Source organism: Fervidobacterium sp., assembly GCF_059913585.1.
In genome coordinates this window covers 1-115,343 of record NZ_DBOLZL010000011.1, presented here as the reverse complement: position 1 = coordinate 115,343, position 115,343 = coordinate 1, and the positions used below count along the sequence as shown (strand labels likewise).

Genomic DNA, 115,343 nt, shown 5'->3' with positions numbered 1-115,343 from the left:
AAAAGTATTTTGTTGATACTTGGAAAAGATGTTTGCCGGAAGAATACGGGCTATATATTTTTGTTTATCCATCTTTGGATATCCCATTGGAAGAAGGTGCTAAGAAACTTGCACAAGAAGTTCAGAAGTTGGCTTCAAGCACAGGTCAAAAACGTTTTAACTTCTATGCCCACAGTATGGGCGGTTTGCTTTTAAGATACGCATTGCAAGATGTTGGCTTTACAGAGTATGTTGCAAAGATAATTTTTGCTGGAACTCCGCATATCGGTTCGCCATTTGCAAATTTTATTGTAATGAATAAAAAAATCTTAAAGCTCAGAAACGATTGGGATTTTCTCAAAATGATTTTAATTAGTGCGAACTTGGCAAATGTATTTATAGAAGCGCCAAATTATGCTTATCTAATTTATGGAAGAGAACATCCTGGTATTCCGGATTTTGTTGACTTTATGAATTTCGCAAGTGTCATAACAAACACCAGTGAACCTATCATTCAGAATATCTTGAGAACAGAACCTTTTTCAAGTGTGGTCATGATTTTTTTGAATGCGGTAAGCAGGATAATATTCCCAGAAGGAGAATTTACAAAAAACGATGGTATGGTTCCGCTAACAAGCGCAACGGCTTTTGGAAAAAGTGAAATATTTGAAGGTTTTGACCATGCGGATTTTATTTTGAGTGATATAATTGTTAAAAAAGCCATAGAATTTTTCTATCCAATCGAGAAATCGGAAAAAAGCTATATTGAAAAATTGAAAAAGAAGGTGAGGTACGTTGCTATCCAGAATTACTAAAAGTGTTAAATTGATTTTTATAGTTCCTATAAGTTTGCTCCTTCTTACTTCTTGTTCAATACCATTCATTCCCGAAGTTCCGCCCGCAAGTTACTCCGTTGAGGCGGCGATAAATGTTATTGCAAACAAATACATATTGTTAGATACAGGATGGATAAACGGATTTGGTGACATGGAACTTGGAGAAGGTAGGTATGCAACCTTTGATGGTGTAGATGGTTTTCTTATGGTCTTTAGGTACGACGACCCTGACCAGGCTAAAGCATCATGGGATAAGATAACAAAAAGGTATGGAAATCCGTTTAAGCTGAAGTATCTGAAAATAAACATGGGGACTTACGGTGTTTTTACAATTCGTTTGGAGAACACAGATTTGTATAGTTGGTATAAAGAAAATTGGCTCTTTGTTATCACGGGTGACAAAATTGAAAAATTTGTGATGGATGTGAACAACATCTACAAGACCATAAGAACCAACAGATAAAGGTGCAATATGAAGTCAATGAATGAAGATAAGTCAAAAAAACTTGATTGGGCAAAAGAAAAGAAGTATATCGACTATTCTGTAATCGGGGTAGACGAAGCAGGACGTGGACCATTGTTTGGACCAGTTGTTGCAGCAGCGGTTTACTTCGATGAGGGGGTTTATATAGAAGGCATTGCTGATAGTAAGGCTTTGAGTGAGAAACAGCGTGAAGAACTTTACAATGAAATCTTTGCGCATGCAAAATTTGGGTTAGGACTTGCGACGCCAGAAGAGATAGATTTGTACAACATTTTCCATGCTACTGAGCTTGCAATGAATCGCGCACTTGAGATATTAAGTCAGTTTGTGGAAATCAAAAATGTATTTGTTGATGGAAAGAATTTGAAATTGAAATTCCCTGCTGTATGCGTTGTTAAGGGTGATTCAAAAATTTACCAAATATCTGCAGCATCTATTTTGGCGAAAGTTACACGTGATAAAATCATGGAGAAGTTCCATGCTCAGTATCCGGAATATAACTTGATAAAGCATAAAGGTTATCCTACACCAGAACATTTAGAGCTTCTGAAAAAATATGGTCCAACACCTTTTCATAGGTTGAGTTTCGAACCAGTGATTAGTTTAGTTTCAAAAAGTCTTCTTGATGATTGGTTTGATAAGGGATTAATTACAGAGCAGAGATACAGGCATCTTCTTAATTTACTGGAGGTGGATCTCTTTGGTAACACAAGAAGGGCTAAGCGGAAAACCAGAGCCAAATGAACACAATCTATTCGAAGCAAAGGTCTTAGATAAAGGTTTTGTACGTCTCGTTGATATGATGGGCGATGATTATGCTGCAGTCAAAGCTGCACGAGTCTCATACGGTCAAGGTCTGAAGACGCCGGAACGTGATAAGGCTCTGATATTTTACTTAATGGAACACGGTCATGAAACTCCATTTGAACATATTGTTTTCACTTTCCATGTAAAGGCTCCACTTTTTGTTGCAAGACAATGGTTTAGGCACAGAATAGGTTCGTTCAACGAGATAAGTCAACGTTACACGGAGATAAAAGAGGAAGAGTTCTATATTCCCGAAAATGTTCGTGTTAATGTTCCTGAGGACAGACAAAAGGCGGTTCCTGTGGAAGATGAAGAACTGTTGGAAAAAGTTAAGGAATTAATGGTAAAATCTTTTGATGAAAGCTATAAGATTTACAAAGAATTATTGAGTCTAGGTGTTGCCCGAGAACTAGCGAGAATAGTTCTTCCATTGTCTACTTACACGCAGTTTTATTGGACAGTCAATGCACGAAGTTTGATGAATTTTCTAAACCTTCGTGCAGATTCACATGCACAGTGGGAAATTCAACAATATGCGATAGCAATTGCAAGAATGTTCAAAGAAAAATGTCCGTGGACATATGAAGCCTTTACAAAATATGCTTACAGAGGTGATTTACTTGAAGCTTAAAGAGGTATTAGAGCTTGTGGAAGGTAGAGTAGTAGCGCCAGAGAATGCGGATTTGGATATAGAGGTTTCTAAGGTTGCGGCTTCTGACTTAATGAGTGATGTTTTAGCTCTTTCTGAGCCAGGCTCTTTACTTGTGACAGGACTTGCAACACCGCAATGTGTGAGAACTGCGGGTGTTGTGGGAATACCAGTGGTTTTAATTGTAAGGAATAGGGATATCATGCCAGAAACAATAAAGGCTGCAGAACTTTCTGGTGTTGTTTTGTGTGTTACAAAAAAGGGAATGTATGAAGTTTGTGGGATACTTTACTCTGCGGGTCTTCAGCCAGTTTATAACCAGGGTTGAAACTTACGGTTTGCTAAGAGGTGATGAAGGTTATGTTTTTGAATTTAGAACCGCTTTATTCATCAATTGTTGAGAACATAAAAGAGCGAATTTCAAAATTACCAAGACCACCAAAGTTGGCAGCAGTTACGTGTCAGCCGGACCCTTCTACACTGAGTTATTTGAGGAGTCAGGAAAAGCAAGCAAAAAGGTTGGGAATAGAGTTCGCAGTTTACGAGGCACCGAAGGCTTCGGATTTAAAATTACTTTTACCCAAACTTTCTGCGGATGATACAGTCAACGGAATTTTTTTGACTCATCCGCTACCATCAAATATTTCAGAACTAGAAGCAGTTTCTTTTATTTCTCCTGAAAAAGACGTTGAAGGAAGGCATCCTATCAACCTTGGTAACATTATGTATGATAACCCTATTTTTGCACCGTGCACCGCAGAAGCAGTTTTAAGAATAATAAAATATGTTACAAACCCGTCTGGTAAGACGATAACGATAGTTGGTAGGAGTGTCACTGTTGGAAAACCTCTCAGTATGTTACTTTTGCAAAAAGGAGTAGATGCTACTGTTACCGTGTGTCACTCAAGAACTAAAAACCTTGCTGAAATAACAAGAAACTCAGAAATTGTAGTTGTTGCTATAGGAAAAGCAAAAGCACTTGGCAAAGAATACTTTAGTCCAGGGACACTGGTTATAGATGTAGGTATAAACGTTGAGAACAATGAAATATTTGGTGATGTGGACCCATCCGTTGCTGAGATTTGTGACCTCACACCAGTTCCTGGAGGAGTAGGTAGGATTACGACACTTGTTTTAATGGAACATACCGTTAAAGCAGCCGAAATGGCAAGAAAATATTGATATATACCTTTAGGAGGTGTTTAGAGTGAGATTAGTATTCGCCGGTGCACCAGACGTAGGTGCAACAACATCGACAGGAACACAACCAAGTGCCTCAGGAGCCATGATGCAGATGTTGATAATGCTCCTGATATTCTTCGCAATGATGTATTTTTTGGTGATTTTACCACAAAGAAGGAGAGAAAAAGAGTTTAGGCAAATGATTGAGAGTTTGAAAAAAGGAGATACAATTATTACAACTGGTGGAGTTGTTGGAAAAATAGTTGATATCAAAAAAGATGTAGTGAAAATAAAGAGCGCAAATTCTACTGAACTTGAAATTCACAAAGCTTATATAGCCAAAGTCATCAAGGAAAAAGAAGAGACAAAAGAAGAAACAGAATCCAAAGACTAAACATTCGGGGGAGGGTTTACTGATGCGCTCAGATCGTGTAAGGCTCATAGTCTCATTAATCCTACTTGTTGCAGCGATTGTTGCTATGCTCTTGCCAGGTGGACGCCAGGCTAAAGGTCTTGCTAAGCTTTTCAGCCGTATCAAACTCGGTTTGGACCTCAGTGGCGGTGTCAGACTTGAGTACAAAGTAGATATTGAAAAAGGAGTGGAAAATCCTGCTGCAGTTGTAGATGATGTCTGGACAGTCCTTAGAAACAGGCTCGACTCAGCAGGATATACAGAAGCGGTTGTTAAAAAGAGTTTCAGAGAGAACAATTCGTTTGTTATTATAGAAATACCAGATGCAACTGATACCACAAAAGCAGAAAAGCTCGTTGGTTCGACTGGTTTGCTTTGGTTTGGACAAGCTATCGACGAAAGAGATTATGACCCTACAGTAAATCCAGATGATGTTAATCTCGCTTTAAGAGAAGGCGCACAATGGTATGCAGATAAGAATGGGAAAAAGTGGTATTTGATAAAGAAGGAAATAAACAACAGAAAGGACTTGGTCCTTGTTGGTCCTAGGGTTGTCGAAGCAGTGCCGACGATAGACCAGAGAGGAGTTGCTAACTACATTGTTTCCTTCACACTTGACAGGCAATTTGTTGAGCTGTTCAAGAACATAACAAAAGAACTTTACGTTCCCGAACAAGTGTTGAACGCAGGCACGACCCAATACCAACTTGCGCTGAAAAAGAGACTTGCGATAGTACTTGATGACAAAGTTCAGTTCGTTGGGTTTGTTGTCAGTCCTATCGAAGATGGAAGAGGACAAATTAGGGGTAACTTCACATTTGACGAGGCAAAAGAGCTTGCTGCGATACTTAGAAGTGGTGCATTGCCAGCAAGACTTGAAAAAACCTCAGCAAGCCTTGTTTCACCAACACTTGGAAAAGACGTGCTTGAACAATCACTTAGGGCAGGTATCATCGGTGGTATATTGGTCATGGCATACATGTTGATTTTCTACGGTGTTATGGGTATCGTGGCAATCATAGGTATTTTCTACGCATTAGCGATAATCTTTGGATTCCTTGCAGGAACTGGAGCAATACTGACACTCCCTGGTATAGCTGGTATCATCTTCACAATCGGTACATTGGTTGATGGTAACATAATCATTTACGAAAGAATCAAAGAAGAAATAAGGGCTGGAAAGACTCCAAAAGCGGCTATTGAAATCGCTTTCTCAAGGTCTTTCTGGACGTTGTTTGACGCGAACCTTACAACTATAATTGCTGCTCTGTTCTTGTATTACTTTGGAACAGGAACCATAAAAGGCTTTGCAATAACAACTATCATAGGTATCTTCGCAGCAATGTTCATGAACCTTGTCTTCAGTAAATTCTTGCTCGATGCAATGTCCGGTGCTATCAGAGTCAGAAAAGCAGGGGGTGCTCAATAATGAAGATTGATTTCGTTGGAAAGAGATATTACTTCATAGCACTTTCTCTTGTACTTATAGTTATTTCACTTATCAGTATATTTACAAGAGGATTTAACGTAGGCTTAGAATTCATCGGTGGTAGTGAATTGATAGTTAAAACATCCAAAGACTACACAATTGCTGATGTGAGAACCAAAATAGCTGAACTTGGCGAAGAGTTTAAAAAAGCAAGAATAATAGAAGTTCATGCTCTTGGTCAGGCAGAACACAGAACATTTTCGATAGTCGTGTCACCAAGGGATGAAAACGGAGCTTTGAGAACCTATACTCCAGATGAAAAAGCAGAGGTTTCAAAAAGGGTTGAAGAAATTTTAGATGCAAAGGTTGTTTCTTTCAACGAAGTTAGTGGCGATGCTGCAGATGAAATTAAAAACTTAACTTGGAAAGCGGTAGTTTTCACGCTATTGGGAATACTTGTATACGTTGCTTTGCGATTCAGATTTGCATTTGGTGTTGGTGCAATTGTTGCACTACTTCATGACGTAATTATCACACTTGGTTTCTTCTCTATTTTCGGTTTTGAAATGAACATAGCTGCAATAGCTGCCCTCTTGACGCTTGTAGGTTACTCCGTTAATGATACTATAGTAGTCTACGACAGGATTAGAGAATTTGGTAGAAAATTCAAAGGGAGAGATATGGCATCCATAGTCAACGAGAGTCTGAACTCCGTTATAGTTAGAACAATAAACACGTCGCTTACGACATTTTTTGTTATACTCATGCTACTTCTCTTCTCCACAGGTAGTATTAAATCTTTTGCATTTGGTATGACGATTGGCACAGTAGTGGGAACTTATTCATCTATATTCATAGCATCGCCTATCGTTATTAGGTGGGTAAAATCAATATAAGAGTGATATTAAAAAAGGCACGGGGGCACCCACGTGCCCCCTTTTTATAATACAAAAAATAGACTTTGGAGGTGGGATTTTGATACTCTTATTTTCCTCCATAATAGCAGGAGTAGTGTTGATTATCTATCTCACACTAACTGTCCTTGATAAAAGTCCAGGCAACGAAAAAACTGAAAAGATTTCGAGAATCATTCAAAGAGGTGCCCGGTCGTTCCTATTTCAGGAGTACAAAGTCTTTTTCCCCATAGTTATTGTGCTTGCGATACTTTTTGGACTTTCTTCTGGTTGGACAAAGGCAGTTGCATTCATAATAGGCGCTACCTTCTCTGTTCTTGCAGGCTTTTTTGGCATGAGTATTGCCACAAAGTCTAATGCGAGAACAGCATGGGGTGCAACCAAAGGCGTTGGTGAAGCACTTGATATTGCATTTTCGGGCGGAGCAGTTATGGGACTTGCCGTTTCTGTTTTGGGGTTGCTTGGTTTGAGTGTAGTTTACCTGATATTCGGGCTTGAGGCAGTCAGTTTCTACTCTCTTGGTGCTTCTTTTGTTGCACTGTTTGCTCGTGTGGGCGGTGGAATTTACACGAAGGCAGCAGACGTAGGGGCAGACATTGTTGGAAAGGTTGAGGCGAATTTGCCAGAAGATGACCCAAGAAACCCTGCAGTTATAGCTGACAACGTTGGTGATAACGTTGGTGACGTTGCTGGTATGGGTGCAGACCTTTATGAATCGTATGTTGGTTCCATTTTCTCAGCAATAGCGATAGGATACGCATTATTTGGAGCTAAAGGTATTTTCAACACAATTTACATTATTTCCTTTGGTCTCATTGCTTCAATCTTAGCAATAATCCTTGTAAAGGTACTTTCAAGATTGAACACCGAACCAGCTTTAGCTTTGAGAATGGGGACCGTAACTTCAAGTATTATCTTCTTAGTTTTCTCGTTTGCATACGCAATCATCGAGAAAAATTTAAACCTCTTTTGGACTGTCTTAACGGGAAATATAGTTGGTGTTTTGATAGGTCTCATTACTGAGTGGTATACCTCAGGAAAGAAAGTAGAGAAACTCGCACACTCCGCTGCAATGGGACCAGCGAACGTGATAATAAGTGGGACGGCACTTGGAATGGAGTCTACCGCTGTTATCACCATATTAATAGCTCTTGGAACATTGGTTTCTTACAAACTTGCAGGTCTTTACGGTATTGCAATGGCTGGTGTTGGTATGCTTTCAACTCTTGCAATGAACCTCTCTGTTGATGCATACGGTCCTATAGCAGACAACGCCGGTGGAGTTGCTCAGATGGCTGGACTTGATAAAAGTGTCAGGGAAATAACTGACAAACTGGATGCGTTAGGAAACACAACTGCTGCTATGGGAAAAGGTTTTGCAATCGGTTCTGCTGCGTTGACTGCGATAGCACTTTTCGCAAATTTTGGTTCTGTGGCACACGTTCAACAAATCCAGCTCCAAGACCCGAACATGTTTATTGGTGCTCTCATTGGTGCAATGTTGACATTCTTCTTTTCAGCACTTACCATGAACGCTGTTGGAGATGCTGCAAATGACATGGTTGAAGAGATAAGAAGACAGATTCGGGAAGTGCCAGGCATACTGTCTGGAGCAGTCGATCCTGATTACGAAAGTTGTATAAAGATAGCTACAAAAGGTGCATTAAAAAGGATGATATTACCTGCAGTCCTTGCTATTTTAGCTCCTATAGTCCTCATGATAGGCTTAGGTGTTCAAGGGGTTGTAGGATTACTCATTGGTTCAACTGTTACTGGCGTTGCTCTGGCTATTTTTATGGCAAACTCAGGTGGTGCGTGGGACAACGCAAAGAAATACGTAGAAGAAGGGCATCTGGGCGGAAAAGGTTCATTTACTCATAAAGCGACAGTTGTTGGTGATACAGTTGGTGACCCATACAAGGATACTGCAGGACCATCGCTGAATATATTAATAAAGTTGATGGCAATAACATCCATAGTATTCTACTCAATTGTGGGGAGGTGGATATAAATGAGAAGGATAGGTGTTCTTTCTGTTGGAAATGATTGTCCAGGTTTGAACCCAGCAATCAGGTCGATAGTTGTTAATGCAATAGAACAAGAAATTGAAGTTATGGGTATAAAAGATGGATTTGAAGGATTGCTCAACGATAAAGTTGACATGCTTGTTAGAAACAATGTATCAGGTATTCTTCACCAAGGTGGTACAATACTTGGAACATCTCTTTTCATCCCTGAAAGTGACGAAGATTTAACTGCCATTAAAAACAAGACGATTCAATATGGTATCACAGGATACATTATCCTTGGTGGAAGAAACGCTGTTAGGAGTGCTCTTAACCTTCAAAGATACGGAGTTCCTTCAATAATTGTGCCTGCTACAATAGACAACGACTTATCGTTCACGGACTTTTCAATTGGTTTCATAACAGCCCTTGAACATGTAACACAGGCACTCGACATAATCCATTCAACAGCTGAATCTCACCATAGGGTCATGATTGTGAAGACAATGGGTGCACCAGGTGGTTGGCTCGCAACTTTTGGTGGTCTTGCTGGAGGTGCCGATTTCGTCATAACAAGCTCGGATGTTTTAAATCCAAAAGAACTTTTGACAACCATACAGTACAGATACGAGAGCGGGAAGAGATTCTCAATAGTCGTAGTAGAAGATGGTGTTAAATTACCCGAAGAGATAATTGACGAATGCAAATGCTCCCACGAAACAGACCCAGCTGAAGTTGTTGGAATATACATAGGTAAAAAACTCAATCTCGAATGGAGATATACAAACCTTGGATATATTCAAAGAGGCGGAACACCCGCAGCAATGGACAGAATTATTGCAACACAACTGAGCGCAAGAGCGGTCGAACTTGTGAAAATGGGAAAATTCTACCATGCGGTTGGTGTAAAAGGTTTTATCGTAACAGAGGTGCCTTACAGTGAAACACTCCTTAACGTGAGACCAGTTGATTATTACATCAAACAACTTGCAAAGCTTTTCTATTAAAAGTATTTCTAACACCCCGGCGGTGGCTCGTTGTACCAAAGCCACCGCTTTTTTCATTTTCACAACTTAAAAAATGCAAAGAAATCTAAAGTCAGAGTAAGATTTTATTTGAAAGAAGAATCTAGCAACTTTTGGATACAGAATTTCTATAATTATCCTGAATTGGAGTTTAATTTCTCAAATGGTATAATGAAATCAGTATCGGTAACGTTACCATAATTCATAATAAACTATACAACACTAGAAAGGAGTGCTAAATGGATGGCGGAAAGATTACCTTTGTGGAAAAAGTGGATGTATGCACTAGGGCAGCTGGGCTGGTCACTTACCAGTTTCGCTATTGGGAACGCTCTTGTATATTTTTACATGCCCCCTAAGGGTGTGAATTTTCCACAGTATATAACCAGGGGAGCTGTTTGGGCTGGATTGACTATTGTGGGGCTTGCGTTGGGGACATCTAGACTATTTGATGCAATAACTGACCCATTGGTTGCAACTATGTCGGACAGAAGTAGATTAAAACTTGGCAGAAGAAGGGGATTTTTGGCAATCAGTGTTCTTCCGTTTGCATTACTTTCTTTCTTGCCTTTCTTCCCACCATCGACGAGTTATACAATTAACACTATTTGGCTTTTTGCTACAGTTATTGCATTCTATTGGTTTATGACCATGTACGTTACCCCGTTCTTTGCTTGGATGAGTGAACTTGGACATGACCCGGACGAACGTCTTGGGCTTAGCACAATGATTTCCATTACATGGGCTCTTGGATACGTTTTGGGAACGCAGATTTACCTTTTCCAGACCATTTTGGAAAAACGAGGCTTTGAACCTGTTAAAGCATTTCAAACAGTTACAGTGCTTTACGGATTAATAGGTTTTATCTTTATGCTACTTCCTGTTATATTTATCGATGAAAAGCGTTATTGTGAACAACACACAGTTAATGAAGGGAGTTTAGAGGCTATAGTCAACGCATTCAAAGAAAAGCACTTTGCAATCTTTGTTATCCAGGATTTGCTTTACTGGATTGGTTTAACAGGCATAAGCCTTGGGCTTGTATATTACATAACGGTCTTGTTGAAACTTCCAAAAGAGCAAGCATCTCAGGTTCAGCTCATAATGTTCCTTTTGTCTTTCTTATTCTACGTTCCTGTGAATTTCCTGGCAAAGAAACTTGGCAAAAAGACAGTCCTTATGGTTGGGTTTATTGTGTTTGCTTTAGACTTCGCATTTGCCGCAGTTTTGGGTAAAATAAATATGTCACCATATGTACAAAGTTACATTGTAGGAGTCCTGGCGGCAATACCGCTCGCGATATTTGGAATCCTGCCAAACGCAATGGTATCTGATATTGCTGAAGCACATGGAAGAAAGACAGGTAATTACAAAGCGGGAGTTTTCTTTGGCGCAAGGACTTTTATGCAAAAAATGGGACAGACAATAGCAGGACTCGTATTTCCATCTATATACATCCTCGGAACTAACCAAGTTAACGAACTCGGCCTTAGAATCAGTGCTATAATCTCGCTAACTTTAATGATTCTTGGCTATATCGTAATGCTTTTCTACAACGAGAAGGAAATCTTAAAAACACTGGGAGTCAAAGTTGCAGCGCAAGAAGAATAGAATGTTGAAATGACAAATTAGGATGCATACTTTCTTTTAGACCAAGCCCCTATATCATTTAATAAGATTCGATATAGGGGCATTTTTATTTTATTTTTTTTGGGAATATTTTCACAATTAGCCTTGACAAGAATTGAAAGCGGTATTAAAATAGAAACAGAAATGTGAAAAATATCACTAATAACGATTAAGACAGAGGTTCTTCACTTTGAAAAACAAGGAGGTACGGAGCATGTTTGAAAAGAAGGTAAACATCTACAACGTATTTGAGTTAAGATGCAAAACAACGTGTTATTTTGGTGTAGGCGCGATAGATAAAATAAGGGATATTTCTGAGTATCTTTCAAAACATGGGATGAAAAAGGCAATTGTTATAACAGACCCTGTTGCATACAAGGTTACAGGAGCATGGGATGTTGTAACAAAGTACTTCAATGAATTTGGCATAGAATACGTCCTATATGATAAAGTCACACCAAACCCAACCGTTGACCAGATTGATGAAGCAACGAAGCTTGGAAAGGAATTTGGTGCACAAGTGGTGTTTGGTATAGGTGGAGGTAGTCCGATAGACACGGCAAAAAGTGTTGCAGTGCTTTTGGAATACGAAGGCAAAACTGGAGCGGAACTTTACGAAGGAAAATTCACCCCGGAAAAGGCTAAGCCGATTATCGCTATTAACACAACGCATGGCACTGGAACGGAAGTGGACAGATTCGCTGTTGCCTCGATACTTGAGAAAGAATACAAACCGGCGATAGCATACGACTGCATATACCCTCTCTTTTCTATCGATGACCCTCAACTAATGGTTACACTCCCATACAAACAAACACTTTACACAACTATCGATGCGCTTAATCATATTACAGAAGCTTCGACAACGCTTGCAAGAAATCCATATTCCATACTCCTAGCAAAAGAAACCGTGAGACTTATTGCAACATACTTGCCACAAGCACTTAGTAATCCGAACGACCTCAATGCAAGATATTGGCTACTTTACGCATCGGCTATCGCAGGTATTTCTTTCGACAACGGACTACTTCACTTCACACACGCACTTGAACACCCACTTAGCGCAGTAAAACCAGACCTTGCGCACGGGCTTGGACTTGCAATGCTACTTCCGGCGGTCGTGAAAGAAATTTACCCATCTGTTGCCGAGATTCTCGCAGAAGTCTTCGAACCGATAGTCCCAGGTCTTGAAGGAAAACCAAAAGAAGCAGAAAAAATAGCAAAGGGAATTGAAGACTGGCTCTTTAACATGGGAGTAACAGAAAAACTTGAAGATGTTGGCTTCAACGGAGGACATGTTGAAAAACTTACAGAGCTTGCTATGACAACACCGTCTCTTGGATTACTATTAAGCGTTGCACCAATTAATGCAGAAAGAGAAGTAATAGCAAGAATATACAGAAATTCATTGAAGAGAATGTGAAGAAGCAAAGAAGCTGAGAAATGACTTAAAATACAACGCTCCGGGATAGAACCGGAGCGTTAAGTTATGAGTTATTGAGTTATCTTACCAAATTATCAATGCACTTGCAGGCTTGTCTTAATGTGTTGGTACACTTCTTCGCATAATTTAAGTGCCTCTATTGGAAGCTCTTTGTGGCTGTACGCTTTCGAGATGAGCAATTCTTTATCTTTGTACATAATACCAACAGAACTAAATCTTATCAACTGTTCTTTCAAATCGTAAGGAAGATTATCAACTACATGCTTAGGTTTTATGATAAATTGCCTTAGAAATGCATCTTCCTTAGGAATAAACACCTTTAAAAAGCCGCGGGGTACGATTGCAAACTGAGAAGTTGGGATAGACAGAGTAATATCTTTAAGCAACATGCAGAAATATTTCTGAGAATAATATCTATTAGAGACGTACATTTCAAAATAAAAGCGTTTCTCTTCGGTGTCTTCGTATGTAAATACATGGTTTATTCTAACCGATAACCATCTTAAAACTGGATTAGTTTTCACTACGCCCTTTAATACAGAGCTTTCAAATTCTTTATCAGACCCAATATATTTATACCCAAGACTTTCTATGTACTCTTTTCGTTTACTTTGTCTGCTCTTAGACAATTGGTATATGACTAATATTTCAATTATAGAGCTGATAATAATTATCGAAACAATGATTGGTATAACCATACCTTATCAACCCCGTTACTCAACGCGAGATTTTCCTGTAATATGTTCTAAGACAATCTTTATAACACCTGCGTTTTTACACTCTTGGTCTTCTCCATTTCCATCGACTGGATCACTTATTTTGTATTTTTCGGCAAATTGAGGCGAATACTTCTTAACAAGTTCGTAAATCGCAACTTTTTTTTCGGGACCTTCTACTAATTCTGCAGTGCCGAATGCGACTACACTTTCATACGCAGTTGTCAATTTTTCTGGCAAGATTTTTGATTTTGTAACTACACTGAAGCTAACTTTTGGATGTTTTGATATATTCTCAAGTTTTTTGCCCTCCAGTGCGCAATGGATATATATCACTCCGTCTTTATATACATAATTAACAGGCACTCCGTATGGGTATTCCCCATCGAATGTTGAAAGCACGCCATATTCACCTCTTTCTATTATTTCAAGAGCTTTTTCGATTGAAAGTTCTCTGTCTTTTCGACGCATCCTCTTAAATCTACTAACACCCATTATTTGACGGATTTTTTCAACGATTAATCTTGGAGGAATGGAACTTACGATAGCTATATTTTTGTTTGTGTACTTATCAAATTCTTCGTAGTTAAGACCGTTGCCAAGTTCGTATTCTTTTTCATATATTTCGAAATCTTCATCTGTTTCTATTTCAACAAGGTATTGGACGGATACGTTGTAGGGCTTTTCAAGTTCCACAAATTCATCTAACACGATTTCGACAGGTTTTTCGCTAATAAAATATCTTACCTTCACAGCGACGGGAATTCTTGTCAAAGCGTTCCATAGAGCTTCGTTAGGTCTTATTTCATATTCTTCTTCAATCCTTTTGAAACCTTCCATCAACTCAGATTTAGAAGCCACAATCCATTTTTCGTTTCCTGTTTCATCAACCATGTATCTGATACGGCAATTTTTGATATTCTTATCTCCGGCAAAATCAAAAAAGGAGCAGTCCAACAAATACCACTGGACTACTCCTAGTTTCCATTTGGAAATTGCTTTAAGTTTCTGGGCTTTTTCTTCACTAATAAGGTACTTTTTTTCGCGTTCAACACATTCGCCCATCTTTAACTGTGCTCCTGTCTAGATTTCTTGGCATTGATTACATGATGGTTGCCGATTCTACAGGATAATCAATTTCCTCGAGCTTTTGCACAACTCTTTCGATGTTGTCCGTTTCGATGATGATTTCTTTCTGAGCAACTCTAACTTCGAAATTGGTTTCACCAATTTCCTCAAGTGCTTTTGAAATCCTCATTTTGCAGTGGTTACAAGAAATATCAGGGACTTTCAATAAATACTGTGCCATCTTTAACCCTCCTTCAGTTTTCGCTTTTGAATTTCTTTCGGATGTTCATAGAATTGAGAATTACTGTTATTGAACTCATTGCCATGGCTCCTTCTGCAATAGCTGGGTGTAAAAGCCCAATCATTGCCAAAGGTATAGCTACCACGTTATACAAAAATGCAAACAAGAGGTTAGTCTTAATTGCGCTGAATGTAGCCTTTGATATCGATATTACATCCGAAACTTTAGATATCCCACCCTTTGTTATTATGATATCCGCACTATCTATAGCTAAATCACTACCACTTCCGATGGCAACACCAATATCTGCAGCTTTTAAAGCGGCGGCGTCGTTAATACCATCACCAACCATAACAACTTTTTTACCCGTTGCTTGGTATTTTCTTACAATGTCCATTTTCTCTTCTGGTTTTACGTTTGCATAGAGTACGTCTATACCAACGATTTTTGCAACATGCGTTGCGGTTTTTTCGTTATCACCAGTTACCATCACGGGTATTATACCATGTGATTTAAGCTCCTCGATAGCTCTTTTTGAATCTTCACGAACAGTATCCTCCAGTGCAAAGAAACCAATGATTATATCGTTTCTACGAACTTCGACAATAGACATTCCCTTGGAAGTATACTCTTCGTAATTTGTCACATCCTTTGGTTTTCCAATGAAATATTCATCAGCTCCAATCTTTGCTTTCAAACCTTTGCCGTGTATTTCTTCAAATTCTTCGACGGTCTCAGATGAATTTGTTGTACCAATTATGTCAACAGTGGCAAAATGCTCTGCAATTGCTTTAGAGAGAGGATGAGTTGATAATTGTATGATTTTTTTAATTTTCTTAGTTTCATCATCCGGTAGATTCTGAACTACTACACGCGGTTTCCCGTGTGTTATCGTTCCAGTTTTGTCAAAAAGGACGTATCCTACATTTCTAACCGTTTGTATTGCTTCTGCATTTTTTATCAAGAGCCCTTTCTTTGCCGCGAGTGACGTCCCAACTATCAAAGCCATCGGTGTTGCGAGTCCCAATGCACACGGACATGCAATTACAACTGTTGTTAAGAAGACAAAAATAGAAAACGAAAGCCTATCAACTTCATGCAATGACCATGGTAACGTCATGCGTATAGAATGCGTTAAGTTGCTTAAAAAATCAAAATTGAAATACCACAAAAATGCACTCAGAAGTGCTAAGCTGATAATTGTTGGAACAAAATAATTCGTTATCCTATCTGCAAGTTGTTGTATTGGAACCTTTGCGCCCTGTGCCTCCTGAACAAGAGAAATCATCTTGGATAAGAACGTATCTTCACCAACTCTTGTAACCTTAATCTTCAGAACACCTGTCAAGTTCAAAGACCCGCCAACTACTTCATCGTTTATCCCTTTTTCAACAGGTAGAGATTCACCAGTTATCATAGATTCGTCAACAGAAGAATAACCTTCAACGATTATTCCGTCAGCTGGTATTCTTTCACCAGGTTTAACAAGAACCAGTTGTCCTTCTTTAACTACCTCGATGGGAACCATTACTTCGCCTTTATCTGTAATTATTCTTGCCTCTTTCGACTGCAGTGATAACAATTCCTTGACCTGTTTTGAAGCTTTGTCCCTTAGAGAAGATTCTATATATCTTCCTACAAGATGAAGAGAAACTATCATTGCACCGATTGTGCCAAATGGGTGTATAGATAAACCAAAGTAAGTGATTACATTCGTTAGCCATGCGGTTACAGCTCCGAAAAATATCAAAGTGTCCATATTCGAATGTTTGTGCAAAAGTGCAATTGTTGCACCGCGAATGGTATCTCTCCCTGCATAGAAAATCACAATCGCCGAGAAAATTAATTCCAACTCTTTGAAAAACGGAATGTGTTTTCCCGACATGTGGAAGAACATGATGAACATAAGTGGTATAGTAATTGCGAGAGAAATATACGTATTCCTTTTAATTCTCTTAAGCCTTTTTTCTTCAATGGCTTCAATAGGTTCGTTTGAAACCCCGTAACCAACACTTTCTACAGCTTTTTGAAGAACTTCATCAGGTATATCTTTTTCTAAAACAACAAAAGCAGTATTTGTTGCTAGGTTCACAGCGGCAAACTTAACTCCATCAACTTTCAACAAAGACTTTTCAACTATCCTTGCACAATTTGCACAAGTCATCCCGGTTATCTTTAAACTTTTCTTCTGCTCCATATCTGTTCACCTACCATTGAATCGCCGGAAAATAACAATGAATTTAACCATACTGCACATCAAATTCTAACATTAACTATAGTATAAGTCAATAAGTTAAGACTAATTTTATAGGTGTTGCAAATAAGAGCTCAACAAGGTTATGAATCACCGAGTAAAAGTGGGAAGTCACATCGAAGTATGCCCTCACTCTTCACGGAATGTTTATAAAAACACCGGAAGGTTTGAAGGTTTTAAAAGCTCAAACATTCAAATTTGAGGCAAGGTAAAAATACAGTCCGTTATTTTTTGCATAATACATTGCAACATCGGCTTTTAGTAATAAATCACCAAAGGATGTTGCATCTTTTGGGTAAATTGCAATGCCGAAATTTGCGGATACATTTAACGTGTTACCCTGATAATCTATCGGTTTTTCAAGTTCCTTGATAACTCTTTCAACAAACTGTATGTATTCTTTACAATCGTAAAGTAAATAGACGAATTCATCCCCTCCAACTCTCGCTATGAAATCACTTTTACGGGCCACAGAAGATAGTCTCTGTGCGACCACGGTAATAACGTAATCTCCAACTTTGTGCCCTAATCTATCGTTAACTGGTTTGAAGTTTTTTAAATCAACATATATCAAGCACACCTGTTTACCTTCTCTGTTCGCTAATGCAAACATTCTTTCCGCTTCCGTTTCAAGAGCTCTTCTATTGGGAAGATTGGTGAGCGGGTCTCTCAAAGAGAGGTATTCAAGATATTCCTTCTGTTTTTGTAGCTCCTTTTCAAGTTTTATCCTTTCAAAAACAACCCCAACTTGATTGGCAAAAACAGTAGCTATTCTTATGGAAAATTCGTTAAAGGCATTTTCATTTTCAAAATTATCAAGGTTGAAGAAAGCTACTGCCTCATTTTCCACAATTATCGGAACAGAGAGCATAGCTTTGATTTCCGAGATTCTTCCGTATTTCACAAGTATTTCTTGACGTTCGTCCATAATCTTTTCTGAATCAAATTTATCAAGACGGGTGATAATCTTTACCTGTCCGTCAATGTTTTGTGCAAGTTCTTCAGGTTTGAATTTGACCTTCGATAACTGAGTAAAATCGTAACCTACACACGCAGCAAATTCGTAGTAATCTCCGTTTTTGATTAAAACAGAACCAGCTTGTGCACCCGGGATAATTTCGACAGCTTTTTCAAGTATGAATTGATAACTCGGAGCAAGAATTCCCTTGAGAAGTCCTTGGGTCATTTCGGCTATAGCTTCGAGGGATTTATTTAATGTTTCTTCTATCTTTAACAATTTTCGTGTTTTGAACTCGTTTACAAATAACATAATTGATACAATTAAAGTCAAAAAGAGCAGTATTAGGGATATTTCTTTAATAGTCAAAAGTCTTTCGTATTTTAAACCATAGACAAAGTCTCTTGATAGTGCTCTATCACCAGAAGAGATTTTAATCCCTTTTATCTGATACTTTTCGAGGATATGGCTTGCATCTAATTTGACAACAGCAAATTTATCAGGTAAATACGAATTACCGAATGAGTCCAAAATCTTAAAGTGTATTAAAAGCTGAGTGCCTTCTGATGTGATTTCAAAATAATCAGTTGGCGGATGACCAGAATAGAATTCTACATAATTCACGTATGGGAATTCTTGTTTTATATCTTTTTTGACGTTATTGATAAAATCGTGGTCGTTGTTCTTCAGTGCATCATAAAGCTCCGTCCATTGGAAATATGCAAATGAAATATTTAACGCCTCATTTTCAAAAGCTGTACGTGCGAACTTTTTTAGGTTTTCGTCTTCAGTATAGATGTAATAGTTAATCCCTATTATGAAAGAAATGATACTTGTCAAAAGAAAAATTAGAAATTTCCAATTACCTGGTCTTAGGAACCCCATTATACCAACCTCTCACGAAGTGGATTGCCATGTAAATATTATACCACCTAAATGAGCAAAAACGACGAGATACCTGTAAAAATCTTAAATTCTTGTGGTAAAATAGTAGAAAACAACTTCTTGAATTAAAGAGGTGGTTCTAATGATATTTACTTTAACTATGAACCCCTGCCTTGATAGGTATATTTACGTTGATGACCTTGTTGTCGATGATACAATTCGAGCAAAGAAAGTTGTTGATTACCCAGCGGGTAAAGGTATCGATGTCTCGCGAGTGATTAAAGAGCTTGGAGGTGTATCGATAGCCATTGCACTTGTTGGAGGAGATAATGGTAGAAGGCTTGAAGAGATGCTTGACAAAGAAGGTGTCATATACTCATCCATACGCGTTCCTCAAGAGACAAGAATGAATATAATCTTAGAAACGAGCAAAGGACAATATCGAATAAGTATGCCTGGTGAAAAAATAGGCGTGAAGAAATTACAAGTTGTTTTGGAAGTGCTTAACGCCTTAGTGCGTCAAGGGGATGTTGTTGTAGTGTCAGGTAGCCTCCCTAAAGGAGTTGCAGCTGAGTTCTATACGGGCATAATATTTACACTAAAACAATGGGGAGCAACTGTTTATTTTGACGCTGATGGGGATAAACTAAAAGCTGGGTTGATAGGTCAACCGGATTACATTAAGCCGAATTTACACGAGTTTCAAAGACTGATAGGCAAACATGTATCTTCCAGAGAAGAAATTATCTCAGAAGCAAGAAAGGTTATAGAAATCCATGAACTGAAGGCTATTCTTTTAACTCTTGGCGGTGAAGGTGCATACTTTATTTCTAATGAAAAGGTTTTATATACCAAAACTATAAAAGTTCCCGTTAAAAGTGCAGTTGGTGCTGGTGATTCTTTCCTTGCTGGGTTTGTGTTGAAGAAAACAGAAGGTGCATCTGACGAAGAAGCGTTGCGATGGGCAAATGCTGCAGGAACCGCAGCGGTTATGACACCTGGAACAAGGCTGTGCAGAAAATCCGATGTGGAAAAATTGCTTGAGAAAGTTGAAGTGGAGAGGGTAGAGTGAGCAAAAGCGTCGCCTTAGTGCGACGCTTTTAATTTTGATTTTATGCTTGGAAACTTTTCCAACAAGAGAAACATAACCAGGATTTTATGAGAAAATATACACCGGAAGTGAATATCTGCTACACACCTCAAAAAAAGGAGGGATACGCATGGCTTGGGTGAAAAGATTGGTAGTTTTTGCGCTCTTGATTAGCGTTCTTTCACTTGCGGCTTTAAAAGTTGAGGGGAACAAGGTTATTTTCACATTCACCTATCCACAAGCGAATACGGTCCATCTTGCTGGGACATTTAACAACTGGTCGACCACAGCCAACCCAATGAGAAGAGAAGGCGACACATGGATTACGGAACTTGAGTTGAAACCGGGGACTTACCAGTACAAATTTGTTATCGATGGTGGTAAGGTTTGGAAAGAAGACCCTGATGCGCCAGGTTACACAGACGATGGCTTTGGTGGAAAGAATGGTGTATTTACACTTGCTCTTAAGGATGGAAAGTTGGTTATAGTGGCTCCTGCTCCCGATATCGCTGGAAAGATTGAAATTAACGAAGAAAGAGAGGAGAATTTCTCTATTGAGGAAAACGTGTATGTTGTCATCCGCTTTTATAAACCAGATGCGAAATATGTCTTCATTGCTGGCTCGTTCAATAACTGGAGTTCATCGGATACAGAGTGCTACAGTGCAGGCGATGGTTGGTGGGAAGCTGTCCTTGAGTTGACACCTGGTGTTTATCAATACAAGTTCGTAGTCGATGGAAAAGATTGGGTAACTGACCCAAATGCACCAGCATATGTAGATGATGGATTTGGCGGAAAGAACGGGGTATTCGAAGTTTGGAAAGAAGATGGTCTGCTGAAAGTAGGGGCACCAAGAGTCCAGTTGGAAGCGGAAGAAAAGAAAGTTGAAATGCCAAAAGAAAACATTGTGAGGTCAGTTGAGTACTCAGTTGATGGTAAACTCACTGATGTAGAAAAAGCTACAGCTTACTTTGAGGCAACAGCAATTTTCAAAGGAGCATATGTAGCAAGAACATCGTCAGCGTTTTACGTTGCAGTAGAGCTTGATAAACCTGCAAAAGATTACCTCAACCAGAATATTCTTGTTGAAGTATATACCGATTCTCCGAGAATGACTTCTGCAAATACAAAGACCTACAACGGAACGGAACTTACCAAAAAAGTTGGCTTCAGATTTTCTATAAATATGAAAACATACCCAGTAAGAAAACGTGGTTCATTCTTTGCAGCCATGGGAGACAATACATGGGTTCTTCAAGCGAATCCATTTAAGACTGCTGTTGATGAAGTGGTAGAATTCGAAATACCCTACGACATAATCGGTGTGAAAAGTGGAGAAACGTTCAACGTTTTCGTTGTAGTATCTGTTGATGGGGAAGACGAAGTAGTTCCAACCGAAGGTGTTGCTATTAGGACACCAAGTATGATTTCAGGTAATGTTATTGCTAAATTCGTTGACAAAGTCGGAGATGATTACGGCTTTGGAACATACACATATCCAAAAGACCCAGCATTTGCACCTTACAAAGGACTTTGGGATATAACCGAGGTTACTGTGCTCGAAAATGAAGATGCATACGTATTTGCAATTAAATTTGCAGAGATGACCAATCCATGGGCATCACCGAAAGGATTTTCACACCAACTTGTGAATATTTACCTTGACACAAAAGATGGTGGGAGGACTGATACTTACAAAGAAGGTGCAAGAGTCCAATTCAAGGAACCTTGGGACTATTTCATCAAGATTGCAGGTTGGCCAGACTATGGTCAAGTCTTTGCGACAGCCGACGGGAAAGAGATAACAGAAGCAATAACATACGAAGCGGATCCTGCAGACAAGGTAATATACATCGTCGTATTCAAGAAATTCCTCGATATCCAGAAAGGCATCAAAGCTTATATACTTTCAATGAGCCAAGATGGTTTTGGAACGGATCATATAAGGGCGGTTACACCAAATGCATCACAATGGACACTTGGTGGTTACCCATCAGATTCAAAAGACTACGCACCTTGGGTGCTTGATATCGTTGCCCCAGAAGGATACACCCAAGAAGAAATACTCAAATCTTACATTCCTGGTCAGGCGTATGCAACGTTGATACCTGTGGTTATCAAATAGTCTTGAAATTAAGCAAAGAAATAATAACCTGCCAGCTTGCGCTGGCAGGTTTCATTTTTGTATTTTTGTATTTTTCTTATTTCATTAGCTGATTTCTGCGTTTTTTGTCTCAATTCCGAATATCAAAACAACAACCGACGCGATAAGTGATAAAAGAGCAAGCCAAGAGAAGATTTCCAAAAGTGATTTATTCAAAGCAAACATATAACCGGCAAACTGTGGGGCCAAAATACCAGCAATCCTTGCAATAACTCCAGCCATACCATTTCCAGTTCCTCTCATTGAAGTTGGGTATAACTCGGGTGTGTAAGCATACACCAGCCCCCAAACACCGAGTGTGAAGAATGAAAGTAACAAGGCAACGATGATTAACTGAACAGTATTTGAAACAAATGCCCAAAGAATGGCAGTTACAGCCATACCAAGGAAATACAGCATGAGTGATTTTTTTCGACCGAGTTTTTCAATAAAGTATGCAGCTGAGAGATAACCAGGCAATTGTGCGACCATCATAAAGAAAGTGAACCACAGCGATTTTGTCGCACTTAATCCTTGCTGAGCAAATATCTTTGGAGCCCAGGAAAATAATGCATAGTAAACAAAGCTAACAACAAACCAGCTTGTCCAAATCATGAGCGTTCGAGTAAGGTAAGGTTTTCTTAAGATATCCAATATTGTGATTTTACTTTCAGGGATTGGTTCAATTTCTTCTCTTAGCTGTATTCTTAATACCCTTTCTAAGCCAACCTTCCCATGCTTTTTAAACGCGAATTTTGGAGATTCAGGTAACTTGAGTAGAATTGGAAGTAATAAAAGTCCCGATGCGAAAACCCAGTAGGTTATTCGCCAGTTGTTTTGAACTGTCAAAACAGCAACAAGCCCTATAAGTATACTTCCAAAAGCCCAGCTTGCTTCCAGTAAAACAAGGTAAGCACCCCTGAGTGCTTTGCCTAAGAATTCGGCAAAGTAAGCATTAACAGATGGCATCAAACCACCGTAACCGATACCTGCAAGAAAACGGAAAAACATAAAGGTGTTTGCTGAGTTTGTAAAGCCAAGTGCTGTTGAAAATAAAATTGTCATCAGAAAATAGATTAAATTTGAAAGCTTTCTTCCAAACAAGTCGGCAACCAAACCAACACTCAAAGCACCAACGAGCATACCAAGAAATGTTGAACTTAGAATGTTCGCAGATTGCTGAACACTAAGTGCCCACTCTTTACTGATAGAAGGTAATGTAAATGATAGGGCAAGCACACCGGCAGCATCAAACATCCACATGATGGAAGTAAGGTATAACAAACGTTTTTTGGACTTCTCATTTACGTGCATTTCAACAACACTGTCAATAGGCAAAACATTTTCTGTAGATATATTTTTGCTCACCCGAATACCTCCTTTCAGCGAAAATTCTTAATATGTCCTGTAAATTTTGTCGACAAAATTCAACATAATTTTACACTACATGTTTTGTTGTGTCAATTGATTAGAATCTCTTTGATTTAACAACTAATTGAAATTTGAAAAATTATTTGGAATTTTTTTTTTTTGCTATAATATAAACCGAGTAAGGAGATGCAACATCAAAAAACGGTTGGTTAAAAAACGGTTGATTAAAAATATTCTAAAAGGGAGGGACAGCTTATGGTTTCGCTCAAATTGAAACACTTGCCAGTGATTCTGATGGTTGTTTTAATTGTCGGCTTTTCTGTAACTTTTCTTGTTTCTGACATTATGAGTAAAAGGATCAACTCAGTATGGCTTGAAAAGTATGTCCACGTGGCTGGTCGTAATATAGAACATTTTATTGAAGGAAAAGAGAAATTATTAGAAGTTTTCATTTCTGATATGATTAACGACGAACAAGCTATTGAACTTTTCAAAGCTCAAGATAGAGAAGGTCTGTATGAATATCTAAAGCCATATTATGAAACTTACAAAAAAGAAGGAATTGAAGTTTTTCAGTTCAACAATTTCAACAATAGTGACCTAACTGTATTTTTGAGAATGCACAAACCAGAAAAATTTGGCGACGATGCTTCTTTTAGAAAGCTGTTGAGAAAAGTTTTGTCGACTAGGCAACTGGTAGTTGTATACGATGTTGGCACAAGCGGTTTGGCATTAAGGGCAGCTGCACCTGTGATAGATAATGGAGAACTTGTTGGTGTATCGGAATTAGGAATTTACTTGAAAGAATCGTTGTTAGAGCATTTCGATGGCGATAACGAGTTCGTTCTCTTAGCTGATGAAAACGGAAAATTGGACCAACCCAAATTTATAAGGCTTAATGAGAATGTAAAAATTGCTGAGGAAGTAGATTTGAAAAAGTTTATTGAAGATGAGGATTATTACATTTTAAAAGGCAATTATTACTACTTCGCTCGCCATTTTAAAGATGTCGATGGTGAGACTGTAGCACTTTTATTATCAAGAATTTCCATAGCAGATGTTGTAAACATTAACCGGTTATCTACGATTATCACCGCAATTGTTTATGTCGTTATTGTAGCGATCTTGGTAATTATTACCATAATATTATTGAAAGGGGTCATAAAGCAGATTTTGATAGCAAGGGAAGGTATTTCAAAGTTTGAAAACGGAGACCTCACCGTGAGGTTTGATGTAAGTGCGTCAAATGAAGTTGGTGAACTTGTCAAATCGGTATCTCAGGCTGTTGAGAAATTGAGAAATGCATTTGTTAGCGTTCAAAATAGTTTTGTTTCGATAAATCAATCTATAAGTAGTTATGCAACGCTTAGTGAGAAACTAAAAGAAATTATCAAGAAAGCAAATCAATCAGTTGAACAGGTTGTTTCTGTTGCAGAGAACGTATCTGCATCTGTAGAAGAAACGAACTCTGGTGTTGAAGAGGTCGCAGCAGCTGCACAAAATGTTGCTTACAGCGCGCAGCAGATTTCCTCGCTCACGAATTCCACGTTCAACGAAATCAGCAATTCGATGAATGTAATAAAGGAACTTGTAGAAAAGATACAGGAAACGATAGCCTCCTCTGAAAAGTCACTTGAAGTTACAAGTTCACTTGTGAATTACTCAGCACAAATTCAAACGATAGTTGATACGATAAACTCCATCGCAGAGCAAACGAATCTATTAGCATTGAATGCCGCAATAGAGGCAGCCAGAGCGGGAGAGGCAGGAAGAGGATTTGCGGTTGTTGCTGATGAGATTAGGAAGCTTGCCGAAGAAAGTAAGAAATCGACAGCGGATATACAAAACATACTAAAGAACATAAAAGATGGAGTGGAGCAAGTAGACCAAACAGTGAAACAAAATGCGGAAGTGTTGAACACATCAAGAGAAAGCGTTAAAAAAGCGCAAGAGGCGTTTGAGAGGATATACAAATTAGCACAGGATATAAACTCCAAAGCAGAATCACTTGCAGCAGCAAGCCAAGAACAGAGTGCATCGAGTGAAGAGATAAGCTCGGCAATGCAAAATGCAACGAACAGTGTAAATGAGATAGTGCAAATGATGGAAGAGTTGGCAGAAGAGATAAGGGAAATCGGAAAGGCCATTCCAGAGATTGAAGAGGCGAACAAGACAGTGCAGATTGAGATAAAGCGATTTGAAGAGATATTGAGGTTTTTCAAAGTTTGATAAACGAGTAATAATACAACACACAAACCCTTGCAGTGAAAACACCTGCAAGGGTTTTTTTAATCCACCCAGCAAGAGTGACAACTTGAGTGATGGGTAACTGAATCATCAGAAGTCAGCAAAGCTCAGTAGCCGAAAAGTAATGGACTGGACGTTAGAGGTATAGCTTGGAGAAAGAAAAGTGGAGTTTGAGGATAACCAAGTGATGCGAATGTCAGCCATGACAGTTCCAGAATCACAAGCCAGTGTGCAGTAGCGCATTAAAAATTAAAAGCTATCATAAATCGGTATGCATAGTGGCATAAAATGATGCTGGGTAAATTATCTAATTACCCAGCTTTTAGTTGATTGTAATTGGGTTTTTCAAGATGTATGTTGTAATGAAAAGGTGCTTAAGTATTCATATTCTAAAAATACACAATTGCGTTTCTCAAACAGAAAAAATAGGCGCCAGCAAATATTTTTGTGGTATAATCAAAAAATAGTAAAAAATATCTTCTGCTTGAAACGTTAAACAATTGGAGGTGATTAAAATGCAGAGAAAAAGTATGAATAAAAAATCCATAGTTGCCATGTTTCGAGTTTTGACTTTCGGATTCGTCATTTTAGTTATTTTGTCTTTTCTGAGTCTTTTCAGAATTACCCAATTGGCAATCGAAACTAAAAGCGAGTATTTACAAATTCAGGAAACATTCAGAGAGATAAACAGTGCTGTGCTTGACCATTCAAAAGCTGTTAATTTATTTGATGAGATGGAATATTATGGATATGATTCAAAAAGGTTAAAAGAATCTTTAGAGTCGCAAGATTCATCTACGATAGCCCAAGAGTTGAGAAGCTTTGCAATATATTTGCAGAACGTTGAAACTGAGAATCTCAATCACAGTTTTCGATATGCTCTTGGAGTAATTTTTATATTATTCACCATTATAATTATGCTATTCGTTGTTTACCGCAAAACAACAAAGACAGCAAATTCTTTAATTGGAAAGCTTTTAAATACGTTTCGGGAGATGGTTGAAAAGATGTATATTAGTAAAATCAATCCATTAGACAATGTTATGATTAAGGAAGAGCTGGAATTTAATGAATTAATTAAAGAGGCTAATCTAAGAAATGACTTAATAGACTATTTTAGGAATCTACCATACGTGGATAGTATAGAGGATTATATAAACCTCGTTGGTGAGCAAGTCTGTTCGTTTTTTGAGGCGGGAAGATTCTCGTTGGCACTTATACACGATGATGAAATAATAGCAGAAGTGGCTTACTTTTCGGATAAAAATCATAAACCGCTTTTAGATAAGGGGTTTAAACAAAAACTATCGGAGACTTCCCTTGGAAAGATGGCAAAAGATGGCACTAAATTCAGAATAATTAATGACCTAAGGCAAAAAGAGAATTCGGTGAGTTCGAGGCTTATAGTTAAAGAAGGTTTTTTGTCAAACCTTACCGTACCTGCCGTTGTCAATGGAAAAGTGATTGGTTTCTTTTTCTTAGCTTCCGAAGAGATTAACCACTTTAGCGAAGAAGATGGTTTGATGTTTTATATAATTTCACTAAACTTATCACCTAAGTTATATCACACGCTATCTATACAAAGTATTATATCAAACTTTGGCAACTCCTTAGTCAATTTGGCAGAGTACAGGGATAACGAGACGGGAAATCACATAAAAAGAGTGGCGTTGTATTCAAAGACTTTGGCTGAAGCGTTGGGTTTAGAACCAAAACTTGTTAGAGAGATATATCAATTTGCACCACTACACGATATAGGGAAGATAGGTGTTCCAGATAGGATACTGCTTAAGCCTGGCAAACTCGATGAAAAAGAGTGGGCGATTATGAAGACGCACGTGATTATTGGAATGAGGATACTCGAGGAATTTGTTGAAAGTAGTTCTGATGTCATTGGAAAAGACGCTCTGCGCACTGCGATAAACATCGTTGCAGACCACCACGAAAAATGGGATGGGAGCGGTTATCCATTTGGCAAAAAGGGAGAAGAGATAAGCATAGAGGGAAGGATTGTGGCTGTGGCTGATGTGTTCGATGCGTTAACAACAGAGCGACCATACAAAAAAGCATTCCCCTTTGATGAATCGGTCAAGATAATAGAGGAACAAGCAGGTAGGCATTTTGATCCTGAAGTCGTTCGCATCTTTATGGAAAAACTCGATGTGATTCGCATGATATATGATGAGTTAAGGGATGTAAGGTCCGAAGAAATCCGCGATATGAGTCAAAAAGATTAGAGAATGAGGCTCTATTGTCGAAAGTAGTGATGTGGAATTGATACTAAGAAAAGAATCAGCGTGTGGTATGTTTGGCTCAGTTAAGGTTGTCCACTTTGCTGGTTGGGGGCGGTTGTATGATTAGAGCAGATTATTTCCAAAACGCTCGACGCTTTTTCCAATTGATGTCTTTCATAGTTTTCTTAATTTTATTGCTAAGTATTTCGATTCCCGCTTTCGGAGCAATGGTGCTTTACACATACCCACAGGACGTTTCACCAAAGTATATCTTTGTGGGAAAAGAACTTTCTGGTCTTTGCCACGATATATTAGTAGAACTCAATAAGGAGTTGCAATCGCAAGGTATCGAAATTAGGTACAAGGCAAAAGATTTAAAGTCTATAGAAGAAATACGGAAAGCTCTTGAGAACAATGAGATTCAAATCTTTATTGGGCATGGACATTCTGCCGAAGTTGAAAAGAAAATCAATTTTGTAAAGCTCCCATTGTATGCTTCAAAACAGATGTTTATCGTAGAAGCTAATACAAAAGACAAGATTTTTGAAAAAGCCGTCGTTAAAATTGGAGCTATAGCTGGCACAATCCCATCTCAAAATATTCCACAGATTTCAAGAAAACAAGAAGTAGTGTTTTACAAAAACTTAGATGAATTGTATAAGGCACTTGAAAAAAAGGAAATCGATGCTGCGTATGCTATAGGGCTAACTCTTGGATACTTAGTGAATCAAGCTAAGGGAAAGTACATTCCATTGAATTTGACGAATGGTAAGTTTTATCATTATATCGTTCTTTCAAAAAATGTGAGTCAGCAGATTGTGTTGAGGATAGAAAATGCTTTGAGAAGTCTTCATTCAAAAGGGGTAATAGAGAGTTTAATAAAGAAATATAATTTACAGCAATACGTTTTACCAGGCAATGTTGTGGAAATACTTCTTGTCGATTGGAAGCCATATGAATGGTACGATACAAAAAAAGGTGACTGGGTAGGAATTGACGTTGACGTTGTCAAAGCCGTTTTTCAAAAGATAGGATGTAAGCCAGTTTTTTTGACATTTCCATGGCAACGGTGCTTGGAATATATGAAGGTTCAAGCTTACGATGCAACGATGAGTGTTTCATTCACACAAGAAAGAGCAGAATTTTTAATCTATACATCTGAGCCTCTCAGTAGTGGTAAAGCTGTGCTTTTCAAATTAAAAAGTTCAAATATTAACATTCAGACTTTGGAGAGTATACCAAAAGATACGAGGTGTGGTTATTGCGATGGTTATGGCTATCCTGAATGGTTTTGGAAAGCCGATTTCAAAAAGATTAGCTTGACCACTGATGAGGTAGGATTCCGACTTCTCAAAGATGGCAAGATAGATATTTTTATATCTAATTTGCTTGTAGGAAAGCATTTAGCGAAAGAACTAAACATTGAAGTGGATTGGTCTCCTGCGTATGGTGGTGTTCAATACTACTATATTGCTTTTTCTAAGAATCATCGTGGGAAGGTTCTTGCTGATATTTTTTCGCAGGAATTAAGACAATTCAAGAAGACAAAAGAATATTTGGAAATTTTGAAAAGATACGCGATAAGCTATGATGAGCTTTGGAAATAGAAAAAACATTTTACCCCTTTACCCCCATTTTATTAAATGTAGATTATGTCTACCTCACTGATGTGATTTGCTACCTCACGTTTCGGAAGTAAATCTACAAAAAAATTCTAACCTTTCTTAATATTTTCTTTTTATCCACCCCATAAAATTCCAGTTAGAATAAAATTTAAAACAAAAAAAGTAGGAGGTCTGGGAATTATGACAGTGAGATTGAAGGACCTACCGTTATTTCTTGTTGTTATATTAATAATCGCATTTGGTGTAATGTATTTTGTAAACCAATATTTCTCCAATCAGATTATAAAGCATTGGTCAGAAAGGTACAATGAGGTTGTTGTTAACGTGCTTAAAGAGAAGGTGGAAAGTAAGTCACCTATTTTTTCTATTTTGACGGATTTTCTGGTTAATGACCCGAACTTAGTAAATACCATCTACACCTACGACAAAGAGTTGCTCCATTATTATCTTGAACATATTTATGACACCTATCGGCAATATGGTCTTGGTATTCTTCAAATCACTACCGCTGATATGAAAGTGCTACTTAGAATGCACGATATAGATAAGTCGGGTGATAGTGTAGCATCGAGAAAACTTGTTAAAAAGTTAATTGAGACGAAAAAGCCCGTTACAGGGTATGAAATTGACCTGTGTGGTTTGGGGTTGAGGAAACTTACTCCGATAGAATCTGGCGAATTTGTCGGCATTTTAGAGGTTGGAGTCATGATTGATCAAAGATTTTTGAAAGAATTGGAAGGGGTAAACGAACTTGTCCTTCTCTATAACGAGAAAGGAAGACTTGATAAGCCAATTTTTATAAGAGCTGACGAAAAGGTAAAATTGTCAGAAGAGATAGATCTCCAGAAATTTATAAAAAATGAGAAATATTATGAGATCAAAAATGCACAGCTTTACATTGCACATCATTTCAAAGATTTGAATAACCAAACTATCGCTATTTTGCTTTCAAAAGTACCAATTAACGCTATAATCGCTCAACAAACGCGATCTAACCTGGTGAATTTTTTCGTCCAGTTATTCGTACTTGGTGTATTACTCGTCTTAGTAGTTCTTTTGTTGAAAACAGTTGAAAAACAGGTGTTTGTAGCAAAAGATTGTATAGCAAGAGTTGCGAATGGAGATTTGACTGTTGAGTTCCCGGTCACAGCGGAAAATGAAATCGGCGTCTTGGTTGGGCATATTTCACAAGCAATAGATAAGCTCAGAGTAACTTTATCCAATAGTCTTGATAAATTCACGAATATAAAGACCTCAATCAACAAAGGCTCAGCAGTAATCGAACGTATCTATGAGTTGATAGAAAGAGTAGAAACTGTTTCTGATAACGTGCTTCTGATGTCAAACACCGTTTCAGCATCGGTCGAGGGAACTAATATGGGAGTTAAAGAGGTCGTGTGCGCTGCGCAGAATGTGGCAGATAGTTCCGAGGAGATTTCAATGCTTGCAAATGTGACTTTTGAAAAGATAGAGTCTTCTACTAATTTAATCGAAGAGCTTGTTCGAGAAATAGAAAAGACAATGGATTCAACTTTGGAATCAATAGAAGTAACTAAGACGGTTATGAGCTATTCCTCGCAGATCGAAAGAATAGTAAGTACAATTAACACTATCGCAGAGCAAACTAATTTGTTAGCTCTGAACGCAGCGATTGAAGCAGCAAGAGCTGGAGAAGCGGGTAGAGGATTTGCCGTCGTGGCTGGTGAGATAAGAAAACTTGCCGAACAAAGTAAGAAGTCAACAATTGAGATACAAAATATACTTAAGAGTATAGAAGAAGGCGTGGAGCAAGTTAATTCAACTGTTGTCAAGAGTGGAGAGGTTCTGAGAGCATTAAGTAAGAGCGTGAAGAACACCCAGGAAGTCTTTGAGAACATTTACCAGCTAACTGAGCAAATAAATTCAAAGGCACATGCACTTGCTGCGGCAAGTCAACAACAAAGCGCCTCTGCCGAGGAGATAAGTACGGCCATGCAATTTGCAACTGATAGTGTCAATGAAATTATCAAAATGATGAACGAACTTGGTGAAGAAATAAGAGAGGTTGTTGAACTTTTGCCATATCTTAGAGATGCCGATAGACAAGTGAAAGAAACTGTTCAAAACTTTTCTGATGAGCTCACGCAGAATTTTAGGTTAGTCAAAGTTGAGGAGTATTAGATAAGATTTCATACGTATAGAAAGTTATATCCCTGTATGCTTGTAAAGTATACAGGGATTTTTATTTAATTGCATTTAATTCCATTTGCCAATTGTATGGTAGAATACTATAAACACGTAAAGTTACAAAGGAGCGGTTGAGGTTGAAAAAAAGTGGTGCGAAAATACAAGCACGTTCAAAGAAAATAGCGTACTTAGGTGTAATCCTTGGCTTTCTCTTCGTGTTCATTTACCTCGGTCATGCAACACCAAGTGAGTGGACATTTCTTATACTTTCCTCTTACTTGGCTTACGCTCCGTATATTTTGTTTGATAGCTTTTTTTCAGGATTCTGGACTGTTGTCGGTTTAAATATACTTGCTTACTTGTTTATACCAAGAATTGCATATGTTACTACATTTACCTTCATCTCTTTTTATGTTCCGGTGAGATATTTAACAAAGAAATTATCAGCACTACCTTCTTGGATTTTTAAATACGTTTATTTCAATATCGCATTTTTCAGCTGGGTTTATGTCCAAGGCAAGGTACTTGGAATCGATATACTTTCACAAACAGCAACAGGTATTGCAAAAGTGATACCAGTGAGCGAAGTTTTGGTATTTTATGGTATAATTGTTTTTGGCAATATTTTTTTTGCAGCATATGAGTATCTTTTTGAAAGAGTTGTTCAAGAGATGAAAAAATGGCTTGAAAAGGTATTTGTGAAATGAATAATTGACAAGTTGGGGGTGTTATACTTGGCGCGTAGTATATATGAGCTGCTCAATGTAGAACCAGATACACCACATATACAGATTGAGACGCTATACAGAGAGTATCTCGAAAAGTATGATCCGAAAAGATACGAAAATAGTCCACTTAAGCCGATTGCTATGGCAAAATACAATGAGCTGATTGAAGCCTATGAAGTATACAAAAGAGGGCAGGGTAATGAAATAATACCAGTTGAATATTCAAAGTTTGGTGGTTATGCAGATTCTATATTAAAAGGATACAGACCTGGATATTATTACAGAAGAAATAACGGTTGTTGTGACGATGTTTGTCAGTGTATTGGCTGTTTGTGGGTTGGCGATACTTGTTGTGAGTGTATGGGTGGAGATTGCATTTCGTGTATGTAAATTCTTGGATTTTTTAAGTGGGTGCTTTTATGTTTGGATACGTCAAACCAGAAAAAAGCGAACTAAAGGTTAGGGAACTGAACGAATTTCGCGCGTTTTATTGTGGAGTTTGCACAAGTTTACATAAATCGCGATACCTTGCAAAGTTGTTTCTGAGCTATGATGCCGTTTTTTTCGCATTGATTTTAACTTCGATTAGAGGCAAGATACTTGGATACAAGAAGCGTTTTTGTGGGGTTGAGTTAAGAAATATTTTGTATTACGAAAGTGATGAGATAAGTCTTGCTGCAAGTAATTTTCTTTTGCTGCTGAAATACAAACTTTTAGACGATGTAAGAGACGAAAGGAATTTTGTTAAAGCTTTGCTTTTGAAGTTTTTTAAAAACATCCCAGGGAGCTCCGCGACTTTAGAATCTCGCCTTCAAGCTCTCATTGTAGAACTTGGTGAGACAGAAAGAAAACGTGAACCCACCATTGATAAGCCTGCTGAGATTTTTGGTAGTATCGTTGCTCTGTTTTTTGAAAATTTGAGTGAGCTGTCTTCCGAACAAAGGACGGTGTTAATACATCTTGCCAGGCATGTTGGAAAATGGATATACGTGCTTGATGCGTTCGATGATTTGAAAAAGGATATTAGTAAAGGGAACTACAATCCATTGGTTATTCAGTTTGGATTTACCCATGGGATGGATATTCAAGAGTTTACTGAGAAGATTAGACCTAAGGTTAGGGAGTACTTATTCAAGATTCTTGATGAAGTGGTCCTTGCTTACAATTTACTTGAGTTGAAGACGTATAAAGGAATTCTTGACAATATAGTCTACCTCGGGCTGTTTGAAGAAACGGAACGTGTTTTAAGCGGAAGAAAAACGTGCAAAAGGATTTATACGGCGTAATTCTTTTAATTCATTACTTTGTGATACTCCTTTGCACTTTTAAAATGTGAGGAGCTATGGTAAAATAAACAGGTCGCTACAAGAATTTTTTTTAGAGGTTAGAGGATTCGTTGAGAAGCCTATTTTTGTTAGTCAGGAGGTTTTAGGATGATAAGATGGAACTTGTATTCTTTTGGAGAGTTTATCCCACATTGGTATAAGTGGGAAGACGGAACGAAGTTTGTTGTAGTTTACGGCACATATGAGATAGGTGATTGGGTCTTCCAAGATTCGAAATTGGAGATAGAACTAATTGAGGTTCCAGATGAGTTAAGAGATATAAGAGAAATATACGAATTCCCTTGGGAAAGATTCAAGATACTGCCGACAGAAAAAACGGTGGTTGTTAGTCAAGGGAACTTAGAGGATATCGCAGAAACAGAATTCGAAAAGTTTGTATTGGGACTTGATAATAAAAGCGAGGGTTAGTAAATTCATTGCGTCCCTTGAGATTCTCCACGACGGTATAAAACAATAAAGCAAGAATAAAGCGGGCATGATTTTGCCCGCTTTTGTTTTATAATTTCTCTTAATATAGCTCAGATTTTTGTCATGATTTCCAAGATGAATTTCGTAGTCTTTCTGAGAGTTTCATCTTTTATTTGTGCCATTTCCTCTTCAGATGGTTGATAACCAATTGTTTTGAAAAGATTAATCGTAAATGTCTCATAATCCGAACAATCGGTATCAAAGAAATCGTCCAAAGGCGATTCCAGTAGAGAGATTAATTTTGTTGAAAATAAGAAGTGAATTTCTTCGATTTCACTGTGGATATCCTCAATGATGCGGTCTATATTCTTATCGCCAGAGAGTATGTGTTGGTATAGCCTCAGTATCGCTGTTGAACACGCAAGTGGAAGTCCTGCACCCATGGTTGTTAGTGTGATTTTAGTAGCGTTCTTTTCCATAATTATCGGTTCAGTGCCTGCTATGTAGATACCAGCCAGGATATAGGGGAAGTAATCGGTGCTTGCCTTATTGACATCTTTTAATACAGGTTGAATGTTCATTAACTTTATGAATTCTTCAATGATTATTTCTCCATTATCATCGGTTGATTGTATAATAGTTTCCAAGGCTTTTTCAAACGGGAACTCTGCTTTTTCGAGTATTTCTTCTGATTTTTTCATTTCATTTTCGAACTCGGCATCGTAATGTTTTTTACCAACAAAGAACTGGATTCTTTCGAAGTTTTCTGGGAAATCCTCTTGCACTTTTTCAAATGTTTCGTAAGCTTCTTCATATAGTCCGAGTCGACGTTGGAGTATGCCAAGCTCGTTGATTACTTCAGGAGTTTCGTATTGTTTAGCTAATTCAAGTAAGAGGTTGTAAGCTTCGAAATGCTTCCCAAGTTTTGTCAGAGTATAGGCAAGGTTATACATAATCTCGGGTTTTTTGGAAATCTCCAGACCTTTTTTGAAGACTTCTTCAGCTTTTTCATATTGTTGGCGTAGGTTATATACGACCCCAAGTCTCAAGTATGCTTCTGGCATAGGTTCAAATCTTATGCCTTCGGCGGACAATTCGCGTGTTTCCAGCTTTTGAATTATCGAACGGTAAATTACCTCTGCGTCACTCAGTTGCCCAAGTTCCATGTATATGTCCCCGATTTTTAGAAGAGGAAGTAAGAAGTTCGGGTCACTTTGGTAAGCTTTTGTGTAGGCCTCCATTGCTTCATCATAATCTTTTTTGGCGAACAACACGTTGCCAAGTTCGTAATAAGCGAGTGAGAAGTTTGGATTAAGAGCCAACGATTGTTTAAGTTCTATTTCTGCGAGCTCATAATTTCCTAATTTTGCTTGCAAGATAGCGTTGTAGAAGTAGTATCGGTAATCTTCTTGGAGTTCTTTAGCTGTCTTTAGAATTTGCTCTGCTTCTTCGAATTTTCTTTCGTTGATTAGTACTTTGAACTTTTCATATAAAAAGTAAAGCAAATACGATTTCCAGTATTCGCTCTTTTCTACCTTGTATTGTTCTTGAAGTCCTCTCAGTATCACATCGATTGGTATATTATTTTGGTCTGTTACAAGCAGAAGGTCTTCAGCAAGTATGGGTAACTTAACCGGCAAGTTCAACTTTTTTGCAACTTCCGGTTTGATAGGAAGATATACTATTGCCTTTATTTTCTCCACCTCGCTTTTTGATTTAGATTATCCAAGAGGTCCTAATTTTCTGCCTCCGATTATGTGGAAGTGAATATGGTGCACTTCTTGTCCAGCGTCTTTGCCGTTGTTTTGAACGATTCTGTAGCTTTCCAAACCACTTGTTTTGGTTACGGTCTTTATAACTTCGAAGAGTTTCCACATCTTTTGACTATCCTCAACAGAAAGTTCGCTTACCGTTGGCACATGCTTTTTGTAAATCGCCAGTAGATGGACAGGTGCAACAGGTCTAATGTCTTTGATGACTATGAAATCTTCATCTTCATATACTTTTTCTGAAGGGATTTCTCCGTTTATAATCTTGCAGAACACACAATCTGCCATATCCAACCCCCCTCGAAACTACTAAAAAAGTTATTGTTCTTGAATTTTCGTAATCTTCTTTATTTTGCTTTCTAATAGATAGTATTTTGCATTTCCGATGTTCAGTTGCTCAATAGCGGTTTTAAATAAATAGGCAATGGAATAATTTTCAAGTTTTGCGTTTGATAAAGATGAGTTTTTAAGTTTCAAGACACTACCTTTGGATGCTTGTAAATTTGTAATTTTAGAAGAAACAAACGCAACCGTTGAAAGGTCGGAGACCGAAAATTTTTCAAAACGAGAATCGTAAGAAAGAACATTTGATACTAATCCCACTTTTACGTTATTAACAGCTGTGTTGTTTATCACAACATTCCCACAATTTTGGATTTCAAGTTCTTCAATAGATGAATCTATGATGTATACCGCATAAACGCCACTGATTGATACTCTATTAAGCGAAGATTTTCTAATTACTACAAAGTTAGTTAAATTGGCATCAATATTTCGAAGATTTGAACCATCTACAAAAATCAGCGCGCCTCTGTCCGAGGTAATATCAATTTCGGGACCAATGGCGCTAACATAAGCTGAACCGTTATCGGAAACTGTGAGTTTTCCACTTCCCAAAAAGTTAACAGGTCCTGTTGTGATAAGAGCACCTTTTATGTTCAATTCAGCATTAAGAGCGTGAATTATCGTAACTCCACTCTCTAGAATAATAGCGCTTTTCTCAGGGAGTATGGTTTTGCTGATTATCCTGTAAGGTGATTTTGAAGAAAGTAAGAACTTCCTACCAGAAATATTTGTAATCGGGTTTTGTGAATCGAGTATGTCAAGCTTCTCAAGTGTTGGCGGAACAAAAGCAACATCCGCTACATTACCAAAATCATCACTAGAAACTGCCAGATAGAATCTGTCAGAAAGTTTGATTTCGTTTGATTTATCGATAGCTTTTAGGGCTCTTACCGTTGGGTCGTAAAACGTGACCGTACTGTCAAAGACATAAGTATAAACTTCCGTAATTCCATTCAGTCGAATTTGGTCGGGAGAGGTTTTTACTTCGACAGTGTATTTTTGACCATTAAAAGTTACGGTTCTCTTCCCGTCAGCTAAGAGCATCCCATCAAGAAATGTAAAAGGAAAGTTTTTTTCATCAACTTTGAGTTCTTTTCCCAGTTCAACCTTTGCAATCCCCAATTTTTGGGGAACCAAAACCCCGGCAGTCGCGATGACTACCGGGATGGTTAAGATGATTAAAACTAACAAAGCCGGAACTACTAATGTTACTGAACGTGTTTCTTTGAAAACATGTTTCACAATTTTTCCCATCGTCTCATCTCTTCTTACTTTTTATTTCCTTTCCCCTCTAAGCACAGCTGAACAGCGTGGACATGTTTCTGGGTGTACTAGGTCTTTACCGGTATCTGGATGATATTTCCAACAGCGCTGGCATTTTTGTCCTTCTGCTCTTTGGACTAAAACGTTTGCGAACTGACCGTTTAATCCAGATATGTTTTCAGACAAAGTCACTTTTGAAACGATGAAGAATTCTTCAAGCAGTGACTCATATTTTCTGAGCAAGTTTTTCAATTCTTCGTTCTTTGCTTCAATTATTACATGGGCATCGAGTGAATGACCGATAATATCAGATGCCCTGGCGTTTTCCAGTGCTTTCAACACATCGTCTCTTATGAGTAGCAGATGGTTGAATTCCTCAAGAAGCCCTTCATCGATGAATTCCTTTCTAACTTCTGGCCAGTATTCAAGGTGCACGCTTTCGTATTTCTTCAAATGGCTTTCTTGGTAAGCCTCTTCTGCCGTGAACGGGATAATTGGTGCAAGAATCTTTATCAGTGCTTCAAGTATGTAGTGTAAAACGGTTTGGGCAGACCTTCTGTAAATGGAATCTTTTGCTTCGACATAGAGTCTGTCTTTGAGTATATCTAAATAAACAGCGCTTAGTTCTGTGGTGCAGTATTTAACAGTTGCGTTGTAGACCTTGGAGTATTCGAATTCTTCGTAGTACTGTGTTACCTGTTCGATGAATTTTTGGAGTCTGCCAAGTGCCCATCTGTCTAATGGGAGCAGTTTTTCGTATAGCAGCAAGTCTGCTTCTGTGAAATCGTAAAGGTTGCTGAGCAAATATCTCAAAGTGTTTCTAAGTTTTCTGTAGACCTCGACTTGCTGTTCTATTATGTTCTTACCAACCCTGATGTTATCGAAAAAGTCCGTGCTTGCAACCCACAATCTCAATATGTCAGCACCATATTTATTGACTATTTCCATCGGGTCAATTACGTTTCCGAGAGATTTACTCATCTTCCTTCCTTGTTCGTCTTTGATGAAACCGTGAGTGACGACGGCTTTGAAAGGTGCAGTTCCCGCTTTCGCAGTGGACAAGAATATGGAGCTTTGGAACCAACCTCTGTGTTGGTCATCACCTTCTAAGTAAAGGTCAACTGGGAACTTCTCACCTTTGGAGCGTATCACCGCTTCCCATGAACATCCAGAATCTATCCAAACATCTAGTGTATCATGTGTCTTTTCAAAATTCTTACTTCCGCAAGCTGGACATTTGAAATCTGGTGGGACCAGTTCGTTAACGTCGAGCTCGAACCAAGCATCTGTGCCTTTTTCTTTGACTATATTTGCAAAGTGTTCGATTACCTTTGGGTCGAGTGTAACTTCGCCACAGTCTTTACATTTTACCGCGGGGATTGGTACTCCCCAAACCCTTTGACGTGAAATCGTCCAGTCTGGTCTTTCCTGAACCATTGCGGTGATACGATTTTCTCCCCAGGCAGGATACCATTTGACTTTCCTTATCTCTTCGAGCACTTTACCTCGTAAGTTATTTTTATCAACGGAGATAAACCACTGTGGTGTAGCACGGAACATAACCGGTCCTTTACAACGCCAGCAGTGTGGATAGCTATGGCTAATCTTTCCTACCTTAATCAAAGAACCATAGTTTCTTAAGTCTTCAACTATAACTTTGTTGGCATCCCATATCTTTAATCCTTCGTATTTTCCTGCCTCTTTTGTGAACCTGCCTTCGTCATCCACGGGCGAGAGAACTGGAAGATTGTATTTTAAACCTGTTTGATAGTCTTCTTCACCGTGTCCCGGAGCCGTATGAACACAACCGGTACCGTCTTCAAGTGTTACGTAATCGGCGAGAACAACAACGGAAGTTCTGTCGTAAAGTGGGTGTTTTGTAAGTTTGCCTTCGAGTTCTTTACCCACGAATTTTTCAACAACTTCAAAATCAATACCAACATCTGCGGCGAATTTTTGAAGTAGTCCTTCCGCAACAATCCAGTATTCTTCGCCGACCTTTATTTTGACATATGTGTAATCTGGATGGAGTGCGATAGCAACGTTCGCTGGGATAGTCCAAGGAGTTGTGGTCCAGATAACAATATACGTGTCTGGTTTATCGACCATTTGGAATTTTACATAAATGGATGGTGATTCATGGTCATGGTATTCGATTTCTGCTTCCGCAAGGGCTGTTCTGCACGTTGGACACCAGTAAACTGGTTTGTTGCCACGATAGACGTTGCCGTTTTCCACCAACGTTTTGAATACATCAAGTATGTGGTATTCGTAATCTGGGTCGAGTGTTATGTATGGATGTTCCCAGTCACCTTTTACACCAAGGCGTTTGAATTCTTCTCTCTGAATGTCTACGTATTTCAGAGCAAACTCTTTACAAAGCTTTCTTATTTCAACGGGTGATTTTTTCTTAGCTTCTTCTCCCAGTGATGTTGTAACTCTGTGTTCAATTGGTAATCCGTGTGTATCCCAGCCGGGAACATAGGGCACTCTGTAACCGCGCATGGTTTTGTACCTTGTTACGAAATCTTTCAGTATCTTGTTCATAGCCGTGCCAAGATGGATATCTCCATTTGCGTATGGAGGTCCATCGTGGAGAAGGTATGTTGGTGCATTTGCTCTTGTTTCCAAAGTCTTTTTGTAAATCTCCTTCTCTTCCCAGAACTTCAACATCTCCGGTTCTTTGTTGACAAGGTTTGCCTTCATTTGAAAGTTTGTTTGTGGTAAGTTCAGTGTTGGTTTGTAGTCCAATTTGAGCACCTCCTAATGCAGTTTTATCTTATCAGCTATTTTATAATAGAAAAAAAGGGGTGATGCCCACCCCTTTTTTGAAAGGTGTGGGCATCATTCACATGTTAATCAAACGGCTGATTACTTCTTTTAACTCAGTTAAATCAGCAGACTTTACAATGTAAGCATCAGCTGCCCATGAAGCCATATCGCTCTTGTAATGAGAGTAAGCAGTCAATAGAACCAACTTTGTTTCGCGCCTGATTTCTCTTAATTTACCTGCAAGTTCCAATCCGTTCATACTTCCAGGCATCTCGATATCGATAGTAACCAGATCGTATTGCTTTTCGGCAAATTTTTTTAGCGCTTCATCAGCATTTTCAGCTTCATCTACTTCATAGCCGGCGTCCATTAGTTCTTCGGCTATTAGTAATCTCATGTTGGGTTCATCTTCAACTACGAGAATTCTTTTGGGCATACTCTTACCCCCTTTCTCGGGGATATTATACCATATGAACTGTTATTATTTCAACTCATCGATAACAAATTTATGTTAGTTAGCTTTGTACATTACCATGGCTGATGTAGCTTTAATGTTTATCTTACCGCTGACTTGGTAAAGAACCTTTGTTCCTGCGTTGTTTTTGTCAACAACGACATTCCATGTTCCTTCTGGAAGTGTGAACTGTTGGTCTTTTGTGTCGCCATTGTAGATTACGAGTATTTCCTTCCATGGGTCGTTTTCATCTTTAAGCACGAATGCTACCATCTTTCTCGGCGTTGGTAAGAATGTCAGTTTCTTTCTTATATCCTCCGCAGTCCTTTGCCTAAACGCAATGTGTGCTTTTCTCAATTCGATAAGGCCTTTATAGTAATTGAAGACATCTATAAACTCGGCTTTTCTAGCATAGTCAAGCCCGTTTATGGAGATTGGTGAATTGTAAGAGTTCTCGTCGAATTTCTTCGTTCTTGCGAAATCCTGACCTGCATGTAGGAATGGTATACCTTGTGATGTCAACAATACTGCACCAGCGAGTTTCTGAGCATCTTTGAGCATTTCTTCAGTCCATTTTACATTTGTGTCTGCCTGTGCTGCCAAGTAGTTTTTGTCCCAAAGTGTGTGGTTATCATGGCATGCAACGTAGTTTATGGTCTCTTGTGGGTCTTTCGCAAAGCTTCGAATTACCTCATCGTATTCAATGCTACCTGCGACTCCACGTTTTACACCTGTTTCCTTAGCAAGTGCACCCATCAAGAAACCTTTTACTGTTGGGTTGAAAACAGAACCACGGAGTGCATCTCTGAATTCATCGTTGAACGCAGCAATACCTGTGCCACCGACTTCGGCTTTCCCAAATCTAATAGGTGCTCCCCAACCACCCCAAGGTTCACCATAGAGAACGACAGAAGGTTCTATCTTTGTGAGCTCTGATTTTATTGCAAGCATTGTTACCTTATCCATCAATCCCATTTGGTCAAACCTGAAACCATCGATTTTGTATTCTGTGACCCACCATTTGAGTGTATCGATTATGTATTTTCTCATCATCGGCCTTTCGCTTGCAATAACGTTACCACAACCACTTTCGTTCAAATATGCACCTGTTTTGTCAATTCTGTAGAAGTAATATGGAACTGCTTGGTCAAATGGAGACATTACACCAACACCCCAAGTGTGTGGGAAGACCATATCGAGGATGACCCTTACACCATTTTCATGAAGTGTTTTAACCATCTGTTTGACTTCGATGATTCTTGTGTATGGGTTGATTGGGTCTGTTGAGTAGCGGCCTTCTGGAACCGTAAAGAGGTATGGGTCGTATCCCCAGTTGTAGCTTCTTTCAAAATCTTTATCAGCTTCGTCGCCTGTCCAGAAGTCGAACATTGGAAGAATATGAACGTGCGTAACTCCAAGCTCAACGAGGTGGTCAAGACCGGTTGTTACACCATTGGGACCTCTTGTGCCTTTTTCTGTAAGTCCCAAGTAAAGTGCTTTGTTTTTGACACCGGAATTATCAAGTCCGGTCATGTCTGCAATGTGGATTTCGTATATTATCGCATCTTCTGGGGCAAGTAATGGTGGTCTTGCAACTTTTTCCCAACCCTCTGGATTTGTTTTGTTGAAGTCGATGATAGCGCTCTTTGCAGAATTCTTAGTTACTGCTTTTGAGAAGTAATCAACAGATTCTCTATATTCTCCATAGCTGAAGTACCTGATTTTGTAGAACCATCCATCCCAGTTCCCTTCAAGAATTGCTTCCCAAGCTCCGTTACCTATGTATTTCATTGGAACAACTTGCGTTGGTTCTTTATCATCCCAATTTTTGTAAAGTAATACATCAACGGTCTTTGAAACAGGGGACCAAACTCTTATCGTTGTCTTTTCAGGGGTGTATTCGAATCCAAGTGGACCATCGTAATAAATCTTGTCCAGAATTTCCATCATGACCACTCTTGCCGGTTTGTATCCCTCTATTTCTACTTGGACATCTTTGTTAACATCCTCAAGTTTGATAGGCTCAGCAAGAACCACTTTGACGTGGTTTGTTCTGGAAATATCTGTCGGATTTGCCTTCTCAACACGAGCAATTCTGAGAGGTTTACCATCGATTGTTACTTTCGCTCCGACCTTTGTAGTGTCCACTTGACCGGTTAGGTATGCTTCAATTGTGTATTGGTCCCTTGCCTGAGCAAAGAGCACACGAGGACTCGTATCTGGTTTTGTCGTGTAAATCTGTTCGATTCCTTGCAAGAGCCACACCTCCGCCTTACCATCTTTGATTGTTATGAATCTATCCATGGCTACGTCCTTTTCTCTCCATTCTCCAAGTCTAACTATTATTCCTACTTTCGTCAATGTCTCTGGGAATTTAACTTTTGCAACAACCCCAAAGTCGTCTTTTTCCGTAAATTGATAGGCTGCCCCTTCCTTTGAAATAGGTTCAACCCACCAAATCCAGAGGTTCCATCCGTCGTAGTTGCCATCCCACCTGTGATAATGGATAATCAGTTCTGTTTCCGCAAAGCTTATCGACAATGCGAATACGATGAGTAATAATACAGAAAGCTTTTTGAAAAAGCCCTTGTTTGAATCTCTAAACATACCCTGACACCTCCTTAAGTTGGTGTTTCTGCACAACTATTTTGCACCCAAAGTATTATACATTATCCAAGATTTTTTTCCACAAAGTTTTGGAAATGTTTCCAGTAAAAAGGAGTGCGAGCAACACCTTGAACAACGGAACTTAACAATTCTTAATATAGCAAAAATTTTACTTAATAGACTTCTGAGAAAATAAAACTGAACTTTAAAACAGGAGGTGGAAGGTATGAGGAAGTTCATTTTAACGTTAGCGCTTGTTTCACTTTTTGCAGTATTTGGTTTTTCGGCTTCGTTGGTTATAAAAGGTTCGAACACGATGCTTGACATTGCGCAGTTGTGGGTTGAAGAGTTCAACAAACAGAACCCTGACATCAAAGTTACACTTGAGGGTGCGGGTAGTTCAACCGGGATTGCAGCACTTTTCAATGGAACAACGGACATTGCAAACTCTAGTAGATGGTTTAAAGAATCAGAAGTTCAAAAGATGATTGAGATGAAGAAGTGGTTTGCTCCTGTTCTTGTTGCTTGGGATGGTATCGCAGTAGTCGTTCACAAAGATTTGCCTGTCAAGAACCTCACAGTCAAGCAAATAAAGGATATCTACACAGGTAAAATCACAAGGTGGAACCAAATTGATCCAAACCTTCCAGCAAGAGATATCGTTGCTTTCTCCAGAAACACAGCTTCCGGAACGTTCGAAGTCTTCAAAGAAAAAGTGCTCGGTGATGAAAAGATGTCCCCGAGGGTAAGAATGCTCGAATCATCAATGGCAGAGCTTGAAACTGTTGCCAAAACTCCATATTCTATAGCTTACTTTGGTGTTGGCTACGTTGACCAGAGTGTTAAAGTTATCTCCGTAAACGGAGTTATGCCGACAAAACAAAATATACTTTCTGCAAAGTACCCACTTTCCCGACCACTCTTCATTTTCATCGATATAACCAAAGGTTGGCCCGAAGAAGGACCAGTTGCGGAATTTTTAAGATTCGTAATGTCAAAGAAAGGACAGGAACTTGTTGAAAAAGCAGGATTTGTCGCTGCTCTTGGACAGTAAAGAGAGTCACAAAAAGTAAAGAGAAGGTCCTGCTGAACAAGAAAGGGGATGCGATGTGCATAGAGAAATAAAAGATAAGGCAAGAAAAGCATTGATGGTAGTATCTTCAGTTACAGCAATCGCTGCTCTCTTTGGAATATACTATTACCTCGTTAAAGAGTCACTTCCAGCTATCCGCTCCGTTGGGGCGGAGCTCTTTTTGTCTGACCAATGGTATCCCGTTTGGGAACCAGGAGAATATGGCATGAGAGCACTAATTATAAATTCGTTGATTGTGACTGTGTTGGGGACGTTATTTGTTGTTCCTGTTGCATATTTCATAGCCATCTATTTACATGGTTTTGCATCGAAGAGGGAAAAATCAATAGTAAGAAGATTGATCGAGTATCTTTCAGGTATACCATCTGTAATTATTGCTTTCGTCTTTCTTACATACCTCAGTCCTATTTTTCCGGCAATAGGTATATATTCTCCTCAGAATTTGTTACTTGCTTTAATAGGTTTGTTCTTTTTAACAATACCAATAAGCACGGTTTTAATATTGGAATCCTTAGACAGCGTTCCAAGAGAATTAGAGGAAGCGAGTGCGGCACTCGGAGCACTTCCGTTGAAGACTTACATGAAAGTCACAACTAGAGCTGCGCTGCCAGGCGTTATGAACGCTATAGTTTTAACAGCGAACAGGATAGTTGGTGAGACGATTGTTGTGTTGCTCCTTGGTGGTGGCGCTGCGATGGTGCCTACTAAATTGACTGACCCGTTTAAGACATTGACAGCTGCGATTGCAAGTGAAATGCCGGAAGCTGCTAAATTTTCGATACATTACAGTGCACTATTTTTTGCAGGTTTGGTGCTTGTAATCTTCTCGACAATATTTGAACTCACATCGGTTATGTTGTTAAGGAGGAGCCGAAGATGAGGAAAATAGCTAAATCACGTGTGGCTGAAAACAGAAAGACGAGAATCGCTTTACGAATTCTTACGTATATAATTTCTTCACTTATCGTTGCTCTTTTTCTACTTGCGTTTATGCCAGGTTTGAAATATTGGTCATGGGAGTTTTTCACTCAATTTCCAAAAGAGCGCATGACCGGTGGAGGTATATTTCCAGCCATTCTTGGTTCTGTTTTGCTGACTGTAACATCACTTGCGATAGCGATTCCACTTGGTGTATTGTTGGGAATTGTGCTTTCGGAATATAATTTGACCTATATAAAGTTCGCAGTTACTATTTTGAGCGGTATACCTTCCGTTGTCTATGGGCTTTTCGGATTGGGGTTGTTTTGTATCACAATGAATATGAGGACTTCCATTTTGGCCGGTGCTTTAACACTCTCATTGATGGTCTTGCCGGTTATATCATCATCGGTTTACGAAGTGATGCAAGCAATACCAAGAGAACTTCGGGAAGCAGCGTATGCTCTGGGGGCTCGAAAGAGCGAAGTAATATTTGAAATGTTAGTCCCTTCAGTTAAGAATACCATCCTTACTGTTTCATTTGTCAGTGCGGGTCGTGTGATTGGTGAAACAGCGCCACTCATTCTTACGGCTGCCGTTTTCTATGCAACTCAGCTACCACAAAACCTGTTTTCACCGGTTATGACTATGCCAACCCACATATATTTCTTAACTGCTGCATATGGAAGTGGTGCTCGATGGATGGCTGAAGGAACAGCTTCTGTTCTTATACTATTTGTAATTTTAGTCTACACAATAGCATTTATGTTCAGGAGGGAAAAGAAATGACGGATACAGTGATTGAGATTAAGAATTTTAACGCTTACTACGGTGAAAAAATAGCTGTTAAGGATGCTAATTTGAAAATACAGAAAAACAAAATTACGGCAATAATGGGTCCATCTGGTTGCGGTAAATCAACGCTGCTTAGAAGCATCAACAGAATAAATGACTTGATACCTGAATTCAAGGTGCAAGGCGAGATACTATTTCATGATAAAAACATATACGACCCGGATGTTGATGTGTACACCCTCAGAAGAAGGATAGGGATGGTTTTCCAAAAACCAACACCCTTTCCGATGTCTATCTTTGAAAACATTGCCTATGGGTTGAAGTTGATAGGTGTAACTGACAAAAAGGAACTCAAAGAAAGAGTACGTAGTGCACTTGAGATGGCTGCTTTGTGGGATGAGGTTAAAGATGACCTTGAGAAAAGTGCTTTAAAACTGTCTGGTGGGCAGCAACAAAGACTTTGTATAGCAAGAACGATAGCAATAGAACCAGAAGTAATATTGTTCGACGAACCCACAAGTGCACTTGACCCAGTTGCTACACAGAAGATAGAGGCTCTTATCGAAGAGCTTGCAGAGAAATTTACTATAGTCATTGTTACACATAACATAGGTCAGGCGTCGAGAATTTCAGATTACGTTGTTTTCATGTATCGAGGTGAGATAATCGAACAGAACGTAACTTCAAAGCTGTTAACCAATCCAGAAAATGAAATCACTCAGCAGTTCCTTAGTGGTAAAATAGGATAAGGGAAAATAAATGAAGGGAGGAACACATATGACAGACGAAAAGCACCATTTCGAAAAGGAATTCTCGATGCTTAGAGCGGAACTTTCAAAGATGGTTTCTTTAGTCACAGATTCGATAGAAATGGCGTCATTGACATTTGAGAATTTGGACCGTTCAGTTGCAAGAAAGATTTTAGAACTCGATGATGAGATTGACAACCTCAACAGAGAAATTGAAAACCTTGTGATAGATATCATTGCAAGGTTTACGCCTCTTGGAAAGGATTTGAGGTATACAATAGCTGCAATGAAACTTGCTAACAACCTTGAAAGAATAGGGGACCATGCGTGTAACTTCGCCGAAAAGACGTTATGGATTTCGGACAACATGCCTGAATTTAAGCCTTCAGCCTTGGTAAAGCAAATGTTTGGAGAAGTTATCAATATGCTTCAAAAAACGGTTTTGGCGTTCTCCAGAAGGGACGTTGAACTTGCCATAGAAACTTGGAAGATGGACGACATTATTGATGAATTAGACAGGAAAGTGACCAACGATGTTGAAGGTTTCGAACCTCACACGTTGGTTCTGAACGTGCTTTTCGCTCGTGACTTAGAACGTGTTGCTGACCATTTGACTAACATATGTGAAGAGATAGTATTTATAGAAACAGGAAAGGAGTTAAAAGAACTGCTATGAGGGTGCTTGTCGTTGAGGACGAACGCTTGCTGGCGGAAAGTATTAGCAAGATGCTCAAAAACGAAGGGTTTGAGGTTGAAATTGCATACAGCATATCTGATATGTACAAAAAAATTGAGATGTTCGAACCAGAACTAATTGTGCTCGATTTAATGCTACCTGACGGCAATGCGTTGAACGAAATTCAAGAGCTCAAGACTGAACTCCCAGAAGTTGGAATTATCATTATTTCAGCAAAGAACACCGATTTGGATAAGATAATAGGTATTGAACTTGGTGCCGATGACTACGTAGGTAAACCCTTCAACACAAGAGAACTTGTCGCCCGTGTGAAGGCGTTCTTCAGAAGAACAAAAGGGTTAAAAGAGGTTATTCGCTACGGAAAGCTAGAGATATATCCAGAAGATTACACAGTTTTCTATGACGGTAAGAAAATAGAACTGACATCAAAGGAATTTGAAATTTTAAGACTTCTTGCTCAACGTCCAGACAGGGTATTTTCCAGAGAGCAGATTTTGGAAGAGTTGTGGAAGGACGATTTCGAAGTCTACGATAGAGTGATTGATGTTCATATAAACAGTCTGAGAAAGAAACTCGGGAAGAATTGGATAGTAACCGTTCGTGGAGTTGGATACAAATTCTCAAAGAAAGGGGACACATCCTTTGAATCAGATGAATCCAACAGAGAATAGGTTATCAAATACCGAGTTAGCAACGAAACTTCTGGACCATGTTCAAGAAGCGGTTTTTGTTTTAAACGGTTCAAAAATTATATACGCAAACAAAAGAGCAAAAGAGTTTTTTGGAGAATGCGAAGGTTTGGATTTGTTTGAACTTCTCATCTTAGAAAAGGGAACCTTGCTTGTTGATGCAATACACTCTGATAACTACAAAAATACTTTAGAATTTGAGGACAGGGTTTTTTCCAGTAAAAAAGGTGGATGGGTCTATTTTCATATCTCGTATATAAAAGAACTTTCTACCTTAATTCTTCGTGATATCACTCAAGAAAAAATTCTACAAGAAGCTAAGGATAATATGTCCGTTTTAATAGCCCATGAGCTCAAGAACCCGCTTGGTGTATTGCTAAGCACTATATCTGAAATGATTGAGGATGAAGATGACGAGGAAAGTTTAAAAAAGTTACTCGCAGTTGAGAGGCAAGCACTTAGGCTTAAAAGAATCGTCGAACAGGTCGAGTATATAACCAGGGCGCAACTAGGGCTTTACACACCTAAGCCTGTTACAATTAATGTAAGAAGGTTAGTAGAGACCGTTTTAGACGATGTAAAAGAGCTTGCCCACACAAAATCGATAAAGATTGAAAAGCACATAGATGTTGAAAAATTGGAGGCTGATGAGTTTATAATTAGGACCATACTGAAAAATCTCCTCTCCAACGCGGTTAAGTATTCTTTCGAAAATTCAAAAGTTATTATCAAAATTACTGAAGGTTACATCTCTGTTCGAGATTTTGGTGTTGGAATTCCAGAGGAAGAAATTCCCAAAATATTCAACAGATTCTACCGCACATCAACGGGTGTTAAGATGGCTTCGGGCTCAGGTCTAGGACTTGCTGTGGTTAAGCACCTAGCAAATATTGCCAATTATAGAATTGAGGTCAAATCACAACATATGATTGGAACAGAATTTATTGTATATTTCCGTTCTGAATAATGTTTTTATTCTAAAAAATAAGCCAGAGAAAAAGCTCTCTCTGGCTTTTTGTTTTTTTAATTTTTGTGATATAATGAAATAAATATTGCACTTTTATTTCCTTAAAAATGGGGGTGAGCCTATGAAACTTAGAACTCTTTCAATAGTAATTATTCTACTCTCGGCTGTATTCGGATCTTTGCTAAGTTACTATGTTTCTTACCACATGGTTGAGAAACAGCTTGGTGATGATGCAATTACAACTCTTCGTGTTGTGAAGGTTGGTATAAATCCATCGAGTATGAGAAAAGTTGTTGCTACGATGTCTGATACTATCCCAGAATACGAAGAGATTCACAGTTACCTTAATAAAGTAAGGGAAAGTACTGGTTTAAAGTATCTATATACATTTTTCTTCAACAAAGATGGTAGCATAACTTATGTTGTAGATGGTTATCCAATGGATTCTGAAAACTTTTCAAAACTTGGTGATAAAGATACTGACCCTGCTATTAGCCCAAAAGAATTTGAATCAAAAGATTGGGCAAATACAAAGATAAGATACTATGAACAATGGGGTTATTTAAAGACCGTATACTTAAGACTCGGAGATTTCTCGGGGAAGACAGTGTATATTGGAGCTGACTTTGATGCCGATTTTGTAAAGAAACAAGCTTTTGTCAATTCTATCAACATATCGCTTTTAATCTTGGCTTTCGAGATAGTATTTATAATCCTCATATCATATATATTGCGAAAAATAAAAGTAATTTCAGCTTTGATGAAAGAATTTGCTAAAGGTGATTTGACAAAATCATTGGATGTGAAGGGTAAAGATGAATTAAGCGACTTACTTAGAGACGTTGAAAACACTCGTGTTAGTTTGATAACATTTATCGGTGATGTGAAAAATAGTATGAATACTGCTTCATTGGAAGTTGATAGTAACAGAAAGCTCGTTGAGGAAACTACTGAGAATTTCCATGAAAGTATTGAAGAACTCAAGAGAGTATTTCAAAATATATCTTCAGCTATAAACAATGTTACGGCAAGTACAGAGGAAATTGGTGCTTCTGCTTCAAGTATGAGTGATAGTATCCACAGGTTTATGAATGAATTGGAAAATGCAACAAAATCTCTGTCCATGATGTCAAAAAATGCCGTTGAGTCAAGAAAGATGATGGAAGAAAGTGTGGAAGCTTTGAGAAATGCAAAGCAATCAGGTGAAGAGATTTCGAAACTTGTTAATGAGCTTTCCGGAAAGAACACAAAGATAGAAGATGTACTCAAAGGAATAACAGGAATAGCCGAACAAACAAATTTACTTGCTCTTAATGCGGCTATCGAAGCGGCAAGAGCTGGAGAAGCTGGTAGGGGATTTGCTGTTGTTGCAGATGAGATAAGAAAATTAGCAGAGCAAAGTAAGTTGTTTGTAGGGCAGGCAAAAAGCATTCTCCAGAGTATATTTGAAGACATAGGGAACATAGATGTGAAGTATTCTGAAACGCTTAAAGAAATTGTTGATAGCACGTCACGGATAAATTCTGCTTCTGAAAGTTACAGTGTTATAAGTACAGAAGCTGAGAGAATTTCTAAGATACTCGGTGAACTGACAGTTGAAGGACGCAGTCAAGGAGAGATGGTTGGAGAGATAGCGGATGCGATAAATGGGTTAGTGAGTTCTATAGAGGAAGTCGCAAGGATGGTTAATACGTTCGAGGAGACTATAGAGTTTATAAGTGCATCGTTTAAAAAGATTCAAGTATCTTCAGATGCTTTAACAGAAGCGTTTAGAAAAGTTGATGAAGATATTAGTAAGTTTAAAACTCAATAACCAATAAAAAGCCACCTTCAGGTGGCTTCTTATTATTTATTGATTTTCATTTTCTTTTTCATTTTCCGATGGTTGCTCAATCAATGCTGTCAGTTTCCTTGGAACTTTCTTGATTATGTAGAATTCCAGCTCGTCCCCTTCTTTTATGTCATCAAAATTCTGGAACTTTATACCACATTCCTGCGGGGCGCTAATTTTGTTAACATCTTGCTGGTAATGTTTTAAGCTCTCTATTTTGCCTTCAAAAACCAACGAACCATTTCTGTATATCCGAACGAAACCGCTTTTGTCTACAAATCCATCGTACACCTGCACTCCTGCTACGTTTCCATATTTGTGAATCTTAAAGACCTTTTTAATTTCTCCTGTTCCTGTCTTTTCTTCAACTTCCTCGGGTTCAAGCATACCTTCAAGGGCTGCCTTTAAGTCTTCGAGGAGTTTGTAGATGATAGTATATGTCTTTATCTGAACACCTTCAGATTCTGCCAGTTTCGAAGCTTGGGAATCAGCTTTCACTCTGAAACCAAGTATGATAGCTTCAGAAGCTGATGCAAGCATAACATCGCTTGTGTTTATGGCACCCACTGCCGCGTGGACGATGTCTATATCAATTTCGTTTGTTCTAAGCTTTGCTATAGCATTTTGCAAGGCTTGGAGTGAACCAACCGTATCTGCTTTCAAAATAAGTTTCAGTTCCTTCTTTTCGCCTTCTTGCATCTTTTTCAAAATTTCTTCGAGTTTTATCTGTCTTTTCTTTCTCAACTCACGTGCTTCGATTTCTCTGACCTTTTCTACAATTTCTTCCGCTTTTTCTTTTGATTCAACAACGTAAATGATACTGTGCGGGTCTGGGAGTTCTTCGAAACCAACTATCATAACAGGAGTTGATGGTTCCGCTTGGTTTATGCGTTTTCCTTTATCATCTATAAGCGCTTTTACTTTTCCGTAAACCTTCCCAGCCACGACGTAGTCTCCCACTTTGAGTATACCATCTTTGATTATCGCATTTGCAACAGGTCCGTATCCTTTATCAAGACGCGTTTCTATCGTTACAGCTCTTACAGGTTTATTAGGTATGCACCTTATATCTTGCATTTCAGCGACCAATAGAATCATCTCAAGCAAAGTATCAACATTGGTTCCGTTTCTTGCAGATATGGGGACAACGATAGTGTCTCCACCCCATTCTTCAGGTATGAGATTCAGTTTTGTGACTAAATCTTGTTTTGTGAGTTCAACGTTTGCGTTTGGTTTGTCTATTTTATTGATAGCTACAATAATTGGCACATTTGCAGACTTTGCATGGTTGTAAGCTTCTATTGTTTGTGGCATAACACCGTCATCTGCAGCGACCACGAGAACAACGATATCAGTTGCTTGGGCTCCTCTGGCTCGCATTTCGGTAAAGACTTCGTGTCCAGGAGTGTCGATGAAAGTAATCTTTTTCCCATTGACCACAACTTGGTATGCACCTATACTTTGTGTAATTCCACCCTCTTCTTTTTCAGCTATTCTTGTCTTCCTTATATAATCCAAAAGAGTGGTCTTACCATGGTCAACGTGCCCCATCACAGTTACAACAGGAGGTCTTGGAACTAACTTTTCTTTGTCTTGGTAAAGTATCTCGAATTGCCTCTTCAGCTCGTCAAGAGGATTTTCCAACTTGACTTCTTCTTTTCCTTCCTCTTCTTCAAATGTGAGTCGAACATCATACATCTTTGCAATTTTCTTAGCAAGTGATACTGAGATTGGCTGTCCTGGTTTGAGAACCTCGCCTTTCATGAAGAAGTCTTGAATGATTCTGTTTTGCGGAACTTTTATCTTTTCCGCAAATTTATCTAATTTTAGGTCCTCTTCTGTAATATGAACGGGAGGTTTTTTAGCCTCTACTTTTTCCTTTGTTGGTTCCTTTGATTTGGTTAATGTTACATCTTCCTCCTCGTCGAGTGTTTCTTTGTAAATTTCGAGGAGGATATTCACAGTCTCTTCATCGATAAAACTCATGTGACTTTTTACTTCAATACCAAGCTCCTCCAATTCGTGGAGCAATTCTTTTGTATCCATGTCAAGTTGTTTTGCAAGTTCATAAACCCTCAGTCGTGCCAAAAAATCCACCTCCTGTTTAACTCAAACTATATTATAACACACATCCTTTAGATTGTTCAATTCGTTTAACCAATTGAAAAAATCATGTATTGAATCTTCAACTTTTCTGGGGGTGTAACTTATTGTGGATGAGATTTTCTCCTTTGAAAATGTGTAATTCAAACGCAATGTATGGAGTGCATAAGGAACGAATTCTGTTGGTATTGAAAAGAGAACATTAGCAATCAATGAAATTACACTGAGTATATCTCCAGAAGTATCATCCAATATCTTGAATGAATTGAGACCACATAGTTGCGGGAGTTTTGCAAAATCAATGTCGTTACCGGAGACTATGAAGCGCTGTCTTGAAATTTTGTTATAGTTATTTGATTTGAGCATACTGTAGAGCTTAAAAATGGCATCGGCAACGTCTCGCACGTCGACAAAGTTAAATTTACCATTTACTGTATAACGCAATTTGACAGTTTTGTATTTTAGCAGTACTCTTGAAAAATATGATAGTTTGTAATCGTAGGGTCCAAATATGCCTGTTGGAAAGATGATAAAACCATCAAGACCTTCGGAAAATGCATTTTCAACTTCTTTGGTGGCTACAGCCTTTGATTTTGCGTAATCCCCAACAACACGGGTTTCATCGACTGGTGTGTCTTCGGTTATCAAACTCCCCTTTTCAACTTCGGCAAATGCGTGAACACTACTTACGTAAATCAACGGTATTTTCTTTTTCTTCGCAAGGTTTATAACATTTTTCGTTCCTCCAACGTTTACAGAATATACCAGTTTCTTTTTCGATGGGGTTATCGCTATAACTGAAGCGAGATGGAATATTGCATCAACATTTTCAAGTGCATGTGAAAAATCTGAGCGCACGTCTGAATAGAAAACCTCTACTGGAACAAGTTGGAGCGGAAATAGATTATCACCCGGCTGAATCAAAACCCTAACTTTTTCACCTTTTTGAACCAATTTCTTTACCAACACATTTCCTAAATGACCCGTTGCGCCCGTGATTAAGACCATATTTAATCACCTCTATCAAGCCTTTTGTACTCATTAAGCACTCTTGAGAATTTCACCATAACCTCAAAGCCGACTTGGAGGTTGGAAAGTTCTTCTTTCGAAAGAGAGGATAGAATTTTGTTGAAGATATCTTCGAACGCTTTCAATAACTTTTTGTAAAGGCTTTTTCCTTCGTCGGATAGAACAATGTAAAAATGCCTTCTGTCTTCTTCGGATTGAATAGTTTTAATCAACCCTTTCTTTATGAGTGATTTTGTGGCAATGCTAACTGCGGCCTTTGAAATATTCAGTTGCTTTGCTAATGTTCCATTGGAGACGTTATCAAACGTTGCAGAGAATAAAAACACATAAAGCTCTGTTGTGCTCATACCTTCTAACTCAGGTATCTCGGGTATAAGACTTACCATCCCAGTTACGATTTCAACGATATTTCTCAAAATGTTTTCTGTATTGAAAGAGTCATCTTCAAAATATTTACCCTCCACTATACCTCACCTCCCTGATTACCCTGTAATCTGTCATCCATATATTTAGACCATTTATTTTTTAAATCGTTTAATTTTTTAATTATTTTTCCGAAATGCATGCGCTACTATCGTTGGTTAGTCTATTCTCAGAATGAAAATATGTGATAGCTCTGTTTAAATTGCAAAAGTTTTGGTATGCTCGTTTTATCTTTCGAATCTTTGAGTATGCAATGTTTATAGTTTCACAAAAAGAGTACTAAAATTGATATGCTCCGTAGAAACTTAATTTTAAGACATTTCGCATTTCAGAGGGGAGGGCTTCTTGATGTCTACCAAGGGAAGGTGGCAGTGGTCGGAGGTAAATAAGACAAATTTTTCTAAGATTAGGTCAACGATTGAAGCCGCGTTTTACGGTAACAACGTGGAGCTTCTAACATCGCGCCGAGAAGCGTACAAAAAGGCTACGAAATCGCCAGGGACCATAGTCACCGATTTACCCGTTTACAAGCCGGAATTGTTGAACTTAGATGAAGGAACACGTATTCTTTTATTCAACGATGGTGCAACCGTAGGTAGGTTTGCTGGTGCGAGGAAGATTATAGGAATGCCGGGGGTTAACGAGGATGCACTTGCTGAAGTGCTTAGAGAAGCAGTTTATGGAACACGCTACAGAAAGATGTATCATGTGATTAGTTACACAGGATTACATGAAGACTTTATGGTAAAAAACCACATACTTATCCCCGAAGGTTTTGAGAATACGGTGTATAACTGGCTTTTGAATTTCCAAGACCTAACACCAGAGTATGCTGCTATGTATGAAAGGTCCAAATTTTTGAATGAGCCGGATATTTACATTTTTACAGACCCTGATTGGTCCCACCCTGATTTTCCTGGTGGGCTTGCACTCTTTGACCCAAAGAACAATTGCGCTGCGCTCTTAGGTCTAAGATATTTTGGCGAGTTTAAAAAAGGTACGCTTACACTTGGATGGTCCGTTGGAAATAGGCAAGGTTACGTTGCTTGCCATGGTGGTTTGAAGAAATATGAATTCGATGGAAAAAAATACGTTGCAGCGTTCTTTGGGTTGTCGGGTTCTGGAAAATCCACATTGACACATGCCAAACACAATGGAAAATACAAAATCACGATTGTTCACGACGATGCATTGGTGATAAATCTTGAAGACCTGTCCTCCATAGCATTGGAACCGTCATACTTCGATAAAACTTCTGATTATCCGTTAACAAGCGACGATAACAAATATTTACTGACAATCCAAAATTGTGGTGCAACAGTTGACGAACAAGGAAGAGTTGTGCCAGTTATGGAAGACATCCGAAACGGCAATGGAAGGGCAATAAAATCAAAGCTTTGGTCGCCAAACAGGGTTGACAAGATAGAAGAACCTGTTAACGCCATTTTCTGGATAATGAAAGACCCAGTGCTCCCACCAATCGTAAAGATAGAAGACCCCGTTCTTGCTTCAACAATGGGAGCAACTCTTGCAACCAAACGAACATCTGCTGAAAAACTACTTCCAGGTGTCGACCCTGAAGCGCTTGTTTTTGAACCTTATGCCAACCCGTTTAGGACCTATCCACTCTCGGAAGATTATGAAAAGTTCAAGGTGCTATTTGAAAAAGGTGTAGAATGCTACATCATCAATACAGGATTTTATTTGAATAAGAAAGTTCCGAAGGAGCTGACCTTGGAAATTTTGGAACTCATAGTTGAGCGAAAAGCTAACTTTGTTGATTGGTTCGGTGGCCTGAAAATATTAGAAATACCAGGCTTTGAGGTAAGAACTTCCGATTACGAATACAGAGAATTACTAAAAATTTCGTTCGAAAAGAGATTGGAATTTTTGAAGAACAAAGATGTTGAAAACCAGGGCTACGACAAGCTCCCAGAAGAGTGCAAGGTTTCTATCCAAAACTTGATTGCTTACCTATAAAATATCAAGGTTATCAAGTAACAAAGGATAGGTAAAGCAACAAGACATTTACTTTCTTGTAACTTTAACGAAATTGAAAAAGAGTTAGACATAGTATAAAATGATAATCGATATAAATAAATATGAAGGAATGGACTTCCCGGATATTGAGAAAGTGAAGAAAGTGTAGAAGTGAAAGAACATTAAAAAAGTTGGACAAGGAGGTGTTTTTATGGGTTTTCCACTCATAGGTGATAAGGTTCCAGAATTTACGGCAAAAACGACGCATGGTGTAATAAACTTCCCGAAAGATTATGAGGGCAGGTGGGTTGTGCTTTTCAGCCATCCAGCGGACTTTACACCAGTTTGTACAACGGAATTTGTAGCATTCCAGAAAAGGTACGAAGAGTTCAAAAAACTCAACACGGAGCTTATAGGATTGAGCATTGACCAAGTCTTCTCACACATTAAGTGGGTACAGTGGATAAAGGAAAAACTTGGTATTGAAATCCAGTTCCCGATAATTGCAGATGACAGGGGTCAGATTTCTGAACTCTTCGGTATGATTCATCCTGGAAAAGGCACTAACACAGTTAGAGCAGTCTTCATAATCGACCCAAAGGGTATTCTGAGGGCTATGCTTTACTACCCACAGGAACTTGGAAGAAATATGGACGAGATTTTGAGAATGGTTAAAGGATTGCAGGTGAACGATGAACATGGTGTTGCGCTTCCAGCGAATTGGCCAAATAACGAATTGATAGGTGACGAGGTTATTATCCCACCCGCAACTGATTGTCAAACAGCCGCGAAAAGACCTCAAGAATACGACTGTTACGACTGGTGGTTCTGCCACAAGAAACTTAAGTAATTAATTCAATACAAAGTTATAAAACAAAGTTTAAGCGGGGAGTTGAACTCCCCGCTTTTTACCTATCATGGATTTTTATCCAACAGCTCACACCTTTTTGGTTTTCCAGATATCTTTTACGTATTCTTCGATAGTTCTATCACTGGAGAATTTCCCACTTCTTGCGATGTTAAGTAGCGATTTTTTATTCCATTCTATCTTGTTTAAGAACAATTCTTCGACCTTTTTTTGTGTTTGTTCGTATGCTTCAAAGTCTGCTAACACAAAGTATTGGTCTGGCATAGGTGCAAACTTACCGTAAAGCAGGTTTTCGTATATATCTACAAAAAGTTCTGGATTATCCTTGTTGAAGTAACCGTTTCTGATCATGTCAAGAACTCTTCGTATTTTTTCGTTTTCCAAATAGATACCGAATGGGTTGTAGATACCCTTTTTTCTCGCTTCTTCTATTTCCTCTGCTTTCAAACCAAAAATGAATATATTTTCTTCCCCAACCTCTTCAAGCATTTCTACGTTAGCACCATCAAGTGTTCCTACTGTCAATGCTCCGTTTATCATGAATTTCATATTTCCGGTTCCTGATGCCTCAAAGCCAGCTGTCGATATCTGCTCGCTCACGTTAGCCGCTGGGATTATTATTTGTGCGGCAGAGACATTGTAATTTGGTATGAATACTACTTTTAGTTGTTTGCTAACAATAGGGTCGTTGTTCACAACGTCTGCAACGCTGTTGATGAGTTTGATTATCAACTTCGCCATTCTGTATCCAGGTGCAGCTTTACCTGCAAAGATAAACGTTCTTGGAACTTTCAGGTGTTTTCCTTCCTTGATTTCGTTGTAAAGATGTATTATGTGTAGTATGTTCAAAAGTTGTCTTTTGTATTCGTGAATCCTTTTTACCTGAATATCGAAAAGCGAAGACGGGTCTAATTTAACATTGATTTTGTCTTGTACGTATTTGGCAAGTCTTTCTTTATTCCACATCTTTGCTTGGTCAAGTTTTTCCAAAAACTCAGAATCATCAAGGAACGCTTCAAGCTTTCTTAGTTCATACAAATCCACAATCCATTTATCACCTATTGATTCAGTTATGAGTTTTGCTAGTGGTGGGTTACATTCTAGTAACCATCTTCTTTGCGTCACACCGTTTGTCTTGTTGTTGAATTTTTCTGGATACATTTCGTAAAAATCTTTTAGCACGGTTCTTTTAAGTATTTCGGTATGCAATTCTGAAACGCCATTTATGGAGAACGAGGCAATTGAACAAAGGTTTGCCATTCTCACTTTCTTTATGTTCCCCTCTTCGAAAACAGACATGTTGATTATTTTCTGCAAATCTCCATTGAATTTTTCGCTGACATCTTTCAAAAACCTTGCGTTGATTTCCTCAATAATCTGATAATGCCTTGGCAACATATTCTGGAGTAGCGGAGCTTCCCACTTTTCCAGAGCTTCAGGCATAACGGTGTGGTTTGTGTATGCTATTGTATTCTTGACTATTTCCCAAGCCTCTTCCCAACCGTATCCTTCTTCATCCAGGAGTATACGCATCAATTCTGGAATAGCTAATGTCGGGTGCGTGTCGTTAAGTTGGATAACCTCTGACTGCGCAAGGTCACTCAAATCGTTTCCAAATCTTCGTTTGTGCCTTCTGATGATATCTTGTATTGCTGCACTTACAAAGAAATACTCTTGTTTTAATCTCAGTTCCCTACCTTGGAAGAATGCATCGTTTGGATACAATACCTTCGATAATGTCTCAGCAAGGTTTTTCTCATACACGGCTTTTTCGTAATTACCCTTTTCAAATTCTGCGAAATTAAATTCATTTATTGCTCTTGGTTGCCACAGTCTGAGCACAGAAACAATATCGCTGTTGTAGCCTGTTATGTATATATCGTAAGGGACAGCTAACACATTGTATGTGTCAACCCACCTGAATTTCAGGCGCCCCTTATCATCTATGTAACCCTCGCTTTTTCCAAAGAATCTTACAGTCACTGCCTCTTCTGGTTTTGGAAATTCCCAAGGATAGCCGTTCTTTTGCCAGTCATCTGGTAATTCTTTTTGGAATCCGTTTTCGATTTCTTGTTTGAATAATCCATACTGATACCTTATTGTGTAACCATAAGAAAGATAACCAAGTGTTGCTAACGAATCGAGAAAACAAGCTGCAAGTCTACCAAGTCCTCCGTTACCAAGAGCTGCGTCTTCTTCGAGCAGTGCAATTTCGTCGAGCGAAAGACCATATGAAGCAAGCAATTCTTTTACTTCATCTTCGAGTTGCAAGTTGAGTATGTTGTTGTATAAAAGCCTTCCAATGAGGAACTCCATCGAAAGGTAATTTAGAATTCGTAGGTCTTTTCTCTTCAGTATTACTTCCTCAGTATTCAACCACTTTTCTGCTACTAAATCCCTAATGGAATAGGATAAGGCTAAGAATTTTTGAAAAAGTGTGGAATGTTCTTTGTGCTCTGCAAGTGTATGATTTAGATGGTATTCAAACTGTTTGGGAATTTCTACCAACTTGCCATTTATATGTTTTGACTTTGCTGTTCTTAGCACCGTTTTGCACCCCTCTTCACTAGCATTTTTCATTTTTAAAGCTTTCCTTATAGCTTTTTTGAATCGGTTCCAATTCAAGTTCTAAAAAAAGCAAAATACCAGGATAAAGTTTACACCAAAAACTTGAAAAAGTCAAATTATGGTCATAACTAGCCAAATAATTGATGATATTTCACCTTACGTCGATAATCTCCTTTAATCTTATAAAATGCCAGATTTTTGAAATACGATTACATGAAGTAATCTGTCAATTCAGGATGGATTTCCAGCTCATAGTCTTCGGGAATAAACTCACTGTCAAAGTAAACTTCGAATAACCTTTTCAGTGCTGCTTCGACAAGTTGGTTGAGTGTGTAATCTTTTGTGAGTTCGCTGTTCACAATAGCATATACTTTGTACTGGTCCATAACGACGGCAACGATTGGTTTGGTTTCGTCAATTTCGATTATCTCCGTATCCACTACATGGAAGATTTTATCAATTACAATTGCAGACTGGTCATCTTTTTCCATAAGCCATTCGATGGGGTTATCTGAGGCAAGGAATCCTGTTAACTTTATTGTGGGAATCGCTTCGATGGGAGCGTAGAACTCGATACGGAAATTACCGTAATACTTACTATTGACAGGTTTTAGCTCGATTTTTGTCTGGGATTTAGAAAGTTGATTCATTACTTTAGCAAGATTGTTCTTCTCATCTTTGTGCACGTAAGTAACATTCACACCATCTAAGAACTTCATTTTTTCTCCTCCTTTGGATTAATACAGTTTAAAAATTTTCAATGGATTTTTGATGTAATCAGCCATCATGTGGACCATAACACCAGAAAATGCACTAATTCCGAAGAATACGGCCGAATTGCTCTTTGGAGATGCAAATAAGTAAACCAAAAGACCATAAATTGCGGCGAATGTAATTGAATGTGCAAATCCTCTATGGGAAAATATCGGGAGCGAGAGAAATAGATTGATGAGGCTGATACCTATTATCATAGATATCGCAACCGAGAGTGCTAATATGCCTTCTTTTGTAATTACACTCAACTGTTGGATGGTGAGCAACTTTTGGTATATAAAAGTTGTGAAGACGTATATGCTAAAGGCAAGTGAAATAGCCTTTGTAAAGTTCCTTAGGGGGGCATTAGAACTGTCCAAATCTGGCAAGTCGCTTCCAAGAATAAACACAGCGTAGCTGATGGAAATTTCTATAGGGGTTGGGGAAAAGCTTTTGTTCAGGAGTTTTGAGACAAAACCATATATGAATAAAAAAACAGGATACGAAATCATACCTATCCTTAAATGTGTCGTAAGGTTTGGCATCGTTTGAACCTCTCTTTCATTACATCAGTGTATTTTCTAAATGTTTTATTCTTTCTTCGATAGAAGGGTATGTTCCCGATATGAAGTTTATTTTACCTTGTGCATCTGTACAATTTGGGTCTACGAAGAAGTGGTATCTTATGAATGAAAATTCCGTATCGAATTTATAGCAATTTTCCATTGCCTTTGAAAGTAATTTAATCATAACCTCTTTTCCAAGAATTTCTGCTGCGAAAAGGTCAGCATCGAATTCTTTACTCACACTTACAAAGACGTTTGAAAGGAAACTCAAAGGAATAAATAGAGTCGAGACAACCATTATCGTAGAGTGAAGGACTACACCGTTTGCAATCTTTCGCCTGTTTATTTTACCTTCATTCCAAGCTTTTCGGAGTTTTGCTATCTTTTCGCGTGAAAGCTTATAAATTAGCATTGGGCTTCCAAACGTTCCACTTACAGTGGTCAAATAATCTGTATCTTTGTGGATTATATGATAGAGTTCGTGAAGCAATAAAGCTTTCAGCTCTTCGGTTTGCAGTTTTTTTAACGCTCCACTTGTAATGCAAATTGTATGTGTATGCTCTCCACGTCCAACGGCGAGTGTGTTAATAGATGGGGAGTTTATAGGCATCAGTTCTATGTCAGATTGGATGTTCAAAGAAGATTTTAGTTCGTTAAGCAAATCCTTAGCTACTTTTACTTCTACATCTATTGTTCTGTCGGAACTTTTGAGACTCATGAGCCTGATAATTATTTTCTCAACAACAGACAAACCAAAAAGGACCTGCAACAAGGAGAATAACCCGAAAACGATTGTAAATACAACTACAGTTTTTAAAAGGGTATCTAATATGAGACCGAGTAAAATGCTGAGTGTAATGAATATCACTATAACAATATACATGGAGATTGTATTTGATAGCTTTCGGTCTAGTTTTGTTTTTTTTATCTCAGCTAATTTAGTCATTTTTTCATCCTTTCTACTATCTTTTAGTCAGCCATTGTTCAAAAGGTGGGTTTCTGTAAGCTTCAATAGCTATCGTATTTACTAATTCTTCAAAACTGAGGCCGTAGGCTTTGGCAGACATAGGTAAGTCACTCAGTTCAGTCATTCCAGGCAAAGTATTCACCTCAAGGAAGTAGAAAGTTCCGTTACTCACAATTCCATCAACTCGCGCGAAGTGTTTACAGCCGAGTTTGTTGTATATGTTCAATGCAATATCTTCAACCTCTTTTGTCATTTCCTCTCCAATTTGGGCTGGAATTATGAATTCCGTCATACCATCTGTGTATTTGGCCTCATAATCGTAGAAAAGCTTTTTTGGGCGAAGTTCCAGAATGGGCAGAACCGTGGGTTTCCCTTCGATATCGATTATCGATACAGTTATTTCCGTGCCCTTTATGTATTCTTGAACAATCATTTCATTATAATTATTGAATTCCAAAGTTAAAGCTTCTACCAGCTCTTTTTCCGAAAAGCAAATATGCGTTCCTATACTTGAACCTTCTTTTCTCGGCTTTATTACACAAGGTATTCCTACTACTTCTTTCACTCTTTGGATACCGTTTTGGATGAACTCCTGTTTTGACAAAAGGATAAATTTTGGAACAGAGACGATATCCTGGACGTAGAGATTGCAGATGTATTTATCGAATGCGATAATGCTTGTCTCCATACCTGAACCTGCGTAAGGTACTCCGATTGAATCGAGAATTGCTTGCAAATGCCCATCCTCTCCGAAAGTGCCATGCAATATATTGAAAATGACATCGTATTCTCTAAGTTGCCTCAAATTATCCATTTGCGATAAAGTGAAGTCTATTTCATCTACTTTGTGTCCAAAGGTTTTGAGTGCTTGAGCTATTCTTTTTCCACTTCTTATTGAGATTTCCCTTTCTCTTGATATTCCGCCAAGCAGAACAGCTATTTTCAATTATCATCAACCTCCAGATATTTTGGTGTAGCTGTGCACCATCTAATATTATCGTCGACTATGTACTTCTGATTACTAGTTCGGGTTTCAATATGTATTTTTTCGGCTTTTCTTTAAGTTTTCCGGAAATTCGTTTTATCAACATTTCCGCTGCCAAACGCCCCATTTCTGCGATAGGTTGTCTCACAGTTGTAATTTCCAGAACTTGGGCAATCGGGAGGTCATCAAAACCACATACTCGGACATCTTCTCCAACTTTCAGCCCCATAGTTCTTGCGACTTCTATTATTGGAACAGCTAAGTAATCTGTTGTTGTGAATATGGCACATCGCTTAAATCTGTAGAATATGCGTCGTGCAACTTCAAACGTGCTTTCCCAGTCCAAAGGCACGTAGTAAACTTTATCAATACTTCTACCTTTTTTTTCAAGCGATTCCTGAAATCCTTCGAGACGTTCATCGAAAACTGTACTTTCAAGTTCGTGGGTCTTTCTGTGGGTTACTACGAATATATCCATATCGAAATCTGCAAAGTAGTCTCCAGCAATAACTCCACCGTAGTAATTGTCGACCATTATTGAATCATATTCGTCTGAATCTTGCTCAATACACACAACAGGGGTTTGGGGCTTTATGATATTACTTAACACCCTGTCAGCATTTACAGCATCTACTATAAGCCCATCTGTGGAAAGAAGTATGTCGGAAGACCTCTTTAGAGCCTCGTACTTTTTCTCGTTGTAAAGAGGATACAAAAGTGAGGAATAGCCATATTTGAATAAGACTTCGTCAATAGCTGACATCAATATTTGATAAAAATCACCCTTCATTTCTGGGGTTATCACGGTTATAAGCTGGCTTGAGCCTGTTGACAATCTCCTAGCATGTGGATTTGGAAAATACCCAAGGATTTTTATCGCTTCCAACACCCTTTGCCTTGTGTTTTGATCAACATGGGGGCTGTTGTTGAGAACTCTTGAGACAGTCCCAACCCCAACTTTTGCATACTCCGCAACATCTTTTATGGTTACTCTTTGGAAACTTCTCTTTGTCTTAGCCATTCCAATATCCCTCTCCTCGCGATATCAAATGCAAGAAGCGTGCTTCTCTTTCTTATCATTTCCCTGTTTCCTCTCAAATGATGTGTGAAAGTGTGGGTAAATGAATTGGATGAAAAGGCAAAACAAACAGTTCCAACAGGCTTTATTTCAGTTCCACCGGTTGGACCTGCTATGCCAGAAACAGCGATTGAGAAATCACTGTTAAGAAGGATTCTGACATTCTCAGCCATCGATTTTACGCATTCTTCACTCACAGCTCCATATGTGTTGATTATAGATTCTGGGACCTTTAATAGGGTGGTCTTAACTTCGTTTGAATAGGCTACGATAGAACCTTTGTAAACTTTTGAAACCCCGGGGATATCAACAAATTTAGAAGAAATCATACCACCGGTGCAAGATTCAGCAAAAGAAATAGTCAGGTTATTCTCACTCAAAAGTTTGTAAACCACATCTTCAATACTATCGTCATCGGTTGCATATACGTATTCGCCTAAGGCATTTAGAAGTTCAGAAGCCACTCTGTCTATCTCTTCTTTCAAGTCTATACTTCCAGTGAGTCTAACCTCGACACCTCTTTCATACGAGGCCATCGTGGCAACCGTAATATTTGGGTTTGAATAGATGATGTCTTTGTATTCATCCATTAACACAGCTTCTGGAATTCCTAACGTCTTTATTCTTCTTGTGTAAAGCGCATCATCACTTTTTATTGTTTGAGTAATGCTTTCGAAAATAGGTATCATTTCAGCGGGTGGACCTGGTAAAATGAGAACGATTTTTCCATTTACTTTTAACATTTGACCCGGCGCGGTTCCAACGGGGTTGTTTAACACGGTCGCCCCTTCAATAACCATGGCTTGTTTTCTCACACTTTCTGGAGCTTTGCCGTAATATTTCAAAGCCCTCTCCACCAATTCTTGCGCAATTTTTTCGTCTGTAACAAGCTTGCGCCCAAGAGCCTGAGCCATTGCTTCTCTTGTTAAATCATCTTCAGTAGGTCCTAATCCGCCAGTGGTAATAAGCAAGTCTGCTTCGAGTAGACCTGCTTTGAACCTTCCAACGAGTATCTCGAGTTTATCAGGTAGAGTTTCTATGCGGACGACATAATATCCCAAGGCTTTTAGTTTTTCACTCAGGTATTTCGAATTCGTATCTACGATAAGTCCCTCGACGAGTTCGTTGCCTATTGAGAATATTATTGCATTCCTCAGATACATCCCCCGCTTCGATTGGTGAGTGATTTAAAATTAAACAAAAAGAGCCATTAAGAATTATACCATAAAAAAAGAAAAGCTACACCTTAAGTGTAGCTTTTTGACTTATCAAATTCTATTTGGCGTGCCCGGCGGGACTTGAACCCACAACCTCCAGATCCGCAGTCTGACGCTCTATCCAGTTGAGCTACGGGCACGTCTTTTCTCTAACCATTCAAAAATGGGTGATGAGACATTTGAAACTCATCACCCAAACTTTCACTGTTGGCGGAGAGAGAGGGATTCGAACCCTCGGTGGAGAAACCTCCACACTTGCTTAGCAGGCAAGCGCCTTCGACCACTCGGCCATCTCTCCGCATAATCGTAACTGATTAGTAGCATCTTTGCGTTAAGATTGTACCACATACTAAAAAAATTTCAAGGGGGAAAGTGCCAAAGAAGAAGTTGTGGTATAATTAAAATCAAGGGCTGATATTTTTTAAGATTATTTATCAAGTGTAGGAGGGGAAAAACTATGGGGTTTCGAAAACACATTGCTTTGCCTGAACTTTCTTTTGTCTCTTTCACTAAGTTGATTGTTCTTTTAATATTATCGCTCTTTGTCTATGTTTACGCATATACGAATTCGTTTGCTGATTGGTATGGTTTGTCGTACATCAAGCCTTCTTTAGTAGCGCAAAAGTTTATAGATAATTCTGCTCATGAACTGACACCTTTTGACAACTTGGTTGTCTATTATTCATTCGAATCAAATGCAAATCCCAGGAAACCGTTGATAATTTCTAGTGGGTTTACTCTGAAGAGTACAGTTCTTAACCATTTACCGATATCTCCGATAAGATACAGTGTTGTTGGAGCAAGTTATGACATTTCTGCAAAGCTGATAGAAACGTTAATTGGTAATATGAAAAAAGGCATCATTTTGGGTTTTTCAGGAAAGCTTGGAGTTGATTATGAAACGGTAAGTCTGCTCGTAGGGAACTCCCGAGATTTTGATGATTTTACAACGAGTGATTTAAAACACTATAATACCGCATCAATTGTAAACTTAATTGGTTCAATAGAACTTTTCGTTCAACTACCAATGGATTTTAAACACTTTCCGGATATGTTAGTGCATGTTGGATACAACATAGGTGCAAGTCTTTTTGGACCATTTACACCGAACTTTGAATATATCGAAGGAGAGTATGAAAGAGCATTTAGCAACCTCTCTTTCGGATTGGCTTTACGTTACAAGTTCTAACTTCTTGATTTGTTGACTAGATATTGGTCAAGGGTGAGTGTAAATGCGCCTGATTACATTGGAATTTAAAAGAGTTATCTCACGTCCTGTTACGTATATAGTATTATTAGGCTTGCCGATACTTTTTATCTTACTCGGCGGCGTATTTTTTAATTCATTTGGTGCAGATAGTTTGAAAATAGGGGTTTATAGCGAAGACAAATCGCCACTCTCCAAGTTCACTGTTGGAGTTGTCATGTCTTTGTTCCATGGAGGGACAATTCAATACGTCGGTCCAGATTATGTTGAAAAACTTAAGAACGGGGAGCTTAATGCAGTTGTTATAATCCCAAGTGATTTTACTACATCTTTGTTTTCGGCAAGGCAGACGGAAATTAGGTATGTTCCAAGTCCTGTTGATACACAACTTTCAGCAGCAGCTTACCTTGTTTTTAAAAAACTCTTCGAAGATTTAAGTGGAGGTCCATTTTTCAATCCAAAAGTACTCCAACAGATGTATACTTCATCGAGTGTGCCTGCTCCAAAACTTGTTACGGACAAAGAAGTGAATTTTAGTCAAGTATTCGCACCAAGTTTGATTCTTTTGATAACTATGTTTGCTGCAATGTTGATAGGCGCAGGAAGTGTGGCTAGTGACAAAGAACGTGGTCTATTTTTGTATTATTCCATTGGAAAGATAAAGTCTCACCATTATTACCTTGCTAAGTTCACGACTACTTTTCTTATATCTTTCGTTGCGGGCTTGGTTTCTTACTTTATCTTTCTGATAAATGGGGTTTCCATGAGTATTCTAGTTGTCTTAATCATTATTTTATCAAATGCTCTGTTTCATACAGCCTTAGGAATAGCGATATCGGCATTTTCTCAAAACACCATGTCATCAAATCTTATCGCCGCAATTTTGGGCGTTCTGTTACTTTTCTCCAGCGGTTCGTTAATGCCTGTATCATCTTTACCAGAAATAGGAAAGAAGATTTTGAATGTTATTCCCATATATAAATCAGTCTACTTACTTCGCATAGCACAGCTTTTCTCAACAGAAAGCGATTTCAAGGTTATAATATTTAAAAATCTTCTTTTTTCCATCGTAGGTGCGTCTATTTTTGTTGCATTATCAATCGTGTGCATTAAAAAAGAGTTTTCACCAAAAAGAGAGTTGACAATTTGAGAAAAGAGAAAGATGATAAGCATAAAAAATGGAAAATGAAAAGACGGAGGGATAAGTTTGGGAGAGATGGTAAAGCTTATTTTTGTGCTGTTGTTGGTAATTTTGGTCGTTATCATTTCAGTAAATTCTAAAAGGCAAATTTCATTGGGTTGGCAGACCTCTCAACACGTTAGCGAAAGTCTCGATACTTTGGTTCCAAATGTTGCACAAAGCGTGCAATCTGAAAGTTCGGAAAAAGTTCCACAATCCTCAGTAGCCTCAGAAACTTACGCTCAATCCACAAGTTCTCAAGTTAGCACGCAAGATACAGCCGGACCCGCCGGATATACCGGGGACACAGAACACTCAACAACCAGTGCTGAAACTTTGAAGACCGGTGATACAACGGACACACTGTTGATACCGCTTGTAACTACCGCAACGGAAGCTACCAACATGACAGCTCTGGACATATATAATGAATTGAAAGAAGTTGAACAGGCTGCTAGGAAATATATAAGTGGAGGTTTTAAGATATCAACTCTCAATTCGCAGTCGATTTATTCCAAAGGCTACATGGGTGAGTATTTGGCAGAAAGATACGAGGTGGGTTACAAGCTTTCCGGAGAAGGGTACACCATATTCATTAAACCAAAGTACGAAATTCCTGTTAACGTTTTGGAAGAACTTGCTGGGAAACCTAATATTCGGTTGGATGGACAAAGTGTAGTGTATGAGTTTTGGATAAGAGCGTACAGATAATGGTGGATGATAATTCACGATAAAAGTGAGAGGCTGGACCCACTTCTGCGGAAAGGGGGAAGCAAAATGAGAAATAGGGGGATTGCTGTGATTGTTTTAGCTGTATTGGTTTCGGCTATAGCTTTTTCCCAACTCATCATTTCCCATGAGTCGGGATTTTACGAGAGCCCATTCCAAGTAGAAATCAAATCAACAGTCGGTGGGCAAATTTACTATACCATGGATGGTACTGACCCAGTCATTGGTAATAAAGGGACTGTTGAGTATGAAACAACTATACCTATAGTTGAACGATATGATAATACGCTCATTTATATTCCAACATCTCCTTTATATTGGAAAAAACCCGAAGGAGAATTCAAAAAAGCAACAGTTCTAAAAATTGTCGAAGTTGTGAATGGAAAGGTTACCGATAGCTGCTGTTAGAACATACTTCGTAGGAATACACCACGACTTACCAGTTGTTTCGATAATTACAGACCCGTCAAACCTTTTTGATGAAGAAAAGGGTGTTTACGTTCCTGGTAAACTCTTTGATTCCGCGAACCCTGAGTGGAGTGGTAACTACCACCAAAGGGGAAGCGAGTGGGAAAGAAAGGCTATTATGGAATATTTCGAAAATGGAAAACTTGTTTACCGGACGGATGTAGGTTTGAGGATCCATGGTGAATACACTCGGAATTTCCCGATAAAATCTCTCAGGCTGTATGCAAGAAACAAAGAAGGAGAGTTCACCTATCCATTCTTTGGAAGGAAAGGTTACAAAAAGCTTATTTTGAGAAACTCTGGCAACGATTGGGAAACAACGTATATTCGAGATTCGGCAGTGCAAGAAATCTTTAAGGGGTTAAATTTTGACACACAAGATAATTATCCTGTTGTTCATTACATCAACGGAGAATACTGGGGTATAAGCTATCTGATGGAGTATTACGACCAAAGATACCTGCAAGTAAAACACGGGGTTAATGAGAAAAACACGGTGATTATAAATGGCGATCTGAGTATACAAGACGGAAAAGAGGGCAACCAGGAAAGTTTTGTCAAACTCGCCGAGTTTGTTAGAAACAACGATTTATCAAAACCAGAAAATTATTCGTATGTTGCGGGCATGATAGATATTGACAGCTATATAGACTACAAAATTGCTGAAATCATAGCCGGAAATATGGACTGGCCCGGTAACAACGAACGGATGTGGCGAGTTTTGAAGCCTGAGGACAAGCCTTTTGGAGACGGTAAATGGAGATGGATGATGTACGACACTGACCTTTCGTTCTGGGAGCCAACACATAACACATTAAAAGTAGCAATGTATGGTGACCCAAATGTTTGGGTTACTGTAACGGTGGGGGCCACGTCGACACTACTTTTCAGGAAGCTATTAGAAAATGAAGACTTTAAGAATAAATTCCTGGAGAGGTTCGACTATATACTGAACGTAGTATTTGATGAGGACAGGGTTGTAAAAATCATAGACGAACATGCAAATCGGATAAGGACAGAGATAGCCTTACACTCCAGACGTTGGGGAAAACCACATATGAACTTGTGGGAACGACGTGTGGAATGGATGAAAATATTTGCTAAACAACGAAAATCATATATTATCCAGTATTTAAATGAAACATTCGGAAAAATCAAGTGATTTGGATTATTAAATTTGTGCACGACTACTTTGGTTTGTTGTTTAAATGCTTTGTTTTACGATAATTTTCGTATAACACTTTCTCATGAGCAAATGATAAAAAAGGAATAAAAAGAAGCAAAAATTAGAAAGACCGCCTTTCGTCAAAAAATTGTGAAAGGCGGTCTTTTTTTATCCATGCTAATTTTGAGGTGAAAAATCATCATCTGGAAAAAAGTCTAAATCTTTAATTTTTAGCGAAGTAAAACTTTGTTGTTAATTGAAAATTCGTATTACTTACATTATGATTTATGTTGAGTTATCATTCAAGATAGAACATCTGCCTTTTGAGTTTCTTCTTATTTTCTTTTAATCCTAAGAACTTTGGGAGGTGTGGTTTTTCTATGGGTGACAAAAGGTCTACTGGTAAGACAAAGGATTCTAACAACTTAGCTTTCCACGAAAGGGAACACTGGGGCAGTAAGTTAGGGCTGATCCTTGCGATGGCAGGTAACGCGATAGGTTTGGGAAACTTTTGGAGGTTTCCATATCAAGCTGCCAAAAACGGCGGCGGAGCTTTTATGATTCCGTATTTTACTGCCCTACTGTTCATGGGAATACCTCTTTTAATAATAGAGTGGTCCATGGGACGATATGGTGGACGATACGGATATGGAACTATAGGACCTATGGTCTACCTGCAAGCCAAAGAAGGGGCAAGCAAAAAAGTAGCCTTAGTTCTTGGTGCTTTGGCTGGAGCGATTGCACTCTCTGTTGTTGTATTGTTGAACTCTTACTACAATCATATAATAGGATGGACGCTTGGTTATGCATGGTTGACAGCAACTGGCGGATATATGGAGCCTTCAGTTGATACAGTTTCGTATTTTGTTCATTATATTCAAAGCCCTTCGTTGGTTTTCACTTTCTGGATAATTACCTTGGCGATATTGTGGTATGTAGCACGAGGCGGTGTTCAGAAAGGTTTAGAAAGATTGGCAAAAATTGCAATGCCGTCAATATACGTGTTTGCATTGATTCTTCTCATCAGAGCACTCACACTCGGCTCACCTGTTAAACCTGAATGGACACCTCTCAAGGGGCTGGACTTTTTGTGGGCACCTCGATGGAATGAACTGAACTGGTCATCAACACTTGCTGCGGCAGGTCAAATATTCTTCACCCTTTCACTTGGAATGGGTATAATCCAAAATTACGCTTCTTATTTGAAAAAAGAAGATGATATAGTAACTTCCGCGGTTGCTACTGCTTCGCTAAATGAATTCGCAGAAGTAGTCCTCGCCGGTACTATAGTGATACCTATCGCCTTTACTTTCCTTGGACCGGAAGGATTGAAGAGCGGTGTTGGACTTTCTTTTATAGCCTTGCCAAACGTATTTAGAACGATGGTGGGGGGTAATGTGATTGGAACATTCTGGTTCTTGCTACTCTTCTTTGCAGGTCTCACAAGCTCTATAGCGATGTTCAACTACTTGGTAGCATTCTTAGAGGAACAGTTTGGAGTTGAACGCAAGAAAGGTTCGTGTGTGATATTCGCACTTTATATAGTCGCAGGCTTACCTATCGCGCTGGAGCCAATAATTACAAAAACAAGTGAACTTTTCTATCTTACAGAACTGGACAACTGGGTAGGTTCTTACTTGTTAGTTGTTTTAGGATTGATTGAAATAATATCAGCTGTTTGGCTATTCAAAGAGAAAGGTTTAGAAGAAATCAATAATGGGAGTTACTGGAAAGTGCCAAAATGGTTCTATTCAATAGTCATGAAATTGATAACTCCAGCGTTCATAATTATATTGCTTGTATTTTCGACCATCGATTACGCCAAAAATGGTTATCTAAAAATAGTGCCAGATTTTGCGAAAAATTATCCAAACTTAATTCCATGGGTCTTTGCTGCAAGGTCAGTTATGGTTTTCATATTCGTGCTTAGTTTTATATTGGTTTATAAGTCTCTAGATAATATGCAGAAAAACAGGGTAGGTGAGAAATAATGAGCACATCCGCATTGATTTTTATGCTTACCAGTTGGGGATTCATAGGTCTACTCTCTATAGCTGCAATAGGGACTATTTTAAAGAATTCAAAAAAAGCAAAATAAAAACTTCAAACATATACAAGCCGCCTTACAAAGGCGGCTGTATGTTTTTGTTCACATGACCAACTTTATCCGGTTCAGAAATTGTTCCCAAAAGAATTTAACTGTGCATTACTAAGACTCCTAAGGTTGTGATAAAAGTCCGTAGAGACTGACTTTAATTACTTAGGTTGCAACGTTCCGGCGAAAACTTGCCAAACTAAGATTGTTTTCGAAACAAAGCTCAAGATGATAAAAAGTATCATTGTTGCATTGATAATATAAGTAGTAAAGTTCCAAAATCAGAGATACCTACAAGCATAGCTATGATGACCATCATGATGGAGGAAGAGATTGAATACTCCGCCCATCTGAATGGGTTAATACCTTTACTCAGGTCTTCATTGTACTTTTTGTTGAATACTGTAGCAACTAGTAGATGGAAAATAAACGTTATGAATGGGAGGGAGGCTATAAGATAAGCGAGCTTAACATCGAAGAGATTTTCCACTGCTGGGATTAGACTGCGTGTAGTTTCATCGAATTTCAAAAATCCCCTTATTATGGTTACTGAAAAGTCGTTTGCAAGAACTAATACTAGTATCCCTTGCATAAGATGGAAAATTGCTGCAAACAGATTTAGTCCCCTCAACTTGGTAAGCTCACCGTTCTTCATCTTAATACCCCATTTTCGTATGTTATATTTCCGGAGGAGTGACCCGAACAACCCAATCCCCCGGGTATTTGGTTTTGATTTCACTGATTAGATTAACAACTTTAGATACATTTCTGGTTTTAACGAAGAACTGGTAACGATATTTGCTTGCAACTTTAGATACGGGGTGTTCAGAAGGACCAAGTATTTCTATATACAGCCCTTCTGCGTTGAAAATTTCGTTGTAAACAGCGTCTATTGTTTCTCTGGCTATTTCTTCCGATTGGTTTGAATACATAACATGCACAACATCTGCGAATGGAGGGTAATTCAATTCTTTTCTTAACGATAATTCGCGTTCGTAATAATCTGTAACATTTTGTGCACTTGCGTAAACGATTACAGGATTGTTCGGGTCGTAGGTTTGTATGACAGCTTTGCCTTTTTCTTTTCTTCCAGCTCTACCGATGACTTGAACAAGGAGTTGAAAAGTTCTTAGTGGAGCGTTTATATCAGGATAAGATATTAACGCATCAACGTCAACGATTCCAACAAGACCTATTCGATAGATATCTAGTCCTTTCGTTATCATCTTCGTCCCTGTAACGATTTCCAATTTTCCTTCTCTTAAAGCCTCGAGGATTTTTTTCAGTTTTTCAGGTGTGTCAACAATTTCTGCATCTATTCGTCCAATATTTTTACCAGGGAAGAGCTCTCTGAGTTCTCTTTCTATCTTTTCAGTTCCCGTGCCTTTGTCTGTGAATAGTTGAGAGCCACAAACTGGGCACATATTCGGAACACCTTTTTCCAAACCACACAGATGGCATTTCAACTTTTCGGAATCGGAGTGGTAAGTCATCGACACATCACAGTTGTCACATTTCACAATATGACCACATATAGCACATTGAACCCTTGAAAATCCCTTTCGACGGGTGAATATCAAAGCTGACATGCCCCTGTTTAGGATGTTTGTAATTTCTTCGTGAAGTGTTTTAGATATCGAACGTGTCACTTTCTTTTCTTTTCTCATGTCGATGATTTTGACTTCTGGTAATTCTACGTTGAATCTTTTTGTAAGAACGTGGAATTTGTAGATTCCATCCTTTGCAAATTTGTAAGTTTCAAGATGTGGAGTTGCAGAGCCAAATATCACGGTTACTGGAAAGTGATGGAGTATCTTTCGCACATCGTAATATGGCTCATTATTGTTGTAGTATCCTTCGTCTTGTTCTTCATCAACAACGACAAGTTTTAAATTCTTCAAAGGAACAAAGAGTGCACTACGTGGACCAACAAGGATGTTTATTTCCCCTTTTACTGCTTTTGACCATATCTCTACCCTTTTTGCATCCGTCTGGTAGCTGTGATACACCGCGATGGAGATATCTGGGAAGTGTTTTCGCAGTCTTGCAATGGTTTGCTCTGTTAGTGATATCTCTGGCACAAGGTAAATGACATTGCCAAAGTTCAGAGCGTGTTTAATAACATCTAAATAAACTTCTGTTTTTCCACTTCCTGTAGGACCAAAAAGTAGGTGTTTTGATTGCGCTTTTCGGTCGTTTAGTTCTTCTAAGATGTTTTCTACGGCTTTATGTTGTTCGTCTGTTAGCTTTCTTTTCATGCTAAGTTGTTCAGTTGTTCCGCCTGTAATTGGTTGTTCTGTTATTTCAACGACACCTTTGTTTTTTAGTTGCACTAAAACACTTTTTTCTATACCTTCGTCTTCCAAGTCGCCTAGTATATCACTAACGGTTGATATTCCCTTTAAAAGCAGATAATTTACAACTACCGATTGTTTTGAGGTCAATCGTAATCTTGCTAATTCTTCTGGTGAAGCTACAAGCTTTACATATTCTTCTTTGCCCCTAGGTCTTGGCTTTTTAGTTTCGAAATCGCGGAAGATTCTAACCAACCCATTTTCGATGTACTCTTTTGCTTTACTTATTTTCTTGAATTCTTCATACTTCATCCTTGGAAGGTTGAACAACGGGGTAGCACTTTCAACAAATAGTGTGAAGTATTTATCAAAGCTTGGAGGAAATGACAAGTCGAACAATCGACCTATTGGATAACCCAAAGCAAGTGAGCAGTCTATAAATGCATTTAGTCGGGCATTGTCGATAAATGAAACATAATCGCAACGTTCAATGATTTTCGGCACATTAGATGAATTCAATCTTATTTTTTCAAGGTCAATAAGCTCTTTTATGTTACTCTTCCATATTTCTTCGATACTCTCAAACTTCCGAATCACATACGCCAAAGTCTTTTTATTTCTAAAAGATACCAAAACCCTTTCTCCAAGGGTTATGTCTTCAGCAGAAGAGTATACGAACATCTTGTTTTCAGAGTAATTCGATATTGCTACAACGTAATACATCATTACCTGCTCCTTTTGTTTAACTATCTTGGTCTTTCAATACTGCGAAACTACGGCATCAGAAATTGTCTTTATCGTTTCCATTTTCTTTGTTGTGGAAGTGAGGTAAAAGCCATGGACATATGGTGCAAGCTTTTCAATTATGGAGATGCACTGATTAATTGAGTATTGTTCTAAATGTGTATCATCTTTCTGCCAGAAGTATTCTTTTGGAACGAAAACACCCGGGACTTTTGAGTAATGCTCAAGTTGTTGAAAGGATTCAAAAACCATGAGAGCAATGTAGATTTTCGTTCTTTTGAAAAGTTCTTCAGTTTCAGATTTTTCAAATAATTTTAAAATAGTCTCGGAATTGAAGACAGGTTGCGAGACGAAAAATTGGCATCCGTTTTGCATTTTGAGTTCCATTCTTTCCAAAGTCTGGTTCAAATCTTTCTCAAACGGACTAAAGACACCTCCCGCATTGAACGAAAAAGAACCAAATATTTTCAAACCTGCGAGGTCTTCACCCTTTTCGTTTAGTAGCTTCGTTAGTTTGAATACATCGTAAATACTAAAATCCTCAATACTCGATGAAAACGGATAGGTTCCAACTCTTGGGTCATCTCCCGAGAGAATCAAGAGATTCTTAATACCAAGCATGTGTGCAGCGATTAAATCACCTTCTATTCGGATTGCATTTCTCGTAGTTCGTGAAAAATGCATCAGCACCTCTAATCCCATTTCTACCAACATGTGAGCAGGTGCTATGGGAGATACCCTTGCACTTCCCATGGGTAAATCCGTGACTGCAATTATCTGGGCTCCATGTTCAACAGCTTCTTTGCAAAAAGATAAGTATTTGTCTGGATTTGTTCCCCTTGGAGGAAGTGTCTCTAGTATAAACCGATAATCAAAAAATGTGGATTTATTTATTCCCCCCATATGGCAACACCTCGAGTACTAAAGGATGAGAGAAGGTTATGAGTTCTTGCAAAACAGTCTTTATTGTTTTAGGGCTTTCTTAGTTATCACAAATGAGCTTTCTGGTTGTTTCTGATAGGTATGCTTTTACGACGTTGTATTCACTCTTTCTGAGTTTTTCCAAAAGATACTTTTTCAAAAGTCTTGGCTCCTTTGTTACCTCATATCCTTTTAAGAAGTAATTTTCATCTTTTTCGAGGTAGTACATGATTTCGTAGTATTCTGGTAGACGTTTGGTTACGTTTTCCATTTTTGAACGTAAAAGGCTTTCAAGGTCTTGTCTTACAACACCCTTTGGGATGCCTGTTTTCAGATAGTTGTAAATAGTCAAGCAGGACTCTACATCGTTGATATTTCTAGATTTTGCAATCTGTTCTTCAAAGTAATTTTCTATGTCTTCAAGTGCTTGTCCAGCGTAAAGAGCAACATCCATGTGGGGGTCCTTTTGCAGTATCCGGAGGTATTTCATATTCTCCTCAACATCGATACCATGCGTTATATATGTGACAAGCTTTCGAGTAACTGCCTTCTTTTCAGATGTGTTTCCAATAATAATGGTTGCCTTTACTGGAAGGACCGATTTTACAGTTTCGTCGATATTTAGCCGGATCTCCGGTGGTAGTGGTATGTTGAAGAAGTTTTCAATTTCTTCATTTTTCAAAGGAATAAAGAAAAGCCAGGATAATGGATACGCTAACACGAAAAGAACAACTTCCGGTAAATTCTTTCGTTCAATGTAAAAAAGAACTGCAGAAATGAGTATGACGATAAAGTTCTCCAAGCGGAGTCCATAATAAAGTATGGAGAAAAGGTTAAGTGAAACTATAATCAGGTTAGTGCCTGAAAGTATCTTGCGACCTAACTGCTGGTGTTTGTTGGCAAAAAATTTATTCCTATTCTTTGGACCTTTGGATTTTGTAAGATTGGAGTTCTTAACATACCTCGATTTCATACTTACCAGCCAACCTCTCAAGTATTTTTGACTTTCCTTGAGCGTCGCAAACAGCCAAGAGAGCTTTTAGAATGATTTTACCATTTGTAGGGTATGCTACTAGCACGTCTGATTTTCTGAAAGTATTTACTATGGAGTGATGATATTCGGGATTGTAGGTTATACACAGTTCCTCGTAAGGTATGCCAAATCTTTCTTTTCGTTTCTCGAAGACTTTCTTCTTTTTAATGTAGTAACTTTCGTCCCAAGTTCCGTCCGGTTTTTTGTAAATTTCTTCCAATGCTTTCTCCTCTTGTATTACTGTCCTAACGTTCGCATACAACCAGCTTGCAACTGCACTTATGTATTTTACAAGTGTTTCTGAAAATTTCTCGGGCGAGATATCTTCGACAACGAAAACACCAAAAGCATTTGATTTTTCACCTATTGATACGGCAAACCAAGGTTCGAAGGAAGTTATATCTGCTTTCAGTATAATCTTCGGAAGCGTTGAATATCCATTTTGCAGAGCATCGTAAATGACATTAGATTTTGTTGCATCGAACGAATTTGGTAGTCTTTTTTGACCTATGCCTGCTATATACCTCATGAAATTTCCCTCGCAGCGGTAAAGATGTAGAGTATCGAGTTCGAAGAACTCAGCTATGATTTCAACAGCTCTCGTTAACATCTCATCAACATCGAGTATTTCCAACTCCCGAAGTCTTTCAAGTAAGACTATCAGTCCTTCTCCTTCAAAGTAAATCCTCATCTGAAGTTGAGAAATGACTATTCTCATGTCGTTGATAGCAGAGAGTAGCTTTTGGTTTTCCAGTTCCAGTCTCTTTTTATCGTTTTGTAAATCCCTTATTTTTTTATTGAGCATTTCACCGATAACCCCGATTATAAGTCCAACAACAATGGTAAAAACTGAAACGGTATTTAGACTCAGCCCACCAATGTCCCCCACTTGCTTGAAAAGTGTAAGTAGCAACAACTGGAATATCGAAATCGATGCTAAGAAAGGCAATAGTCCATACCTCGCAGACCATATGAAGATGAAGGCAACAAGGAAAACAATTGTAACTGAAGAACTTATAACAGAAGCTAGGTGCAAGGTAATCACTATAGCAAACGAGATTATCAGTTCCAACATTTGGAAAAAGAAGCTTTTCAAGTTTGTAAAGTTATTTCTCTGGAATAGTTTTTTCAATGCTTTTCCTTTTCTTACTTTGGAAGTTTTGTGTTTTCCTGTATCATTCCGTTTCTTCCAAATGCTTGTTTTCATGGATAATCACCTGTCTTAAAGGAAGATTTAGTCTGTTTCGTATGAACTCAAAGTGAAGTAGATTTTTGTATACGACTCTGAATTTTGTCCAGGTATAAATCACTGCTATTATGAATCCTATAGCAAATCCAATACCAGGGAAACGGATGATAGTTAACATCGAGAATACGAAGTTAACTGTGAATGCGATTATGGAAGCATTCATAGGAATATCTGGCAAATCAAAATAATGAGCAATCAGTGAAACGTAGAGAAAAATACCGTTTGCTGCAGCTCCCAAAATACCGAATCTTAAAGCCTTAAGACCATAATCATTCAGTATCAAAGCTTTTGCAAGAGGACCTGAGAGTATTAAGCCAGAAAGCATGAAAGCAAATTGGACTGAAAGAATGAGTTTTGTGTTTGTGTATAAGTTATTATCGAGTGTTTCTTTGGCAAGTTTAATATATGTTAGTGTGCGGTTTTCTTCTATTGATTGGTAGAAAGCCCTGTAATTAAAGTAGAAATCAGTTTCTAAGTTCAGCACAAAGAGTGTCAGTGTTGGGATTATAAAAAGATAAGAAATGAACATGGGGATATCGTATTGAGGAGCAAAAATGAAACCTTTTGAAATTGAGTATTTGAAATAAAACCATGCGATGAAATCGTCTATCCAGGCTGCCATGTAGGTTAAGAAACCCGAAACAGCTTGTTTTTTGTATTTTTTTATGGCTTCCAGGAATAAAAATTTAGTTTCTTTGGAAGGTTTCTCGACGAACAAATAACGTTTTATGAACAACTGCATCATTGAAGCTATAAACATCAATCCAAAGTTGTAACCCAAATAAGCAAAGTATTCGCCTCTAAATCTATAAAGGTAAACACTCCCAAATAAACTCAGCAGACTTCCAAATAAAAAACTCACCACAACAGGAGTAAAAACCCTTATCGCTGTTATGAAAATGACTTGGACCCAAATGATTGTCAAGACGGTTAAAGAATAGGAAAACAAAAATATTTTCCAAAGATCGGTTATTCTATTAATCAAAAAAAAGGCGGTTAAGAAGGTGGCAGAAGAAATGATTGCATAGTTAAGTGATGAAATGTAAAGCTCGTAGATTTTTTCGAATTCCTTTTTGTAGATTAAATCAGCAAGAAACCTCGTTACAGAGGTGGAGACACTCCCAAAGATTATCGTGGAGAAGATGAACGTATATATGATTGCCGAAATAAAGAAGGGTATCTCATTTTGTGGAATGAATAGTTGTATGACAACAAGCGTAACTGAAGACATTATCCAAGGTCCAGCGCTGACATTTGCTGAATAAAAGAAACTGAATATATCAGAGAAAAAAGAGTTTTTGCTTAACAATTTGTTGAGTTCAAAGCCAATCCCTGCCATATTTACCCCTTTTTTATGAGATTATCGGTTACATTGAAATTATAGCACAATATGTGCCTAAATAAAAAAATACCCCCGGTCTATTATCCGGGGGGTCTTGAAAAAGTTTTTCAACTCTTCCAAGGGGGGATAGGGGGGTCGCTGCACATATATTATCAGATATGTGAGGTAAAGTTTCAAGTATTCAAGTGTTAATGGAATGATACGATTAGTTCAAATTCATGTTTAGATAAACTGGGTTTCGAATATTTGTCCCACTAGTCATTGACGCGGACAACCTATGTGTTGTTAAGTATAAATATAGGAATGTGCCATATGAGTTTGCATTGAAATTTGTTTTGGTGTATAATAATAATAAAAAACACGTTATGTTAAGCATTGCTTTTTTCGAACATTTTTTATTATCTCTTCGGAGGTGAACGGTGTGGTGGTCGTTTACTCAGCTGTCCTGCTTGGAGGACTAGGTTTTGCTTTTGGACTGTTTCTTTCATATGTTTCTGAAAAGTTCAAAGTCGAAGAAGACCCAACAGTCAAGCTCATTTTAGAGGCTTTGCCCGGAATAAACTGTGGCGCATGTGGTTATCCTGGATGTGAGGGTTACGCCAAAGCCATTGCTAAAGGAGATAAACCAGATAAGTGTTTACCAGGTAAAAAATCTGGAGTTGAAGAAAAAATCAAGCAGATACTTAGTCAGAAAAACAACTAAGTGCTGATTTTTTGAACGCCCGCTAAAGATTAGAATCTATACATCTTGGGGGATAGGGGATGGGGTTGGATACTTCGCTAAGCATTGTTGCACTTTCTAAGGTTTTTAAGAAGGGTGTCACAGAGATAGAGGAATATTTGGATTATAATCCAACAATCTTTGAAAAATTTGCAAACTCTTCAAGAGAGTTTTCAGAACTAATAAAAAGATTGTCGATTTATCTGAGCGAAACAGATACTAAGCTGATAACTTACTGGGACGAAGAGTATCCCCAGTCGTTGAAGAACATACCGGATCCTCCGGTATGTTTGTTTGTTAAAGGGAAATTGGAGTATTTGTCGTATAATCTTTTTGCAGTTGTTGGAACGCGTAAGATGACTAGCTATGGCAAGCAGGTAACTGAAAGATTTGTTAGCGAAATTTCAAAACATTTTGTAATCGTCAGTGGTATGGCTTACGGAGTTGATACCATAGCTCATTCGAGTGCTTTGAGGTCGAACAGACCCACCGTTGCTGTGCTTGGATGTGGCGTGGATGTAGTGTATCCCAAATCAAATAAAATGCTTTATCAACAAATAATAGATAACGGGTGCGTACTTAGTGAATACCTGCCTTGGGAACTGCCCAAGAAGTTCACTTTCGTGGAGAGAAACAGAATAATATCGGGTCTTTCCGTAGGTGTATTGGTCACCGAAGCTGGAATTGAAAGTGGTGCACTGATAACGGCGAGGTATGCTGTTGAACAAGGAAGGGATGTTTTTGCAGTTCCAGGAGATATCTTTAGAACAACTTCTCAAGGGACAAATTACCTTATTAAAAGCGGAGCTTTCGTTGTAACCGAACCTTCTGATATACTTGAATACTACGGCTTTAAGGACCACAGGAAGATAGTGGAACTAACAGATGATGAAGCTCAAATCTTCGGTACCATTGAAAGTGAGATAACAATAGAAGAGATATCAGAGAAACTAAATATCCCAATCTCACAGGTTATGCTCATTTTAACGACTTTGGAGCTCAAAGGTCTTGTTTACAGGACCGAACGCAATACGTATGCAAGAGCTATGTAAATATATATAAAAGGGTATAATAAAGCGCACGGCAATATGCGGATGTAATATCGATTGCTTGAGATGTTTTTGGGAACGTATGGAAGGAGGCGAAAACATGCGCCTTGTTCACACAGTAGCGGAGATGAAGAAAATAGTGGGCGATATCTTGAAGAGTGGTAAGAGTATAGGTTTTGTGCCCACAATGGGGTATCTTCACAAAGGACATTTAAGTTTGGTGGAAGCGGCACGTAAAGAGAATGATGTTGTTGTTGTCAGTATATTTGTCAATCCAACACAGTTTGGACCAAATGAGGATTACAACAGGTATCCGCGTGACCTCGAGAGAGACCTGAGGTTGTTGGAACCAATAGGTGTAGACTATGTATTTAATCCATCCGTCGAGGAAATGTATCCAGCTATGTATTCAACGTATGTCGAGGAGGTTGAGCTTTCAAAGTATCTGTGCGGTGCAAGTAGACCAGGGCATTTCAGAGGAGTTTGTACTGTTGTGACAAAACTTTTCAACATAGTGAAACCAACGAAAGCATATTTTGGGCAAAAAGATGCCCAGCAATTCAGAGTATTGAGAAGAATGGTAAGGGATTTGAATATGGATGTTGAGATGATAGAGATGCCCATCGTTCGGGAAGAAGATGGACTGGCTATGTCTTCAAGGAACGTGTATTTAAGTCCAGAAGAAAGAAAAGAAGCAACAAGGTTGTATAAATCGCTTCTGAAAGCCAAAGAGCTTATCGAATCTGGGGAACGTGACGTACAGAAAATAAAGAGAGAAATGCTAAAAATACTTGACCATCCACTTTTGAAGGTTGATTACGTAGAGATAGTTGATGAAGAAACGTTGAGACCAGTTGAGAAAATAGAGAGGAAAGTTATCGTGGCTCTCGCAGTTTTTGTTGGCAAGGCACGGTTGATAGACAACATGATTTTTGAAGTTTAAAACAAATAAGCTTTAGCTAGGGAGGTTTTGAAGTTGGTATATAAGATAGTCTACGGAGAAGCCGATGTAGAAAGTTTTGCAGTGTTAGGTAAATACGCAAACAAGATTTCGACAGCGAAATCCGAGGAATTTGAATCGCTCTTCAAGGATTTTTATGCTCAAGTTGAAGTGCACGATGGTCAAGAGTTTTTTGTATTGAAAAGGCGATATCGTGCTGATGGATACTTCTTCGGCTTTGGTGATAAAGTAGGTCTACTTGACAGAAATGGGCGAAGATACATATTCTGGAATACAGATAATTTCACACACCATCCAGGTGCAGACCCGCTTTACAAATCGTTTCCATTTTACATTTACGTCTCAAAGGATTTAAAAACTAAATATGGTTGTTTCACTGACTATCCGGGGTATTTGGAGATAGACTTGAATTCGAACAACGATAATACTCTTACTTTTAAATCGAAAGGTAAAGGATTTGTTCAGTATATAATCGTCGAAGATTCAATAAAAAAGATTTTGGAACAGTATCTCAAACTGACAGGTAAAAACATCGCGTTCCCTATTTGGGCGTTTGGGTATCAACAATCTAGATGGAGCTATTTCAACGAGAACGAAGTCCTGGATATTGCCAGAAAGTTTAGAGAGAAAAAAAACCCTTGCGATGTGATTTATCTTGATATAGACTATATGGAAAAATACAAAGTCTTTACTTGGAGCAAAGAAAACTTCCCAAACTACAAAAATATGCTGGAATCACTCCACAAAGATGGATTTAAAGTCGTGTCGATTCTTGACCCTGGTGTAAAGGTAGAAAAAGGATATTTCGCATTTGAAGAAGGGAAGAATAAGTACTTTTTAAAAGACAATACTGGAGAAGATTTTGAAGGCGCTGTTTGGCCTGGCAGGGTTAGATTCCCTGACTTTTTGAACAAAAACGTCAGAAGTTGGTGGGCGAAGAATGCGAAGAAGTATTTGAATGACGGCATAGATGGTTTTTGGAACGATATGAACGAGATAGCAATATTCGCCACAGAAAAAGACTTAAAAGAGGCAAGGGGAAAGTTAAAAGATGCAAAATTGGAAGATGGCATAAACCTCGCAGGTATGTTGGGGGCTATAGGCGAGATTGGACGCAGGGGACACGGAGAAGATATTGTGCATCTTAATGGAACCCCACACTGGAAGGTGAAGAATGCATACGGATTGAACATGGTGCGTGCCACATCTGAGATGCTCCAGAGAGAGAATAAAAGGCCGTTTTTGATAACCCGTGCAGCGTATTCTGGTATTCAGAGATACGGTGGTGTGTGGACCGGTGATAACCACAGTTGGTGGGAGCATATTCTCCAAGAGATAATAAGGTTGAATTCACTAAGCCTTGCAGGTGTATTTTACAACGGATGTGATGTTGGTGGGTTTGGCGGAGATGTGAATGCACAGCTACTTATTAGATTCATGGAGTTTGGACTATTTACTCCAATGTTTAGAAATCATTCAGCTATTGGAACAAGAAAGCAAGAACCTTGGGCATTCGGACCAGAAGTAGAAGAGATACTAAGAGAGATAATAAGATGGAGATACAAGCTCATTCCATACATTTACACACAATACATGCTTGGCATTCTCAAAAACAGACCTCTCATGAGACCACTCTTCTACGATTTTGAACAGCCTGAAGCTTTCAACATAGAAGATGAGTATTTATTTGGAACAGATATCTTGGTTGCTCCTGTATACCGACCAAACATACAAAAACGTCTAGTTTGGTTGCCAAGGACAAGCATAGGAATTTTTGATGGGAAAGTCTACAAAAAAGGATGGAACATTGTAGATACTCCCATCCATTACATTCCAGCGTTCCAGATTAGTAACTCGGCAATACCGATGATTGAACCAACGGATTACGTTGACTTGTCGAAAGTTGACAAGATATACTGGAAAGTGTTCAAAACATCCCAGAAATCAAAAGCTGTTGGCTATTTCTACGAAGATGATGGCACTTCACTTGATTACAAAAAGGGTGTTTACAACTTAAAACAGGTCTTAATAAAGGATGGATATTTAGAAGTTAAAACATTGAGCAACAAATTTCCAGGGAAAGAACGTGAATGGGAATTCGAAATTTTTGACCAAAAAGGTAATGTTAAGAAAGTTAGCGTAGTGGTGAGTAGTGATGGAGAATATAGGATTCCAATCGAGTGAACCTTTGAATTTTGAAACACTCAGAGACTTTGTGGAATACGTTCATAGCAAGCTTAAGGAAACGAACATCTTGTCGCAAAGATACAGGTTTGTTGCTGATGTTGTTAAAGTAAAACCATACAATGGGGTATTGTACATAACCGTTTCCCAAGAAGGAACTGATGGGAAAAAGTTTGAGCTTACAGTTATAGTATGGAAGCATCTTCTGAAAGGGATTATGAACTACCTTTATTCTTTTGGGGTTAGAGATATTTATGATTTAGAGCACAAAAAATGGGAATTTCAAGGAAGGCTTTCTTTTTATCCAGACAGATTCCAGTTCAGTTTCTGGGCAGATTCAATTGCACCACAAGGCGAATCCGATATATTGAAAAGACGCCAGAGGATAAGAGAAGAATTGAGAAAGCAAGGCTTGTTAATGGAAGTGACGCATGAACTTTCGGAGCTGGAACCCATCAGACTGATTGCGGTGATTACATCAAAAACAGCACAAGGGTATTTTGATTTTCTTTCGAACCTCTTAGTTCCGGATGTCTATCGACCTGTGATACATCTATACGAATCTTCAATGCAAGGAGTTTCAACAGCGCAAGAGGTTATCGCTGCTCTGAATAGAATCGAACTTTTCTGCAGAACAAACAACGTAAGATACGATGTCATAGCCATAATCAGAGGTGGCGGAGGACCAAGTGATTTAATGTTTTTTGACGATTTAGAACTCGCTGTTCGAATTGCTTACATGAATAAATATATCCCTGTTTTGACCGGAATTGGTCACGAGAAAGACGAGACCGTGGCAGATTACGTTGCTTGGAGACGTTTTCCTACTCCTACAGCGGTGGCAAAGGAAATCTCAAACCAGTTAAAAGGTTATATAGACGATATGGAACAAAGCTACAGGGAACTAAGCCAAAAAGTAGGGGCTATTATTGGGGTAACTGAAGCCAGAATTCAAACGGGAACATTTAGTGTGTTGAGTGATGCATTTAAAAACGGCTTATCTATATCTGCCAGGGATATAAAGGAGTATGCCAAATATTTTGTAAGTAAGATAAGTTTATCGGATTTAGAAAGAAAAATCTCTTTTGATTTTGTAACCAACGTTTCTAAGAACTTGGATTCGAAGTTCTCTGAGTCAGAACAACTAATCACTAATTTATTTCATGCAATGAGTAAGGACCTTTCGGTTAATATAGAACGAAAGATAAGTGAATTGAAAAGTTTTGAAAACATATCTTCGGTCATGGATAGGAGTTATTTGTCATTCTACAATAAAACAGAACAGATGAGAATGGAACTCGAAAGTATAGGAGGACCTTTGAAAGCGTTAGCTGTTGGCGGGGCTTTAATCACGAAAAACGGCGAAATAGTTAGTAGTATAAAACAAATAAGTAGTAACGATGTTATTAAAATTAATTTTGTAGATGGTCAGGTAACTTCAAAGGTAATTTGAAATAGCTTAAGGTGTTCATAATCGTCTATAATCAAAAGGGAGGGCTTAGAAACATGAAGGTTGCAGAAACATTTGACATCGAAAAGATACTTGCATTAAGTGAGGAAGAAATTAACAACCTAACATTTAAAGAACTCATGCAACTTATCGATATGATTAAAAACTACTTCATATCCTCGGAATTGGATATAGAAAAACAGATAGAGCTTTACGCAAAGGCTATCCTGCTTCTTACAAAAGCGAGGGAGAAACTTATCGCAATTAAAAAACAAAAGGAAGAAATAGATAAGAAATACGAGGAATTCTTGAAAAGTGTAGAAGAATAAGATACTTGGAATATTTTTAAACTGATAATTTAGTAGCAAACGAGAGAAAATAGGAGGGGCATTATGTACGAAAAGACGGATAAGAATTTCTTCAAAAAGTTCCCGATTCTTTACGTCTTAGTCTTTACCATCGGCCTTATTTTACTCTTCTTGGATTTATCATTCCTATCATTTCTCCAAAATTATATGACCATAGTCGATTTTGCAAAAATGGGTGTAGGGATTATTTTAATTGCTTCGAGCATCTTTGAAATCATTGTTTATCTTTTCAGCTTTGTTCCACTTTCAAGGTATGACAGAAATTTTGAAGAGCTAAAAGCACTCGTTGTTAGCCAAATTAGAGAAAGAGGTCAGACAATCCTGGGTGAATTTCTTTCATTCCGTCCATGGATGACGGATGAATACTTTGTGAAATCCAAACATGGTGTGCCAAAGTATTTTTATCCGGTCTATTATGTTGTAATCTCCATTGCCAACAATGTGCTATACATCAATGAAGTTCGTTTTGATATCTTACACAAGTCTTATCACATTGCTGGTTACAGTATTATACCTTTGAAAACTATTCTTTCGGCAGGTTTAGTCCAGGACAGAATCCTTTTCTCTACAGCTTCGGGTGAAGACTCCTCAACTGCGTACTTTTTGGAAATTCGAACCTTAGGTGGGACCGTTAAGGTCCCGGTCTTTGAAGAAGAAGTAACTAACAAATTTGGGGATATTAACAATGTCCGTGACGAAACTATCAACAAACTAACGGTTATTGTTCAAGCACTTACTAAACAAAAATCAAATTGAGGACTAACGTACAAAACTTTCTAACGATGAGTATAATTGCTTTTATGGGGAATTAGCTTCATTTTTTGAGAAAGCAGTCGTAAAACTTATCAATTAAGCTAAAAAAATCAATTCTAGGAAACTTGTAAGTTACAACCAAATTGTGGTATAATATGTATCAGTCAAATTTGAGTACACATCTCCAACGGCTTTAATCTGACTTAAATGAATTTCTTAAAGATAAAGCATTGAAGGAGGACTGGTAGATTTGGACCCCATTCTCAGTGTTAGAAACTTAAGCACATGGTTTTATCTTGAAGAAGGAGTTCTGAAAGCAGTCAACGATGTTTCATTTGACTTGTCTCAAAACGAAGTTTTGGGGATTGTTGGTGAAACGGGTTCAGGAAAGAGTATTACTGTTAGAAGTATCATGAGACTCATCCACTATCCTGGTAAAATTGTGAACGGTCAGATCATATACAGAGGCCGTGGGAGAGAAGAAGATATTGTAAAGATGGACGAGGACGAACTTACCGAAATCCGTGGTAAAGAGATATCAATGATTTTCCAAGACCCACTTACATCTTTGAACCCACTTTACACGATTGGTGACCAGCTAATGGAAACGATTATGCAACACCAACATGTTGACAGAGCTACTGCTTGGAAACTTGCAGTTGAGATGTTGAAAAAGGTCCAAATTCCCGAACCGGAAAAGAGAATGAACTCCTATCCTTTTGAATTTAGTGGTGGGATGAAACAGAGGGTTGTTATCGCTATCGCACTTTCGTGTAACCCGAAGATACTTATAGCTGACGAGCCAACAACAGCACTTGATGTTACCATACAGGCCCAGGTTCTTGAATTGATGAAAGAGCTTCAGAAAGAATTGAAGACGGGAACAATTTTTATTACTCACGACCTCGGTGTTATTTCTGCGATGGCTGACAGGGTTATGGTAATGTACGGTGGAAGACAGATGGAATTAGCACCTGCAGAAGATTTGTTCCACAAGCCGATGCATCCATATACCAATATGCTCTTGAAATCTATCCCAAGGGTTGACATAAAACAGGACAAATTAGAATCGATACCAGGTCAACCACCGAGAATGATAGATGTTCCCGATGTTTGTCCATTTGCACCAAGATGTCCAAGAAGACTTGATAAGTGTGCGAAAGAATTGCCACCATTTGCAGAACTTGAACCAGGGCACTTTGTCAGATGCTTCAACCCAGTAGAAGTCGGAGGGGATATAAATGCCAAGTAATGAAGTAATTATCAGAGTACAGAACCTAAAAAAATATTTCCCTATATACAAAGGCTTTCTTGTTAAAAAGCACGTTGCGGATGTTAAAGCTGTTGATGATGTTTCTTTTGAAGTCAGGAGGGGCGAAACATTTGCTCTTGTGGGTGAATCCGGATGTGGAAAGACAACAACAGCAAGAGTCATGCTAAGACTTATCGATCCAACTGATGGAAAAATAGAAATCATGGGAACTGATATTTCCAGATTGTCAAGGGAAGAACTTTTACCCTTCAGAAGAAAGATGCAGATAGTTTTCCAGAACCCAATTGGTTCTTTGAACCCGAGGATGACGATTGGACAGATTTTGACAGAACCTATGTTATTCCATAAGATAGTTAATTCAAAAGAAGAAGCTGACCAAAAAGCAATAGAGCTTTTGAGGATGGTTGGTTTGAAACCATTTCACATGGATAGGTATCCACACCAATTCAGCGGTGGTCAAAAGCAAAGGATAGCTATTGCAAGGGCACTTAGCGTTGACCCAGAGATAATATACTTGGATGAACCAACATCGGCACTTGATGTCTCTGTTCAGGCTCAAATTGTCAATTTGCTTTTGAAGTTCCAAGAAGAACTTGGACTGACATATGTGTTCATTTCCCACAACCTTGCCCTTGTTAGGTTTATCAGCCATCAAGTTGCGGTTATGTACTTGGGTAAGATTGTGGAGATGGGAGACGTCAACGAGGTGTTCGATAATCCCGTTCATCCATATACAAAAGCATTGCTATCAGCTTCACCGATTCCAGACCCAGCGATTGAAAAGAAGAGGAAAAGAATAATACTCACAGGAAACGTGCCGAGTCCAATAGCAAGACCAAGTGGTTGCTTCTTCCATCCGAGATGTCCATTCAAAATGCCTATTTGTGAGAAAGAATATCCAGAGATGAAATCTGTTTCTTCAAACCACCAGGTTGCTTGCCACCTGGTAGATAAAAGGGAGGTGTAGGTATGAGGAAGGTTCTCGTGTCACTTTTGTTAACTCTTGTTGTTTTCTTTGCATTTGCTAACTACCTTGGTTTCGACGCAACAGGTAAGAAGGGTGGAACACTCATTCTTCCAACATTGAGCGGTCCAAGGACATGTAACGACACTGTGTCCAAGGAAACAAGCTCCTCAGATGTTATTGCTATGTTCATGGGCTGGGGTGGAGTTCTTATTGAAAGATCCGCTATTGATGGTAAATTCTATCCAGCACTGGCAGAAAAGTGGGACGGTCCAAGGCTAACAAAAGATGGCGGAATGGAAATCATTTGGTATCTTAGAAAAGGCGTAAAGTGGAGCGACGGTACACCATTTACAGCAGATGATGTTGTCTTCACACTCAACGAAATTTACACAAATCCTGATATCCCAAGTTCATACAAGGATGTTATAAGAAGTACAAACGGATACTTACCAAAAGCGACAAAGATTAACGACTACACTGTCAGAATGTACTATCCAGAACCATTCAGGCTTGCTCTCAGATACCTTGGCGGAATGTACATATTCCCAAAACACAAGGCGGAAAAATGGGTCAAGGAAAAGAAATTCGCAGAATTCTGGACAGTTGACGCAATCAACAAGAAAGAAATTGTTGGCTTGGGACCATTCATTCCTGTTGAATACGTGCCAGACCAATACGTAAGGTTCGTTGCAAACCCGAACTACTGGAAGAAGACAAAAGACGGTGTTCAGCTTCCATTCTTAAATGAAGTTGTTTACAAGATAATTTCCTCACAAGATGCACAGAAACTCGCATTTGAAAAAGGAGAAGTTGACATCTACTCACCAAGAGGAACAGAGTTCAACTACTTCAAAGAAAATGAAAAGAAATTCAACATTACAGTTCTTGCATACGGTCCAGCATATGGTACACAATTCATTACATTCAACTGGAACAACAAAGACGAAGCAAAGAGAGAATGGTTCAGAAATGTGCACTTCAGAAAAGCAGTTGCATACGCAATGGACAAGAAAAAGATGATCGATACACTCTTCAACGGACTTGCAGTTGAACAATGGTCGCCAGTTTCAATGGCTTCACCATTCTACAATGAAAAAGTCACTGTTAAATACCCATACGACCTTAATAAGGCAAAAGCAGAACTCAAACTTGGTGGTTTCAAATGGGATAAGAACGGAAAGCTCATCGACAGCAAAGGTAGACCTGTGAAATTCGTAATTGAAACGAACGCAGGTAACACTGTCAGAGAAGGTATAGGTAACATTATTACAGCAGCTCTCAAACAGCTTGGTATGGATGTTACATTTGTCCCTGGTGACTTCAACACACTTGTTAACAGAATGCTCAACGTTGGTGACTGGGATGCAGTTATTATTGGTTTGACTGGTTCTGATGAACCTCAGGGTGGTGCTAATGTTTGGACCGTTGAAGGTTCGCTACATTTCTGGAACTTCTCTCCAAAGGTGAAAGAATGGGTAGATGCAAAAGCTTACTACTTACCAGACTTTGAGAAGGAAATTGATAAAATCTTTAAGGAAAATGTCAGGATTCTCGACGAAAACGTTGTGAAAGACTACTGGGCGAAATTCCAGAAACTCGCATCTGAAAACTTACCACTCATTTACACAGTAAACTCACTCAGGCTCTTTGCATGGAGAAACACTGTTAAGAACGTCAAGATTACAATGCTTGGTGGAACAACTTGGAACCTCGACTGGCTCTGGAAAGAAGAATAATTTTATCAAGTTGTTATTCTCGGGCGGGCTTTCGCCCGCCCATTATTGGATTTTTAATAGTCTGATGGTTTTGTAAGTGTTACCCGGATACCAAATTGTGGAAGTACGCTAAAAAGATGAACAAGGGAGAGGTGAACTGGGTTGATAAAATACATCGCACGCAGGCTTATCATAATGTTGCCGGAGTTGTGGATAATAACAATCATAGTATTTGCACTCATACAACTATCGCCTGGAACTTTCTTAGATCAATATAAGCTCGATCCATCGGTTTCGGCGGAGACATTAAAAGCTATGGAAAGAGAACTTGGGTTAGACAAACCGGCCATCGTTCAGTATTTCTACTGGCTTGGCAAGGTAGTCAGAGGTGATTTTGGTTATTCGTTCTATTACAGAAGACCTGTTGCTTCTCTTATCGGTGAACGTTTGCTTGGAACGTTTGTTTTGTCACTCTACTCCTTTGTTTTATCATGGATCATAGGCGTTGTTTTAGGTATCGTATCGGCGTTGAAGAAGTATACGCTTACCGACAAAATTCTAACAGTTGTCGCGTTCAGTGGTCTTGCACTTCCAGGTTTCTTCCTTGCACTTGTACTTTTGTATATGGCTGCACGCACTGGTTGGTTCCCAATCGGTGGTATGTATAGTCCAGAAACTTCTCGACTCGATGTATGGAATGCATTTAAAGATATCTTCTGGCGAATGCAATTACCAGCCTTTACATTGACATTTGGTGGTTTTGCGGGTTTGATGAGATATATGAGAGGTTCCTTACTTGATGTTCTTAAAGAAGACTACGTTGAATTTGCAAGAGCGAAAGGAATGCCCGAAAGGGTTGTCATATACAAACACGCTTTAAGAAATGCTATAAACCCGTTGATAACTATGTTCGGTTACAGTCTTTCTGGGTTGTTGAGTGGTGCTGTCATTACTGAAACCATATTCTCCTGGCCAGGACTTGGTAGGTTGACGTATCAAGCACTGCTCCAAAAAGACTACTATGTTGTTATGGCAAGTACTGTTATTGGAACGGTTTTGCTTGTTTTAGGAAACTTAGTTGGTGACATACTACTTGCGGCGGTTGACCCGCGCATAAGATACGAGTAATAAGGGAGGCTTTGAGATATGGCTGAAGATAAAAAGAAAAACATCAATCAAGTCCCTCAGAATAATGCTAATGCCACAGTTGAAAGTACAGAAAGTATAGACTTCGAAGAAGTTTACCTTACGCGTGGTCAACTGATGTGGCGAGCTTTCAAAAAGAACAAGCTTGCAATGTTTGGTATGTGGGTCCTTATCATCATGTATATTGCCATGATTTTTGCAGATTTCTTGGCACCATACAATCCTTTCACACAAAATTTGAACCATTCTCTTAAGAAGCCTACAACTGTCATGATGAAATATAACGTTCCAGACCTTAAAACAACGATGGCGCCGTATGTCCTTCCGGAAGTTAGCTACATCGATAAACTAGACTACACTCAGAATTTCAAAACGATGTTATTTCCAAGCAGGATAAAGGTACAGCTTAGCGACAGAACAGAGCTTGCAATAATCGATAGGCATGTTGTCGAAATCAAAGAAGATGGCACTATTGTTCCGAAATACCTTCCGAAAGGAAGGAGCCTCGATGAAAAATTCGTCCTGGCAGAATCGATAAAGCTTGTTGTTAGAACAATTGGTTACGCACAGGTAGATGGGCAATGGGTGCAATATAAAGATGAAACAGAAGATTTGGATGCACTCGTATTTGGAGTAGACAACGAGATATTAGAGAAGGGTAAGAACGAAAGGATAACAGAATCAAGAACTGCAAGGTCTTTTGTTGCACAAAACGAAGGGTGGAAGTTTGGATTCTTTGCAACAAGCGAACAAGAAGCTATGGAACGCTTGACCGCTGTAAAGCTTGAGCAAGAGCTTGTGAGTATCAAATATTATGACTCAGATTTTAATGAACATGAGATATCACTTGATGAGGCTAAAATTGTATCCTACGATTACAAATTCTACCCCGTAAAATGGTTCATTAAATCCTGGGGACCAGACAAGACCGATCCAGGAAGAGTAGGGTATCTTTTCTGGGTTATTCCTCTTCACTACCATCTGTTTGGTGTAGATAACTACGATAACAACGAATATGTATCGCTAAACATATTCGGTGCAGACAGGTATGGTAGAGACGTTTGGAGCAGAATTATTTTTGCGTCAAGGATTTCATTGACCATAGGATTCATAGGTCTGTTTGTTACATTGACGCTCTCGCTCTTTTTTGGAGCGCTCGCAGGATTTTATGGTGGGCTTGTCGACGAAATTATCATGAGATTCTGTGAAATCTTAATGGCAATCCCAGGGTTCTATTTGTTACTCTTGTTACGTGCGGTTCTTCCTATAGACTTGCCAAGTTCCCAAACGTACATGCTCTTGATATTCATTCTTGCATTCCTGGGTTGGCCTGGAAGGGCAAGGATTATCAGGGGCCAAATTCTGGCGGAAAGACAAAGAGAATACGTTGAAGCGGCAATTGCTCTTGGTTTTCCAGATACAAGAATCATGTGGAGGCACATTATACCAAACCTTGCAACATACATTATCGTAAGTTCAACACTTTCAATACCAGGTTACATCCTTGGTGAAGCTGGTCTTTCATACCTTGGCCTTGGTATTAGGGAACCTTCTGCATCGTGGGGTAACATGTTAACTGCAGCACAGGATGTTTACATACTTGAAAAAGCTCCGTGGCTCCTTATTCCAGGTGCGTTCATTTTCGTGGTCGTTCTCGCGTTTAACTTCGTTGGTGATGGTCTTAGAGACGCATTTGACCCAAGGGCACTTGGATAATTACGAAATCAGAAATAGCGAAAATAGAAAGTGGCGGGAAACCGCCACTTTTCGTATTATTTATCACGTTCTTCAGTTATCATACTTTAACCAATCAATAATCTCTTGCACATAACCGAAAGCCAGAGCAACGACCGTATCAGCACCACCGTAATAGATAGCAAGACGTCCTGTATCCCCATCAACAAGACAGGCAACAGGAAATACAACATTTGGAACATCTCCAACACATTCATAAAGTGTTTGTGGTGAGAGTAAATACGATTTCGAACGTTTAATAACCTTCCATGGTTTATCGAGGTCTAACAGAGCTGCACCAAAACTGTAGACATATCCATTGCAGGATAACAACACACCGTGGTAGAAGAGTAGCCATCCTTCGCTGGTTTCTATAGGAACAGGACCAGCACCGATTTTCAGTGATTGCCAAGGTGTGTACCCTGCGCCCATAACGAATCTATGAACTCCCCAGTGAATCATATCAGGACTCTCACTGTAGAAAATATCACCAAATGGTGTATGACCATTATCCGATGGCCTGCTTAACATGGCGTATTTACCGTTGATTTTTCTTGGAAAGAGCACTCCATTTCTATTAAACGGTAAGAAAGCGTTTTCTACCTGATAGAATTTTTCAAAATCGTATGTATATCCAACCCCTATGGTAGGTCCATGGTATCCGTTACACCAAGTTATCCAATATCTATCTTCGATGAAAACTACACGCGGGTCGTATTTGTATTCACTTTCTACTGGTTCGCGGGTTTCTTGGATGAATTCTATTGGTCTATCATCTATTATCCAGTTAATTCCATCTTTACTAAACCCTCTTCGTATATTCATTCTTCTTTGTGTATCGTCTACTCTAAACACACCTGCAAATCCATCTTTGAACGGTACAACCGCACTGTTGAATATACTATTTGCGTCTTTTGCTTGGTTTCTTTTGATTATCGGATTTTGAGAATATCTCCATAATATGTCCGAACTACCAGCTGGTCTTTCTTCCCACGGCAAATTTGAAAGACTTTGCGTATAAATTTTCATTTCATCATCCCTCCGTTATCTCAAATTCAGAATATTTTATCTACCCACTACAGCTGTTGCCAGAGGTTCTATCCAGCTCTCTGACCACCTATCGTAGATACCAAATCCAGCACAGAATTCCCAGTACGCATAAGAAAATTTAAATTCCTCAGCCATCTTTCGAACAGTTTCAGTCCACTTAACCCTCGAATCCATATCCGCTTTTGAATAAGCACCGAATTCACCAAGAAAGATTGGCACATTATTTTGCTTTGCCCAATCGCTCACGTATTTGAAATGACTTCTGATTTGGTTAATTTCCCATTCCGTGCCATTCCACTCGACTCCAACAGGTGGGATGGGATTAACCCATTCGGCACCCTGATGTGTGAAATTGAAAGGTTCGTAGTAGTGGAAGGAGACTATGATGTGTTTGTCGTTGACCAATTTTAGACTTCTCACTGCGCTGTAGTGTGCCCAGTTTGGAGCATCGATAATAACAATCCTATTTGGGTTGTTTTCCCTTATAACTTTGAGCACTTTCGGATAAAGTTCGTTCCATTCATCAGCAGTCAAATTTTGGGCTGGTTCGTTGTAAATCTCGAAAAATAAATTCTCAGGATAACTTTTGAAAAAATTGGCAACTTGTCTCCAAATTTCCACCAAGACATCTCCGTATTTGCCAGGGTCTTGATAAAGCTCTTCAAAATGGTGAGTGTTGATAATTACTGTCAGATTATTCTCAAGAGCCTTATCGACAACGTGCTTAACTCTTTCAAGAAAATCTTTGTCAATATCGTATGGTGGCCTATCGGATATATGCGCTGACCATCTTATGGGAATCCTAACAGAATCAAACCCTCTTTTCTTTATTATCTCAAAATATTCGTCCTCAATTCTTACTCCCCAAACGCCTTCGAAAGGAGCTTCTAAAGCGTTTCCAATATTTATTCCCTTGCCTATCATTTTGTTGTATTCAAATGCTGATTTGCTTTTAATTTCAGCAACTGACTGCTCCATGCTATCGACTCCTTTGCTTGTTTCATCTTTTCCACACTGCGTGGATGTGATTAGAATCATAACAACAAACAAAATGCAAATAAGAACAAACTTTAAGAGTCTTTTTACCATATTGCTCACCCCATTAATGAACAAGATAAATGAAAACCTTCACTTTGCAACGTCATTTGAAATGTCCTTTACCGAGGCACGTTCCACAATTTTTGTCGGAAGAACAACGTTTCGGTGAATCTTCGGTCCCGTTCCCAGGATTCTTTCGATGAGAAGTTGTGCTGCTGTTTGTCCCATTTCCCACCTTGGTTGATGTATTGTTGTGAGTGGTGGATACAAAAACTCAGAGTAAGGTGCGTTGTCGAAGCCAATTATTGATACATCTTCTGGAATAGAAAAGCCTGATTCCCTTAGAGCTCGCATCGCACCTATTGCTGACCAGTCGTTTATGCAGAAGACTGCGGTGAAATTCTTTCCATGCTTTTTCAAGTAGTTCATAACTCCTTGGTAACCATGTTCTGGTTCGTATCCTTCATTTTCACTTAAATATATTTCGATATCCTTGTGTCTATCTAAGAACTTTCTTATCCCTTTTTCCCTTTGTGCAGCTGCAGGTGAGTAATGAGGACCTCTCAAGAAGAGAATCTTCCTGTGACCATTTTGGTAAAGGTGTTTTAACGCAGTTATGGCTCCTGAAATGTTGTCTATATTCACCGAGTCACATAGTATTTCTTCAATATAGTAATCAAGAGTTACAATTGGTACACCACTTTTGATGAATGGTTCGATGTAATTTAAACCACCTAGGAGCTCGCAAAGGATAACTCCGTCGATTTTTCTTTTGAAAAATTGGTCAAGAACATGCTTTTCCATTTCTGGCATCATTTTTGGAACAGATACCATCACTTCAAAATTGTGCTTGCTCGCGTAATCTTCGATTGCCATAGCAATTTCATTGTAATGATACCCTCTTAAATCAGGTAATAAGACGCCTATTGTGTATAATAAATCCGACGCCCTCCTTAAAGAAGGCATCGGTTTATAGCCTAGATGTTTGATTGCTCGGAGTACCTTCCGTCGAGTATCTTCACTGACATTTTTCGCACCATTTAATACCCTTGAAACCGTAGCAATTGAAACACCTGCTTCCCTAGCAACGTCAAAAATGTTGGGCATTCAAACACCTCTTAACTATTTTCATTGATTTCTTAAAATTTCATCAAATTGTAAGGGTCGTATCCTTTGAACTGGTCTATACTTCTTGTCCTTGCGATTTCTTTGAAAATATACATCGAAGGTCTGGGGATATAAGTTTTCTTTTCCAAATCCGTATAAGCAAGTCCGAATCTCTTACTGTAACCTTTTGCCCATTCATAATTGTCAACTATTGACCAATGTAAATATCCTCGTACATCGACACCTTCGTTCATCGCTTTTTCAACAGCGTAAAGGTGTGAAATAATTACTTGTGAGCGGTATTTGTCTTTCTCATCGGCAATACCGTTCTCTGTTACTATTAATGGTTTATTGTATCTTTCGTATATAGCCTTGAGCAAATAGTAGAGTCCTTCGGGATATATTTCCCATCCGAATTCACTAGCTGGCCTTCCTGAAAGTGCAAAACCACCTTCTGGACAAGCGTATCCGTAACCTCTAACCGTATACCAGTTAAGCTCGAAATCTTTGAACTTAACAGGTGTAGGTAATTTGTCAATGACGGAGCGAGTGTAATAGTTAACCCCGATGTAGTCAATTTTATCCTTTACTTGGTCCATATAATTCCAATTTGCAAGCCACATTGCATTTTCAAATATATCTTCATCGTTTGGTTTCAGTGTGTCAAACCATGTAAAGGAATAAATAACTCCAACTGGTTTGTCTGTATGCTTTTTAATAGCATCGTAAGCTAAATTATGAGCCATGGCTTGATTTTTAAGGCTTTTGATATACCATTCTGGATTGAAATAACTTGGTGGGAAACCTGCCATTATTTGGAAATATCCAAGTTGTGCTACAACATGTGGTTCGTTCATACTCGACCAGTAGTCAACGATGTCACTGAATTTCCATGCGATGTATTCTGCGTATTTAGCAAATTCTTTTGGAGTGTCCTCGCTTACCCAGCCAAGCTTATCTGTCGGTTTGCCTTTGCGTACTGCGAATGGATCGTGGATCCAGAGTGGTAATGTGAAATGATTTAAATTGACAAATACCTTTAGACCTTTTGCCTTCATATCTTCCATTATCTTTCTGTAATGTTCAACAGCTTCTTTATTTGCAATCTCGTCCAATTTTTCGAGCATCCCTTCACCAAAAGAAATCTCTTTTGTAGAAACTGGGAATATTCTCGACCATTCGATACCAATTCTTAAAGTATCCATCCCAAAATCGACTGCAAGTTGGTGAATTTTTTCGTAGTTTCTCCAATACCAAGCACCATTTTCTGGTAAATCCCCACTCACAATACCATTCACAAGATTTTCGATGTCTCTAACCCAGACAAACCAATCACTCTGGGTGTCGAGCTCTTTAATATCATTTGGATTCCCCATTTCAAACTGGAACCCAGAAAGTGACGCACCAAGCATAAATGACTTTGGGAACATGAAAATCCCTCCTATACATCAAAAGTTTGAATCTTTAAGTATTTTAATACTATATCTTAACACATGCAACTTGATGATTATTTTCAACTTCTTTTAGAACGACGTTTTTGCAATTTGTATCGCCGAGAGGGCATCTGTCGTAAAACTTACAGAAACCATTTGGCACACTTTTGCCTTCAAGTGTAATTTGTGATTTGGTCCATTTCTTGTGTATTGTCGGGACAGATTCCAAAAGCATTTTTGTGTATGGATGAAGTGGATTGTTGAAAACTTTCTCAGTTGAGCCGTATTCCATGATGGAACCTTTGTAAAGTATGATGGTCCTATCGCTTGTGTAGTAACCAAGTGAAAGGTCATGTGTGATGAAAAGTACGGAGAGACCTGTTTCCTTCAGTTTAATAAGCGTGTTCAGAACATCTATCCTTGTCGAAGCATCAAGCATGCTAATAATTTCATCGGCGACCAAAAATTTTGTTTCCATCAATAGCGCTCTTGCGATCAGTAAACGTTGCAATTGCCCCCCACTTAACTGATGTGGAAACTTACCGAGTATTTCTTTTGGATTTAAACCTATGTAAGAGATAACTTGCTCAACACGGCTTCTCCATTCGTTATGACTCGTTGAAACATAAAATTCTTCTCTGACCATTTCAAATACACGATCAACTTTGAAGATCGGATTATAGGAACTGTATGGGTCCTGAAAAACACCCTGAACGTGTTTGTAGTATTCCTTTAGACTTTTGAACGATGAAATATCTACGCCATTGTAAAGAATCTTACCACTGGTTGGTTTTATAAGCTTCAAAATTAGCTTTCCAATGGTGGTTTTTCCACTACCGCTTTCACCAATGAGTGATACTATTTCGTTATCATCTATTTTAAATGTGACGTTGTCAACTGCGTAGAACTTTTCTCTGCCAAAAGCGCCAACGGAATAAGCTTTTGATAAATTAACAATCTCAAGCATTTGATTTCACCTTCCAGCAGTATGCAACATGGTCTTTTTCCACTTCCACTTTTGGAGGTTCTTCGTCGCACTGAGGTCCTCTCATCGGGCAACGTTCCTTAAATCTGCACCCAGTTGGAGGATTGAGAAGTTGAGGTGGTTGACCCGGTATGCCAGCCAGCAACCTTTCTGTGTATCGAACACCAACTTCCGGTAAAGAATTCAATAGCATCTTTGTGTAAGGATGTAAGGGATTTTCTATCAGTTGCTGGGTAGTTCCTATCTCCGCAACCTTTCCGGCATACATAACCATTATCCTGTCGGCTATTTGATAAAGAACTGACAAATCATGGGTGATAAATACCAAGGACTTAACAATTCCATCGTCTTTAAAACCTTTGATCATCAGACACACTGCCTTTTGTGAAGAGACATCAAGTGCTGAAGTTACCTCATCTGCTATTAGAAGTGAAGGGTTAAGCAAAGTAGATATTACCATGACCAACCTTTGCTTCATACCGCCGGAAAGTTCTATTGGATACATCTTCAGGACTCGCTCGCTCAAATTAACGTATTTCAATCTTTCTATTAATCTCTCCATTATGCTATCAGGTTCTATTCCCCTGCTAATTAACACCTCTTTTATATATGTACCTATTTTCCTTGTTGGGTTCAATGCATCCATTGCGTACTGAGGAATGATAGAAAGTTTTTTAAACCTATATTCATTCATCTTCTCAAAATCATCAATTGGCAAAAGTTCACCATCTAATTCGATATTACCTCCGAAATAATTCAATGGGGGTTTCAACAATACCAAACCGTTGCCAAGTGTGGATTTTCCACAACCAGACTCACCAGCAAGGCCGAGTATTTCTCCATCTCTAAGATCAAAGGTCACATCGTCAACGGCTCTGACATATCCTTTCAAGGTCTTGTAGTAAAGTTTCAGATTCTCAACTTTTAGCATCTGTATCACTACTCCTTTAACCGACCACAACTGTGTTTTTGTTTTTACATTTCTCTTAATCTTGGATTGAATACTTCATCTAATCCAGTGTTCATAAAATAGAGTGCACCAACGATTAATGTAATCACAAGTCCAGGTGGTAGTGCCCACCACCAAATACCTAGCTGGATCGCGTTCCAAAGAACCGCGTTTTGCAGCATCAATCCTATCGAAATTCCCTTGGTCGGTCCAAGACCTATGAAATCTAATCCAACTGCTGCAAGTATTGCTCCTCCAAATTGAAGAATGAAGACCATAAAAACATAGGACATCATATTTGGCATGATTTCATAAACTATTATTTTCAGATGACTTCTACCGGTAATTCTGGCAAGATTCACGTATTCCCTAGCTTTTAACGACAAAGTCTGCGCCCGCACCGCCCTTGCGGTCCATGGCCATGCGGTTAGCCCAATGATAACACTCTGTATAAAAATTCCCCTGTATGGCAGATAAGAAGCTACTATAATCAACAACGCCAACGTTGGAATAACAAGTAAAATGTTTGTAATCATCATTAATACTTCATCGAACAAACCACCTTCGTATCCGGCCAAAAATCCTACAACCAAACCAATCAAAGTTGCCAGTCCGCCTCCGAAAAAACCAATGAAAAACGAAGACCTCAATCCATGTACCAACTGTGTGAAAACATCTTGACCAAATGTAGTTGTTCCAAGCCAGTAATCTTTGCTGGGTGGTTGATATCCTGGTCCTACGTATTCTAGTGGGTCTTTGTACTTGGAAATATATGGACCAATTATCGCCAAAATCAAGAAGAAAAGAACAAGTGAAAATCCTATCCTCAACTTTTTATTCCTGAATGCGAAAAACAAGATTTCACTCATCATATCTCACCACCATATGAATACCGAATACGCGGATCCAGCACCATGTAGACGAGGTCAACAGTAAAGTTAGCAATCAAAACACCGATTATTATAAAGAGAAAACATCCTTGAATGAGGAAATAGTCTTGATTTAGTATTGCTTGGGTGAGTATGTAACCGATTCCTGGATACGAAAAAACCACTTCCGTTGTTACCTGTCCAGCTATCACAGTTCCAAGTTGCAATGCTAAGCCTGTTACCTGGGGTAGTATAGCGTTTCTAAATGCATACTTTCTAATTAATTTGCGACTGACACCGAGGGTTTCAAGATATCTTACATAATTAGCCTCAAGCTCGTAAATAACCATATTCCTCATCCCTATTGCCCATCCACCAAGCTGGACTATGAACAACGAAAGGAAAGGTAACACCCAGTGCTTTAGATAATCAAGAATGAAAAGCCAAGAAAGATGTGGTCTAAGGGCAAAACTGTACGCTCCAGCTATTGGGAACCATCTAAGCACAACGCCAAAAAAGTAAGCAAGCAAAATTCCAAGCCAAAGGTAGGGTGCTCCTGTGATAAAATACATAATTGGTAGCATAACGGAATCCAACTTTTTCCTTCTTGCAGCAATTGCACCAAGAGTGTTTCCGACGAACCAACTCGCCAAAATGGAAGGTATGAGAATACCCAAAGAATATGGAAGGGCACTCTTTAAAACATCAAGCACAGGCTTCGGATATAGATATATGCTTATTCCCAAATCACCTTTGAAAAATGCTATCCAGAAATTAATATACTGCTTCCACATAGGCAAGTCCAATCCAAATGCTTTTGTCAGGTAACTATAAACCACCTTTGCAGATTCTGGCAAGGTAGCAAATCGTGAGACTAAAACAAGTATAGGATTCCCAGGCATGAGCCTGGGAATCAGCCAATCTATTGTAACTGCAAATACGAACGTAAGGAGATAAACAAAGATTTTCATTCTCAGATACTTTTTCATCTAATACACCTCTAAAGATTTAATCTTATGGAATCATTTAGCATTTTTCATCTCTTTTTTTAAAATTATTTACTTGTAATTCCTATAAGCATCAGTACTCCGCCGGTTTGCCATCTGCCACCCCAAGTTACTGGATAAGCATACGGAGCTTTCTCACCTGGCCAATTTTTCCACACTTGTGTACTTGCCTGGAACCACATGCCGTTGTACCAAAGCGGTATTGCTGGCATATCCCTCAAGAAGATTTCAGCGATTTGTTCGACTATCTTCTTGTTAGCAGCAATATCTTCCATCGGAGTAGAATTCAGTTGTGTTATTAAATCAAAGAGTTTTGGATTGTTGTACCTACCGAAGTTGCCATTGTACATATATTTGTCAAAGTTGGAGTTAAACAGCCAGTTGAACATCGTCCATGGTGAGACACTCATCTGTGAGTTAAAATTGTTAATCGCCATGTCGAAATTGCCACTTGTCAAATCTTCCCAGTACTTACTGTAATCTGGGAACTTGGCCTCAGCATTAATACCTACAGCTCTAAGTTGCGATGCTATGAGCTTAATCGATTCCATCCAGTCCGTCCAACCAAATGGTACAATTATCGAGACTTTAAATTTACTACCATCTGGTGCTTCCCTGTAACCATCTCTATTTATATCTTTGTATCCTGCTTTATCAAGCAACTCCTTGGCAGTCTTTGGATCATATTTGAATCCGAATTGTTTCACAGCATTATCTGGATAGTATTTCATCCAACCTTTGATTGGTAAGAATCCAACGGGGTTGCTTGGCAATACTTGACCTTCAAAAACAGTCCTTGCAATTAAAATTGGATCAATTGCAAAAGCAATTGCTCTTCTAAGGTTGGGATCGTTCAAAGGCTTCTTTGTAGTGTTGATAAACAAGAAAGCGGTGTTGTCAGAGAGCATGTATGGTTCTTTTGCAAACCAAGTGTGGATATCTGAGTATGTTTTCTTCAGTGTTGGAATGCCTGGTAGGAAGAAGTTTGAAATATCCAATTCGCCCTTCATTATCATTCCAAGTGCTACGTTGTTGCTCAGAACTCTTAAATAAACTATCCTTTTTGGTTTTGGTTGCCCGAAGACATTGTTGCCCCACCAGTTATCGTTTCTTAAATAAACCATTCTGTCATCGGAATATGTTTCAGGCATGTAAGGTCCCGTGCCTATCGCCTTTTCGTTTGCACCTGTTAAAACCTCGTCCTTTGACATCTTTGACCAAATATGATCTGGGATTATTGGTAATTGATACAACTGGTAATACCATTCGTGATATCTTGGCGATGAGAATGTGAATACTACGGTATGATCGTCAGGTGTATCAACTTTTGCTATCCAATTCCACAGATAGCTGTAGGAAATCTCAGGTATCTTCTTTGCAAGTTCAAGTGTAAACTTTACATCTTTCGAAGTGAATGGTATCCCGTCATGCCATGTAACTCCTTTTCTTAGTTTAATCTCGAAAGTATTTTTCGAGGTCCACCTTCCACTTTCTGCAAGCCAAGGAATTAGTTCATCCTTAAGTGGGTCGTATCCATACAGCGTTTCGTAAATCAACCCGACAGTTCCTGTGACCGCATTCCATGGAGTGATTGGGTTCCAGTTTGACGGTGGTGACCACATACCTCCGCCTGCATACAACGTTTCATCGCGTTTGTAAACGACATCGGCAAATATGACTGTTGTCAAGACAATCATGAGAAGTATCAACAGGAAAAACCTTTTCATACCGACCCCTCCTATCTAGATGATTTGCCCATAAGGGCATGGATATTATTCGCTTGTATTTTATTTATGTAAATATTTACATTCATAATCTTGAAAAATGTTTAAATTTTGACCTGTAAAATAATGTTGCGTAGAACCGTTGCTAAACACATTTTGCTAAAAACATTCACATATTTTCGTTGTTTGCCAATCTCCATAGTAAAATCCCATTGTTTTTTTTTGGAATTCTTTCAAAAAAGTATTGCAAAATTTGAAAAGATTAGTGGTATAATATACAAGTGAGTAAGTTTCAAATTAGTAGAATAATTTTTAAATCATGATTTCAATCACAACCAAAGGGGGGAGATTACATGCGGAAAGTTTTCCTAGGGATAGTTATTCTTCTTACAATTGTATCTACTATTGCGTTCTCCCAGGTAACGTACACAACACCATTAGCGAGGTTCTACTACGAACTAAAGGCATTACTTGAAAATCCAAACGTGGATATCAGAGAAGCGCTTGAAATGTTACTTCAAAAGTATGCACCTGTTGTTGAGCCAATCTTACCTCCAGGCGAATACGAAGAGTACAGCCTTGGGTTGTCCGACTTAGACAAGGCACTCTTAGAAAACGGAATCTGGATTACAAGGGCAACTGTTGAAATTTTTAACCAGGAAGTTGTTGAAGGTCCTTTCCTTCTGAATTATGACAGAGAGACCGGACAAGCAACAGGTTTAATAACAAAACTGAAGGCTGGTAAGTACAATGTTATCGTCAAAGTTCTGGGACTCATTGATAATAAAGACGAAAGAGTGGTTGCGTACGGTCGAAAAGATGGCGTAGAGGTTGTAAGAGATAGAATTTCTTTAGCCAATATTCCATTGAACGTCCTCATTGGTTCAGGAGGAGTTCTTATCAATGCCTTGGTTGATTTTCAGAACTCCGAATTTATTCCAGGTGAGATTGTGGATATCGAACCTGCTGATGGTGCAACCGATGTTTTACCTGACGTAACCTTAAGCTGGAATTCTTTACGAGCAAAACTATACGACATATATTTTGGAGAAGAAGGAAATCTACAGTTGATGGAAAAGAACTACTTTGACAATAAATACGAAGTTAAAAACCTTAAGCCATCAACAACCTATCAATGGAAAATAGTTGCTAAGAACGCTTTTGGTGAAACAGAAAGCCCAGTGTTTTCGTTCAGAATAGGCGATGCTCCAACAGTTCCAGAGAATCCAGTTCCATACGATGGTGCACAGAAGGTTTGGATTGAACCACGCTTAATGTGGCAAGCAGAAAGAGCGGCAAGCTATGATATTTACCTTGGAAAATCACCAGATGAATTACAGCTTGTTGCCACTGTTGACGAACCTGAATACGATACAGAGCCACTTGAACTTGGAACGGTTTATTACTGGAAAGTTGTAGCAAAGAACGCTTATGGTGAAACGGAAGGACCTGTGTGGATATTCTCTACAGGTGACGTTCCAACAAAACCTGAACTTGTCGAGCCAAAAGGTGAAAAAGTATGGATCCAGCCAACATTCAAATGGACAAGCGAAGATGCAAACGAATACGAGTTGTATCTTGGTGAGGAAATGGATAAACTCGAACTTGTAGCTACAACTACAGAATCTGAAATTACTTTACCATATGAATTACCAATGGATACGACCTTCTTCTGGAAAGTAGTTGCAAAGAACGACTTTGGAACAAACGAAAGCGAACTAGAAATGTTTAAAACTGGTAGAGCACCCGAATTCATACAGATTGTGAGCCCGCTGGACGGTGAAGAAGACGTTTGGAAAGCCCCAGAGCTTAGCTGGGAATTTGAATGTGCTGATACGTACGATGTCTATCTTGGGAAAGAAGCAACGGACCTCGAACTTATTGTAGAAGATGCAACAAGCAACACATTTGTTGTGGAAGACCTTGAACTTGGTACAACGTATTATTGGAAGGTTGTTGGAAAGAACAGATTCGGTCAAGCAGAAAGCCCGGTAGTTAAATTCACAGTAGGAAATGTTCCAGCTGTTCCATTCAACCCAGAACCACCAGATGGTGCTGTTGACCAATTCAACAACTTGGTTTTGAGATGGGAAAGTTCGAAAGCCGATTCATATGATCTCTATTTGGGATTCTCGGAAGAAATGCTTGAACTTTACTTGGAAGATAGTAAAGAAAGTGCGGTTGAAGTTACGGACTTACTATTTGGAACAACCTATTACTGGAAAGTTGTTGCAAAGAACAGATTTGGCAGCACAGAAGGTCCAGTTTGGAAGTTTACAACTGGTCAGGTGCCAGAGCAACCGAAAGCTATTTACCCAGAAAACGGAGCACAAGAGGTGCCTGTTGATGTAACACTCAAGTGGATGAGTGAAAGAGCAGAAGAATTCGAACTTTACTTTGGAACAGTTAAATTGGAGCTTGTTGAAAAACTTGAAACAAATGAATACACATTGCCACAACTCCACTTTGGAACGCAGTACAACTGGAAAGTCGTTGCAAGAAATATATTCGGAGAAGTTGAAAGCGAAGTGTTTACATTCAGAACAAAACTTCCAACAATTCAAAAGCAAGAAGTTTTAGGTGGAGTTGGTCAAGACACTTCAAGAAGAATTATTAAGACTGCTGATGGAGGATATATACTTGTTGCAAGCACGCAATCAGACAAACTTGAAGGTTTCAAAGGCGAATCTGATATACTTGTGGTCAAATTAACAAAAGAACTCGATGTTGAATGGATGAAACTACTTGGTGGAGCTGGCTGGGATGAAGCAGCGGATATCAAAGAAGTTGAGGATGGATACATCGTTCTTGGATACACGTTGTCGAAAGAAATTGACGGTGAAGTTAACAAAGGTGGATGGGATTACTTACTTGCAAGACTTGACAAGGAAGGCAATACTAAATGGCTCAAACTCTACGGTGGTACAGGTAACGATATACCATCAAGAGTCATACCAACATCTGAAAGTGGCTTCCTGATTGTCGGTACAACAAACTCTGTTAATGGTGATACTGGTGGAAATATTGGAACATGGGATAGCTGGTTGCTTAAATTGGATGCAGAGGGTAACATTTTAGCAAGCAGAACATTTGGTGGTCTGGATAGGGATAAAGCTGTTGATGTTATTGAGCTTGAAGATGGGTACCTTGTAGCAAATGTCACGTACTCGCTCGAAGGTAACATTCCATACAACCACGGAACATCTGATATATGGTTGTTCAAAGTAACCAAGGACCTCGAAGATATAACACTCAACAAGGCTTACGGCGGAAGTGACCAAGATGAAGTTTCAAGAATTGTTAAGACAAGTGATGGTAACTTCTTGATAGTTGGTTATACGACATCTGTTGATGGTGATGTTCAAGTCAACGCAGGATTCTGGGACATACTCGTGGCAAAAATTGATCCAGAAGGCGAAGTCATATGGCTAAAGACATTCGGAGGTTCTGAAGAAGACATTGCATACGCGGCTGCAGAATTCCCAGATGGTGGATTTGCAATAATTGGACACACACTCTCAAAAGTTGATGGTCAAAAAGGTGCCGCTGATGTCTGGTTGATAGATATCGATAACGATGGTAACCTTAGATGGTCTAAGACCTACGGTGGTAGCCTTGCTGATTATGCAAGCGATGTGTTTATAGACGAAGATGGAACAATAGTAATCGTAGGTACCTCTTTCTCAAAGAACGGAGATATTGGCAAGAACATAGGCGGTAGCGATGTCTGGATATTCAAAGTAAAATAAAAACTCTGTTCAAAAATCGAAAATCGGCGCTCGCAAGGGCGCCGATTTTCTTGTTCAAGGAATCTCAAAAAACATCTTGAAAAATTCGCATTTAAATGATAAAATAACATACGCTCAGGGTTAAGTGCCGAGGTGGCGGAATTGGCAGACGCGGTTGACTCAAAATCAACAGGGGTTCAAACCCCGTGCGGGTTCAAGTCCCGCCCTCGGCACCAAAAAAACACAAAAAGCGGTGGGAAATTCCCACCGCCATTTATATATTATGAATATTAAAGCAAACTTTTTACGTAGTCTACAAGTTTATCTTCTCCAACATAAAAATTTCCATCTGGTTCATACTCTTCGCTGGTTTTGTTCTCTTCGATAACAAACACCGCATCCATTTCTGATGCTAATATTACCCTCCATTTTCTGTTTGGGAGCAACTCCTTATCCACATCCGGTGTAACAAATATGTATTTGAAATCTTTACCTTGTTCCTTTTTCTTCATCATCCAATAAGCTGTTTGTCCTGCCCGCTCTCTTAAACTCTTTTTCACAGAGAGTACACATACAATTTTTCCTTTGTTCTTACTGTAAACGATCAAATCGTTGTCAATAAGTTTAGTTCGATTTGCTTCATAAATGATTTTTAGCTCATCAATTGGTATCGAAAAACCTTGATTCTCCTCAGAACAAGCATGTTTTTTCTGCTCATTCTTAGTGACTTTAGAACAATCGATAGGACAAACATCTTTGCGTTTTTCACTATTCGTCCCGTAAGCAACTAAGGCTTTTTCCCTGATTACTGGATCCTTACAGAGCACATCAGCGACGTACGTTTCCCAATAGCTGCCCTCTTTCGAAACCATTTGTTGGTGTCCATCCATGAAAAATAACCCCCAATCCGTTTTCGTTTGAACAAATATTTTTTGTGTATTTTTTATGGTTTCTTTATGGTATAATAATAAAAAACACATTCTCAATCAAGGCTTAATAATCAATGGCTTAAATTTAAGGAGTGGTTGGCATGAGATACCTGAAGAAAACCTTCGTTCGTGAAAAGCGAATACGTCTAAGTGAGGAACTTATCGAAAAAATTGAGAAAATTTGCGTTGAAACAGGGGAGAGTTTTAATCTTGTTCTAAACAAAGTTCTCGAAAGGTGTGTCCCTCTATTAGAGCACGAAAAAATTGATAAAGGCTTCTTCTACTCCTCTGCAAAAAACGAAAAGTTTGACTTTGAAGGAAGAATAAAGATATTTCAAAACGATTTTTTAACTGTAGACCTTAGTGAATGGATTGGGAAGATAAATCTTATAGTCACATCTCCACCCTATAATGTGGGTATTGAATACGGTTCGCACAACGATGCAACAAGCTATGATGAATACCTTATGTTTACGAAACTTTGGTTAATGAAAGCCTTTGAGCTATTGGCTGATGATGGAAGACTTTGTCTTAACATACCTTTGGATAAGAACAAAAATGGTCTGAGAAGTGTGTATGCGGATATCGTTGCAATTGCTAAAGATGTTGGTTTCAAATATCAAAGCACGATAATATGGAACGAACAAAACATATCACGAAGAACTGCATGGGGTTCTTGGTTATCTGCTTCTGCACCATATGTTATTGCACCCGTAGAAACTATTGTAGTCATGTACAAACACCAGTGGAGAAGAAGAACTATAGGCATATCAACAATCACTAAAGAAGAATTTATTGACTGGACGAATGGAATGTGGACCTTCAGCGGGGAGAAAAAAACTAAAATAGGACACCCAGCACCGTTTCCTATTGAACTTCCAAAAAGATGCATAAAGTTATTTAGCTTCAAAGAAGATATTGTCTTGGACCCGTTCCTCGGAAGTGGGACAACGTTAATAGCTGCGTTTAGAGAAGGAAGGAAAGGAATAGGAATAGAGATAGACCCAAACTACACTCAACTTGCAATTGAACGGTTAAAAAAAGAAGTAGAGCAGCTCAGCATTACTGAACTCTTAGAGAAGAAGACATAAAACACAAAAAGCGGTGGGAAATTCCCACCGCTTCTTTTTTACTTATTGGAGCTATGGCTATCCAAGGAGTCTTAGAACATTCTGTGCGTTTACATTAGACTGTCCAAGTATACCAGCTGTTGCTTGCTGCTGGAGTCTTGTTCTAATCCATTCCATAATGCCACGTGCCATATCTGTGTCTGTTAAAACACTCACGGAGGAGGTGAGGTTTAACATAGTGTTGCTGAGTTCCCGTGCCGCTCCTTCCAGCCGGTTCGTCACACTACCAACATAGCTTCTTGTATTTGAAACAGTTTCTATTGCTCTGTCTAGAGCTTCTAATGCATTTTGAGCATTTTCGGCGCTGTTAAGATTCACATCCTCAAGGCCAAGAGTTCTAATGTCCATGCCCGGGAGGGTGACTCTCATCTGTTGCCCTTCATTCGGACCAAGCTGCACTTGCATATCTCTTATATCACCGCCTAAAACTCTTCTGTTATTATAAGTGGTCTGTTCAACCACTCTGTTTATCCCTTGAGCCAATTGAGAAAATTCCTGTTGAAGTGCTGCACGTTCACTTTCCGAAAGCGTGCCATTTGAAGCTTGAACTGCAAGCTCTCTCATTCTCTGGAGATTGTTCGAAATGCTTTGAAGACCACCTTCCGCAACATTCATAACCCCGATTGCGTTGTACGTACTTGCCATAGCTTCACGATAGCCGTTGATTTGTGAGCGAATACGCTCAGCTATCGCTCCAAAAGCTACATTTTGTTGAATAGGTATCGTCGCCTGTGCCAAGCTTTGCACTTGCCTGTTTTGTTGGGTTTGCAGGTTTTGAAGATACCTAATAGCCCACATTCCAACGTTGTTGTTAATCCGCATTACCATCCCTCCTTACAGGCATGGACGGAAAAAATAAGCAAAACCAAAAGTCAGTATCTTAATCGAGCCGACGTTTTTCCCCTGCTCATTATATTAGACCGTGCATATGTGGAAATCGTTCAAAAGATTTTTATAATTTGTGGACATGTCTATAAAAATAACTGCAATAGGATAGTGATATTTGCTTGAAGAAGAATAAATCTGGAAACCATCTCAAACTATAAGATTGATTTTGCGTGAAGGGGTGAACTATATGAACCTAGAGAATATTGATAAACTTAAGCGCCAGATTCGTGAATTCATTGATTCGGGTAGAATTGAAGAAGGTAAAATCTTGGCACAAGATTATCTAAACGTTTTTCCTGATGACCCTGATGGGTACTTAATGTTCGGTGAGACACTTGCTTTGCAACAACAATATGATGAGGCAATTGAAGTTCTTGAAAAAGGTGTCATAAAAGATGGTAAGAATGCAGACATTCATGTGGGATTAGGTGTATTGCATAAAAAGGTAGGAAACTACATAGATTCATTCATTCATCTTTATCAAGCAATAAAGAATTCAGATAATTTAGAACTTAAGAAATTTGCGGAAGAACAATTAGGCGAAGTAAGCTCATTCCTAAGCGAAGCAGAAAGAAAAAATTTAGTTGATGCTCTTGAAAATATAAGGAAGGTTTTGTTTATTCAAGATATACCTTGTATTAGAACAAAGAAGGTTGCAAGAACTCTGGCAGCTAAAGGTATACAAACAGATATTATCTATGTTTCTGTTCATCCTTCAAGGGTTTACAACGACAATGATATGCCTTACAAAAACATTTACAGGTTAGAAGAAGTAAATCAAACTATAAACTTTGTCAGAGAGAGCGACTACGATATAATATACAGCTCAAACGAACCGGATTACTTCACTGTGCTGTTTTTAGCAGCTAAGAAACCTATAATTCATGATACTCATGATATGATGTCACTACGTGGAAAATTAACAAATGAACAGCTTGTTCACGAATATATCGCAAATGTAATGTCTACAGGCAACATATATACTCATGAATTTGTCAAGGAAATAGCCTTAAAGAAATTTCAGATTACCAGTAAACCCGTTCTTGTTATTGAAAACTTCATAGAGAGGTCTATGATACCCAAACAGAGAAAACGGAAACTAAGCTCTATAGATGGACAAATACATTGCGTTTTTGAAGGAGGACTCTCACATATTCCAGGACATCACAGGTTTCTAGAAAACCATTTCATGAAGATTGCAGAAGCAGGAGTTCATGTACATATTTATGGCCATGTTGATCAAGAGTATGTAAATAGCCTTCAAAAAAGGTCACAATACATCCATTATGAAGGGATGCTATCACCAAAAGAACTTTTAATAGAACTTACAAAATATGATATCGGATTAGCATTATTTAATGTGGGGGATTATAACAAAACTTTCCTGAATTCTGCCTCGCCAAACAAAGTCTTTGACTATCTTGCTGCTGGTTTGCCAATAGCGTTTGCAGATCTTGATTCTTTTAAGTTATTCAATAACAAATACAAAGTTGGAAAGATAGTTCACTTTGACAAACCTCTGTATGATCAGCTTTTTGAGATTATGAAAATTACGATAGACGAATCATTCTTAAAAGTCAACAAACTTACGTTCAACGACCATGTTTACGATATCTTGGTATTTTTAAACGTTGTCAAATCAAGGCACAATTCCTGTTATGGCGAATTTATGAATCATAGACGGTCGGAAAAGGGTCCTTAGTTTTATAACAAAATTTATAAGAACGGTGGATGGAACAAGGCATACTTAGAGAAACCCCATATTCTCATATTTGGCAAAAAGCTTTAGAGATTATTAAGGGCTTGGGAAGACCTAGAATACTCGAGATCGGTTGTGGACCTGGGCAGTTCGCTAATTATCTCTTTGATGAGGTTTTTACAGATTATATGGGTATTGATTTTAGTAGTGAGGCAATTAGTATGGCTAAAGAACGAAATCCGCATTTTGCTGATAGATTTTTTGTTGATGATGCATATACGTCAAACTTCTTTTCAGGAGACTATGATCTAGTTATTATGTTTGAGGTTTGGAGCATGTTTCAGATGACATAGAAATACTATCGAAAATTAGACAAGGAAGTCATGTTTTGTTTTATGTTCCAAACTATGATTCGGAATCTCACATAAGATATTTTGCTGATGAAACAGCTGTTATGAAAAGATACAACAAGGTGGTTGGTATTCTTAGTTTATTTGAGTTCACTCTCTCGAAAAATAGTAAAATATTTCTCGTGCATGGTATAAGAAAATAAAAGTCTGGAAATTCTTAAAAATCAAGGAAATTTTAGTAGTTCAAAAACTTTTTATTTTATGATTACACGTACACTGATAACATAACTAACATTAAGAGCGGTTCTTTAGTTTCCCACTAAAGAACCGCTTATTTTTTCCGATAATAATATTGGCAAAAACAAAAGGGCGCCCTTTTGGAAGACAGATTTTGGTTTTCTAGTTTTTAGAAATTTAAAGGAAAAAACTCACATGGAGGTGGAGAGTTATGAGGATTAACCACAACATTAACGCTCTGAACAGCTGGCGAAACATCACGATGACCAACATGGACATGAGCAAGACGCTTGAAAGACTATCCTCTGGTTTGAGAATCAACAGAGCAGGAGACGACGCAGCAGGTTTGGCAATCAGTGAAAAGATGAGAGGACAAATCAAAGGTCTTGAGATGGCAGTAAAGAACGCACAAGATGCTATCTCATTGATTCAAACAGCAGAAGGAGCACTTACAGAAGTTCACTCAATACTCCAAAGGATGAGAGAACTTGCAGTTCAAGCCTCAAGTGATACGAACACAGATGTTGATAGGAACCAAATTCAAGCAGAACTTGACCAACTAAGAGAAGAGATTGACAGGATAGCAAGGACAACTGAATTTAACACGAAGAAATTACTCGATGGAAAACTGGAAAGTTTCAGATACACCCCAGATGCAAAGGTGGTTACTGGTGGTAATATTGATATCAAACTCGGAACAGTAAGTTCTGCCGCAAGTGAAGGTACGTATATAATTGAGGTTGGACAACTTAGCGGAAATGTTAGCAGTGCCATAGATGTTAAAGTTACTCTTATTAAGAGTAACGGAGCAGTAACTTACACTATTACAACAATAAGTGCTGGTAGTGTTGAGCTTGGTGGAATAACTTTCAAATGGGACAGTTCAACTTTCAACATTTCGCAATTTGGAGGAGCATTGCCACTCAACGAAGTCATCGACAGTGCGGTTGTAAGAGTAGAAGGCGTTTATACATCGAATAACCAACTTGTATTCCAGATAGGTTCAAACGAAGGTCACAACATGATTGCTGGTATTGACAACATGAGTGCTACAGCTCTTGGATTAACAACAGCAACACTGAAAGTTACTGACCAGAACAGTGCTGAAAGAACAATAATGGTAGTTGACGCGGCGATTCACAGAGTGAGTACAGCACGAGCAGCGCTTGGTGCTATCCAAAACAGGTTAGAGCACACGATAGCGAACCTTGGAGTAGCAGCAGAGAACCTGACAGCAGCGGAAAGCCGAATCAGAGATGCAGACATGGCAAAAGAGATGATGCAATTCACAAAACAACAGATACTCCTCCAGTCCAGTATGTCAATGCTTGCACAAGCGAACGCGCAACCACAACAGGTGCTGCAATTGTTGAGATAATTAATGAAAGATTAATAAATCAGCCAAAAACAGAAAAGCGGGCGAAAGCCCGCTTTTCTGTTTTTCTTTGCTTTTCTAAGTTTTTAAGGAATATTCTTTGTTAAGAATGAATAATATGTTAGAAGAGTTATCAAAAGATTTAAGCGAAAACCTTGGAGTCAACTATGTAAAATTAAATTTTGAGTAGAAGACGAAAATGTATGATCAATATGGAATTTCTCTCGCTTTTTCATCATAGCAAATATTGTCCTTAGCAACTTGTGTGCTACACTCATCATCGCTTTTTTGTATACTAATCCTTGCGAGCGTTTTCTTTGAAAATATGCTTTAAA

At 38.7% G+C, this 115,343-nt stretch carries 97 protein-coding genes, 3 tRNA genes and 1 pseudogene (1 of these 101 running past the window's edge); 58 read left to right on the top strand and 43 right to left on the bottom strand.

Annotation, left to right across the window (positions count from 1 at the left end):
- The 13 genes from AC3M61_RS03210 to AC3M61_RS03150 all read left to right on the top strand — a co-directional run.
- Positions 1–794: the 3' portion of an alpha/beta hydrolase gene (locus tag AC3M61_RS03210; RefSeq protein ID WP_500779470.1), read on the top strand. 310 nt of this gene lie to the left of the window's left edge; 794 of the gene's 1,104 nt are visible here — the last part of the coding sequence; the start codon falls outside the window, past its left edge; it ends in the stop codon at positions 792–794.
- Positions 775–1,278, top strand: coding sequence for a DUF3242 domain-containing protein (locus tag AC3M61_RS03205; protein ID WP_500779469.1), 504 nt, complete (start codon positions 775–777; stop codon positions 1,276–1,278). Before AC3M61_RS03210 ends, AC3M61_RS03205 begins: the two co-directional genes overlap by 20 nt.
- A gap of 9 nt (positions 1,279–1,287) precedes the next feature.
- A complete protein-coding gene (gene rnhB, locus AC3M61_RS03200) occupies positions 1,288–2,043 on the top strand; it encodes a ribonuclease HII (protein ID WP_500779468.1) in 756 nt (251 codons plus the stop codon).
- 55 nt (positions 2,044–2,098) lie between these two features.
- The gene (thyX, locus tag AC3M61_RS03195; RefSeq protein WP_500779494.1) at positions 2,099–2,737 is read left to right on the top strand and encodes an FAD-dependent thymidylate synthase; all 639 of its coding nucleotides are present in this window, start codon (positions 2,099–2,101) and stop codon (positions 2,735–2,737) included.
- Complete coding sequence (locus AC3M61_RS03190; RefSeq protein ID WP_500779467.1) at positions 2,727–3,083, top strand: hypothetical protein; 357 nt, start codon at positions 2,727–2,729, stop codon at positions 3,081–3,083. Before thyX ends, AC3M61_RS03190 begins: the two co-directional genes overlap by 11 nt.
- Positions 3,084–3,115: 32 nt before the next feature.
- A complete protein-coding gene (locus AC3M61_RS03185; RefSeq protein ID WP_500779493.1) occupies positions 3,116–3,937 on the top strand; it encodes a bifunctional 5,10-methylenetetrahydrofolate dehydrogenase/5,10-methenyltetrahydrofolate cyclohydrolase in 822 nt (273 codons plus the stop codon).
- 25 nt (positions 3,938–3,962) lie between these two features.
- Positions 3,963–4,331 (top strand): preprotein translocase subunit YajC, encoded by a 369-nt coding sequence (gene yajC / locus AC3M61_RS03180; protein WP_500779466.1) that lies wholly within the window; start codon positions 3,963–3,965, stop codon positions 4,329–4,331.
- Between the two features lie 22 nt (positions 4,332–4,353).
- Positions 4,354–5,778 (top strand): protein translocase subunit SecD, encoded by a 1,425-nt coding sequence (secD, locus tag AC3M61_RS03175; RefSeq protein ID WP_500779465.1) that lies wholly within the window; start codon positions 4,354–4,356, stop codon positions 5,776–5,778.
- Positions 5,778–6,674, top strand: a complete 897-nt coding sequence (gene secF / locus AC3M61_RS03170) for a protein translocase subunit SecF (protein ID WP_500779464.1) — start codon at positions 5,778–5,780, stop codon at positions 6,672–6,674. The genes secD and secF overlap by 1 nt, the downstream gene beginning before the upstream one ends.
- A 79-nt stretch (positions 6,675–6,753) precedes the next feature.
- The gene (locus AC3M61_RS03165) at positions 6,754–8,703 is read left to right on the top strand and encodes a sodium-translocating pyrophosphatase (protein ID WP_500779463.1); all 1,950 of its coding nucleotides are present in this window, start codon (positions 6,754–6,756) and stop codon (positions 8,701–8,703) included.
- Positions 8,704–9,705, top strand: a complete 1,002-nt coding sequence (locus AC3M61_RS03160; RefSeq protein ID WP_500779462.1) for a 6-phosphofructokinase — start codon at positions 8,704–8,706, stop codon at positions 9,703–9,705.
- Between the two features lie 261 nt (positions 9,706–9,966).
- Positions 9,967–11,334 (top strand): MFS transporter, encoded by a 1,368-nt coding sequence (locus AC3M61_RS03155; protein WP_500779461.1) that lies wholly within the window; start codon positions 9,967–9,969, stop codon positions 11,332–11,334.
- A gap of 232 nt (positions 11,335–11,566) precedes the next feature.
- Positions 11,567–12,775, top strand: coding sequence for an iron-containing alcohol dehydrogenase (locus tag AC3M61_RS03150; RefSeq protein ID WP_500779460.1), 1,209 nt, complete (start codon positions 11,567–11,569; stop codon positions 12,773–12,775).
- Between the two features lie 95 nt (positions 12,776–12,870).
- Here the strand turns inward: AC3M61_RS03150 and AC3M61_RS03145 are convergent, their stop codons facing one another.
- From AC3M61_RS03145 to AC3M61_RS03125, 5 genes are all read right to left on the bottom strand, one after another.
- Complete coding sequence (locus tag AC3M61_RS03145; RefSeq protein ID WP_500779459.1) at positions 12,871–13,494, bottom strand: hypothetical protein; 624 nt, start codon at positions 13,492–13,494, stop codon at positions 12,871–12,873.
- Between the two features lie 15 nt (positions 13,495–13,509).
- Positions 13,510–14,577 carry a pyridoxamine 5'-phosphate oxidase family protein gene (locus tag AC3M61_RS03140; protein ID WP_500779458.1) on the bottom strand — a complete coding sequence of 356 codons (1,068 nt, stop codon included), beginning with the start codon at positions 14,575–14,577 and terminating at the stop codon, positions 13,510–13,512.
- Positions 14,578–14,614: 37 nt separating this feature from the next.
- Positions 14,615–14,821 carry a heavy-metal-associated domain-containing protein gene (locus tag AC3M61_RS03135; protein WP_500779457.1) on the bottom strand — a complete coding sequence of 69 codons (207 nt, stop codon included), beginning with the start codon at positions 14,819–14,821 and terminating at the stop codon, positions 14,615–14,617.
- A gap of 13 nt (positions 14,822–14,834) precedes the next feature.
- On the bottom strand, positions 14,835–17,018 hold the full coding sequence (locus tag AC3M61_RS03130) for a heavy metal translocating P-type ATPase (protein ID WP_500779456.1): 2,184 nt from the start codon (positions 17,016–17,018) through the stop codon (positions 14,835–14,837).
- Positions 17,019–17,259: 241 nt separating this feature from the next.
- Positions 17,260–18,918, bottom strand: a complete 1,659-nt coding sequence (locus AC3M61_RS03125) for a sensor domain-containing diguanylate cyclase (RefSeq protein WP_500779455.1) — start codon at positions 18,916–18,918, stop codon at positions 17,260–17,262.
- A 142-nt stretch (positions 18,919–19,060) separates the two neighbouring features.
- On the opposite strand from AC3M61_RS03125, the gene AC3M61_RS03120 reads away from it, so the two are divergent.
- Together AC3M61_RS03120 and AC3M61_RS03115 are read left to right on the top strand one after the other, a co-directional pair.
- Positions 19,061–19,990, top strand: a complete 930-nt coding sequence (locus AC3M61_RS03120; RefSeq protein WP_500779454.1) for a 1-phosphofructokinase family hexose kinase — start codon at positions 19,061–19,063, stop codon at positions 19,988–19,990.
- Positions 19,991–20,138: 148 nt separating this feature from the next.
- On the top strand, positions 20,139–22,133 hold the full coding sequence (locus AC3M61_RS03115) for a glucodextranase DOMON-like domain-containing protein (RefSeq protein WP_500779453.1): 1,995 nt from the start codon (positions 20,139–20,141) through the stop codon (positions 22,131–22,133).
- 84 nt (positions 22,134–22,217) lie between these two features.
- Here AC3M61_RS03115 and AC3M61_RS03110 read toward each other — a convergent pair whose 3' ends face one another.
- Positions 22,218–23,465, bottom strand: coding sequence for an MFS transporter (locus tag AC3M61_RS03110; RefSeq protein ID WP_500779492.1), 1,248 nt, complete (start codon positions 23,463–23,465; stop codon positions 22,218–22,220).
- A gap of 312 nt (positions 23,466–23,777) precedes the next feature.
- Between AC3M61_RS03110 and AC3M61_RS03105 the strand changes: the two genes are divergently transcribed.
- The 8 genes from AC3M61_RS03105 (at position 23,778) to AC3M61_RS03070 (ending at position 34,276) form a co-directional block, all read left to right on the top strand.
- A complete protein-coding gene (locus AC3M61_RS03105; protein ID WP_500779452.1) occupies positions 23,778–25,751 on the top strand; it encodes a methyl-accepting chemotaxis protein in 1,974 nt (657 codons plus the stop codon).
- Positions 25,752–26,284: 533 nt separating this feature from the next.
- Entirely contained in the window at positions 26,285–28,006 is a 1,722-nt protein-coding gene (locus tag AC3M61_RS03100) for an HD domain-containing phosphohydrolase (protein ID WP_500779451.1), read from the top strand.
- 116 nt (positions 28,007–28,122) lie between these two features.
- Positions 28,123–29,610 carry a transporter substrate-binding domain-containing protein gene (locus AC3M61_RS03095; RefSeq protein ID WP_029683923.1) on the top strand — a complete coding sequence of 496 codons (1,488 nt, stop codon included), beginning with the start codon at positions 28,123–28,125 and terminating at the stop codon, positions 29,608–29,610.
- 198 nt (positions 29,611–29,808) lie between these two features.
- A complete protein-coding gene (locus AC3M61_RS03090) occupies positions 29,809–31,788 on the top strand; it encodes a methyl-accepting chemotaxis protein (RefSeq protein WP_029683924.1) in 1,980 nt (659 codons plus the stop codon).
- A gap of 143 nt (positions 31,789–31,931) precedes the next feature.
- Entirely contained in the window at positions 31,932–32,501 is a 570-nt protein-coding gene (locus AC3M61_RS03085) for a hypothetical protein (protein WP_029683925.1), read from the top strand.
- Between the two features lie 27 nt (positions 32,502–32,528).
- Positions 32,529–32,912: a J domain-containing protein gene (locus tag AC3M61_RS03080; RefSeq protein ID WP_500779450.1), complete on the top strand. Its 384-nt coding sequence runs from the start codon at positions 32,529–32,531 to the stop codon at positions 32,910–32,912.
- Positions 32,913–32,941: 29 nt separating this feature from the next.
- Positions 32,942–33,808: a DUF5685 family protein gene (locus AC3M61_RS03075; RefSeq protein ID WP_029683927.1), complete on the top strand. Its 867-nt coding sequence runs from the start codon at positions 32,942–32,944 to the stop codon at positions 33,806–33,808.
- A 147-nt stretch (positions 33,809–33,955) separates the two neighbouring features.
- The gene (locus AC3M61_RS03070) at positions 33,956–34,276 is read left to right on the top strand and encodes a hypothetical protein (RefSeq protein WP_029683928.1); all 321 of its coding nucleotides are present in this window, start codon (positions 33,956–33,958) and stop codon (positions 34,274–34,276) included.
- Between the two features lie 110 nt (positions 34,277–34,386).
- Here the strand turns inward: AC3M61_RS03070 and AC3M61_RS03065 are convergent, their stop codons facing one another.
- From AC3M61_RS03065 to pulA, 6 genes are all read right to left on the bottom strand, one after another.
- A complete protein-coding gene (locus AC3M61_RS03065; protein WP_500779449.1) occupies positions 34,387–35,922 on the bottom strand; it encodes a tetratricopeptide repeat protein in 1,536 nt (511 codons plus the stop codon).
- A gap of 75 nt (positions 35,923–35,997) precedes the next feature.
- On the bottom strand, positions 35,998–36,333 hold the full coding sequence (locus tag AC3M61_RS03060; RefSeq protein WP_029683930.1) for an HIT domain-containing protein: 336 nt from the start codon (positions 36,331–36,333) through the stop codon (positions 35,998–36,000).
- 30 nt (positions 36,334–36,363) lie between these two features.
- A complete protein-coding gene (locus AC3M61_RS03055; RefSeq protein WP_500779448.1) occupies positions 36,364–37,644 on the bottom strand; it encodes a hypothetical protein in 1,281 nt (426 codons plus the stop codon).
- A gap of 21 nt (positions 37,645–37,665) precedes the next feature.
- Positions 37,666–40,404, bottom strand: a complete 2,739-nt coding sequence (gene ileS / locus AC3M61_RS03050) for an isoleucine--tRNA ligase (protein ID WP_500779447.1) — start codon at positions 40,402–40,404, stop codon at positions 37,666–37,668.
- A 97-nt stretch (positions 40,405–40,501) separates the two neighbouring features.
- Positions 40,502–40,861: a response regulator gene (locus tag AC3M61_RS03045; protein ID WP_029683933.1), complete on the bottom strand. Its 360-nt coding sequence runs from the start codon at positions 40,859–40,861 to the stop codon at positions 40,502–40,504.
- Between the two features lie 75 nt (positions 40,862–40,936).
- A complete protein-coding gene (gene pulA, locus AC3M61_RS03040; protein WP_500779446.1) occupies positions 40,937–43,486 on the bottom strand; it encodes a type I pullulanase in 2,550 nt (849 codons plus the stop codon).
- 226 nt (positions 43,487–43,712) lie between these two features.
- Here pulA and AC3M61_RS03035 point away from each other — a divergent pair, with 226 nt between their 5' ends.
- The 8 genes from AC3M61_RS03035 (at position 43,713) to AC3M61_RS03000 (ending at position 51,207) form a co-directional block, all read left to right on the top strand.
- Positions 43,713–44,540 (top strand): phosphate ABC transporter substrate-binding protein PstS family protein, encoded by an 828-nt coding sequence (locus AC3M61_RS03035; protein WP_029683935.1) that lies wholly within the window; start codon positions 43,713–43,715, stop codon positions 44,538–44,540.
- 55 nt (positions 44,541–44,595) lie between these two features.
- On the top strand, positions 44,596–45,459 hold the full coding sequence (locus tag AC3M61_RS03030; RefSeq protein WP_029683936.1) for an ABC transporter permease subunit: 864 nt from the start codon (positions 44,596–44,598) through the stop codon (positions 45,457–45,459).
- Positions 45,456–46,286 carry a phosphate ABC transporter permease PstA gene (gene pstA, locus AC3M61_RS03025; RefSeq protein WP_029683937.1) on the top strand — a complete coding sequence of 277 codons (831 nt, stop codon included), beginning with the start codon at positions 45,456–45,458 and terminating at the stop codon, positions 46,284–46,286. The genes AC3M61_RS03030 and pstA overlap by 4 nt, the downstream gene beginning before the upstream one ends.
- A complete protein-coding gene (gene pstB / locus AC3M61_RS03020) occupies positions 46,283–47,041 on the top strand; it encodes a phosphate ABC transporter ATP-binding protein PstB (RefSeq protein ID WP_500779445.1) in 759 nt (252 codons plus the stop codon). The genes pstA and pstB overlap by 4 nt, the downstream gene beginning before the upstream one ends.
- Before the next feature lie 28 nt (positions 47,042–47,069).
- Positions 47,070–47,717, top strand: coding sequence for a phosphate signaling complex protein PhoU (phoU, locus tag AC3M61_RS03015; protein WP_029684195.1), 648 nt, complete (start codon positions 47,070–47,072; stop codon positions 47,715–47,717).
- A complete protein-coding gene (locus tag AC3M61_RS03010; RefSeq protein WP_029684194.1) occupies positions 47,714–48,409 on the top strand; it encodes a winged helix-turn-helix domain-containing protein in 696 nt (231 codons plus the stop codon). The genes phoU and AC3M61_RS03010 overlap by 4 nt, the downstream gene beginning before the upstream one ends.
- A complete protein-coding gene (locus tag AC3M61_RS03005) occupies positions 48,390–49,394 on the top strand; it encodes an ATP-binding protein (protein ID WP_500779491.1) in 1,005 nt (334 codons plus the stop codon). Before AC3M61_RS03010 ends, AC3M61_RS03005 begins: the two co-directional genes overlap by 20 nt.
- Positions 49,395–49,515: 121 nt before the next feature.
- Positions 49,516–51,207 carry a methyl-accepting chemotaxis protein gene (locus tag AC3M61_RS03000; RefSeq protein WP_500779444.1) on the top strand — a complete coding sequence of 564 codons (1,692 nt, stop codon included), beginning with the start codon at positions 49,516–49,518 and terminating at the stop codon, positions 51,205–51,207.
- A 36-nt stretch (positions 51,208–51,243) separates the two neighbouring features.
- Here the strand turns inward: AC3M61_RS03000 and infB are convergent, their stop codons facing one another.
- Genes infB through AC3M61_RS02985 form a run of 3 tightly spaced genes read right to left on the bottom strand, consistent with a single transcriptional unit; the run spans position 51,244 to position 54,821 of the window.
- Positions 51,244–53,313, bottom strand: coding sequence for a translation initiation factor IF-2 (infB, locus tag AC3M61_RS02995; protein WP_500779443.1), 2,070 nt, complete (start codon positions 53,311–53,313; stop codon positions 51,244–51,246).
- A gap of 21 nt (positions 53,314–53,334) precedes the next feature.
- Complete coding sequence (locus AC3M61_RS02990; protein ID WP_500779442.1) at positions 53,335–54,336, bottom strand: NAD-dependent epimerase/dehydratase family protein; 1,002 nt, start codon at positions 54,334–54,336, stop codon at positions 53,335–53,337.
- Between the two features lie 2 nt (positions 54,337–54,338).
- Positions 54,339–54,821 carry a MarR family transcriptional regulator gene (locus AC3M61_RS02985; RefSeq protein WP_500779441.1) on the bottom strand — a complete coding sequence of 161 codons (483 nt, stop codon included), beginning with the start codon at positions 54,819–54,821 and terminating at the stop codon, positions 54,339–54,341.
- A 307-nt stretch (positions 54,822–55,128) separates the two neighbouring features.
- Between AC3M61_RS02985 and AC3M61_RS02980 the strand changes: the two genes are divergently transcribed.
- Complete coding sequence (locus AC3M61_RS02980; RefSeq protein WP_500779440.1) at positions 55,129–56,760, top strand: phosphoenolpyruvate carboxykinase (ATP); 1,632 nt, start codon at positions 55,129–55,131, stop codon at positions 56,758–56,760.
- 211 nt (positions 56,761–56,971) lie between these two features.
- The gene (locus AC3M61_RS02975; protein ID WP_500779439.1) at positions 56,972–57,610 is read left to right on the top strand and encodes a peroxiredoxin; all 639 of its coding nucleotides are present in this window, start codon (positions 56,972–56,974) and stop codon (positions 57,608–57,610) included.
- Positions 57,611–57,697: 87 nt separating this feature from the next.
- On the opposite strand, the gene AC3M61_RS02970 is transcribed toward AC3M61_RS02975, so the two are convergent.
- The 9 genes from AC3M61_RS02970 to AC3M61_RS02930 form a co-directional block, all read right to left on the bottom strand.
- Complete coding sequence (locus tag AC3M61_RS02970) at positions 57,698–60,175, bottom strand: glycogen/starch/alpha-glucan phosphorylase (RefSeq protein ID WP_500779438.1); 2,478 nt, start codon at positions 60,173–60,175, stop codon at positions 57,698–57,700.
- Between the two features lie 230 nt (positions 60,176–60,405).
- Positions 60,406–60,915 carry a hypothetical protein gene (locus AC3M61_RS02965; protein WP_500779437.1) on the bottom strand — a complete coding sequence of 170 codons (510 nt, stop codon included), beginning with the start codon at positions 60,913–60,915 and terminating at the stop codon, positions 60,406–60,408.
- Positions 60,916–60,933: 18 nt separating this feature from the next.
- Complete coding sequence (locus tag AC3M61_RS02960; protein WP_500779436.1) at positions 60,934–61,494, bottom strand: metal-dependent hydrolase; 561 nt, start codon at positions 61,492–61,494, stop codon at positions 60,934–60,936.
- Between the two features lie 19 nt (positions 61,495–61,513).
- The gene (locus AC3M61_RS02955) at positions 61,514–62,461 is read right to left on the bottom strand and encodes a M48 family metallopeptidase (RefSeq protein WP_500779435.1); all 948 of its coding nucleotides are present in this window, start codon (positions 62,459–62,461) and stop codon (positions 61,514–61,516) included.
- Positions 62,462–62,477: 16 nt separating this feature from the next.
- Complete coding sequence (locus AC3M61_RS02950; protein WP_500779434.1) at positions 62,478–63,428, bottom strand: D-alanine--D-alanine ligase; 951 nt, start codon at positions 63,426–63,428, stop codon at positions 62,478–62,480.
- A gap of 58 nt (positions 63,429–63,486) precedes the next feature.
- Positions 63,487–64,488, bottom strand: a complete 1,002-nt coding sequence (locus AC3M61_RS02945) for a LacI family DNA-binding transcriptional regulator (RefSeq protein WP_500779433.1) — start codon at positions 64,486–64,488, stop codon at positions 63,487–63,489.
- Positions 64,455–65,708 carry a competence/damage-inducible protein A gene (locus AC3M61_RS02940; RefSeq protein WP_500779432.1) on the bottom strand — a complete coding sequence of 418 codons (1,254 nt, stop codon included), beginning with the start codon at positions 65,706–65,708 and terminating at the stop codon, positions 64,455–64,457. The genes AC3M61_RS02945 and AC3M61_RS02940 overlap by 34 nt, the downstream gene beginning before the upstream one ends.
- 117 nt (positions 65,709–65,825) lie before the next feature.
- Positions 65,826–65,902: transfer RNA gene (locus AC3M61_RS02935), tRNA-Arg, on the bottom strand.
- 68 nt (positions 65,903–65,970) lie between these two features.
- A tRNA-Ser gene (locus AC3M61_RS02930) sits at positions 65,971–66,060 on the bottom strand.
- Between the two features lie 159 nt (positions 66,061–66,219).
- On the opposite strand from AC3M61_RS02930, the gene AC3M61_RS02925 reads away from it, so the two are divergent.
- The 6 genes from AC3M61_RS02925 (at position 66,220) to AC3M61_RS02900 (ending at position 72,502) form a co-directional block, all read left to right on the top strand.
- A complete protein-coding gene (locus AC3M61_RS02925) occupies positions 66,220–66,951 on the top strand; it encodes a hypothetical protein (RefSeq protein ID WP_500779431.1) in 732 nt (243 codons plus the stop codon).
- A 43-nt stretch (positions 66,952–66,994) separates the two neighbouring features.
- The gene (locus tag AC3M61_RS02920) at positions 66,995–68,119 is read left to right on the top strand and encodes an ABC transporter permease (RefSeq protein WP_500779430.1); all 1,125 of its coding nucleotides are present in this window, start codon (positions 66,995–66,997) and stop codon (positions 68,117–68,119) included.
- A 57-nt stretch (positions 68,120–68,176) separates the two neighbouring features.
- The gene (locus AC3M61_RS02915) at positions 68,177–68,860 is read left to right on the top strand and encodes a hypothetical protein (protein ID WP_500779429.1); all 684 of its coding nucleotides are present in this window, start codon (positions 68,177–68,179) and stop codon (positions 68,858–68,860) included.
- A 66-nt stretch (positions 68,861–68,926) separates the two neighbouring features.
- On the top strand, positions 68,927–69,286 hold the full coding sequence (locus AC3M61_RS02910) for a chitobiase/beta-hexosaminidase C-terminal domain-containing protein (protein ID WP_500779428.1): 360 nt from the start codon (positions 68,927–68,929) through the stop codon (positions 69,284–69,286).
- Entirely contained in the window at positions 69,258–70,508 is a 1,251-nt protein-coding gene (locus AC3M61_RS02905; RefSeq protein WP_500779427.1) for a CotH kinase family protein, read from the top strand. The genes AC3M61_RS02910 and AC3M61_RS02905 overlap by 29 nt, the downstream gene beginning before the upstream one ends.
- 383 nt (positions 70,509–70,891) lie before the next feature.
- Positions 70,892–72,502 (top strand): sodium:neurotransmitter symporter family protein, encoded by a 1,611-nt coding sequence (locus AC3M61_RS02900; protein WP_500779426.1) that lies wholly within the window; start codon positions 70,892–70,894, stop codon positions 72,500–72,502.
- A gap of 265 nt (positions 72,503–72,767) precedes the next feature.
- Here the strand turns inward: AC3M61_RS02900 and AC3M61_RS02895 are convergent, their stop codons facing one another.
- From AC3M61_RS02895 to pelG, 7 genes are all read right to left on the bottom strand, one after another.
- Positions 72,768–72,851, bottom strand: a complete 84-nt coding sequence (locus AC3M61_RS02895) for a hypothetical protein (RefSeq protein WP_500779490.1) — start codon at positions 72,849–72,851, stop codon at positions 72,768–72,770.
- Entirely contained in the window at positions 72,848–73,261 is a 414-nt protein-coding gene (gene heR / locus AC3M61_RS02890; protein WP_500779425.1) for a heliorhodopsin HeR, read from the bottom strand. Before heR ends, AC3M61_RS02895 begins: the two co-directional genes overlap by 4 nt.
- Before the next feature lie 22 nt (positions 73,262–73,283).
- Positions 73,284–75,623, bottom strand: coding sequence for a replication restart helicase PriA (priA, locus tag AC3M61_RS02885; RefSeq protein ID WP_500779424.1), 2,340 nt, complete (start codon positions 75,621–75,623; stop codon positions 73,284–73,286).
- A 36-nt stretch (positions 75,624–75,659) separates the two neighbouring features.
- Positions 75,660–76,547, bottom strand: a complete 888-nt coding sequence (locus AC3M61_RS02880) for a methylenetetrahydrofolate reductase (RefSeq protein ID WP_500779423.1) — start codon at positions 76,545–76,547, stop codon at positions 75,660–75,662.
- Positions 76,548–76,626: 79 nt separating this feature from the next.
- Positions 76,627–77,538, bottom strand: a complete 912-nt coding sequence (locus AC3M61_RS02875) for a hypothetical protein (protein WP_500779422.1) — start codon at positions 77,536–77,538, stop codon at positions 76,627–76,629.
- Positions 77,519–78,805 carry a GAF domain-containing protein gene (locus AC3M61_RS02870; RefSeq protein WP_500779421.1) on the bottom strand — a complete coding sequence of 429 codons (1,287 nt, stop codon included), beginning with the start codon at positions 78,803–78,805 and terminating at the stop codon, positions 77,519–77,521. Before AC3M61_RS02870 ends, AC3M61_RS02875 begins: the two co-directional genes overlap by 20 nt.
- Positions 78,774–80,186 carry an exopolysaccharide Pel transporter PelG gene (gene pelG, locus AC3M61_RS02865; protein ID WP_500779420.1) on the bottom strand — a complete coding sequence of 471 codons (1,413 nt, stop codon included), beginning with the start codon at positions 80,184–80,186 and terminating at the stop codon, positions 78,774–78,776. The genes AC3M61_RS02870 and pelG overlap by 32 nt, the downstream gene beginning before the upstream one ends.
- Before the next feature lie 424 nt (positions 80,187–80,610).
- On the opposite strand from pelG, the gene AC3M61_RS02860 reads away from it, so the two are divergent.
- The 12 genes from AC3M61_RS02860 (at position 80,611) to AC3M61_RS02805 (ending at position 94,492) form a co-directional block, all read left to right on the top strand.
- A complete protein-coding gene (locus tag AC3M61_RS02860; protein WP_372589157.1) occupies positions 80,611–80,892 on the top strand; it encodes an RnfABCDGE type electron transport complex subunit B in 282 nt (93 codons plus the stop codon).
- Between the two features lie 59 nt (positions 80,893–80,951).
- Positions 80,952–81,962 carry a DNA-processing protein DprA gene (gene dprA / locus AC3M61_RS02855; RefSeq protein WP_500779419.1) on the top strand — a complete coding sequence of 337 codons (1,011 nt, stop codon included), beginning with the start codon at positions 80,952–80,954 and terminating at the stop codon, positions 81,960–81,962.
- 97 nt (positions 81,963–82,059) lie between these two features.
- Entirely contained in the window at positions 82,060–82,902 is an 843-nt protein-coding gene (gene panC, locus AC3M61_RS02850; RefSeq protein ID WP_500779418.1) for a pantoate--beta-alanine ligase, read from the top strand.
- Positions 82,903–82,935: 33 nt separating this feature from the next.
- Positions 82,936–85,104 carry a TIM-barrel domain-containing protein gene (locus AC3M61_RS02845; protein WP_500779417.1) on the top strand — a complete coding sequence of 723 codons (2,169 nt, stop codon included), beginning with the start codon at positions 82,936–82,938 and terminating at the stop codon, positions 85,102–85,104.
- On the top strand, positions 85,076–86,557 hold the full coding sequence (gene xseA, locus AC3M61_RS02840) for an exodeoxyribonuclease VII large subunit (RefSeq protein ID WP_029684032.1): 1,482 nt from the start codon (positions 85,076–85,078) through the stop codon (positions 86,555–86,557). Before AC3M61_RS02845 ends, xseA begins: the two co-directional genes overlap by 29 nt.
- 53 nt (positions 86,558–86,610) lie before the next feature.
- The gene (locus AC3M61_RS02835) at positions 86,611–86,883 is read left to right on the top strand and encodes an exodeoxyribonuclease VII (RefSeq protein WP_500779416.1); all 273 of its coding nucleotides are present in this window, start codon (positions 86,611–86,613) and stop codon (positions 86,881–86,883) included.
- A gap of 63 nt (positions 86,884–86,946) precedes the next feature.
- On the top strand, positions 86,947–87,678 hold the full coding sequence (locus AC3M61_RS02830) for a hypothetical protein (protein WP_029684034.1): 732 nt from the start codon (positions 86,947–86,949) through the stop codon (positions 87,676–87,678).
- 247 nt (positions 87,679–87,925) lie between these two features.
- Positions 87,926–88,927, top strand: coding sequence for an oligopeptide/dipeptide ABC transporter ATP-binding protein (locus AC3M61_RS02825; protein ID WP_029684035.1), 1,002 nt, complete (start codon positions 87,926–87,928; stop codon positions 88,925–88,927).
- Positions 88,917–89,915 (top strand): ABC transporter ATP-binding protein, encoded by a 999-nt coding sequence (locus AC3M61_RS02820; RefSeq protein WP_500779415.1) that lies wholly within the window; start codon positions 88,917–88,919, stop codon positions 89,913–89,915. The genes AC3M61_RS02825 and AC3M61_RS02820 overlap by 11 nt, the downstream gene beginning before the upstream one ends.
- Positions 89,916–89,917: 2 nt before the next feature.
- Positions 89,918–91,651, top strand: a complete 1,734-nt coding sequence (locus AC3M61_RS02815) for an ABC transporter substrate-binding protein (protein ID WP_500779414.1) — start codon at positions 89,918–89,920, stop codon at positions 91,649–91,651.
- Positions 91,652–91,792: 141 nt separating this feature from the next.
- A complete protein-coding gene (locus AC3M61_RS02810) occupies positions 91,793–92,758 on the top strand; it encodes an ABC transporter permease subunit (RefSeq protein ID WP_029684038.1) in 966 nt (321 codons plus the stop codon).
- Between the two features lie 18 nt (positions 92,759–92,776).
- Complete coding sequence (locus AC3M61_RS02805) at positions 92,777–94,492, top strand: ABC transporter permease subunit (protein WP_029684039.1); 1,716 nt, start codon at positions 92,777–92,779, stop codon at positions 94,490–94,492.
- A gap of 72 nt (positions 94,493–94,564) precedes the next feature.
- Here the strand turns inward: AC3M61_RS02805 and AC3M61_RS02800 are convergent, their stop codons facing one another.
- From AC3M61_RS02800 to AC3M61_RS02760, 9 genes are all read right to left on the bottom strand, one after another.
- The gene (locus tag AC3M61_RS02800) at positions 94,565–95,539 is read right to left on the bottom strand and encodes a glycoside hydrolase family 130 protein (protein WP_029684040.1); all 975 of its coding nucleotides are present in this window, start codon (positions 95,537–95,539) and stop codon (positions 94,565–94,567) included.
- A gap of 36 nt (positions 95,540–95,575) precedes the next feature.
- A complete protein-coding gene (locus AC3M61_RS02795) occupies positions 95,576–96,649 on the bottom strand; it encodes a glycoside hydrolase family 5 protein (RefSeq protein WP_500779413.1) in 1,074 nt (357 codons plus the stop codon).
- Positions 96,650–96,688: 39 nt separating this feature from the next.
- The gene (locus AC3M61_RS02790; RefSeq protein WP_029684042.1) at positions 96,689–97,705 is read right to left on the bottom strand and encodes a substrate-binding domain-containing protein; all 1,017 of its coding nucleotides are present in this window, start codon (positions 97,703–97,705) and stop codon (positions 96,689–96,691) included.
- A 32-nt stretch (positions 97,706–97,737) separates the two neighbouring features.
- Positions 97,738–99,135: a beta-galactosidase BgaS gene (bgaS, locus tag AC3M61_RS02785; RefSeq protein WP_500779412.1), complete on the bottom strand. Its 1,398-nt coding sequence runs from the start codon at positions 99,133–99,135 to the stop codon at positions 97,738–97,740.
- Positions 99,136–99,184: 49 nt separating this feature from the next.
- Entirely contained in the window at positions 99,185–100,105 is a 921-nt protein-coding gene (locus tag AC3M61_RS02780) for an ABC transporter ATP-binding protein (RefSeq protein WP_500779411.1), read from the bottom strand.
- Positions 100,098–101,054 carry an ABC transporter ATP-binding protein gene (locus AC3M61_RS02775; RefSeq protein ID WP_500779410.1) on the bottom strand — a complete coding sequence of 319 codons (957 nt, stop codon included), beginning with the start codon at positions 101,052–101,054 and terminating at the stop codon, positions 100,098–100,100. Before AC3M61_RS02775 ends, AC3M61_RS02780 begins: the two co-directional genes overlap by 8 nt.
- Positions 101,055–101,098: 44 nt before the next feature.
- Positions 101,099–101,941, bottom strand: a complete 843-nt coding sequence (locus tag AC3M61_RS02770; protein ID WP_500779409.1) for an ABC transporter permease — start codon at positions 101,939–101,941, stop codon at positions 101,099–101,101.
- A complete protein-coding gene (locus tag AC3M61_RS02765) occupies positions 101,941–102,930 on the bottom strand; it encodes an ABC transporter permease (RefSeq protein WP_500779408.1) in 990 nt (329 codons plus the stop codon). The genes AC3M61_RS02770 and AC3M61_RS02765 overlap by 1 nt, the downstream gene beginning before the upstream one ends.
- 65 nt (positions 102,931–102,995) lie before the next feature.
- Positions 102,996–104,675, bottom strand: a complete 1,680-nt coding sequence (locus AC3M61_RS02760; protein WP_500779407.1) for an ABC transporter substrate-binding protein — start codon at positions 104,673–104,675, stop codon at positions 102,996–102,998.
- Between the two features lie 350 nt (positions 104,676–105,025).
- On the opposite strand from AC3M61_RS02760, the gene AC3M61_RS02755 reads away from it, so the two are divergent.
- Together AC3M61_RS02755 and AC3M61_RS02750 are read left to right on the top strand one after the other, a co-directional pair.
- Positions 105,026–108,421, top strand: a complete 3,396-nt coding sequence (locus AC3M61_RS02755) for a fibronectin type III domain-containing protein (RefSeq protein WP_500779406.1) — start codon at positions 105,026–105,028, stop codon at positions 108,419–108,421.
- Positions 108,422–108,547: 126 nt separating this feature from the next.
- Positions 108,548–108,636: transfer RNA gene (locus tag AC3M61_RS02750), tRNA-Leu, on the top strand.
- A gap of 54 nt (positions 108,637–108,690) precedes the next feature.
- On the opposite strand, the gene AC3M61_RS02745 is transcribed toward AC3M61_RS02750, so the two are convergent.
- Entirely contained in the window at positions 108,691–109,290 is a 600-nt protein-coding gene (locus tag AC3M61_RS02745; protein WP_500779405.1) for a BsaWI family type II restriction enzyme, read from the bottom strand.
- Between the two features lie 140 nt (positions 109,291–109,430).
- On the opposite strand from AC3M61_RS02745, the gene AC3M61_RS02740 reads away from it, so the two are divergent.
- A complete protein-coding gene (locus AC3M61_RS02740) occupies positions 109,431–110,420 on the top strand; it encodes a DNA-methyltransferase (protein ID WP_500779404.1) in 990 nt (329 codons plus the stop codon).
- 57 nt (positions 110,421–110,477) lie between these two features.
- Here AC3M61_RS02740 and AC3M61_RS02735 read toward each other — a convergent pair whose 3' ends face one another.
- Entirely contained in the window at positions 110,478–111,281 is an 804-nt protein-coding gene (locus AC3M61_RS02735) for a flagellin (RefSeq protein ID WP_500779403.1), read from the bottom strand.
- Positions 111,282–111,534: 253 nt separating this feature from the next.
- On the opposite strand from AC3M61_RS02735, the gene AC3M61_RS02730 reads away from it, so the two are divergent.
- The 4 genes from AC3M61_RS02730 (at position 111,535) to AC3M61_RS02715 (ending at position 115,011) form a co-directional block, all read left to right on the top strand.
- A complete protein-coding gene (locus AC3M61_RS02730; RefSeq protein ID WP_500779402.1) occupies positions 111,535–113,049 on the top strand; it encodes a hypothetical protein in 1,515 nt (504 codons plus the stop codon).
- A 29-nt stretch (positions 113,050–113,078) separates the two neighbouring features.
- A complete protein-coding gene (locus AC3M61_RS02725; protein WP_500779401.1) occupies positions 113,079–113,399 on the top strand; it encodes a class I SAM-dependent methyltransferase in 321 nt (106 codons plus the stop codon).
- Complete coding sequence (locus tag AC3M61_RS02720; RefSeq protein WP_500779400.1) at positions 113,375–113,599, top strand: hypothetical protein; 225 nt, start codon at positions 113,375–113,377, stop codon at positions 113,597–113,599. The genes AC3M61_RS02725 and AC3M61_RS02720 overlap by 25 nt, the downstream gene beginning before the upstream one ends.
- A gap of 245 nt (positions 113,600–113,844) precedes the next feature.
- Positions 113,845–115,011 carry a flagellin N-terminal helical domain-containing protein gene (locus AC3M61_RS02715; protein ID WP_500779399.1) on the top strand — a complete coding sequence of 389 codons (1,167 nt, stop codon included), beginning with the start codon at positions 113,845–113,847 and terminating at the stop codon, positions 115,009–115,011.
- 158 nt (positions 115,012–115,169) lie between these two features.
- Here AC3M61_RS02715 and AC3M61_RS02710 read toward each other — a convergent pair.
- Positions 115,170–115,343: pseudogene (locus tag AC3M61_RS02710) on the bottom strand (IS110 family transposase); the annotation flags it as partial.

What these genes read in the sequence shown, in the direction of transcription:
- AC3M61_RS02740 (WP_500779404.1), top strand. Translation starts at nt 109,431, where the DNA reads ATGAGATACCTGAAGAAAACCTTCGTTCGTGAAAAGCGAATACGTCTA.
- AC3M61_RS02795 (WP_500779413.1), bottom strand. Translation starts at nt 96,649, where the DNA reads ATGGTAAAAAGACTCTTAAAGTTTGTTCTTATTTGCATTTTGTTTGTT.
- AC3M61_RS02880 (WP_500779423.1), bottom strand. Translation starts at nt 76,547, where the DNA reads ATGGGGGGAATAAATAAATCCACATTTTTTGATTATCGGTTTATACTA.
- AC3M61_RS03185 (WP_500779493.1), top strand. Translation starts at nt 3,116, where the DNA reads ATGTTTTTGAATTTAGAACCGCTTTATTCATCAATTGTTGAGAACATA.
- AC3M61_RS02990 (WP_500779442.1), bottom strand. Translation starts at nt 54,336, where the DNA reads ATGGTCTTAATCACGGGCGCAACGGGTCATTTAGGAAATGTGTTGGTA.
- AC3M61_RS03070 (WP_029683928.1), top strand. Translation starts at nt 33,956, where the DNA reads ATGATAAGATGGAACTTGTATTCTTTTGGAGAGTTTATCCCACATTGG.
- AC3M61_RS02745 (WP_500779405.1), bottom strand. Translation starts at nt 109,290, where the DNA reads ATGGATGGACACCAACAAATGGTTTCGAAAGAGGGCAGCTATTGGGAA.
- AC3M61_RS02900 (WP_500779426.1), top strand. Translation starts at nt 70,892, where the DNA reads ATGGGTGACAAAAGGTCTACTGGTAAGACAAAGGATTCTAACAACTTA.
- AC3M61_RS02805 (WP_029684039.1), top strand. Translation starts at nt 92,777, where the DNA reads ATGGCTGAAGATAAAAAGAAAAACATCAATCAAGTCCCTCAGAATAAT.
- AC3M61_RS03125 (WP_500779455.1), bottom strand. Translation starts at nt 18,918, where the DNA reads ATGGGGTTCCTAAGACCAGGTAATTGGAAATTTCTAATTTTTCTTTTG.
- AC3M61_RS02870 (WP_500779421.1), bottom strand. Translation starts at nt 78,805, where the DNA reads ATGAAAACAAGCATTTGGAAGAAACGGAATGATACAGGAAAACACAAA.
- AC3M61_RS02775 (WP_500779410.1), bottom strand. Translation starts at nt 101,054, where the DNA reads ATGCTAAAAGTTGAGAATCTGAAACTTTACTACAAGACCTTGAAAGGA.
- pstB (WP_500779445.1), top strand. Translation starts at nt 46,283, where the DNA reads ATGACGGATACAGTGATTGAGATTAAGAATTTTAACGCTTACTACGGT.
- AC3M61_RS03075 (WP_029683927.1), top strand. Translation starts at nt 32,942, where the DNA reads ATGTTTGGATACGTCAAACCAGAAAAAAGCGAACTAAAGGTTAGGGAA.
- AC3M61_RS02975 (WP_500779439.1), top strand. Translation starts at nt 56,972, where the DNA reads ATGGGTTTTCCACTCATAGGTGATAAGGTTCCAGAATTTACGGCAAAA.
- AC3M61_RS03055 (WP_500779448.1), bottom strand. Translation starts at nt 37,644, where the DNA reads ATGGGAAAAATTGTGAAACATGTTTTCAAAGAAACACGTTCAGTAACA.
- AC3M61_RS02830 (WP_029684034.1), top strand. Translation starts at nt 86,947, where the DNA reads ATGTACGAAAAGACGGATAAGAATTTCTTCAAAAAGTTCCCGATTCTT.
- panC (WP_500779418.1), top strand. Translation starts at nt 82,060, where the DNA reads ATGCGCCTTGTTCACACAGTAGCGGAGATGAAGAAAATAGTGGGCGAT.
- AC3M61_RS02800 (WP_029684040.1), bottom strand. Translation starts at nt 95,539, where the DNA reads ATGAAAATTTATACGCAAAGTCTTTCAAATTTGCCGTGGGAAGAAAGA.
- AC3M61_RS02945 (WP_500779433.1), bottom strand. Translation starts at nt 64,488, where the DNA reads ATGGCTAAGACAAAGAGAAGTTTCCAAAGAGTAACCATAAAAGATGTT.
- AC3M61_RS02730 (WP_500779402.1), top strand. Translation starts at nt 111,535, where the DNA reads ATGAACCTAGAGAATATTGATAAACTTAAGCGCCAGATTCGTGAATTC.
- AC3M61_RS02735 (WP_500779403.1), bottom strand. Translation starts at nt 111,281, where the DNA reads ATGCGGATTAACAACAACGTTGGAATGTGGGCTATTAGGTATCTTCAA.
- AC3M61_RS02875 (WP_500779422.1), bottom strand. Translation starts at nt 77,538, where the DNA reads ATGAAATCGAGGTATGTTAAGAACTCCAATCTTACAAAATCCAAAGGT.
- AC3M61_RS03095 (WP_029683923.1), top strand. Translation starts at nt 28,123, where the DNA reads ATGATTAGAGCAGATTATTTCCAAAACGCTCGACGCTTTTTCCAATTG.
- pelG (WP_500779420.1), bottom strand. Translation starts at nt 80,186, where the DNA reads ATGGCAGGGATTGGCTTTGAACTCAACAAATTGTTAAGCAAAAACTCT.
- AC3M61_RS03010 (WP_029684194.1), top strand. Translation starts at nt 47,714, where the DNA reads ATGAGGGTGCTTGTCGTTGAGGACGAACGCTTGCTGGCGGAAAGTATT.
- AC3M61_RS03060 (WP_029683930.1), bottom strand. Translation starts at nt 36,333, where the DNA reads ATGGCAGATTGTGTGTTCTGCAAGATTATAAACGGAGAAATCCCTTCA.
- AC3M61_RS03005 (WP_500779491.1), top strand. Translation starts at nt 48,390, where the DNA reads ATGAATCCAACAGAGAATAGGTTATCAAATACCGAGTTAGCAACGAAA.
- AC3M61_RS03145 (WP_500779459.1), bottom strand. Translation starts at nt 13,494, where the DNA reads ATGGTTATACCAATCATTGTTTCGATAATTATTATCAGCTCTATAATT.
- AC3M61_RS02920 (WP_500779430.1), top strand. Translation starts at nt 66,995, where the DNA reads ATGCGCCTGATTACATTGGAATTTAAAAGAGTTATCTCACGTCCTGTT.
- AC3M61_RS02760 (WP_500779407.1), bottom strand. Translation starts at nt 104,675, where the DNA reads ATGAAAAGGTTTTTCCTGTTGATACTTCTCATGATTGTCTTGACAACA.
- pulA (WP_500779446.1), bottom strand. Translation starts at nt 43,486, where the DNA reads ATGTTTAGAGATTCAAACAAGGGCTTTTTCAAAAAGCTTTCTGTATTA.
- AC3M61_RS02980 (WP_500779440.1), top strand. Translation starts at nt 55,129, where the DNA reads ATGTCTACCAAGGGAAGGTGGCAGTGGTCGGAGGTAAATAAGACAAAT.
- dprA (WP_500779419.1), top strand. Translation starts at nt 80,952, where the DNA reads ATGGGGTTGGATACTTCGCTAAGCATTGTTGCACTTTCTAAGGTTTTT.
- AC3M61_RS03135 (WP_500779457.1), bottom strand. Translation starts at nt 14,821, where the DNA reads ATGGCACAGTATTTATTGAAAGTCCCTGATATTTCTTGTAACCACTGC.
- AC3M61_RS03115 (WP_500779453.1), top strand. Translation starts at nt 20,139, where the DNA reads ATGGCTTGGGTGAAAAGATTGGTAGTTTTTGCGCTCTTGATTAGCGTT.
- AC3M61_RS03105 (WP_500779452.1), top strand. Translation starts at nt 23,778, where the DNA reads ATGGTTTCGCTCAAATTGAAACACTTGCCAGTGATTCTGATGGTTGTT.
- AC3M61_RS02960 (WP_500779436.1), bottom strand. Translation starts at nt 61,494, where the DNA reads ATGCCAAACCTTACGACACATTTAAGGATAGGTATGATTTCGTATCCT.
- AC3M61_RS02715 (WP_500779399.1), top strand. Translation starts at nt 113,845, where the DNA reads ATGAGGATTAACCACAACATTAACGCTCTGAACAGCTGGCGAAACATC.
- AC3M61_RS03150 (WP_500779460.1), top strand. Translation starts at nt 11,567, where the DNA reads ATGTTTGAAAAGAAGGTAAACATCTACAACGTATTTGAGTTAAGATGC.
- xseA (WP_029684032.1), top strand. Translation starts at nt 85,076, where the DNA reads ATGGAGAATATAGGATTCCAATCGAGTGAACCTTTGAATTTTGAAACA.
- AC3M61_RS03160 (WP_500779462.1), top strand. Translation starts at nt 8,704, where the DNA reads ATGAGAAGGATAGGTGTTCTTTCTGTTGGAAATGATTGTCCAGGTTTG.
- AC3M61_RS03110 (WP_500779492.1), bottom strand. Translation starts at nt 23,465, where the DNA reads ATGCACGTAAATGAGAAGTCCAAAAAACGTTTGTTATACCTTACTTCC.
- AC3M61_RS02770 (WP_500779409.1), bottom strand. Translation starts at nt 101,941, where the DNA reads ATGAGTGAAATCTTGTTTTTCGCATTCAGGAATAAAAAGTTGAGGATA.
- AC3M61_RS03045 (WP_029683933.1), bottom strand. Translation starts at nt 40,861, where the DNA reads ATGCCCAAAAGAATTCTCGTAGTTGAAGATGAACCCAACATGAGATTA.
- phoU (WP_029684195.1), top strand. Translation starts at nt 47,070, where the DNA reads ATGACAGACGAAAAGCACCATTTCGAAAAGGAATTCTCGATGCTTAGA.
- AC3M61_RS02725 (WP_500779401.1), top strand. Translation starts at nt 113,079, where the DNA reads ATGGAACAAGGCATACTTAGAGAAACCCCATATTCTCATATTTGGCAA.
- AC3M61_RS03000 (WP_500779444.1), top strand. Translation starts at nt 49,516, where the DNA reads ATGAAACTTAGAACTCTTTCAATAGTAATTATTCTACTCTCGGCTGTA.
- AC3M61_RS02955 (WP_500779435.1), bottom strand. Translation starts at nt 62,461, where the DNA reads ATGACTAAATTAGCTGAGATAAAAAAAACAAAACTAGACCGAAAGCTA.
- AC3M61_RS02820 (WP_500779415.1), top strand. Translation starts at nt 88,917, where the DNA reads ATGCCAAGTAATGAAGTAATTATCAGAGTACAGAACCTAAAAAAATAT.
- AC3M61_RS02780 (WP_500779411.1), bottom strand. Translation starts at nt 100,105, where the DNA reads ATGCTTGAGATTGTTAATTTATCAAAAGCTTATTCCGTTGGCGCTTTT.
- thyX (WP_500779494.1), top strand. Translation starts at nt 2,099, where the DNA reads ATGATGGGCGATGATTATGCTGCAGTCAAAGCTGCACGAGTCTCATAC.
- AC3M61_RS02905 (WP_500779427.1), top strand. Translation starts at nt 69,258, where the DNA reads ATGGAAAGGTTACCGATAGCTGCTGTTAGAACATACTTCGTAGGAATA.
- AC3M61_RS02815 (WP_500779414.1), top strand. Translation starts at nt 89,918, where the DNA reads ATGAGGAAGGTTCTCGTGTCACTTTTGTTAACTCTTGTTGTTTTCTTT.
- secF (WP_500779464.1), top strand. Translation starts at nt 5,778, where the DNA reads ATGAAGATTGATTTCGTTGGAAAGAGATATTACTTCATAGCACTTTCT.
- AC3M61_RS02910 (WP_500779428.1), top strand. Translation starts at nt 68,927, where the DNA reads ATGAGAAATAGGGGGATTGCTGTGATTGTTTTAGCTGTATTGGTTTCG.
- AC3M61_RS02755 (WP_500779406.1), top strand. Translation starts at nt 105,026, where the DNA reads ATGCGGAAAGTTTTCCTAGGGATAGTTATTCTTCTTACAATTGTATCT.
- AC3M61_RS03140 (WP_500779458.1), bottom strand. Translation starts at nt 14,577, where the DNA reads ATGGGCGAATGTGTTGAACGCGAAAAAAAGTACCTTATTAGTGAAGAA.
- AC3M61_RS02895 (WP_500779490.1), bottom strand. Translation starts at nt 72,851, where the DNA reads ATGATACTTTTTATCATCTTGAGCTTTGTTTCGAAAACAATCTTAGTT.
- AC3M61_RS03120 (WP_500779454.1), top strand. Translation starts at nt 19,061, where the DNA reads ATGATATTTACTTTAACTATGAACCCCTGCCTTGATAGGTATATTTAC.
- AC3M61_RS02965 (WP_500779437.1), bottom strand. Translation starts at nt 60,915, where the DNA reads ATGAAGTTCTTAGATGGTGTGAATGTTACTTACGTGCACAAAGATGAG.
- AC3M61_RS02925 (WP_500779431.1), top strand. Translation starts at nt 66,220, where the DNA reads ATGGGGTTTCGAAAACACATTGCTTTGCCTGAACTTTCTTTTGTCTCT.
- AC3M61_RS03035 (WP_029683935.1), top strand. Translation starts at nt 43,713, where the DNA reads ATGAGGAAGTTCATTTTAACGTTAGCGCTTGTTTCACTTTTTGCAGTA.
- secD (WP_500779465.1), top strand. Translation starts at nt 4,354, where the DNA reads ATGCGCTCAGATCGTGTAAGGCTCATAGTCTCATTAATCCTACTTGTT.
- bgaS (WP_500779412.1), bottom strand. Translation starts at nt 99,135, where the DNA reads ATGTTCCCAAAGTCATTTATGCTTGGTGCGTCACTTTCTGGGTTCCAG.
- AC3M61_RS03130 (WP_500779456.1), bottom strand. Translation starts at nt 17,018, where the DNA reads ATGGAGCAGAAGAAAAGTTTAAAGATAACCGGGATGACTTGTGCAAAT.
- priA (WP_500779424.1), bottom strand. Translation starts at nt 75,623, where the DNA reads ATGTATTACGTTGTAGCAATATCGAATTACTCTGAAAACAAGATGTTC.
- AC3M61_RS02765 (WP_500779408.1), bottom strand. Translation starts at nt 102,930, where the DNA reads ATGAAAAAGTATCTGAGAATGAAAATCTTTGTTTATCTCCTTACGTTC.
- AC3M61_RS03090 (WP_029683924.1), top strand. Translation starts at nt 29,809, where the DNA reads ATGACAGTGAGATTGAAGGACCTACCGTTATTTCTTGTTGTTATATTA.
- heR (WP_500779425.1), bottom strand. Translation starts at nt 73,261, where the DNA reads ATGAAGAACGGTGAGCTTACCAAGTTGAGGGGACTAAATCTGTTTGCA.
- pstA (WP_029683937.1), top strand. Translation starts at nt 45,456, where the DNA reads ATGAGGAAAATAGCTAAATCACGTGTGGCTGAAAACAGAAAGACGAGA.
- rnhB (WP_500779468.1), top strand. Translation starts at nt 1,288, where the DNA reads ATGAAGTCAATGAATGAAGATAAGTCAAAAAAACTTGATTGGGCAAAA.
- AC3M61_RS03100 (WP_500779451.1), top strand. Translation starts at nt 26,285, where the DNA reads ATGCAGAGAAAAAGTATGAATAAAAAATCCATAGTTGCCATGTTTCGA.
- AC3M61_RS02790 (WP_029684042.1), bottom strand. Translation starts at nt 97,705, where the DNA reads ATGCCCAACATTTTTGACGTTGCTAGGGAAGCAGGTGTTTCAATTGCT.
- AC3M61_RS02940 (WP_500779432.1), bottom strand. Translation starts at nt 65,708, where the DNA reads ATGTATCTGAGGAATGCAATAATATTCTCAATAGGCAACGAACTCGTC.
- AC3M61_RS03155 (WP_500779461.1), top strand. Translation starts at nt 9,967, where the DNA reads ATGGCGGAAAGATTACCTTTGTGGAAAAAGTGGATGTATGCACTAGGG.
- AC3M61_RS02835 (WP_500779416.1), top strand. Translation starts at nt 86,611, where the DNA reads ATGAAGGTTGCAGAAACATTTGACATCGAAAAGATACTTGCATTAAGT.